The organism is Arenimonas sp. (assembly GCF_036275555.1).
GTDB lineage: Bacteria > Pseudomonadota > Gammaproteobacteria > Xanthomonadales > Xanthomonadaceae > Arenimonas.
Map to the genome: position 1 here is coordinate 1 of NZ_DASUDO010000016.1, position 94,651 is coordinate 94,651.

The window sequence follows — 94,651 nt, forward strand, 5'->3', positions numbered from 1 at the left end:
CTCGAAGTACGGTGTGATCTACGCCGGCGCGCAGAAGAACATCGGCCCCTCGGGCCTCGTGGTGATGGTCATCCGCAAGGACCTGCTGGAGCGTGCCGGCCAGCCGCGCGCCAAGATCCTCAGCTACAAGGCCCATGCCGAGCAGGGCTCGATGCTCAACACGCCGCCGACCTTCAGCTGGTACCTCGCCGGTCTGGTGTTCGAGTGGATGCTGGAACAAGGTGGCTTGGCCACCTTCGAAGCCAACAACCGCCGCAAGGCCGAAGCCCTGTACACCGCCATCGACGGCAGCGGCGGCTTCTACCGCAACCCGGTGGCGGCCGACGCGCGCTCGCTGATGAACGTGCCCTTCATGCTGAAGGACGCCGCGCTCGACGCCGCCTTCCTCAAGGAATCGGAGGCCGCGGGCCTGCTGGCGCTGAAGGGCCACCGTGACCTCGGCGGCATGCGTGCCTCGATCTACAACGCATTGCCGTACGAGGCGGTCGCCGCCCTCGTCGACTTCATGGGCGACTTCGCCAAGCGGCACGGGTGAGCCATGGCTGACGAACCGCAAGCACCGGCCGGGGAGGGCGGCGCGCCGCTCGACCTCGGCCAGGTCCGGGCCCGCATCGACGGCATCGACGAGACGATCCAGCAGCTCATCGCCGAGCGCGCCCGCTGGGCGCAGCAGGTCGGTCGCGCCAAGGGGCCGCTCAAGGCCGCCGTCGACTACTACCGCCCGGAGCGCGAGGCGCAGGTGCTGCGCCGCGTGGTCGACCGCAACGAGGGGCCGCTGGCGGACGAGGTGCTGGTGCGCCTGTTCCGCGAAATCATGTCGGCCTGCCTCGCCCAGCAGGAGCCGCTGAAGGTCGGCTACCTCGGGCCGGAAGGCACGTTCTCGCAGCAGGCGGTGCACAAGCACTTCGGGCATTCGGCGAAGGGCCTGCCGCTGGCGAGCATCGAGGAGGTGTTCCAGGAGGTCGAGGCGGGCAATGCCGATTTCGGCGTGGTGCCGGTCGAGAACTCGGGGCAGGGCACCATCCAGTCCACGCTCGACATGTTCCTGACCTCGCCGCTGAAGATCTGCGGCGAGGTCGAGCTGGCCGTGCACCAGTACCTGATGTCGCGCACCGGGCGGCTCGAGGACATCGAGCGGGTCTATTCGCACGCGATGTCCCTGGCCCAGGCGCGGGCCTGGCTGCGCCAGCACCTGCCCAAGGCCGAGAAGCTGGCGGTGTCGAGCAACGCCGAGGCCGCGCGCCGCGCGCGCACGGCCGACGATGCCGCCGCCATCGCCGGCGAGAACGCCGGCCACGTCTACGGCCTGAAGGTGGTCGCGGGCCCGATCGAGGACCGCCCGGATAACACCACGCGTTTCCTGGTGCTGGGCCGCGAGCTGTTCTCCGCCTCGGGCCACGACCGCACCTCGCTGCTGGTGTACGTACGCGACCAGCCCGGCGCGCTGTACGGCGTGCTCAGCCCCTTCGCGCGCCACGGCGTCAGCATGAACCGCATCGAGTCGCGCCCCTCGCACGCGGGGCGCTGGCAGTACGCTTTCTTCATCGACGTCAGCGGCCACGTGCAGGATGCGGGTGTCGCCCGGGCGCTGGCGGAGCTGGGCGAATACGCGGCCGACGTAAAGGTGCTGGGCTCCTATCCGGTGGCGCTGGGCTGACGATGGTGGCCCTGGACTACGTCGCGCTGGCCCAGCCCGGCATCCGCGCACTGCGTGCCTACGACCCCGGGCTGGACCTGGTGGCGCTGCGGCGCGGGTTTGCCGATGGCGCGCTGGTGGAGCTCGGTTCCAACGAGAACAGCCACGGACCCAGCCCGGCGGCACGCGCCGCGATCCTCGACGCGCTGCACTCGCTGCACCGCTACCCGGATCCGCTGGGCGGCGACCTCAAGCGCGCGCTGGCGGCCTGCCACGGCCTGGAGCCGGCCCAGGTCATCCTCGGCAACGGGTCGCACGAACTCCTGATGCTGATGGGCCAGGTGTTCGCCGGGCCGGGGCGGGGCGTGGTGTCGTCCCAGTATGGTTTCGCGGTGTATGCGCTGGCCGCGCAGGCGGCGGGTGCGCCCTGGACGCCGGCGCTGGCGCGACCGGTCGACGACGCCATGCCGCGCGGCCATGACCTCGACGCGCTGCTGGCCGCGGTGGGTGCGGACACGGCCCTGGTCTACCTGGCCAACCCGAATAACCCCACCGGCACCTGGTTCGACACGGCGGCGCTCGCGGATTTCCTGTCCCGCGTGCCGGCCAACGTGCTGGTGGTGGTGGACGAGGCCTATCTTGAGTACGTGACCGATCCCGCCCTCACTTCCGCCATCCCGTTGCTCGCCCGGTTCCCGAACCTGGCCGTGACCCGCACTTTCTCCAAGGGCTACGGCCTGGCCGGCCTGCGCGTGGGCTGCCTGCTGGCTGATCCGGGCCTGGTGGCCGTGCTCGAGCGCGTGCGCGAGTCCTTCAACGTGAACCTGCCGGGCCTCGCCGCCTGCGAAGCGGCGCTGGCCGACCACGAGCACCTGTCCTGGGTGCGGCGCCAGAACGCCCTCGAGCGAGAGGCCTTGGCCGATGCACTCGCGGCGCGCGGGCTGGCGGTGTCGCCCTCGCAGACGAACTTCCTGCTGGTGGACTTCGGTCGCGACGCCGCCCCGGTCGAGGCCGGGCTGGTCGCCCGCGGCGTGGTGCCGCGGCCGATGGCGGGCTATGGCCTGCCGACCTGCCTGCGCCTGACCGTGGGCGTGCGCGATGAGAACCGCCGGCTGCTGCAGGCATTGGACGAGGTACTGGCATGACCGTGGCAAGGCTGGACTGGATCGCGGGCGCCGGGCGTCCGCTGGCGGGCGAACTCGAGGTGCCCGGCGACAAGTCGGTGTCGCACCGCGCGATCATGCTCGCGGCGATCGCCGAGGGCGTGTCCGAAATCCACGGCTTCCTCGAAGGCGAAGACACCCGCGCCACGGCCGCGATCTTCCGCCAGTTGGGGGTGCGCATCGACGCGCCCAGCCCCAGCCGGCGAACCGTGCACGGCGTCGGCCTGTACGGCCTGCTGGCGCCCGAATCGGACCTGGACTGCGGCAACGCCGGCACCGGCATGCGCCTGCTGGCCGGCCTGCTGGCGGGGCAGGATTTCGCCAGCACCCTCGTCGGCGATGCCTCGCTGTCGCGCCGGCCGATGGCCCGCGTCATCGACCCGCTGCGGCGCATGGGCGCCAGCATCGAGTCGGCGCCGGGCGGGCTGCCGCCGATTAGAATTTACTTCAGCAATGAACTGCAAGGTATTGATTTTGAACTACCTGTAGCCAGCGCGCAGGTGAAGTCCGCGGTGCTGCTGGCGGGGCTGTACGCCCGAGGCGAAACCCGCGTCCGCGAACCGCACCCGACCCGCGACTACACCGAACGCATGCTCGCGGCGTTCGGCTGGCCGATCCGGTTCTCGCCCGGCGAGGCGGTGCTGTCCGGCGGCCATCGTCTGCGCGCCACCGACGTGCACGTGCCGGCCGATTTTTCCTCGGCGGCGTTCTTCCTCGTCGCCGCCAGCCTGGTGCCGGGCTCGGACCTGCTGCTGCGCCGGGTGGGCATGAACCCGCGCCGCACCGGCCTGCTGGCCGCGCTGCGGCTGATGGGCGCCGACATCACCGAGCTCGACGCGGGCGAGCAGGGCGGGGAACCAGTGGCCGACCTGCGCGTCCGCCACGCGCCTTTGCACGGCATCGAGGTGCCCGAGGCGCTGGTGCCGGACATGATCGACGAGTTCCCGGCCCTGTTCGTGGCCGCGGCCCTGGCCGAGGGCCGCACCGTCGTGCGCGGCGCCGCCGAGCTGCGGGTGAAGGAGTCCGACCGCATCGCCGTGACCTCGGCCGGACTGCGCGCGCTGGGTGCCGACATCGTCGAAGCGCCGGACGGCGCCGTGATCACCGGCGGTCGCCTGCACGGCGGCGAGGCCGACAGCCACGGCGACCACCGCGTGGCGATGAGCTTGGCCATCGCCGGCCAGCTCGCGGCGGGCGAGGTGAGGATCCTGGACTGCGCCAACGTGGCCACGTCCTTCCCTGGGTTCGACGCGCTGGCCCGCGCAGCCGGCTTCGGGCTGCGCGCCGCCTGACCCGCGGCGCGGGGCAATCCACTAGAATCCCCGTCCATGCCCCGAATCCCCGTACTCACCATCGATGGCCCCTCCGGTTCCGGCAAGGGCACCATCAGCCGCGCCGTGGCCGAGCGCCTGGGCTGGCACTACCTCGACTCCGGCGCCCTGTACCGGGCCGTCGGCCTGGCCGCGGCCTGGGAGGTGGTGGACCTGAGCGACCCGGAGGCCGTGGCCCAGTGCGCCCGCCGCACCGAGATCCGGTTCGAGACCCAGGGCTCGGGCGAGCCCCACGTGATCGTGAACGGCAAGGACGCCACCCGCCAGCTGCGCACCGAAACCGCCGGCGCGGCCGCCTCGGCCATCGCCGCCCACCCGCCGGTCCGGGCCGCCCTGGTCGATCTGCAGAAGGGCTTCCGGAAGGCCCCGGGCCTGGTCGCGGACGGCCGGGACATGGGGACCGTGATCTTCCCGGACGCCCCGTACAAGGTCTTCCTGACCGCCAGCGCCGAGGAAAGGGCGCAAAGACGCTATAAGCAGTTGAAGGAAAAAGGGGTTTCGGTTAATCTCGCCGGCCTGCTGCACGAAATCGCCGCTCGCGACGAGCGCGATGCCGGGCGTGCCGTGGCGCCCCTGAAACCCGCCGAAGACGCGGTGATCGTGGACTCCACCGGAACGCCCATCACCGAGGTGATCGAGCGCGTGCTGTCGGTGTTGCCGGAAAAACTCCGCGCGCCCCGCCAGCCGTAACCGCCACCCCGGCGCATCCCGCCCCGCCACGGGCGCGGTTTCCGAACGCAGGACCACCCCGCGCCATGAGGTGCGGTTTTCCTATCCACGCGCGCAAGCGCCAACAGGTGGGACGCGGCGGATGCCGCGGCCCGTATGTCCAACCGAGTATCCAACAATGACTGAATCTTTCGCTGAACTGTTCGAGCAGAGCCAGGGCGCCCTGAGCAAGCTCAAGCCCGGTGCCATCGTCTCCGGCATGGTGGTCGAGGTCCGTTCCGACGTCGTCGTGATCAACGCCGGCCTCAAGTCGGAAGGCATCATCCCGATCGAGCAGTTCCGTAACGAAGCCGGCGAGCTCGAAGTCGCCGTGGGCGACACCGTCAAGGTGGCGCTGGAGTACCTCGAGAACGGCTTCGGCGAGACCGTGCTGTCGCGCGAGAAGGCCAAGCGCGCCATGGTGTGGGACGAACTCGAGGCTTCCATGGAAGCCGGCGAGATCGTCACCGGCCGCATCAGCGGCAAGGTCAAGGGCGGCTTCACCGTCGACATCCGCGACGTCCGCGCGTTCCTGCCGGGTTCGCTGGTCGACGTGCGTCCGGTCCGCGACCCGGGCTACCTCGAGGGCAAGGAACTCGAGTTCAAGATCATCAAGCTCGACCGCAAGCGCAACAACGTCGTGGTCTCCCGCCGTGCGGTGGTCGAGTCCGAGTCGAGCGTCGAGCGCGAGCAGCTGATGGAGCGCCTGCAGGAAGGTGCCGTGATCAAGGGTGTCGTCAAGAACCTCACCGACTACGGCGCGTTCGTGGACCTGGGCGGCATCGACGGCCTGCTGCACATCACCGACATGGCCTGGAAGCGCGTGCGCCACCCGTCCGAAGTCGTGAACGTGGGCGAAGAGCTCGACGTGCGCGTGCTGAAGTTCGACCGCGAGCGCAACCGCGTTTCGCTCGGCCTGAAGCAGCTGGGCGACGATCCGTGGGACAACATCGCCCGCCGTTACCCGACCTCCTCGCGCCTGTTCGGCAAGGTCTCCAACGTCACCGATTACGGCGCGTTCGTCGAGATCGAGCCGGGCGTCGAAGGCCTGGTGCACGTGTCCGAGATGGACTGGACCAACAAGAACGTCAACCCGTCGAAGGTCGTCCAGCTGGGCGACGAGCTCGAGGTGATGGTGCTGGACGTGGACGGCGAGCGTCGCCGCATCTCGCTCGGCATCAAGCAGTGCACCCCGAACCCGTGGGAAGCGTTCTCGGCCCTGTTCAAGAAGGGCGACAAGGTTTCCGGCCAGATCAAGTCCATCACCGACTTCGGCATCTTCATCGGCCTGGACGGCGGCATCGACGGCCTGGTGCACCTGTCCGACATCTCGTGGAACACCACGGGTGAAGACGTGGTCCGCAACTTCAAGAAGGGTGACACCCTGGAAGCGGTCGTGCTGGCCGTGGATCCGGAGCGCGAGCGCATCTCGCTCGGCGTGAAGCAGCTCGAGCAGGATCCGGTGGGCCAGTACATGGCCACCACCCAGAAGGGCAGCATCGTCACCGGCGTGGTCAAGGAAGTCGACGCCAAGGGCGCCACCATCGAGCTCGACGGCGGCATCGAGGGCTACGTGCGCGCCAACGACATCGCCAAGGAGCGTGTCGAGGACGCCACCCAGTACCTGAAGGTCGGCGATGCGGTGGAAGCCAAGTTCATCGGCATGGACCGCAAGGGCCGCGTCATGCAGCTCTCGATCCGCGCCAAGGACGAGGCCGAGCTGCAGGAAACGATGGCGGAGGTCAACAAGTCCTTCGACGCCGCGTCCGGCACCACCAAGCTCGGTGCCCTGCTGCGCGAGCAGCTGAACAAGGGCGAGTAACCCGCGACACCGGTCCGCGGCCCGGGGTTTCCCGGGTCGCGGCACCTTCCGGCCACCGATTCGAGGTTCCGCCCAGGCATGACCAAGTCTGAATTGATCGAGGTGCTGTCGCGTCGCCAGGCCCATCTGAAGGCCGACGACGTCGATCTCGCCGTCAAGACCCTGCTCGAGATGATGAGCGGCGCCTTGACCCAGGGCGAGCGCATCGAGATCCGCGGCTTCGGCAGCTTCTCCCTGCATTTCCGTCCGCCGCGCCTGGGCCGCAACCCCAAGACCGGCGACTCCGTGGCCCTGCCCGGAAAGTACGTCCCGCATTTCAAGCCCGGCAAGGAGTTGCGCGATCGCGTCAACGCCGGCCCGGACGCCTCCGAAGGCTGAGTTTCCGGCCCGCCTTGGGCTAAGCTTGCGGCATCCCGCCCACGGACCCGCCGCGGATGCGACTGATCAAATCCCTGTTCGCCCTCCTGTTCATCGCCTTCGGCGTGCTCTTCGGCGCGCTGAACCGCCAGGCCGTGCGCATCGAGCTGGGCTTCACGGGCATCGACGGCACCGTTGGCACCGCGCTGCTGCTGGCCGTGCTGGCCGGCGCCGTGCTGGCGGGCGTGGTGCTCACCGCCGGCGTAATCTGGCCGCTGCGCCTGCAGCTCAAGCGCAACGCGCCGGTGCCCGAGGCACCCGCGCCGGAACGCCATGACTGAGTTCGCCTGGCTGTTGCTCCTGCTGCTCCCGGTCGCGGCCGGCAGCGGCTGGCTGGCCGGTCGGCGCGGCGGCGAGCGCCGCGGCGGCGCGCGCGTGTCGCGGCTGTCGAACACCTATTTCCGCGGGCTGAACTACCTGCTCAACGAGCAGCAGGACAAGGCCATCGAAGTCTTCCTGCAGATCGCGGCGGTGGACAAGGACACGGTGGAGACGCAGTTCGCCCTCGGCCACCTGTTCCGGCGGCGCGGCGAGGTCGATCGCGCCATCCGCCTGCACCAGAGCCTGGTGGCGCGCGAGGGCCTGAACGACGAACAGAAGACCCGCGCCGTGCTGGCGCTGGGCGAGGACTACATGCGCGCCGGCCTGCTGGATCGCGCCGAGACCCTGTTCACCGACCTGGTGCGGATGGGCGTGCTGGCGCCGCAGGCGCTGCGGCACCTGATCTCGATCTACCAGGCCGAGCGCGACTGGGGCAAGGCGATCGAGCACGCGCGCCAGTTCGAGGCGGCCAGCGGCGAGCCGATGGGCAAGCTGGTGGCGCAGTTCCACTGCGAGCTGGCCGAAAAGGCGCGGCTCGCCGGCGACCTCGACGAGGCCCGGCGCCACATCGCCCGGGCCTACGAGGCCGACAGCCACTCCGTGCGCGCTGGCCTGGCCGAGGGCCAGCTGGAGCTCGCCGCGGGCAATGACGCCGCCGCCATCCGCGCCTTCGAGCGCGTGGCCCGCCACGACATCGAGTTCCTGCCGGACCTGCTCGAGCCGCTGCTGCGCTGCTACGAGCGCCGCGGCGACAGCGCGCGCGCGCGCGGCTTCCTGATGGAGATGATCGAGCATTACCCCGGCGTCTCGCCGGTGCTGGCGCTGACCCGCCTGCTCGAGCGCGACGAAGGGCAGGGCGCGGCGCTGGAATTCCTGTCGCGGCAGCTGCGCCTGCGCCCGTCGGTGCGCGGCGAGGCGGAATACATCGACCTGAGCCTGCGCGACGCCGACGCCGACCCGGGCAACACGCTGCGAACGCTCAAGCAGATCACCGACCAGCTGGTGGTGCGCACGCCCGGCTACCGCTGCCAGCGGTGCGGCTTCAGCGCGCGGGCGCACCACTGGCAGTGCCCCGGCTGCAAGTCCTGGGGCAGCATCAAGCCGGTGCACGGCGCGGTGAGCGAGTGACGGCCCACCCGACGCTGCCCGCCTGGCTCCTCGTGCTGCTGGCGACCGGTCTTTCGACCGCCGTGGCCGGCGCCTGGTGGCGCCACGCCCGCGAGCGCGTGCTCGACCTGCCCGATGACCGCCGGCTGCACCAGGTGCCGACCGCGCGCGGTGGCGGCCTCGGCATCGCCGTGGTGCTGCTGGCCGCGGCGCCGTGGCTGGGGCCCGGCGGCGGAGCGTTCGCGCTGGGGCTTGCGGTGACCGCCGGCGCCGGCTTCTACGATGACCTGCGTCCGCTGCCGCCGCTGGCCAAGCTGCTGCTGCAGGCGCTGGGCGCGCTGCCGGTGGCGCTGGCCTGGCCGCTGCTGCCGGCGCTGCTCGGCCCGGTCGCGGGCGTGGTGGCGGCCTGGCTGCTGGTGATCGCGCTGGTGAACATCTGGAACTTCATGGACGGCAGCAACGGCCTGGCCGCCACCCAGGCGCTGCTGTTCGGCGCGGCGATGGCGCTGTTCGCGGGCGCCGGCACGCCGGCCGCGTGGCTGGGGCTGGCTTTGGCGGCGGGCGCGCTTGGCTTCCTGCCCTGGAACCTGCCGCGGGCACGCCTGTTCCTGGGCGACGTTGGCAGCCACGCGCTCGGCTTTGCGGTGGCGGCGCTCGCGCTGCTGGCGATGCAGGGCGAGCGCGCGGTCGCGCCCTGGCTGCCGCTGCTGCTGGCCTCGGCCTTCCTGCTCGATGCCGGCCTGACGCTGCTGGCCCGGCTGGTCCGTCGCGCGAAGGTCTGGCAGGCCCATCGCGAACACCTCTACCAGCGCGCGATCCTGCACGGCGCGAGCCACGGCCGCGTCTGCCTGGCCTACGCCGCCTGGACCCTGGCCGCGGCCAGCCTGGCCGCTTGGCTGCTGGCGGCGCCGTCCGCCGTTGCTTGGGGAGTCACCCTCGCGTGGCTCTTCTCTGGAATCATGTGCCACGCCCTGGGCGGCCGACGCTGGCCACGCCCGGGCACCGACCCGCGAAAGGATGCCTAGGGAATGAAGGAAAACGCTGGCGCTTCGGTGCTGTTGCCGCGCCTGCTGATCGTGGTGCACGACCTGGCCATGGTGGCGTTCGTCTGGCTGGGCTTGCGCTGGCTCGCCGGCCTGGCCGGCGCACCGCCGGCGACCGCGCTGCAGCTCGAGCTCCTGATCGCGGTGCTGACGCAGGCGGTCGTGCTGCGCGCCGTCGGCCTGTACCAGGGCCTGTGGCGCTTCGCGAGCCTGCCGGACCTGGCCAACCTCGCGCGCGCGGCGCTGATCGGCGTGCTGCTGATCGTGGCCCTGCTGTTCGTGGCCGGGCTGCTGCCGGACGTGCCGCGGCGCGTGCTGTTCCCGTACCCGGTCGCCCTGGTGGTGATGCTCGGCATGCCGCGCGTGCTGTACCGCCTGTGGAAGGATTTCCGCCAGTCGGGCAACAACGCCGACGCGCAGCGCGTGCTGGTGCTGGGCGCCGGCCGCACGGCCGAGACCCTGCTGCGCGACCTGCGCACCGACGGCCGCTACCAGCCGGTCGGCCTGCTCGACGACCAGCGCGCCCTCAAGGGCGCCAAGATCCAGGGCGTGCCGGTGCTGGGCAGCATCGATGAATTGCCCTACATCGCGCAGGAAACCGCGCCCAAGCTGATCGTGATCGCCATGCCCTCGGCCAGCGCCGCCGAGATGCAGCGCGTCGTCACCCTCTGCGACGAGACCGGGCTGCCGTTCCGCACCGTGCCGCGGCTGTCGGACATGCTCTCGGGCAAGAGCGGCTCGCGCCTCGAGCTGAGCGAGGTGCGGATCGAGGACCTGCTGGGCCGCAAGCCGGTGGAGTTCGGCGCCCGTTACGAAGCCCTGGTCGGCAAGCGCGTGCTGGTGACCGGCGCCGGCGGCTCGATCGGCTCCGAGCTGGCGCGCCAGTGCGTGGCCGCGGGCGCGGCCCGGGTGGTGCTGTTCGAGCGCGCCGAGCTGCCGCTGGTGGAGATCACCGACGAGCTGCGCCGCGACTATCCCGAGGCCGACGTCGAGCCGATGCTGGCCGACTGCGGCGACCCCACCGCCTGCAGCATCGCGCTGGCGCAGGGCATGGACTACGTCTTCCACGCCGCCGCCTGCAAGCAGGTGCCGATGCTGGAAGGCCAGCTGCGCGAGGCGCTGCGCAACAACGTCACCGCCACCGCCACCCTGGCGCGGATGTGCCGCGAGCGCGGCGTCGGCAATTTCGTGCTGATCTCGACCGACAAGGCGATCGCGCCGATCAACGTTCTGGGCGCCAGCAAGCGCTTCGCCGAGCTGGCCTGCCAGTCCGAGCTCGACGGCAGCACGGTGCGGCTGTCGATCGTGCGCTTCGGCAACGTGCTCGATTCGGCCGGCAGCGTGGTGCCGTTGTTCCGCAAGCAGATCGCCGCGGGCGGGCCGGTCACGGTCACGCACCCGGAGGTGACGCGCTATTTCATGACCATCCCCGAGGCCTGCGCGCTGATCCTGCATTCGGTCGACCTGTTCGCCGAGCCCTGCGCGGTGTTCGCGCTGGACATGGGCCGGCCGGTGGCCATCCGCGAGCTGGCCGAGCAGATGATCCGCCTGAGTGGCAAGCGGCCGGGCATCGACATCGCGGTCAGCTACACCGGCCTGCGCCCGGGCGAGAAGCTGCACGAGATCCTGTTCCACCCCGACGAGCGCTACCAGCGCACGCGCCACCCCCGCATCCTGCAGGCCAAGCCGCGCGACGTGGATGCGGCGGCGCTGCAGGACATCCTGGCGCGCGTGGACCAGCTGCTGCGGCGCGCCGATGGCGCCGAGGCGCTGGCCACGGTGCTGCGCGAAGCCGTGCCCGAGTACAATCCCCACCCCGACGCCGACGAGGCTTTCGACGCCGCGGGCCAGGCACGAGAAGAAGGATCCCAAGCATGACGTTTCGAGTCAGGAAAGCGGTATTCCCGGTCGCGGGCCTGGGCACGCGCTTCCTGCCGGCCACCAAGACGGTGCCGAAGGAAATGCTGCCGGTGGTGGACAAGCCGCTCATCCAGTACGCCGTGGACGAGGCGATCGAGGCCGGCTGCGACACCCTGGTGTTCGTCACCAACCGCTACAAGCACTCGGTGGCCGACTACTTCGACAAGGCCTACGAGCTCGAGCAGAAGCTGGAGAAGTCCGGCAAGTCCGAGCTGCTGTCGCTGATCCGCGACGTGCTGCCGCGCCACGTGCGCGCGGTCTTCGTCACCCAGGCCGAGGCGCTGGGCCTGGGCCACGCCGTGCTGTGCGCGCGCCCCGTGGTCGGCGACGAGCCGTTCGCGGTGCTGCTGCCCGATGACCTGATCTGGAACACCGGCCACGGCGCGCTGCGCCAGATGACCGAACTGGCCGAACGCGAGTCCGCCAGCGTGATCGCCGTGCAGGACGTACCGCGCGAGCAGACCCGCAGCTACGGCATCGTCGCCACCCGCGACTTCTCCGGGCGACACGGCGAGATCAGCGCCATCGTCGAGAAGCCGAAGCCCGAGGTCGCGCCCTCCAACCTCGCGGTGGTGGGCCGCTACGTGCTCAGCGGGGGCATCTTCGAGCTGCTGGCGAAGACGCGCCCCGGTGCTGGCGGCGAGATCCAGCTCACCGACGGCATCGCCGCGCTGATGCAGAAGGAGCGCGTGCTGGCCTATCGCTTCGAAGGGCGCCGCTTCGACTGCGGCAGCCGCATCGGCCTGGTGGAGGCGACCATGCAGTTCGCGCTCGACCACGAGGACCTGGCCGAACCGACCCGCGAGTTCATGCGGGCGGCGCTGGCGCGCTGAGGCGCCTGCCGGCGATGGGCGTCGCCAGCTATTACCGCGCCACCGCGTCCGCCGCCCCGTCGTTCCCGCCGCTGTCGGGCGTCCGGGAGGCCGACCTCTGCATCGTCGGCGGCGGCTTCGCCGGGCTGAACACCGCGCTGGGCCTGGCCGAGCGCGGACGACGCGACGTGGTGCTGATCGAGGCCGACACCATCGGCCACGGCGCCTCCGGGCGCAACGGCGGCTTCGTGTTCGGCGGCTTCTCGCGCGGCGAGGACGCGCTGCTGGCGGAGCTAGGTCCGGTCGCGGCGCGCAAGCTTTACCAGGGCACGCAGGACGCGGTCGAGCTGATCCGCCGCCGCATCGCCCGCCACGCCATCGCCTGCCAGGCCACCGATGCCGGCGTGCTGTGGGCGAACTGGTTCCGGGACCCGGCACCGCTGCGTGCGCGCCAGAAGCTGCTGGCCGAGCATTTCGACACGCAGTGGGACTGGGTGTCGCGCGAGCAGCTGGCCCAGCAGGTCACCACGCGGCGCTACAGCGAGGCGCTGTTCGAGCGCAATGCGCTGCACTTCCATCCGCTCGACTATGCCCACGGCCTGGCGCGCGTCGCCGCCGGCCTCGGCGTGGCCGTGCACGAAGGCACGCCGGCGATCGCGCTGGAGCGGGCGGGGCAGGGCTGGCGCGTGCGCACGCCGCAAGGCGAAGTCCTGGCGCGGCAGGTGGTGCTGTCCTGCGGCGGCTACCTGGCCGGCCTGCGCCGCGAGGTGGACGCCGGCGTGCTGCCGATCGCCACCTACGTGATGGTGACCGAGCCGCTGGGCGCCCGCCTCGACGGGGTCATCCGCACCCGCGCCGCCATCTACGACACCCGCTTCGCCTTCGACTACTACCGGCCGCTGCCCGATACGCGGATCCTCTGGGGCGGCCGCATTTCGGTGCGCGACCGGTCGCCGGACCAGGTGAAGCGGCTGCTGCGGCGCGACCTGCTCAAGGTGTACCCGCAGCTCGAAGACGTCCGCATCGACTACGCCTGGTCGGGCCTGATGAGCTACGCCCGCCACCAGATGCCGCAGATCGGCCAGGTGGACGACGGGCTCTGGCTGGCCCAGGCCTTCGGCGGCCACGGCGTGGCGCCGACCACCTTGGCCGGCGAGGTGCTGGCGTCGGCGATTGCCGAAGGCGACCCGCGCTGGCGTGAATTCAGCCACTACGGCCTGGTATCGGCCATGAAGCCGGCCGGCTTCCTCGGCGCCCAGCTCAGCTACTGGTGGTACCAGGCCCGCGACGCCTGGAAGGACCGGATGGAGGGACGCCCCCGATGAATACCGAAATCCCGCCGCCGATCAGCTGGTCCGATTTCGAGAAGGTGCAGCTCTGCGCCGGCACCGTGCTGCGGGTGGAGGACTTCCCGGAGGCGCGCAAACCGGCGTGGAAACTCTGGGTCGACTTCGGCCCACACGGCGTCCGCATGACCAGCGCCCAGGTCAGGGCGCTCTACGCCGCCGACGACCTCGTCGGCCGCCAGATCGTCGGCGTCCTCAACTTCCCGCCCAAGCAGGTCGGCCCCTTCCTCTCCGAATTCCTCCTCACCGGCTTCCCGACCGACGCGGGCGTCGTCATCACCACCCTCGAACGCCCCGTCCCGAACGGCACCCGGCTGGCGTAAGGGCGTTTTTTGCCGCGGATGAACACAGATGGGCACGGATCGAGAAAGAGCGATCCAGACGCGGATTGACGCGGATGAACGCGGATAGACAAGACGCAAGTTTCGCTCCATCCGCGTTCATCCGCGTCTAAATTCCAACCGCTCCATCCGTGTTCATCCGTGGCCAAAAAAACGGGCCCCGAAGGGCCCGTCCAGTCACGAGTTTCGACGCGAAGTCAGAGCGACTCGAAGATGCCAGCGGCACCCATGCCGGTGCCGATGCACATCGTGACCATGCCGTACTTGGCCTTGCGGCGCTGCATGCCGTGCACGATCGTCGCCGTGCGGATGGCACCGGTGGCGCCCAGCGGGTGGCCCAGGGCGATCGCGCCGCCCAGCGGGTTCACCTTGTCCGGGTCCAGGCCGCAGGTGCGGATCACGGCCAGCGCCTGCGCGGCGAAGGCCTCGTTGAGCTCGATCCAGTCGAGCTGGTCCTGGTTCAGGCCGGCCTGCTGCAGCGCCTTCGGGATCGCCGCGATCGGGCCGATGCCCATCACTTCCGGACGCACGCCCGCCACCGAGAAGCTGACGAAGCGCGCCAGCGGGGTGAGGCCGTACTCCTTGATCGCCTTCTCGGACGCCAGCAGCACCGCGCCGGCGCCGTCGGACATCTGCGACGAGGTGCCGGCCGTAACGCTGCCGCCGTTGCGGAAGACCGGGCGCAGCTTGGCCAGGCCCTCGAGGCTGGTGTCGGCGCGCGGGCCCTCGTCGTGCTCGACCAGCAGCTCGCGCAGCTTCACCGTGTTCGAGCCGACCACCGGCTGGCGCGAGATCACCTGGTAGGGCGAGATCTCGGCCTTGAATTCACCGGCCGCCTGCGCCGCCAGCGCCTTGCGGTGCGAGGCGACGGCGAAGGCGTCCTGGTCCTCGCGCGAGACCTTCCATTCTTCGGCGACCTTCTCGGCGGTGATGCCCATGCCGTAGGCAATCGCCACGTTCTCGTCCTTGGCGAACACCTGCGGGCTCATCGCCACCTTGTTGCCCATCATCGGCACCATCGACATCGACTCGGTGCCGCCGGCCAGCATCAGGTCGGCGTGGCCCAGGCGGATCTGGTCGGCCGCCATCGCCACGGCCTGCAGGCCGGACGAGCAGAAGCGGTTGATGGTCTGCGCGGCGATCACGTTCGGCAGGCCGGCCAGCAGCAGGCCGATGCGCGCCACGTTCATGCCTTGCTCGCCCTCGGGCATGGCGCAGCCGATGATGGCGTCGTCGATGCGGGCGGGGTCGATGCCCGGCGCCTGCGCGACCACGGCGCGCAGCACGTGGGCGAGCATTTCATCGGGGCGGGTGTTGCGGAAGACGCCGCGCGGGGCCTTGCCGACCGGGGTGCGGGTGGCGGCGACGATGTAGGCGTCCTGGATTTGCTTGGTCATGGGGTCAGTTCCTCAGCGGCTTGCCGGTCTTGAGCGTGTGCAGGATGCGTTCCTGCGTCTTGGGCATCTGGGCCAGCGCGACGAAATGCTCGCGCTCGAGCTTCAGCAGCCACTCCTCGTCCACCACGGCGCCGCGGTCGACTTCGCCGCCGCACAGCACGGTGGCGATGCGCGAAGACACCTCGTAGTCATGCGGGGAGATGAAGCGCCCCTCGAGCATGTTCACCAGCATCATCTTGAAGGTGGCGATGCCGACGTCGCCGGCCACCTGCACCTGGCGGGCGGGCAGGGGCGGGCGGTAGCCCGACTCGGCCAGCGCGAGGGCCTGGGCCTTGGCCACGTGCAGCAGCTCGTACTGGTTGAACACCACCACGTCGTTCTCGCGGGCCAGCTTCAGCTCCTTGGCCTCGAGCGCGGAGGCGGACACCTTGCCCATCGCCACGGTCTCGAAGTAGGGCTTGAGCGCCGCGAACACGTCGCCGCCCGGACCCGCGGCCGCCGAAGCGCGCACCGCGATCTCCTTCAGGCCGCCGCCGGCCGGCAGCAGGCCCACGCCCGCCTCGACCAGGCCGACGTAGCTCTCGAGCGAGAACACGCTGCGGGCCGAATGCATCTGGAACTCGCAGCCGCCACCGAGGGCCAGGCCGCGCACCGCGGCGATCACCGGCACCAGCGAATACTTGATGCGCTGGCTGGTGGCCTGGAAGGTCTTCACCATCGCCTCGAACTCATCCACGCGCCCGGCCTGCAGCGAGGCCATCGCCCCCGACAGGTCGGCGCCGGCCGAGAACGGCTCCTTGGTCTGCCACAGCACCAGGCCGCGGAAATCCTTTTCGGCGCGGTCGATGGCCTCGCCGATGCCGGCCAGCACGCCGTCGCCGACGGTGTTCATCTTGGTCTTGAAGCTCAGCACCGCGATGCCGTCGCCGTCGTGCCACATCCGCACGCTGTCGGTCTCGAACACCGTGGTGCCCGGGGCCGCGCGCTCGCCCAGCACCGGGTCCGGGAAGCGCTGGCGGTGGTAGACCGACAGGTTGGAGCGCGGCAGCACTTCGCCGCGGACCGGGCTGAAGCTGCCCTCGGCCGCGTGCACGCCTTCGCGGCCATCGAACACCCAGTTCGGCAGCGGCGCGTTGGACATGGACTTGCCGGCGACAATGTCCTCGGCGATCCACTCGGCCACCTGCTTCCAGCCGGCTGCCTGCCAGGACTCGAACGGGCCCAGGCTCCAGCCGTAGCCCCAGCGGATGGCCAGGTCGACGTCGCGGGCGGTCTCGGCGATCGAGGCCAGGTGGTAGGCGCTGTAGTGGAACAGGTCGCGGAACACCGACCACAGGAACTGCGCCTGCGGGTGCGGGCTGGCGCGCAGCTGGGCGAACTTCTCGGCCGGGTTCTTGTTCTTGAGGATGGCGACGACCTCGGGGGCCGCCTCGCCGGTGGCCGGGCGGTAGTCCTGGGCCTTGAGGTCCAGCACCACGATGTCCTTGCCCTTCTTCATGAAGATGCCGGCGCCGGTCTTCTGGCCCAGCGCGCCCTTGTCGATCAGCGCCTTGAGCCAGTCCGGGGCCTTGAAGTACTTGTGCCACGGGTCGTCGGGCAGGGTATCGGCCATGGTCTTGATGACGTGGGCCATGGTGTCGAGGCCGACCACGTCCGAGGTGCGGTAGGTCGCCGACTTCGGGCGGCCCAGCAGCGGGCCGGTCAGGGCGTCCACCTCGTCGAAGCCGAGGCCGAACTGGGCCGTGTGGTGCAGGGTCGAGAGGATCGAGAACACGCCGATGCGGTTGCCGATGAAGTTCGGGGTGTCCTTGGCGTAGACCACGCCCTTGCCCAGGGTCGTGACCAGGAAAGTCTCAAGCCCTTCAAGGACTTGCTTGTCGGTCTTCGCGCAAGGGATCAACTCGGCCAGGTGCATGTAGCGCGGCGGGTTGAAGAAGTGCACGCCGCAGAACCGGGAGTGAAGTGATTCCGGAAGAACTTCGGCCAAGCCATTGATTGACAAGCCGGAAGTATTGGAGGCCAGGATCGCGTTCGGGGCCACGTAGGCCTCGATCCGGTCGTACAGCGCCTTCTTCCAGTCCATGCGCTCGGCGATGGCCTCGATGATCAGGTCGCAGTCCTTGAGCAGGTCCAGGTGCTGGTCGTAGTTGGCCGGGGTGATGGCCGCGGCCTTGGCCTTGCTGGCGAAGGGCGCCGGCGAGAGCTTGCCGAGGTTGGCGATGGCCTTGTCGACGATGCCGTTGGGCGGGCCTTCCTTGGCGGGAAGGTCGAACAGGATCGTGTCGACGTCGGCGTTGACGAGGTGGGCGGCGATCTGCGCGCCCATCACGCCGGCGCCGAGGACGGCCACCTTGCGGATGCGGAGTTGGGGCATGGGAAAAGCTCCGTGGGAGGAGGGATCGTGGAAAGGTCAGCCGGCGGCGCGCAGGCCGGCGGCGGCGAAGCGGATCAGGGCCTGGGCGGCCTTCTCGCAGTGGGCCTTCTCGGACACGCCGGTCGGCCGCTTGATCAGGCCGAAATCGGCCATGGCGTAGGTGAGCGCGCCGGCGGTGAAGTCCAGGCGCCAGTACAGGTCCTCCTTGGCCAGGGCCGGCACGGCCTGGCCGATGGCCTTTGCGAACTCGCGCAGCACGTGGCCGTAGTTGTCGGAGAGGAACTTGCGCAGGCGGTCGTTCTTCTCCGCGAAGGCCCGGGCCAGCACGCGCACGAAGGCCGAGCCGCCGTGGCGGTCGATGGTCAGGGCCAGCGGCGGCTCGATGAAGGCGGCCAGGATGGCCTCGAGATCGCCGGGCTTTTCCTCCTGGGCCCGGCGCAGCTGGGCCAGGCGGCGCTCGCTCATTTCGTCCATGCGGCGGCGGAAGACCTCGTTGACCAGGTTCTCCTTGCTGCCGAAGTGGTAATTGACCGCGGCGATGTTGACGTCGGCCCGGCTGGTCACCTGGCGCAGCGAGGTGCCGGCGAAGCCGTGCTGGGCGAAGAGCTCCTCGGCCGCGCCGAGGATGCGTTCCTTGGTGTTGAAGTGGGTCGTGGTCATGGCCTGCCAGCGCTCGATTCAAACGGTTGTTGGCGAGTGTACGCCGGTCGGCGCCGCCGTCAAATGCCTGATTGAATCAAGCGGCTGGCCGAACCTTGGCCCCGGGGCAGGGCAAGGCCGGGTGACCGAGCCTCGGGAAGTTTGCAAGGATTGCCGCTAAACCCTCGCCGGGACGGGGAATTGTGTTAAATTTGCGGGCCCCACAACCCCTAAGAACCCACGGAGTTTCACCATGGCGCTGGAGCGCACCATTTCCATCATCAAGCCCGACGCGGTCGCCAAGAACGTGATCGGCGAGATCTACTCCCGCTTCGAGAAGGCCGGCCTGAAGGTCGTCGCCGCCAAGATGAAGCACCTCTCCCGCAAGGAAGCCGAAGGTTTCTACGCCGTGCACCGCGAGCGCCCGTTCTTCAACGCGCTGGTCGAGTTCATGATCTCCGGCCCGGTGATGATCCAGGTGCTGGAAGGCGAGAACGCCGTGCAGAAGAACCGCGACCTGATGGGCGCCACCAACCCGAAGGAAGCCGCGGCCGGCACCATCCGCGCCGATTTCGCGCAGTCGATCGACGCCAACGCCGTGCACGGTTCGGACAGCCTGGAGAACGCCGCGATCGAAACCGCGTACTTCTTCGCCGCTACCGAGCTCTGCCCGCGCTGAGCGATGCCGACGTGACCGAGGCCATGGACAAGCTGATCCCCTCGCTGACCAACCCGGAAGGGCAGGCCGGCGCGCGGGTCAACCTGTTCGACCTCGATCGCGAGGGCCTGGAGCGCTTCTTCGCCGAGACCCTCGGCGAGAAGCGCTTCCGCGCCCACCAGATCATGAAGTGGATGTACCACCAGCACGTCACCGACTTCGGCCAGATGACCGACGTCGGCAAGGCGCTGCGGTCCCGGCTCGAGCAGCACTGCGAGATCCGCCCGCCCAACGTGGTGCTCGACCAGGGCTCCAGCGACGGCACCCACAAGTGGCTGCTGGGCATGGACACCTCGAACTCGATCGAGACCGTGTTCATCCCCGACAAGGGCCGCGGCACGCTGTGCGTGTCCAGCCAGGTCGGCTGCGGCCTGAACTGCCAGTTCTGCTCCACCGCCACCCAGGGCTTCAACCGCAACCTGTCCACCGCCGAGATCATCGGCCAGGTGTGGACGGCCTCGAAGCACCTCGGCAACAAGACCCACCACCAGCGCAAGCTCACCAACGTCGTCATGATGGGCATGGGCGAGCCGCTGCTGAACTTCGACAACGTCGTGCGCGCCATGAGCCTGATGCGCGACGACTACGGCTTCGGCCTGGCCAACAAGCGCGTCACCCTGTCCACCGCCGGCCTGGTGCCGATGATCGACAAGCTCTCCGAGGTCAGCGACGTGTCGCTGGCGGTGTCGCTGCACGCGCCGGACGACGACCTGCGCACCCAGCTGGTGCCGCTGAACAAGAAGTACCCGATCGCCGAGCTGCTCGACGCCTGCGTGCGCTACGCGCTGCGCAAGCCGCGCACCTCGATCACCTTCGAATACACGATGATGAAGGGCGTCAACGACCAGCCCGCGCACGCCCGCGCGCTCGCCCAGCTGATGCGCAAGTTCGACGCGCGCGTGCAGCGCGAGGACGCCGCCAAGGTCAACCTGATCCCGTTCAACCCCTTCACCGGCACCCGCTTCGAGCGCTCCGAGGAGGCCGACATCCGCGCCTTCCAGAAGATCCTGCTCGACCAGAAGGTGCTGACCATGGTCCGGCGCACCCGCGGCGACGACATCGATGCCGCCTGCGGCCAGCTCAAGGGCCAGGTGATGGACAAGACCCGCCGCCAGTCCGAATTCAAGCGCAAGCTCGAACAACAGGGAGTGTCCGATGCCGCGTGACGCCGTTCGCAACAGCCTGCTCGCCTTCGCCCTCGCGCTCGCCGCCGGCTGCGCCGCCACCGGCGGCCCCAGCGCCGCCACCAGCGGCGGCAGCTCGCCGGGCTCGCAGGCGGCGATGAGCAACAAGGGCATCGCCAACCTCAACCTGGCCCAGAACTACCTCGCCGCCGGCAAGCTCGAATACGCGCTCGACCGCGCCAACCGCGCCCTGCGCAGCGATCCCAATTCCGCCGACGTGCAGGTCGTGCTCGGCCTGATCCGCGAGCGCCTCGGCGACAGCGCCCGCGCCGGCGAGCACTTCGAGCGCGCCGGAAAGCTCGATCCCGAGTCCGGCCACGTGCTCAACGTCTACGGCGCCTGGCTGTGCGAGAAGGGCCGCGCCGCCGAGGCCGAAGCGGTGTTCACGCGCGCGGTCAAGGATCCGTTCTACAAGGCGCGCGACCAGGCCTATTTCAACGCCGGCAAGTGCGCCATGGGCGCCGGCCAGCTCGAGGCGGCCGAGAAGCACCTGCGCCAGGGCATCGAGGTCGCGCCCGAGAGCCCCGCGCTGCTGGGCCAGATGGCCGAGCTGCAGTTCCGCCGCGGCAATTTCATGTCCGCGCGCGCCTTCTACCAGCGGCGCGAGTCGCTGGGCGCGGTGACGCCCGAGCTGCTCGACCTGGCCGTGCGGATCGAGCAGGGCGCCGGCGACGCCGCCGCGGCCGGCCGCTACCGCCAGCGCCTGCAGCAGCAATTCCCCGACTTCACGCCGTCCGACAACCAAGGTTCGCTCCAGCCATGACCCAAGACGTCACGCAGGAAGCCCTGTTCCAGGATCCGATCGGCCTTCGCCTGAGGCAGGCGCGGGTGTCGCAGTCACTCTCGATCGCCGAGGTGGGCCAGCAGCTCAAGCTGCCGGTGGCCATCGTCGAGGCGATGGAGCGCGACGACTGGGCCCGGCTGGGCGCTCCGGTTTACGTCCGCAGCTACCTTGGCAGCTACCTGCGCCTGGTCGGACTGCCGGAGTCGCTGGCGGAGCAGGCCGCGCAGTCCAAGCCGACGCCGCAGCTGGTGCCGATGGGATCGCGCTCGCGCATGCGCCGCGTGCTCGACCAGTCGCTGCGCAACGCCGTCTACCTGCTGATGACCGCCGTGCTGGTGGTCCCGGTGGTGCTGGTGGCCCGCCACTACCAGAACACCCCGGCTCCGGAGCAGCTCACGCTCGACTCGGCCCCGGCCCCGCTGCCCGAGACGCCGGTCGCCGCGCCGGCGATGCCGGAGGCCGCCGCGCCCGGCGCTGAAATTGCCGATGCGGCTCCCGCGGATGCGGGACTTGCCGAGGCAACGCTGGCGGCCCAGGGCCCAGCCGATGCCGGCACGACCCCCGGCGGCGAACTCGCGTCGACGCCGGCCCCGGCGGTGACGCAGGCAACGCCCGCCAACGGCCCCGACCCGGTGATGGCCTCCATGGCCCCGGCCTTCAAGCGCGAGGAGCAGGCCGGCCTGCAGCTGGCGTTCCGTGAAGAGAGCTGGGTCGAAGTGCTCGATGCCCAGGGTCGCCGCGTCGAGCGCGGCCTGGTCGCGGGCGGCGACGTGCGCCGTTACGCCGCCGGACAGGTGGCGCGCATTACGCTCGGCAACGCCGATGCGGTCGAGGTCAGTTTCGCCGGCAAGCCGGTGGACATGACGCCTTATCGCGCGGCGGACGTCGCCCGCTTTACGGTATCCTCTACCGGCCAACCCGCTCCCCCGGGCAACTGACCGCGGCCCCGCCGCCGGTTTCCCGATCACCCCCGCCGGCGCCGCTGCGCCGGCCAGAAGAAGCCTTCCATGGACCAGATCGACGAATACGAACAGGGCGAACGCGTTCGCGCCTGGCTGCGAAACAACGGCTCCTCCCTGATCGGCGGCGTGGCCCTGGGCCTGGCCTGCCTCGGCGGCTGGCAGTGGTGGCAGGGCCAGCAGGCCAACGAGAAAGTGCAGGCCGCGGTCGAATTCCGCGCCTTCAACCAGGCCCTCGAGGCCGACGAAGCGGCCAAGGCCGAGGCGCACGCCACGGTGCTGGCGCAGGAACACCCCGAATCCATTTACCCGGCCCTGGTCGCGTTGAAGCAGGCCGAGCGCCTGCACGGCGAAGGCAAGGACGCCGAGGCGATCGCCGCCCTCGACGCGCTCGACACCGCCAAGCTCGACCCGATGCTGGCCGAGCTGGCGCAGCTGCGCGCCGCGCGCCTGCTGCTGGCCAGCGGCAAGCCCGAGGAAGCGCTCAAGCGCCTGTCCGCGGAATCCGCCTTCCCCTCGGTTGCCGCCGAGATCCGCGGCGACGCCGAGATGGCCCTCGGCCGTCGCGATGCCGCCCGTTCCGCCTACGAGCAGGCCCTGGCCACCCTCGACCTCGCCGCCCCGACGCGTTCCATCGTCGAGATGAAACTCACCGATGCCGGCGGTTCGCCGGCGGCCCAGCCGGAGTCCTGACCGCATGCTGCTTCGCACCCTGCTCATCGCCCTGATCCTGACGCTGTCCACCGGCTGCGCGACGGTCAAGAACTGGTTCGGCTCCAGCAAGAACAAGGCCATCGAGCCGGCCGAACTGGTCGAGATCGCCAACCCGATCGACGTCGACGCGGCGTGGTCGCGCAACCTCGGCGACGGCCAGGAAAAGCTCGGCCTGCGCCAGCGCCCCGCGATCGAAGGCGAGCGCATCTTCGTCGCCAACGACGAAGGCCGCGTGCTGGCGCTGGACGTCAACAGCGGCGACACGATCTGGGATTCCGAGGCGGTCAAGACCGGCAAGGAAGGCAGCCGCGTGTTCTTCTGGCGCCGTGAAAAGATCGATGCCGGCCTGTCCGGCAGCCCGGGCGTCGGCAACGGCATGGTCGTGATCGGCGGCCGCAACGGCGAAGTGATCGCCTTCGACGCCGACGGCGGCGCCGAGCGCTGGCGCACGAAGGTCACCTCCGAGGTCACCGCGACGCCGCTGGTCACCGACGGCCTGGTCATCGTGCGCAGCGGCGACGGCCGCACCTTCGGCCTCGATGCCGGCGACGGCAGCCGCAAGTGGGTGTTCGACCGTGGCCTGCCGGGCCTGGGCATCCGCGGCAACGGCTCGCCCGTGGCCGGCGACGGCCTGGTCTACCTCGGCTACGACGACGGCAGCGTCATCGCCCTGCGCCTCGCCGACGGCCAGCGCGCCTGGGAGCAGCTGGTCGCCGAGCCCGAGGGCCGCAACGACCTCGAGCGCATGTCCGACGTGGACGGCGAAATCCAGCTCGGCCTCGGCACCCTGTACGCCTCGAGCTACAAGGGCCAGACCATGGCCATCGACACCAACAGCGGCCGTCCGCTCTGGAACCGCGACGCCGGTGGCTACGGCGGCATCGCGCTGCTCGCCGACCGCCTGCTGCTGGCCGATGGCGCCGGCACCGTCTGGGCGCTCGACCGCAACAGCGGCACGGCGATCTGGAAGCAGGACGTCCTCGCGCGCCGCCAGCTGACCACGCCCGCCATCCACGGCGAGTACGCCGTGTTCGGCGATGTCGAGGGCTACGTGCACTGGATCCGGACCGCCGACGGTACCGTCGCCGGCCGCAGCCGCATCGAGCGCGCGCCGATCCTCGGCACCCCGCAGGTCGCCGCCAACGGCATGCTGGTCGTGCTGACCAACGAAGGCAAGCTGTCCGCCTTCCCGCAACCGAACTGATCGGCCGCGCCCACCGGGAGAGATCCATCGTGTTGCCATTGGTCGCTCTCGTCGGCCGGCCGAACGTCGGCAAGTCCACCATCTTCAATGCGCTCACGCGCAGCCGCGACGCGCTCGTCCATGACGAGCCCGGCGTCACGCGTGACCGCAACTACGGCATCTGCCGCCTAGACGAGGACCATCCGTTCGCGCTTTGCGACACAGGCGGCATGTCGGGCGACGAAGAGGGCCTGGCCGGCGCAACCGCGCGCCAGGCCCGGTCGGCCGTAGGCGAGGCCGACCTCGTGCTGTTCGTCGTCGATGGCCGCGAAGGCCCGTCGGCGCTGGACGAGAACATCCTGCACTGGCTGCGCAAGAGCGGCCGGCGCTTCTTCCTGGTCGTCAACAAGACCGATGGGCTGGAAGAACAGGCGGTGCTGGGCGAGTTCGCACGCTTCGGCGTCGACCGCGTCATCCCGGTCTCGGCCGCGCACCAGCGCGGCATCGACGACCTGCTCGAGCAGGTGATCCCCGAACTGCCGGCCGAGCGTGACGTCGAGATCGTCCCCGACGAGCCCGGCCGCATCCGCATCGCCTTCCTCGGCCGCCCGAACGTCGGCAAGTCCACCCTGGTGAACCGCCTGCTGGGCGAGGAGCGCATGATCGCCTCCGACGTGCCCGGCACCACCCGCGATTCGATCGCGGTGGACATGGAGCGCGACGGGCGGCCTTACAAGCTGATCGACACCGCCGGCCTGCGCCGCCGCGCCAAGGTCGAGGAGGCGGTCGAGAAGTTCAGCGTCTTCAAGACCCTGCAGGCGATCGAGAACTGCCAGGTCGCCGTGGTGATGCTCGACGCCGGCGAAGGCGTGACCGAACAGGACGCCACCGTGCTGGGCCACGTGCTCAACTCCGGCCGCGCCCTGGTCATCGCCGTCAACAAGTGGGACGGCCAGGACAAGTACACCCGCGAGCAGGCCGTCTCGATGCTCGAGCGCAAGCTCTCGTTCTGCGAGTGGGCCGAGCGCGTGACCATCTCGGCCAAGCACGGCACCGGCCTGAAGGAACTCTTCAAGGCCATCCACCGGGCCCACGCCTCGGCGACGCACGAGTTCAGCACCGCCGAGACGACCAAGGCCCTGCAGGTGGCGGTGGAAAGCTTCCCGCCGCCGGTGGTGCGCGGGCACGTGGCCAAGATGAAGTTCGCCCATCCCGGCGGCGCCAACCCGCCCACGTTCATAGTCCACGGCAACCGCCTGACGTCGCTGACCGAAAGCTACCGGCGCTACCTCGAGAACTTCTTCCGCAAGCGCTTCAAGCTGGTCGGCACGCCGATCAAGTTCGTCTTCAAGGAAGGCGACAACCCCTACGAGGGCAAGAAGAACGTCCTCACCGATCGCCAGGTCAAGGCCAAGCGCCGCCTGATGAAGCACGTCAAGGGCCGGTGATCGACCGCGACGCGATCACGCTCGGCATCCTGGCCGGCGGACGCGGGCAGCGGTTGGGCGGGCGCGACAAGGCCTGGGTGCGGCACCGCGGCGCGCCCCTGGTCGAGAACATCCTGATGGCGTTTCCCGGGGCGTTCGCCGAGCGCCTCGTCAGTGTGCGCGCCGACGATCCGCGCTTCGCCGCGCGGGGACTGCGCGCGGTGCTGGACCGGCGCGAGGATTTCGCCGGTCCGCTGGCCGGCATCGAGGCCCTGGCCGCCGCCTGCGGCACGCCCTGGCTGATGACCGTGCCGGTGGACCTGGACCGGCTGCCGGATGGCCTTGCCGACGACCTGGCCTCCTCGGCCGACGGCGACGGCGTGGTGGTCACGGATGCGGACGGCCTGCAGCCGCTGCTCGGCTTGTGGCGCACGGACGCGCTGCGCGAACACGCCGGCGCGATGCTCGACGCGGGAGAATCCGCCGCACGCCGGCTCGTGGCGCGCCTGCGCGTGTCGCGCCTCGACCTCGCGCCGCACCGGCTCCAGAACCTCAACACCCCGCACGATTTCCCCGAAGGCTACGACCCGTGACCGATCCGTTCCCGACCCGCATCGCCTTCGACGACGCCCTGGCCATCCTCGCCCGGGTCGCCGCCGATCGCCGCCTCGAGAGCGTGCGCCAGCCGCTGTCGCGCGCCCACGGCGCCGTGCTCGCCGCCGATCTCGTCGCCGGCCTGCCGCTCCCCGGCTTCGACAATTCCGCGATGGACGGCTACGCGCTGCGCGCCGCCGAGATCAACGCCGCCGGTGCGGCGGGCCTGCGCCTGGCCGGCGAGCAGTTCGCGGGCCCCAGCCACGGCCTGGTGCTCGGGGCCGGGGAGTGCACGCGCATCACCACGGGGGCGCCGATGCCCGCGGGTGCCGACGCGGTGCTGATCAAGGAGGATGCGCGCGAAGCCGACGGCCGCGTGGTCGCCACGACGACGGTCGCGCCCGGCGCGCACGTGCGCCGCGCGGGCGAGGATGTCGCGGTCGGCGACCGCGTGCTGCAGGCGGGCGACGTGCTCACGCCCGCCCGGCTGAGCCTGGCCGCCGCGCTCGGCCACGACGGCCTCGAGGTGCATCGCCGGCCCACCGTCGCCGTGTTCACCACCGGCGACGAACTGCGCCCGCCCGGCCAGCCGCTGGCGCCGGGCGAGATCCACGACAGCAACCGCGTGCTGCTGCAAACCCTGCTGATGGCCGAAGGCCTGGAGCCGGTGGCGTGGCCGGTGCTGCCCGATGATCCGGAGCGCATGCGCATCGCGCTGCGCGACGCGGCATTCTCGTTCGACCTGGTGATCACCTGCGGCGGCGTCTCGGCCGGCGAGAAGGACCACCTGCCGGCGCTGCTGCGCGAGCAGGGCGAGGTGTATTTCTGGAAAGTGCGGATGAAGCCCGGCATGCCGGTGCTGTTCGGCCGGCTGGGCGAGGCGCTGGTGCTTGGGCTGCCGGGCAACCCGGTGTCGGTGCTCGCCACCTTTCTCACGCTGGGGCGCGGCCTGCTCGATGCGCTGCAGGGACGCACCGCGCCGCGCGCGCCGCTGCGCGCGGAGCTGCTGACGCCGATCGCCAAGCCGCATGCGCGCCTCGAGTTCATGCGCGGCAACCTGTCGTGCAGCGACGCCGGCCAGCTGCAGGTGCGGCCGAATCCCGCCGTGGCTTCGCACCGCCTGCGCGGCGCCGCCGACGCCAATGCGCTGATCCGGCTGCCCGAGGGCGCGGCCGACTATGCCGCGGGTGACCGCGTCGACGTGCTGGCCTTCGGCGGGCTCGGCGGCCTCTAGCCCGCGCGCGCCGCGGGTGCGTGGCCGATCGCGGCGCGAACCCACGGGAACGCTTTCCCGAATTCCAGCAGCGCGCCGCCGAGCCCACCGGCGGCGATCGCCAGCATCGCGTCCCCGGCGTGCGGCAGCCCGAAGCCGAACAGCGCGCGCAGCGCCGGCACCGCCAGGCAAACCAGCACCACGCCCGAGGCCACGCCGGTGATCGCCCAGAACGCCGTGCGCCGTTGCGCCGCCGGCAGGAAGGCGCTGCGCCGGCTGGCGTTGCTGCGCACCAGCATCAGGTTGCCGGCGGTCAGCGCCAGGAAGGCCAGCGTCCGCGCGGTCTCCGCGCCGTCGCCACTGCGCAGCGCGAACACGTAAACGCCCAGGCACGCCGCCAGCAGCGCCAGCCCCTGCGCCAGCCCGACCCACAGCTGGCGCGCGCCGACCAGCGGCTCCGACAGCGGCCGCGGCGCCTGCCGCATCGCGTCCGCTTCCGCCGGCTCGTTCTCGAAAGCCACCGAGCACATCGGGTCGATGATCATCTCCACCAGCACCACGTGCGGCGGCAGCAGCAACGGCGGCAGGCCGAGCAGCAGCGGCAGCATCGCCAGGCCCGCGATCGGGATGTGGATGGCGACGATGTAGAGCATCACCTTGCGCAGGTTGTCGAAGATGCGCCGGCCCACGGCCACCGCCGCGACGATGCCGCCGAAGTCCTCGTCCAGCAGCACCATCGCCGCCGCCTCGCGGGCGACGTCGCTGCCGCGCTGGCCCATGGCGATGCCGATGTGCGCGGCCTTGAGTGCGGGCGCGTCGTTGACGCCGTCGCCGGTCATCGCCACCACGTCGCCGCGGGCCTTGAAGGCCTCGACCAGGCGCAGCTTCTGCTCCGGCCGGATGCGCGCGAACACGTGCGTGCGCCCGAGCGCGGCGCGCAGGGCCGCGTCGTCGAGCGCGTCGAGCTCGGTGCCGGTGAGGGCGCCGGCGCCGGTGTCGATGCCGGCCTGGCGCGCGATCGCGCAGGCGGTAGCCGGGAAATCGCCGGTGATCATGTTCACCGCCATGCCGGCGCGCCGCGCCTCGGCGATCGCGGCGGGCACCGAGGGCCGCAGCGGATCCTCGAACGCGACCAGCCCCAGCCAGCGGAAGTCGACGTCGTGCGGGTCGTCCGGCAGCGCCTCGCCGCGGTGGTCACCCGCCGCCACGGCCAGCACGCGCAAACCGTCGGCGGCCAGTGCCGCCACGCGCGCAATCCAGCGGGCCTTGTCGTTTTCCGGCAGGTGGCACAGGTCGGCGACGGCTTCCGGCGCGCCCTTGCTGGCGAAGGCGTGGTGGCCGGCCGGCGTGCGCCACGCCTGCGACATCGCCAGCAGGTAGGGCGTGAGGCCGTAGTGGCGTCCCAGCGACCAGTCGGCATGCCGGGGGTCGCGCCCCTCGAGCGAGGCCAGCGCCAGTTCGCCGACCGCACGGTCCATCGGGTCGAAGCTCTGCGGCCGAGTGGCCAGGAAGGCATGCTCCAGCAATTCGCGCTGCGCCGCGTCCATCGCGCCCGGCGAGTCGTCCGCGGTGAACACCTCGCCGCCGGCGTCCAGGCAGCGGATGCGCATCCGGTTCTCGGTGAGCGTGCCGGTCTTGTCCACGCACAGCACCGTGGCTGCGCCCAGCGTCTCGATCACCGCCGAACGTCGCGCCAGTACGTTCACCTTCGCCAGCCTCCACGCACCGATGGCGAAGAACACCGTCAGCACCAGCGGGAATTCCTCCGGCAGCAGGCCCATCGCCAGCGCGATCGAGCCGAGCAGACCCTCCACCCATTCGCCGCGCACCAGCCCGTGGAAGAGCAGCATCGCCAGGCTCACGACCGCGGCGAACAGGCCGAACAGCCGCACCAGCCGGCGCGTGTTCAGCTGCAGCCGCGTCGCCTCGGTCTCGATCACCGCCAGCGAGCGGCCAATGCGGCCCGCCCGCGTGGCGAGCCCGGTCGCGGATACGAGCACGCGGCCGTCGCCCGCCGTGGCCAGCGTGCCGGAATACGCGAAGGGCAGGTCGTCGCCGCCCGGGTCGGCGGCGTCGGGATCCCCGGCACGCGCGGCGCGCTTGCCGACCGGCACGCTCTCTCCGGTGAGCAGCGACTCGTCCACCGTCAGCCCGCGGCAGGCCTGCAGCACGCCATCGGCGGCGATGCGCTCGCCTTCCTCCACCAGCAGCAGGTCGCCCGGCACCACCTCGGGCCCGGGGATGCGCCGCGCCTCGCCGCCGCGCAGCACGGTGGCCACCGGCGTGCCCAGGGCCTGCAGCGCCTGCAGCGCGCGCTCGCCCCGTCGCTCCTGCATCACCACCAGGCCGATGGTGAGCACGGCGAACGCACCCAGCAGCAAGCCTTCGCCCAGGTCGCCCAGCAGCACGTAGCTGGCGGCGGCCAGCACCAGCAGCAGGAACATCGGCTCGGTCAGCACTTCGCGGACGATGCGCGCCAAGCTGCGCGGCTTCGGCGCGGGCAGCGCGTTCGGGCCGAACGCCGCGAGGCGGCGCACCGCCTCGGCGGGGTCGAGGCCGCCGGCAGGCGTGGGGGACAGCGGGTCGGTCATCGAAACGCGCTCCGTCCGCAGCGACATCCGCAGCATGCCTGATTGCACCATGCCCGCCGGCCGCCGCCGTTGACCGCGGTCAAGCGCCTGCCGGCCGGCGGGGCAGGGCGCTAGACTGGCGGGCATGGACGAGATCGAGGAAATCGGGCCCGCCGAGGCCCTGCGCCGGCAGCAGGCCGGCGCCCGCCTGGTGGACGTGCGCGAGCCCGGCGAGCACGCCCTGGGCCTGCCGCGCGAGGCGCTGGCGGTGCCGCGCGCCGCGCTCGAGGCCGCGCCGGCGCAGTGGTTGCCCGAGCCCGCTGCCGAAGTGCTGCTGATCTGCGCCGGCGGCATGCGCTCGCTGGCGGCGGCCAGGGCGCTGCGCGCGCGCGGCTACACGCGGCTGGCCTCCGTGGCCGGCGGCTTCGAGCAGTGGCGGCGCGACGGCTTGCCGGAGATGTCCGGTGCCGACGAGGACGCGGATTTCCTGGAGCGCTACTCGCGCCACCTGCGACTGCCGCAGGTGGGGCTCGAAGGCCAGCGCAAACTGGCGGCGTCGCGCGTGTTGATGGTGGGCGCGGGCGGCCTCGGTTCGCCGGCGGCGTTCTATCTCGCCGCGGCGGGCGTCGGCCGGCTGGTGCTGGCCGACGACGACGTGGTGGACCGCAGCAACCTGCAGCGGCAGATCCTGCACACCGAGGCGCGCATCGGCGTGCCAAAGGTGGATTCGGCGCGCGAGGCGCTGCGCGCGCTGAATCCGCGCGTCGGCATCGAGACGCACCGCGTGCGCGTCACCGCCGACAACGTCGAGTCGCTGGTGCGCGACGTCGACGTGGTGGTGGACGGCGCCGACAACTTCGCCGCGCGCTACCTGCTGTCCGACGCCTGCGTGCAGCTGGGCAAGCCGTTGGTCTACGGCGCCGTGCACCGCTTCGAAGGGCAGGTCAGCGTGTTCGACGCCGGCCGCCAGCGGGGCAGGGCGCCCTGCTATCGCTGCCTGTTCCCCGAACCGCCGGCGGCCGAGGATGCGCCGAACTGCGCCGAGGCCGGCGTGCTGGGCGTGCTGCCCGGCATCATCGGCCTGCTGCAGGCCACCGAGGCGATCAAGCTGCTGTTGGGTTTGGGCGAGCCGCTGACGGGGCGGCTGCTGCACTTCGACGCGCTGCGCATGCGCTTCCGGGAAACGCGACTGTCCGCCGATCCCGAGTGTGCGACCTGCGCGCCGGGCCGTGCATTTGCCGGCTACGAAGCCGTGTCGATGGCCTGTGCCGTCGACGTCGTTCAGGAAAAAAGCACGTGACCGGGCCCGACCCGCTGGCCGAGGCGCGCAGGCAGCGTGGGAACGCGCTTGAAACGTTCAATCAGCTGGTGGATGGCTGGGACGAGGCGCTGTCTGTCCAGCGCGTCCAGGGCCTGCATGGCCACACTTTTCGAATGTGCGATGAGTATTGCGAGTCAGTGCTGCTGCTTGGCCAGGGCAGTTGGCGGCTGGATGGTGACCTTGCGGCGGCGCGCGATTGGTTCCGGCGGGTGGGTGCCGTCGACGGCGTGCGCGGGGAGGCGTTGCGCGCGCTGGCGGGCGACGCCTCCCAGCGGCAGATGTGGGCGGGCTTGCTGAGCGCCTTGGTGTTGCGACTGCTCGACGGAGACGCCGACAACACCCGGGCGTGGTGCGCGACGCTGGATGAATCCGCGTTCTGGCCACCCGAGGCCCTGAACGTCAACCAGCGTCCCCACGCGGCGCTGACGAGGGCCATGGTTCGCCTGCTGTCGGGCCGTGAACCGGCGGACCTGGCGCTCCCATCCCTGCGGGCCACGAACCTGCGCCAGGACGATACGGCGGGCCTGGCCTGCCTGCTGGGGGCTGTGGCAAACGGGCGATTTGACGAGGTCCCGGCCAGGCTCCAAGCCCGGGCCGCACACTTCCGGGAACGGGCACGCTCGCGCGAAACCGCGATCAACGCCTGGGGCTGGGGAAAGCCGGCCCAAGCGATGGTCTTTGATGCCTGGGGCACCGGGATCGCCCGCATCGGGAGCTGGAAGGGAATGCCGCCGCCGCCGGACACGCCGGAGCACCCGAGGGTGTTCCTGGCCTGATCACCAGACCAGGTCGTCGGGCACCTTGAACTGCGCGTAGTAGGCGTCGTCCTCGTCGCTGGCAGCGGGCGCGTCGCTGGGCTGGCCGTGGTCGAGCACGATGAGGTCGGGCGCGCGCTCGCGCACCTGGTCGCCGGCGCGGCGGGGCAGCAGCTCGTAGCGCTCGCCCAGGCGCGCGACCACGATCGCGCCGGAGGCCAGCTGCTTGCGCTGCTCGGCGTCGATCAGCAGGGTGCGGATGGCGCCGTCGGCGGTGAAGCGATACTCACTGTCGCCGGCGCGCGGCAGCTTCTTGTCCTGGATGATCTGGCGGGCCTGCGCCAGCAGCTCGCTGGCGCGGGCCCTGGCCTTTTGTTCCGCCGCCAAAGCGCGGTCGCGCTCGACCTTCTCGAGTCGGGCGCGTTCGGCCTCGCGCTGGATTTCCGCCGATTCCGCCGGGCCCTTGCCGTGCCGGGCCTTTTCCTGGGCGCGGGCGGCTTCGGCGACCTTGGACTTCTTGGCCAGGCCGGCCTTGAGCAATTGTTCCTGGAGCGGGTTGGGCTTGGCCATGGGGCAGGCCTTTGAAGGACGAGGGGCCATGATACCGTCAGCGCCATCGTGCCGCGTTCGCGGCATCCCGCGAAACGCCGCCCCACGCGGCAGGCACGGAGGATCCAAGCGTTGATCGGTTTTTCCTGGCTGGGCCTCCTGCTGGCGACGAACGTCGCCGCGTCCGACATCGCGCCGGCGGCGCGCCCCGCGGCACCGCATCCGGACTGCATGGACGCCCGCGCCGTCACCGAGGCCCGGCATCTCGACGAACGCGTCGTCCTGCTGCGCACCCCCACCGGCGCCCATCGCATCACGTTGGCGGAGGCCTGCCCTCGTGCGGATGGCGCAGCGCTGCTGGCCATCGCCCCGCACGGCTGGGTCTGCGGCACCGGCCGCGAGTGGCTGCGTGTCGGCGACAGGGACTGCGCGATCGGCGGCGTGCAGCCGCTCGACGCGCGCGGCTGGGCGCTGGCCCTGCGCGAGGACGCCCACAAGAACCCGACGCCGACCCTGGCCACCGTGGTGGTGGACGGCAAGTCCCAGCCCAAGCGCCGCTTCGCGCCCTCGCCGGAGTACTGCGTGGATCCGCGCCGCGTCCGCGGGTGGCACACCCTCGACGGCGACATCGTGGTCACCACCCAGCCGCGGCGCGGTTCGCGCGAGCGGGCCAGCTATCGCCTCGAACTTACCGGCGCGTGCCCGGAAGCCGAGTACTCGACCCAACTGAGCTTCGTCTCCGGCGTCGGCATCGGCTGGATTTGCGGCAATCCGGGCGACCGGGTCATCCTCTCCGAGTCCCTCGGCGGCATGGCCGGCAGCGATATCAGCGCCGTGCTGTCCAGGCGCGGCTGCGAGATCGTGGCGGTGTATCCGGATTAAGGTTTCTTCCGGGGCATGACCCGGGCTCCGGACTTGGCCCGGTTGGCGGACGACGCCGGGCCGCATCCCGGGTCCGGGATCCAGTGGCCAAAAAAGAAGCGCGGCCTGGGCCGCGCTTCCGGGGGTTGCGATGGCGCCAAGGGTCAGCCGCGGCCGGACTGGCCCGGGATCGTGGCCGGCGCGCCCTCGACCTGCAGCGTGCGGGTGGCGCTGTTGTTCACCGGCAACGGGTCGCTGGTGGTGGTGGAGCCCACCGTGGCGCGGTAGGTCAGCGTGGGCTGGCCCTGCACGTTCGGCGCCGTGACGTTGAGGGTGAAGTTGACGCGGGCGCCGCTGGCGAGGCTGCCGGTGGCGGTGCACACGGTGTTGAAATTGCCGTTGCCCAGCGAGCCGGCCACGCAGTTCCAGCCGGCCGGCGGGAGCACCGAGGCGCTGCCCGGGCCCACGTTGCCGGTGAAGGTCACCGTCGGCTGGCTGCTGGCGTTCGGGCCGCCGTTGCGGACCTGCACCACCGTGGTCGTGATGTAGCCAGCGGGCACGCTGCCCACCGGGCCGCCGATCAGGCGCAGGCCCAGGTCGGCGAACGGCAGCGCGGCCTCGACCGCCACGCTGGCGGTGGCCGAATCGTCGGCGGCGTTGCGGTCGTTGGTTTGCGACAGCACGGCCGCGTCCATCTGCAGGGTGCTCGGCGACGCCTGCAGCGGCACCGTCACGGCGGCGCTGAAGCTGGCCTGCGCACCGACGGCCAGGGACGACGTCGTGCAGCTGACGCTGGTGGTGCCGCCCGCCTGCACCGGCGTGCCGCAGCTCCAGCCGACCGGCTCGCTGACCGTCACCGACACCAGCGCGTCGAACACCAGCGCGACGCTGGGCGCGATGGCTTCGTTCGGGCCGTCGTTGTCGACGGTGGCAGTGAACGTGGCGATGCCGCCGCCCGCGACGGAGGCCGGCGTGGCGCCGGCGGTGATGGACAGGTCGGCGGTGCGGAAGTCCTGGACACCGATGGCCAGCCGCACCGGATCATGGTCGGAGGTGCGCAGGGCGATGCCGGCCACGCCGTAGTGGTGCACGCCGAAGTCGGCGTTGATGCGGGCGTGGTCGACCGACAGGCTGCCCGTGTCCATCACCAGCGCTTCGTTGACGATCACGTGGTCGAGCGTCTGCGCGTTGCCGGCGAAGACGTACGAGTAGCGCTCGGCGGCCTCCGTGATCAGTTCGGAGCCGTCGATGAGCGGGGCGGTGACCGGGCTGGCCGTGAAGGTCAGCACTTCGGCTTCGGGCGCTTCGTCGCCGCGGATGATGCCCATGACGTCGGCGTAGCCGTCGCTGAACTCGAAGGCGTTGAAGTCACCGAGCAGGACGATGTGCTCATCCGGATTGGCCTGCTGGCGCGCTTCCACCAGGTTGGCCAGGTAGAGCGCCTGCTGCGCGCGCTTGTTCCGCACGCGATCGCTTTCCGTCGGCCAGCCATTGCTTCCGGCCGTCGAGTCGTCGATGCCGTTGAGCGAGCGCAGGTGGTTCACGAACACCGTGACCGGGTAGGTGGCCCCGTTGTCCTGGTTGACGACGGCGCGCAGCATCAGCGGCGGGCGGTCGTTGAGCAGGCTGGTGGACGCATCCGGGTTGGTGAACAGGGTGTCCTTGCCGTACTGCACGACCTCGACCACGTCCACGCGGTTCACCGATCCCAGGCTGCGCGTGCTGACCAGGAAGCCGACGTTGATGCCGCCCGGGTCATTGCCCTGCACGAGGTAGGGCACGTACTGCGGCGCGCGGGCGCAGGTGGCGTTGATGCGGTCGGCGAGCAGGCCGAGCACGCGCAGGTTCTCGACTTCCACCACGCCCAGGATGTCGGGCGCCTTGACGTAGTCGCAGATGGCCAGCGAGGTCTTGGTGAGGCGCTTGTCCAGCGCGGCGACCTGCAGGGTCGGGGCGCCGTTGCTGTCGTTGATTTCGTCGAAGAAGCGAAGCAGGTTGAAGGCGCCGATGGTAACGTCTTCATACGCGGCATCGGCCACCGGGGTGCCTGCCTTGCCGCCGTTCACCGTGGGCGGCGAGCCGGCATCCGGCAGCAGCGCCCAGGTTCCGGAGAAGTAGTCGAGCACGCCCACCAGGTTCGAGACCTGCGCCTCGGCGTCGAGCGCGATGGCGGTGGCGCCGACCTGGCCACGGCTGCGCACCATCAGGCGTTCCTGGTTGGTGTCGAAGCGCGGCGGCGTCTTGCCGCCCGGGATCGGGAACACGTCCAGCACGCCGATGCCGGCCTCGCGGAACGGACGGTCCACGCCGGGCACCACGACGTGGAAGACGCCGGTGGTGGTGGAAGTCGCGGGGCCTTCGCTGATGTTGCCGTCGGAGGCAGCGACCACCAGGCCATTGGCCACGCTCACGCGCATGCCTTCGTACTTCTCGGCGGTGCCGGGCAGGGCGGTCGGGCCGAAGTCCGTGCTGGTCAGCGCGACCGGGGTGGGCAGGGCATTGCCGGACGACAGCACCTGGATGGACGCGACCTGCGTGAGTTGGGTGATCGAGAGCTGGTTGAGGTTGGTGGTCGGCGTGAATTCCGCGACCGTGCCGGTGACGCGCACGCGGTTGCCGACCGCGGCCGAGGCGGGCGGCGCGGTGTTGGTGAAGACGAAGATGCCCTCGGACGTCGCCGGATTGAGGTCGGTCTCGGCATCCGCCGTCTGCAGGAAGAAGCCGTTGTTGAACTTCTGCGCGGTGACCACGCCGACGGTGGTGACCGTGCTGCCGGTGAGCGGCGAGTCGAGGCCCGCGCCCTGGATTTCGGCGATCGGCACGATGGTGAAGTCATCGTTCTGGATCGTGCCCACGCCGATGCCATCGGCCACCACGGCGCCGACGACGTTGAAGACGGTGACGATGAAGGTTTCATCGGCTTCGGGACGCGTGTCGCCGACCACGGGCACCACGAAGCTGATGGCGGACTGCCCCTCGGGGATCACGCCGCTCCAGGTCTGCTCCCCGAAATCGTAGTCGGGGTCGCTACCATCGCCGAAGGGCGTGGCGGTGCCGCCCGTGGCGGTGGCTTCCCAGCTGACGCCGCCGGGGCCGGCCGGTGCACTCAGCTGAAGCAGCACCCCGGCGGAGAAGCTGGTGCCCGGGCCGTCGCCCTCGGGGGCCGCGGCATCCAACATCGTCAGTACCGGCAGGCCGCTGCCGCCGCCGACCGTGACCGAGACGTCGTCGATGGCCAGGCCGTCGTCGGCGCTGGTGGCGTCGGCGTCGTTCCAGCGCAGGCAGAACGTGCTGCCGTTGGCGATGGCCAGGCTGCCGACGGTCGCGGACAGCGCCGTGCGGTTGCCGGCAGCGTTGCCGTCCTTGGCGCCCGTGGTGGCCGTGTTGGGCGTGATGAAGTCGAGTGCATTGACGTCCACCCAGGTGCCGGTGGTCAGCGAGGTGGCGTCGAGGCTGTACTGGAAGTCGATCTGGTCGGTGCGGGCCGCCGTGCCCAGGCGCCACTGTTCACCGGTGTAGGCGACATCGAAGGACGCCAGCGTCGAACCGGTGCTGTTGCTGAAGCAGGCGCCGTAGCTGGCGACCAGGGTGCCGCTGCGCAGGCTGCCGAGCGCGCGTTCTGTACTGCCCGCGGCGCCATAGCTGAAGATGTCGCCGGTGTTGCTGGCGCCGGTGTCGACGGCGTACTGCTCGTTGTCGCGAGCGCCGCCGCCGGTTTCGCTGATCAGCCAGCCCGTGGGCAGCGTGCTGTTGGTGGTGCTGCCGGCGGTGTTGGCCAGCGTGTCGAAATCCTGGGTGTAGGTACCGCCCGTAAGCGGGATGGCCTGGGCCAGTGCGTGGGTGCCGAAGCCGCATAGCAGCAGGACGGGCAAGGCGCGGCGGATCGAAACCGACATGAAGCGCGCCGCGACAGTGCGGCCGGCGTTACGAAGCATGGTTTTCCCCTGGGTCTGTTGAACGGCCACCTCGGCGGCGGCGCGCCCGATTCTGACCCAAAATCAGGGCTGCGCGCACCACCACCCCGCGCGCAAAAAATTTCCCAATTCATTCAATCGGTTGGGTGGCCTTTCGCCGCTCCGGCGGCGGACGCCGCAAGGGTTCTTTCACTGGCCTGTACCGGGATTCACCCGGTCGGCCCGGGCGGCCTGCGCGGCTGGCCGGGCCAGCCACCCGACAGCGCGCGGTACACGGACACCAGGGCGACGGCCGTACGTGCCTGGCTCTGCGCCAGCTGGTCCTGGAGGTCAAGCCTGGCGCGCTCGGCATCGATGACATCGATGAAATCCACCAGCCCGCCCTCGAAGCGCGTCCGCGCGAGCGCTGCACCCCGGGTACCCGCCTCGGCGGCCTCCCGAAGCGAGGCAAGCTCGGCACGCGCATGCTGGTAGCGCACCAGTGCGTTCTCGGTTTCCTCCAATGCCTGCAGCACGGTCTGCTCATAGCGGGCCAGGCGCTCGTCGGCGCCGGCTTCGGCCGCTGCGATGCGTGCCCGCACGCGGCCCGCCTCGAGGAAGCTCCAGTCCACGCCCAGCGCCACCCGCCGCGTCTCTGAGTCGCGTCCGAAGAGCGCTGCCGCGTCCAGGGACTGGCTGCCGATCAGGCCGCCCAGCGTGAATCGCGGGAACAGGTCGGCCGTGGCGACGCCGATCCGGGCCGTGGCCGAGTCGAGCCGCGCTTCGGCCGCGGCGATGTCCGGGCGGCGACGCAACAGATCGCCCGGTGCGCCGGCCGCGACGGGATCCAGCAGCACCGGCAGCGGCAGGGGCTCTTCGAGCGTCGCTACCAAGGTTTCGGGCGAGCGGCCGGTCAGCACGGCGATGCGATGCATCGCGATGGCGACCTCGGCCTGCAGCGCGGGAAGGCGCGAACGCGTGGACTCGAGCTGGGCGCGGGCACGCGCGGTGTCGAACTCGGTTCCCTGGCCGGCGTCCAGCCTCGCGGTGACGAGTTCCAGCGATGCCGCCTGGTTCACCGCATTGTCGTTTGCCACGGCGAGCTGGGACTGTCGGCCGCGCAGCTCGAAATAGGCCTGGGCCACCTCCGCGGCGATGGCGACCTGCAGGGCGGCGAGGTCGTAGGCTGCTGCTTGGGCATCGGCTCTGTCGGCCTGGGCACTGCGGCGTACCCTGCCGAAGAAGTCGAGCTCCCAGGCCGCGCGCACGCCGACGTCGTGGCTTTCGCCATCGCGACCGCTGCGGACTACGCCCGGCAGTTGGTCTGCGCTCGCGCGCGACTCGCTGTAGCCGCCCTCCGCGGTGACGGACGGAAGCAGGTCCCGCCTGGACTGCCGCGCCAGCGCCCTGGCCTGGTCGACGCGGGCGAGTGCGATGCGCAGGTCGTGGTTTTCGCGCAGCGCGTCCTCGACCAGCCGCGCGAGCAGCGGGTCCTCGAAACGCCGCCAGAACTCGGCCTCGGTGCCTGCATACGCCGCGGCGGAATGTCCGCTCCGGCCCGCTGCGGTCTCATCCCGCAGGAAGCTGTTGCCGGTGTTGATCTCGGGACGGACGGTATCGGGGCCGACCATGCAGCCGGCTAGCAGCAACGACAGCAGGATCGCGGAGGGAAGCGGGGCGGACGCAAAGCGTTTGGCGCGGGACATCAAGGGATCTCCAAGGGGTAGTCGGGCGATCAATGCGTCGCCAGGCCGGCAGCGTCGCCGGGTGCCGCGGCATGGGACACGAGCGGGCGGTGCACCAGCTTGCGCAGCGCGACGTAGAACACCGGGGTCAGGAACAGGCCGAACAGGGTCACGCCCAGCATGCCTGCGAACACCGTGATGCCCGTGACCGAGCGGACTTCGGCGCCGGCGCCGCTGGACAGGACCAAGGGCACCGTGCCGGCGATGAAGGCGATCGAGGTCATCACGATCGGCCGCAAGCGCAGGCGGCAGGCCTCGAGGGCGGCCTCGACGATGCCCTTGCCCTGCAGCTCCAGCTCGCGCGCGAACTCCACGATCAGGATGGCGTTCTTGCAGGCCAGGCCCATCAGCACCACCAACCCCACCTGGACGAAGACGTTGTTGTCGCCGCCGGTCAGCCAGACGCCGAACAGCGCGGACAGCAGGGTCATCGGCACGATCAGGATCACCGCCAGCGGCAGCGTCCAGCTCTCATAAAGCGCCGCCAGCACCAGGAAGGCCAGCAGCACCGCCAGCGGGAACACCACCAGGGCCGCGTCGCCCTGGGTCGCTTGCTGGTAGCTGAGGTCGCTCCAGTCGTAGCCCATGCCCGGGGGCAGCACCTGCGCCGCGATTTCCTCGACCTTGGCCATGGCGTCGGCCGAGGCGAACAACCGCGGGTCGGCTTCGCCGAGCACGTCGGCGGCCGGATAGCCGTTGAAGCGGATCACCGGGTCGGGGCCGAACGTCTCGCGGATCGTGACCAGGCTGCCCACCGGCACCATCTCGCCACGGTCATTGCGGGTGCGCAGGTTGGCGATGTCCTGCACGTCGTCGCGGAACGGGCCGTCGGCCTGGGCGATCACCTGCCAGGTCCGGCCAAACATATTGAAGTCGTTGACGTAGGCCGAGCCGAGGTAGGTCTGCAGCGTTTCGAACAGCTCGGTCAGCGGCACGCCCTGGGCCTTGGCCTTGGTCCGGTCTACTTCGGCTTCCAGCTGGGGCACGTTGGCCTGGTAGCTGCTGATCGGGAAGCCCATGCCCGGCGTCTGCGACACCGCGCCCTGGAAGGCGTTGAAGGCATTCTGCAGTTCGCCGTAGCCGAGGCCGGCGCGGTCCTCGATGAACAGCGAGTAGCCCGACCCATTGCCCAGCCCCTGGATCGGCGGCGGCATCAGCGCGAAGGCAAAGCCCTCCTCGATGCCGGCGATCTTCGCATTGAGTTCGGCGGTGATGTCGGCGGCGCTGCGCTCGCGGCGCTCGAACGGATCGAGCGTGAAGAAGATCACGCCGCTGTTGGGAGTGTTGGTGAACTGCAGCGGGTTGAGGCCCGGGAAGGCGATCTCGCTCTCGATGCCGTCGATCTCCCCGGCGATGGCCGCGATCTTCTGCAGCGCGCGGTCGGTGCGTTCGATCGAGGCGCCCTCGGGCATCTTCACGCCGGCGATCAGGTACAGCTTGTCCTGCACCGGGATGAAGCCGCTGGGCACGGTGGCGAAGATCGCCATCGTGGCCACCAGCAGTGCCGCATAGACGCCGAACACGGTGCCGCGGCGGCCGAGCGTGCGCGCCACGGCGCCCTCGTAGCGCTGCGAACTGCGGTTGAAGAACCGGTTGAAGGGACGGAACACCCACCCGAACAGCCGGTCGATCAGGCGCGACGGCGCGTCCTTGGCGGCATCGTGCGGCTTGAGCAGGCGCGCGGCCAGGGCCGGGGATAGCGTCAGCGAGTTGATGGCCGAGATCACGGTGGAGATGGCGATCGTCACGGCGAACTGCTTGTAGAACTGTCCGGTGACGCCGTCCAGGAAGGCCATCGGCACGAACACGGCGCACAGCACCAGCGCGATCGCGATGATCGGTCCGGAGACCTCCTTCATCGCCTGGTGGGCGGCGGCCAGCGGCGTCAGCCCTTCGGCGATGTTGCGCTCGACGTTTTCGACCACCACGATCGCGTCGTCCACCACGATGCCGATGGCGAGCACCAGCCCGAACAGCGTCAGGGTGTTGACCGAGTAGCCCAGCAGGTAGAGCACCGCGAAGGTTCCGACCACCGAGACCGGCACCGCGATCAGCGGGATGATCGAGGCTCGCCAGGTCTGCAGGAACAGGATCACGACGAGCACCACGAGCAGCGTGGCCTCTAGCAGGGTGGCCACCACGGCCTTGATCGAGTCGCGGACGAACAGGGTGGTGTCATAAACCGACTTGATCTCAACGCCCGGCGGAAGCCGCGTGGAGATCTCCTGCATCTTCTCGGTGACCGCGTCGCGGATGTCGAGGGCGTTGGCGCCTGGCGCCTGGAAGATGCCGATCGCGGCCGCGTTCATGCCGTCCAGGCGCGCGCGCAGGGTGTAGTCGCCGGCGGCCAGTTCGATGCGGGCCACGTCCGCGAGCCGGACGATTTCGCCGTCGGCGCCGCTCTTGATCACCACGTTGCCGAACTCCTCGACGGTCTCGAGGCGGCCCTTGGCGTTGATCGGCAGCAGGAAATCGCTGCCATTGGCCATCGGTTCGGCGCCAAGCTGGCCGGCCGAGACCTGTACGTTCTGCTCGCGCACCGCGCGCAGCACGTCGCCCGCGGTGAGGCCGCGCGAGGCGACTTTGTCGGGGTCCAGCCACAGCCGCATCGCGTAGTCGCCGCCGCCGAAGGGCTGGGCGTCGCCCACGCCGGGGATGCGCGCCAGCTCGTCGCGCACGTTCAGGCGCATGTAGTTACGCAGGTAGAGCGTGTCGTAGCGGCCGTCGGTGGACACCAGGTGCACCACCATCAGGAACACCGGCGACTGCTTCTGGGTGGTCACGCCCTGGCGGCGCACGTCCTCGGGGAGCCGCGCCAGCGCCTGGCTGACCCGGTTCTGCACCCGCACCGCCGCTTCGTCGGCGTCGGTGCCGGGGCGGAAGGTGACGGTCATCATCATGACGCCGTCGGAGCCGGCGACGGACTTGACGTACATCATGTCCTCGACGCCGTTGATGGCTTCCTCCAGCGGCGTGGCTACGGTTTCGGCGATCACCTTGGGGTTGGCACCCGGGTACACGGTGCGCACCACCACCGAGGGCGGCACCACCTCGGGGTACTCGCCGACCGGCAGCAGGGGCAGCGTGATCAGGCCGGCGGCGAAGATCACGATCGAAAGCACGGCGGCAAAGATCGGCCGGTCGATGAAGAAGCGTGAGAAGTCCATGGCGGGCTCGCTTTAAGGGTTCAGTGCGCGCTGGCGACGGCGGTGGCTTCGCCCACGACACCGTCCTGGTGCCGGGCGTCGAGCGGCATGCCCGGGAAGAAGATTTTTTGCACGCCGCCCACGACGACCTGGTCGCCGGCGACGAGCCCGCTTTCGATGATCCGCAGTCCGTCGACCATGCGGCCGAGCACCACGTCCTTGCGCACGGCGGTGTCGCCTTCGCCCAGCACGTAGACGTACTTGCGGTCCTGGTCGGTAAGCACGGCCTTGTCGTCGATCAGCAGCGCCTGCTCCGGCTCGTTTCCGACCAACTGCACCCGGGCGAACAGCCCGGGCGTGAACAGGCGCTCGCTGTTGTCAAGCACTGCCCGCGCGCGGATGGTGCCGGTGCGCGGGTCGACCTGGTTGTCGAGGAAGTCGAGGATGCCGGCATGCGGGTAGCCTTCTTCGCCCGCGAGGCCCACGCGCACCGGGTTACTGGCGCCGCGGGCGCCGTCGCGCCCGTCCTCGCGGGCCTGGCGGGCGTATCGCAGGTAGGTCTGCTCGTCGCCTTCGAAGTACACGTGTACGGGGTTGAGCGAGACGAGGGTGGCCAGCACCGTGGTGTCCGGCGACGCCAGGTTGCCCGCGGTCACCAGCGCGCGGCCGGCGAGGCCGTCGATGGGCGCGCGCACCTGGGTGAATTCCAGGTTCAGTCGCGCGACGTCGACCTGGGCCTGGGCGGCCTGCACATCGGCTTCCGCCTGCGACGTGGCGGCGCGGCGCTGCTCGAAGAGTTCCCGGGAGATCGCACTGGCCTCGAGTAGCTTGCGGGCACGCGCCAGTTCGCTGGCGGCCAGCGCGGCGCGGCTGCGCGTGCGTTCGAGCTCGGCGCGGGCGCGGTCGAACTCGGCGCGGTAGGTCCGGGCATCCAGGGTGAAGAGCACCTGGCCTTTCCGCACCTCCTGGCCTTCCTCGAACTCGACGCGCTCGATGTAGCCGCCGACACGCGGGCGAAGCTCGACGGTCTCCACCGCGGCGATGCGGCCGGTGAAGTCATCGGTGACGGTGACGTCCTTGACGATGACGGGTGCAACGCTGACCTGCGCGGGTGGCATCGCGTCCTGCTGCTGGGTCTTGGTGCCGCAGGCGGCGAGGATGGCGAGCGTCAGCGCGAAGGTGGCGCTGCGGGCGAGCAGGCGGAGGGGGTGACGGTTCATCGGGGATCTCTCTCGGATAGGGCGGGGAAGGGGACGTCAGCGATTGCGGCGGCGCTCGAAGCGCAGCAACGGCGGGTGGCCGGAAAGGGCGAGCACGTCCACGACGCGACGTCCCAGTTCCTCTGGCCGCGGCCAGTCGGGACAGCCGTGGTCGTGGTTGGCCTGCGTAAGCAGCGGTGCGCACACCGCGAGCTGCTGCACCCGCACCGGACCGCCCAGCGTTTCCTCGCGAAGTGCGAGGGCGAGCATGCGCAGCGCCGCGGAGCTGACCGACAGGTGGCTGTAGCCGGCCCACGGTGATTCCGCGGCCGGACCGCCGATCAACAGGTAGGTGCCGTGGGCTGCGTGCTCGGCGAGCATCGGCACCAGGTGGCGCGCGGCGACCAGGTGCGGGAACAGGTCTTCGTCGAGTTTCTCGCGCAGGCGTTCGACCGGAAGGTCGAGCAGGCGCCCTGGCGTGAACGAGCCGCCGACCATCGCCACCACGGCCCCCGGCGGGCGCCGCAGCAGGCGGACGGCGTTTGCCAGCGCGGCGCCAGCGGTATCCGTTTGGGTATTGCCGGGCAGGCGCACCAGCTCGGCGTCGGTGCCTTCGGGGCGGGCCAGGGCCGCGAGTTCCTCGCGCGTGGGCGCCACGGCGATCACCGACTGTCGTGCCTGGAGCAGCGCGCCCACCACGGCCTGGCCGACTTCGCCACTGGCGCCGAGCACCAGCACCGGTTTCTGGATTGTCCCGCTGGCGGGACGGCTTAGCCCATTATCTGGATAAATCGGGACAGTCGACATTGCGATGCTCGCGGGGAAGGGAGCCCAGACCTTCCAACAGGGGAGGGTTTTTACGGGAGGCCTGGGCTCAGGGTCGCTAATCTAGGCCTGTTCTCGCGACTTGATTAGCCGCCGAAAAAAGGAATAATTGTCCCGCCAACGGGCCAATGCCCGATCCCCCCGCCAGGAGCCGCCCATGTCCCGCGACCTCAACGACACCCTGATCTTTGCCAAAGTGGTGGAGCAGGGCAGCTTCACTGCCGCGGCGAGGATGCTCGGCCTGCCCAAGACCACCGTCAGCCGCAAGGTGCAGGAACTCGAGGAAAGGTTGGGCGCGCAGTTGCTCAACCGCACCACGCGCAAACTGGGACTCACCGAGGCTGGCGCGGTCTACCACGACCACAGCGTGCGGATCGCCCGTGAACTCGAGGAAGCCGAAAGCGCCGTGAACCAGCTGCAGGGCGGCCCGCGCGGCTGGCTGCGGGTCAGTGCGCCGTACTCGATCGGCATCCTGTGGGTCGCCCCGCTGCTCAGCGAATTCCACCAGCGCTACCCCGAGGTACGCATCGACCTGCAGCTCGGCAACGAGAAGGTGGACCTGATCTCCTCGGATACGGACATCGCGCTGCGCATCGGCACGCTGCCCGATTCGTCCCTGGTGGCGCGGCGCCTCGATAGTTTTCGCACCCAGATCTATTCCAGCCCCGAGTACATCCGTCGCCACGGCGAGCCGCTTCATCCCGACGACCTGCAGCACCACCGCGTGCTGGCCTTTTCCAAGCACCGCAACGGCAACCGCTACAGCTGGCCGCTGGCGTCGTCCGCCGGCGGCCCGCTGCAGGAGTTCACGGTCAATCCGCTGTTCGTTTCCAACGATCCGGGCCCGCTGCAGGGCGCCATGCTTTGCGGCGAGGGCCTGATGTTCGCCAGCGACGTCAGCATCAAGCCCTACGTGGAGAGCGGCCAGGCCGTGCGCGTGCTCGGCGGCTGGGTCGGCCCCGAGGTCGACTTCAACGCCGTGTTCACCCGCGGCCGGGTGCCGTCGCCGAAAGTGCGTGCGTTCGTGGATTTTCTGGTCGAGCGCCTGCGCTTCGACGTCAACTACATGCGGCAGAGCTGCCCGAACGTGTGCAAGGAGCAGGCGGCGGAACCGCTGCAGCTGCCGGTCGTGGAAGCACTGCCGGAGGTGGCGGCCAAGGTTCGCAAGATCGTGGCGCTCGCCTAGCCTCCGGCCGCGCCATCGTTGCGGAAAGCCGGCGGCGGGGAGACTGACAATACGCTCTTCAGGCGCTTGGCCTCCATGGCCGGTGCGTTGCCGAACAGCCGCTTGAACTCGCGGCTGAACTGCGACGGGCTTTCGTAGCCAACGTCCACGGCGGCGCTTGCCGCGGTCTCGCCGCTTCGGATCATCAGCAAACGTGCCTTGTGCAGCCTGATGGACTTGATGTACTGGATCGGCGAGGTATTGGTAACCGCCTTGAAGTGGCGATGGAAGGCCGGGGCGCTCATGTTCGCCTCATCGGCCAGCGTCGCCACGTCCAGGTCGTGGTGGTACTGGGAGTGGATCCGGCGCAGCGCCTTCGCGATACGGCCGAAGTGGCCCTCCTGGGCCAAGGCGGCGCGCAGCGAGCCGCCCTGTTCGCTGGTGAGAACGCGGTAGGTCACTTCGCGGAGTATCGACGGCGCCAGCACGCGTGCGTCCAACGGTGACACCAGCGCTGCGCACAGACGCAGGGTTGCGTCGGCCAGACCCTCGTCCATGGGTGTTGCCATCATCGTCTTCGGCGCTTGGATGACCGGACCCCGCGCCTCGTCGATGGCGAGAGCGAGCTCAGCGGTCAACGCGGTGTCCACGCGCAGCGCCAGCGCCAACATCGGCTCCTCCGGGGTGCATTCGGTCTCGGACTCGAACGGCAGCGGCACGGCCAGCGCCAGGAAGTGCTGCGCGTCGTACACATAGGCCCGGTCGCCGTGGAAACCGCGCTTGCGGCCCTGGACGACGATGCAAATGCTGGGTTCATACAGCGTCGGCATGCGCTTGAGCGGACCGTTCGAGCGCAGTGCCGTCACGCCGTCCAGTGCCGTAAGGGTGATGCCTTCGGTCGGACAGAGCCTCGCGATGAGCTCGGCGGTGCGCCGCTGCGACTCGCTGCGTTCCGCAGCAGGGGGGTGGCTGGCGGCCATGCCTGGCCTCCGTCTCTGATGGGATCGGGCGTCATTCAAGCACTTTATGGCGGTGATTGCGGGCGATTTGATAGGAATAGGCAAGATTGCCAGATGAACTGGAATTCGCGGCGGCAGGGGAGGGGCGGACCATGGGCGCCAGGCCAGCCGCAGGGGCCGGCCACTCCCCGGAAAAGGAACCGCCCGCCATGTCCACCGTCCCGAACGACAACAAGGTCATCCTGATCACCGGTGCCAGCAGCGGCATCGGCGAAGCCACCGCGCGCCGCCTCGTGAACCAGGGCCACCGCGTGCTGCTCGGCGCCAGACGCGTGGACCGCTTGCAGGCGCTGGCCGAGGAACTGCAGGGCACGGGTGGTCAGATCGCCTATCGCGCCCTGGACGTTACCGACGCCGCCGATTTCCAGGCGTTCGCCGCGCACGCGATCGCGACCTTCGGACCGGTGGACGTGCTGGTCAACAACGCCGGCGTGATGCCGCTTTCGCCGCTCAGTGCCGGCCGGCTGGACGAGTGGGACCACATGATCGACGTGAACATCCGGGGGGTGCTGCACGGCATCGCCGCGGTGCTGCCCGCCATGGAAGCGCGGGGGCAGGGGCACATCATCAACGTCGCCTCGATCGGAGCGCACGTGGTGGTGCCCACCGGCGCCGTGTACTGCGCCACGAAGTATGCGGTATGGGCGATTACCGACGGACTTCGGCAGGAAAGCAGCGCGGTGCGCGCCACCACCATCTCGCCCGGAGTGGTCGACACCGAACTGGCGGATCACATCCGCGACGCGGACGCGCGCGAGGCCATGGCGAGCTTCCGTCGCATCGCCCTGAGGGCCGACGCCATCGCCGGTGCGATTGCCTACGCCATCGCCCAGCCGCGGGAGGTGGACGTCAATGAAGTCATCGTTCGCCCCAGCGCGGGCACGGGTGCCTGAATGAACATTCCTTCGCTTGTCGCTTGCTGCAGTCTTTCGGCGGTTCTCCTCATGGGCGGTGTCGCCCTTTCGCAGGAGCCCGCGCCGTGCCATGAGGCGGCGTCGCACAACGAAACCGTGGTGCGCCAAGCCTTCGAGAAGTGGGAGGCCGGGGGCAGTGTCTTTGAAATCCTTTCGCCGGAGGTCACCTGGACGATTCACGGGTCTGGACCTTATGCGGCTACCTACGTCGGCATCGACCGTTTCCTGACCCAGGCCGCGGCTCCCCTCGTGGATCGACTGGCGGGGCCCATAACGCCGGTCGTCCACCACGTCTGGGCCGTCGATGATCGCGTCATCGTCCGTTTCGACGGTTCCGCCACCACGCTATCGGGCGCTCCGTATCGGAATCAGTTCGTCTGGATCCTCACGATGGAGGACGGCGTCGTGCGGTCAGCCGAAGCCTTCCTCGACTTGGTCGCCTACCAGGAGGTGATCGACGGCAACGAGCCGGCACGCTGACGCATCGCCGGGGCGACGAACGCGTCGCGTTGTCAACGCAGGGTCCGGATGCCAGGGGCATGGAGCGCCAGGATCTCGATGATCCAGTCGATGAAGACGCGCAATTTCGGACTCACATGCCTGCCGGGTGGGTAGACGATGTATAGCGGCATGGACCCCAGGGTCCAGTCCTCGAACAAGGGCACCAGTTCCCCGCGGGCCAGCGGTGCATGCGCCATGTACCTGGGCAGGGCCAGGATACCGGCCCCGGCGATGCCTGCCGCGAGGTAGGCATTGCCATCGTCCACGGCAAGCAGCCGGCGTCCGCCCAGGCGAACCTGCTCCCCGCCGCGGTGCAGCGTCTGGACGATCGGGGTACGGCTTCGCGAGCCGCGGTAACCGACCACGACGTGTCCGTCCTCGTCGATCGCCTGCGGCGACGTCGGCGTGCCCGCACGGGCCAGGTAGCCCGGGGCGGCGTACACGCCGAGCAGGAGGTCCGCGACGTGGCGCGCCCGCATCGAAGGTTCGGTGGGCTCTCCGCCGCGCAATACACAGTCCACGTTCTCCTCGATCAGGTCGATCCGGCGATCGCTGACGCCCAGGTCAAGCTGGATGTCCGGATACCTGGCGTGGAACCGGGGCAAGGCGGGTGCGACTACCAGGCTGGCCAACGGCGCCGGCACATCAACGCGAAGTCGGCCGCGCGGAACCCGGGAGGCCACGGACAGGCTGGTCTCGGCATCGTCGAGGTCGGCCAGCAGCCGCACCACGCGCTCGTAGAACGCCTCGCCGTCGGCGGTGGCACTGACCTTCCGGGTCGATCGATTCAGGAGTTTGACCCGAAGGTGCGCCTCGAGCTGCTGCACCAGCTGGGTCACCCGCGTGCGGCTGGTCTGGAGCGTGTCGGCGGCCCGGGTGAAGCTGCCCGTCTCCACGACGCGGGCAAAGGCTTGCATGGCATCAATGCGGTCCATGGACTTTTCCGCTGGCTGTGGGCAGCGCCCGTATTCCGGAACAGTGGTGTCCGTCCCGAGGTATTTATCGGCCAACAGCGGTCTTCCAAAGTGGCCGGCATCCACTGCCGCAACGCCAGGAGTACCGACATGGCCCATCGAGAAGCCGTTTTCCCCATCAATCGCCACAGTCTATACGAGGCGCATGGTTACTCTGCCGCAATTCGCTCCGGCGACCTGCTGTTCGTGTCGGGGCAGGTGGGAAGCCGCGCCGACGGAACGCCCGAGCCTGATTTCGAGGCCCAGGTCAGTCTGGCCTTCGCCAACCTCGAGGCAATCTTGCGCGCCGGCGGGTGCGGTTTCGACGACATCGTCGACGTGACCAGCTTTCACACGGATCCGGAGAATCAGTTCGGAACCATCATGGCCGTGAAGGGCGAGGTGTTCCGCGAGCCGCCGTTCCCGAACTGGACTGCGATCGGGGTCAACTGGCTCGCGGGTTTCGACTTCGAGATCAAGGTGGTCGCAAGGATCCCGTAAGGGCCGCCGATGCATCGACCGATTCCATTCAGTTCTCCAGGAAGTCCAGGAGGTCCTGGTTGAGCCGGTGCTTGTGCGTATCCGTGATGCCGTGCGGCGCCCCGGGGTATAGCAACACTCGCGCTTGCCTCACGTGGCGCGGCACCAACTGCGCCGACATGGCCGGGGGAACGATCTGGTCGTCACCGCCGTGGATGACCAGGGTCGGCACATCGAACTTCGCGAGGTCGCCACGGAAATCGGTGGCCGAGAAGGCTGCAATCGAATCGTAGGTGTTCTTGGCGCCGGCCTGCATGCCCTGGACGTAGAAGTTTTGAACCAGGCCCGGGCTGGCCTTCGCCCCCGGCCTGTTGAAGCCGAAGAAGGGGCCCGATGCGATATCCAGGTACTGCTGGGCGCGGTTCTCGAGCGCGTCCCTCCGGAAGCCATCGAAGAGCTCGAGTGGCGCGCCTTCGGGGTTGTCGCCGGTGCGGAGCATGAACGGCGTCACGGCCCCGACGAGGACTACCTTGCGCACCCGCCCGGTGCCGTGCCGGCCCACGTAGCGCGCAACCTCACCGCCGCCGGTGGAGAAGCCGACCATCGTGATGTCGTCGAGATCCAGTGCGTCGATGATGGCCGCGAGGTCATCGGCGTAGTGGTCCATGTCGTTGCCGTCCCAGGGTTGGCTGGAGCGCCCGTGGCCACGTCGATCATGGGCGACCACGCGGTAACCCTTCGAGGCCAGGAAGACCATCTGCGATTCCCAGCTGTCCGAGTTCAGTGGCCAGCCGTGACTGAAGGTCACGACCTGGCCGTCCCGGGGACCCCAATCCTTGTAATAGAGGCGGACCTGGTCGTGGGTGACGATGTAGTTGCCGTCGATTCTCGCGCTGGCGCCAGGCGGCGTGGCGGGGGGAGCGCCGACGGCAACGCCAGCGTGGAGTGCAAGCGCGAGTAGGGTGGCAGATATCGCCAGGGATTTGGCTTTCATTGTCTTCTCCAAGTAATAGGGTGGTGAGAATCAGGCCGACGCCGGGGCGCCCGCGGGCCGCAATGCCGACTGCGCGGCCAGCGCCACGGCGTCTGCGCCGGCCGGGATGCGAAAGGGGAGGACGCTTCGGTTACCGCCTGCCAAACGGCCTTGGCAACGTCGATGGCGGTCGTGACGTGGCTTCGCTGCGGCGGTGCTTCGGAAAGCATCGTTCCGGCCCATTCGGCATAAGCGTCGGGGATGCCGTCCCTGGAGCGTGCGCGGGCGGACCGGCGCCGGCATTTTCGAGGCCGAAACCAGACGAGGCCCCGGTGATGAGAATGGTGTCCAGGGGGATCTCCCGGGGGTCAGCGTTGGACATTGCGGTCGAGGAACTCGAGCATCCGCGTCGCGATCTCGCCGCCATGCGTTTCGATGGCGAAGTGGCCGGTGTCGAGGAACCGAACTTCGGCCTTCGGGTTGTCGCGCTTGTAGGCTTCCGCGCCGGCCGGGATGAAGAAGGGGTCGTTCTTTCCCCAGATCGCCAGCGTCGGCGGCTGGTACCGGCGGAAATAGGCGTGCAGTCGCGGGTACTGCCGGACGTTGCTGCCGTAGTCCAGCAGCAGGTCCATCTGCGGATCGACGCCCAGGCGCTCGATCGCCGCGGACGCCAACTGGTAGCTCTCGGGTGCGATCAGCGAGGTATCCCGGACGCCCTCGGTGTACTGCCACTTGATCATTTCGGGCGTGTTGAACCGCCGGAGGGCTTCGCGGTTCGCGGCGGTCGGCGCGTCCCAGGCCTTGCGCATGTCGGCCCAGCCTTCGCTCAGTCCCTCCTCGTAGGCGTTTCCGTTCTGGCTGACGATCGCGGTGATCTTCCGGGGGTTCGCCACCGCGAGGCGCCAGCCCACGGGGGCGCCGTAATCGAACACGTAGATCGCGTAGCGATCCAGGCCCTTGTGGTCGGTGAAGTCGTCGATGATCGAGGCGACGTTGTCGAACGTGTAGGCAAACTTGACGCCGTCCTTGATCGTGGTCTGGCCAAAGCCCGGCAGGTCGGGTGCGATGACCCGGTAGCGCTCCGCCAGCGTCGGGATGAGATCCCGGAACATGTGGGACGAGGCGCCGAATCCGTGCAGCAGCAGGACGGCAGGGGCGTCCGCCGGCCCCGCCTCGCGGTAGAAGACGCGGACGCCCTGGATCTCCGCGGTTTGGTAACGGACCTGGACGGTGGGCTCGGTGGCGGTGGCGGGATGCACGCCGCCCAGGGCGGTGGCAGCCAGGAGGAGGCTCTTGAGGTTCATGGGGTCGGCTCGTGTTGGGAGGGAGGGGGGAGCTGATTCGGGTAACCTGTAAAAATAATAATGAAGGTTACCTTGGCGCAGTGTGCGAGAGCCGTGGTAACCTGTCAAGCACTTTTATAGAGGTTATTTATATGAACGCATCGACCCTTGAGAGCCGAAACGTTGCCGATGCGCCGCTCCTGGGTGACCACCTGGCGCTGGACCTGTTGAACACGGAGGTCCGAGGCCAGGACGGCGTCATCGACTACTGGGCCACGGATGACGATGTCGTTCGGTGGCTGGCGCGACACGACCTGGCCACTTCGAAGGCAGGCACGCGGGCACCCTCCGGCCTGCTGGCGCGAGGTCGGGAACTGAGGTCGGCGGTTCGGGCAGCGATTACTGCGCGCAAGGCGGGGCACCCGGTCGTCGTGGGTGCACTCAACGATCATCTGAAGGCCTATCTCACGTCCCCGCGGCTTCGGCACGACGAGAAGACGGGCGCTCTGGTGCTGTCGCGAGACGCACACTGCGACGCGGCGGCATCACTGCTGGGCCCCGTGGCGGAAGCCGCCGCGACCTTGCTCGTAGAGGGAAATTTCACGCTGGTCAGGCAATGCGAGCATCCCGACTGCATCCTCTGGTTCTACGACCGCACCAAGTCGCACAAGCGGCGTTGGTGCAGCATGGCGGTTTGCGGCAACCGGCATAAGGCGTCCCGTTTCAGGGAGCGCACGGGCTCGGCACGGCAGAGCAGGGCAGTGGCACCCGGGAAGTGAGCCCATCGCTCCACCCGACGCGCCTGGCGCGGGCGTGTGACGGAGACAGGCTGACAGGCGTATACGAAAAGTATATGCTTCGCTTATCTTTCATATCAAGGTCCGCCATGGGCATTGTCAACATCGACGACGAACTGCACGACCAGATTCGTCGGGCATGTACCGTCACCCACCGGTCCATCAACGCGCAGGCCAATTTCTGGATCAAGGTGGGCATGCTGTGCGAGTTGAATCCGGACCTGGGCTTCCAGCAGATCGTGGCCAATGAGTTGCGCGCCGCGGGATTGACGCCGCCCGTGATGCGGGCTGGACGCGGATGATCAAAAGCGCAGCGGAGCTGGCCCTGATGGCGCGGGCGGGACGGCTGCTCGCAAAGGTCTTCGAGGCGCTCGACGAAACTCCGCTCGAGGGAAAAAGCACGCTGGAGATCAACGACCTGGTCGAACGCCTGATCGTTGAACGACTCGAGGCCAGGCCAGCGAGCAAGGGGCAATACGGATTCCCGTATGTCCTGAACGCCTCGATCGATCATGTCGTTTGCCACGGCATGCCTTCGTCGGACGACATCCTGCGCAGTGGCCAGATCGTCAACCTGGACATCACCCTTGAGAAGGACGGCTATATCGCCGACTCAAGCAAGACCTATCTGGTGGGCGAGGTGTCTTACGCGGCCAGGCGCCTGGTCGCGGCGACCTACCAGGCCATGTGGAAAGGCATCTCCGTGGTGCGGCCGGGCGCGCGCCTTGGCGACATTGGCCATGCCATCGCCCATTACGCGCGCTCCCGGGGCTACAGCGTAGTGAAGGAATACTGCGGCCATGGCATTGGTCGCGAGATGCATGAGGCGCCGCAGATCCTTCATTACGGGCGGCCAGGCACGGGGATGGTGCTTGAGGAAGGCATGGTGTTCACGATCGAACCCATGCTCAACCAGGGAAAGGCGGCAGTCCGTTCCCATCCCGATGAGTGGCCCGTCTACACGCGCGACGGCAAGCTGTCGGCGCAGTTCGAGCATACCGTCGCGGTGACGCGCACTGGCTTCGAGGTGTTGACGCTGCGGCCAGACGAAGCAAAGGCCGGCGGAGTTGGCTCAGCCACCGCTTCCGTCCTGGGTTTGTAATTCGCATAATGTATATTATGTCAATTCCAGAATGGCCACTGGCCGGGGCTTAGTGCGTTGCCCTTGGGGTTCCCATCAGGCGCCCCGCCATGCCCCAGGTCGACGATGCCCTGCTGACCCTCGTGGTCGGCGTGACCGGCCATCGGGACATCCCGGCGTCGGAGCACCCGGCGCTCGCGGCGCGGGTCACCGAACTGCTGCAGTCCCTGCGCCGGGATTTCCCGCGCTTGCCGCTGCTCATGCTCAACCCCTTGGCCGACGGCGGCGACCGGATCGCGGCGCGCGCCGCCGTGGCCCTGGGCGTGCCGCTGTTCGTGCCGCTGCCGTTCGCCCGCGAAGAATACGAGCGGGACTTCGACACCCCGGAGTCGCTGGCCGAGTTCCGTGCGCTGGTGTCCGGCGCCCGGGTCCGTGAACTGCCGCTGGCGCCGGGCATCAGCGCCGACCAGGTCGCCGTGCGTGGGCAGGCCCGGAACCGGCAGTACGCCCAGCTGGGCATGTTCATCTCGTCGCACAGCCAGGTGCTGCTGGCGCTGTGGGACGGCAAGCCCAGCGATGCGCTGGGCGGCACGGCCCAGGTGGTGGATTACCACATCACCAATGCCATGCCCTGGATCGAGAAGCGCGACATCGCCCCGAACCTGCTGGCCGATGACGAGAGCGACCTCGTCTACCACGTCACCTGTTCACGCCGGCTGGCGCCCGGCAGTGAGTCCGGCACCGTGGCCGCGGGCGCGGCCCGATGGCTGACCGCAGACGGCGGGACGCCGGTCAACGTGGGAATGCCTGCGGCCTATCGCGCCGTCTTCCGGCAGATGGAAGCGTTCAATGCCGATACCCGGAAGTACTGGCCCGGCATCCGGCATGACTACCCTCGCCTGCTGCCGGAGCCGCCGCCGGCCCCGGTGCCGCCGGGCGTGCTGAGGATCGAGCGGCTGTTCGGCGCGGCGGACTGGCTGGCGCTGCATTTCCGCCAGCGCGTGCGACGCAACCTGCAGGCCAGCCACGTCGCGGCGGCACTGATGGGCCTGGCTTTCATCCTGTATTCCGACATGGAGTCGCGCGGTGAATTCGTGGCGGCGTTCCTGCTGTTGTTCGCCGCGGGGGCGCTGCTGGCCTGGATTGCGCGGCGGCGGCAGTGGCAGCGCAAGTACCTCGATTATCGCGGCCTGTCCGAAGGCCTGCGCGTGCAGCTGTACTGGCGGCTCGCGGGCGTGCCGGTGCCGGCGGATGGCAGCCTTGGTTACGACAGCTTCCTGCAAAAGCAGGACGTGGAGCTGAGCTGGATCCGCCACGCCATGCGCGGCACCAGCCTGGTGCAGGACAGCGGACTGGCGCCGGACCCGCGCTGGCTGGACTGGACCATCCGGCACTGGGTCGGCGACGACGCCGGCCAGGGCGGCCAGCTGGCGTACTTCCGGCAAGGCGCACAGGATCGCGCCAAGGCTTACCTGCTGACCGAGCGGCTGGGTCGGCTGTCGCTCTATGCGGGCCTGTCGGGAGCACTGGTGCTGTGGCTGCTGGGCCATCGCATCGACGGCTCGCACCAGTCATTGCTGCTGCTGTTCATGGGCTTGCTGCCGCTGATCGCCGGTATCCGCGAAGCCTATTCGTTCAAGAAGGCGGACAAGGAACTGATCAAGCAGTTCCAGTTCATGGCGCGCCTGTTCGCCAGCTGCAGCGGGCGGCTCGCGCGCGCGACCACGGTCGGCCTGAAACGTGAGCTTTTGCTGGCGCTCGGCCGCGCCTGTCTGGAGGAGCACGCCGAGTGGATCCTGCTGCATCGCGACCGGCCGCTGGACGCGCAGGCGCCGAATTAGCGGCGAGGGGTCAGGCCGCGGCTTCGCGCCGCCGGCCCAGCAGGAGCGCCAGCACGCCTTCGAAGCGGTCGAGCTCGCCGGCGTCGGCGGCGCTGCGGGTGTACATGTCCGGGTCGTCGCAGACGCGAAGGACGCGGCAGTGGCCGGCGCCGTGTTCGTCCACGCTCAGCTCGGCCTCGTAGATGCACTCACCGGTGGCGCCGCGCCAGGCGCGCAGCTGGCCGGCGTCATGCCAGACCACCCAGCGGTCCTCGAGGCTGGCCGGCCACAGGCCTTCCGACAGTCGGGCCATCTCCCCGGGCGTGAAGGTCCGCGCGCAGCGGACGGGCCAGGAGAGGCGCATCCTGCGCAGGCGGGTCAGCCACTCGTCTCGTTCGTCCATGGGCTTCCGTATCGGGGTGGTCCACCGGCAAGTGTGCCCGGCGGTTGGCTCATACATTGAGACGGGCATCCCGTCCCGATGGGGCCATCGCTCCCCGGCCCGCTGCTGTTTTCGCCGGGGCCGCTGGCGTGCCATTGGATACGGCCTTTGACCTTGCCATGATGGGAAGCCCCAGCCTGCGTCCAACCACCCCGCAGGACCCCGCCATGACCCCTTCCCTTCCCGATTCCCCCCGCGAGACCGAAATCCGCTTCGGCGTGACCGGCATGACCTGTGCGTCGTGCGTGGGCCGCGTCGAGAAGGCCCTGTCCCAGGTCCCCGGCGTGCGCGCGGCCAGCGTCAACCTGGCCACCGAGACGGCAACGGTCACCACCGACGGCAGCACCTCGGCCGCGACCCTCGCGGCCGCCGTTGAAAAGGCCGGCTACGGCGTGGCCGTCGAGGAAATCTCGATGGCCATCCTCGGCATGACCTGCGCGTCTTGCGTCGGCCGCGTCGAGAAGGCGTTGTCGAAGGTGCCTGGCGTGCAGTCGGCCAGCGTGAACCTCGCCACCGAGACCGCGCGGGTGCAGGTGCTCGCCGGCACGCCGCACGATGCGCTGGTCGCGGCCATCGCGGGCGCAGGCTATGAGGTTGCGCCGGTGCCTGCCGACTCCTTGGCCGCGCCGCACCACCACGCCGCCGTCGGTGGCGCGGGCTCGCCCGCATCGAACGAGGCCGCCACCGCGTCGCCGCAAGCGCTCGCAGCCGCGCGTGAGCGCCGCCACCTCATCCTCGCCGCCCTGCTCTCGCTGCCGCTGGCCGTGCCGATGGTCGGCATGCTGTTTGATGAGCACTGGGCCCTGCCAGGGTGGTGGCAATTCCTGCTGGCCACGCCAGTGCAGTTCTGGCTCGGTGCCCGCTTTTACAGGGCGGCCTGGAAGGCCGTGCGCGCCCGCACCGGCAACATGGACCTGCTGGTGGCACTGGGCACCACGGCCGGCTACGGCTTGAGCGTTTACCACCTGCTGTTTACCCAGCCGCACCACGGTGAACCGCCGCTGTACTTCGAAGCGTCCGCCGTGATCATCACGCTGATCCTGATGGGCAAGTGGCTTGAGGCGCGCGCCAAGCGCCAGACCACCGAAGCCATCCGCGCGCTGCAGGCGCTGCGTCCGGCGACGGCGCGCGTGCGCCACGCCAACGGCCACGAGGCCGAGGTGCCGGTAGCCCGCGTGCGCGTCGGCGACCTGGTGGTGGTGCTGCCCGGCGAACGTTTCCCGGTGGATGCCGAAGTGCTGGAGGGCCGCAGCCACGCCGATGAATCCCTGATCAGCGGCGAATCGCTGCCGGTGCCGAAGGAGCCCGGTGACCGCGTCACCGGCGGTGCCGTCAACGGCGAGGGCCGCCTCGTCGTCCGCACGCTCGCGGTCGGCGCGGAGTCGGCGCTGGCGCGCATCATCCGCCTGGTCGAGGATGCGCAGGCAAAGAAGGCGCCGATCCAGCGCATCGTCGATCGCGTCAGCGCGGTGTTCGTGCCCGTGGTCATGGTGATCGCGTTGGCCACCCTGCTCGGCTGGGGCTTGGCCACCGGCGACTGGACGGCAGCCACGCTCAACGCCGTCGCCGTGCTGGTGATCGCCTGCCCCTGCGCGCTGGGCCTGGCCACGCCCACCGCGATCATGGCCGGCACCGGCGTCGCGGCGCGGGCGGGGATCCTGATCAAGGATGCGGAGGCGCTGGAAACCACGCGCCACCTGCGCACCGTCGCCTTCGACAAGACCGGCACCCTGACCGCCGGCCGTCCCGAGTTGGCCACGCTGCGCGCCGTGCAGGGCGACGAAGGCGCGCTGCTGTCCCTCGCGGCGGCCCTGCAGCAGGGCAGCGAACACCCGCTGGCGCGTGCCGTGATCGCGGCGGCGTCCGCGCGCGGGGACCTGCCCGCGCCCGCCGAGGGCATCACCGCCCTGCAGGGTCGCGGCATCGAAGGTCGCGTGCAGGACCGTCGCGTTTTGCTGGGCAGCGAGCGCCTGATGCGCGAGCTGGGCGTCGACCTTGGCACGCTGGCCGCGGCGGGACAGGCCGAGGCGGCGAGCGGACGTTCGGTGTCGTGGCTGGTGTCCGAAGAGAGCGGCCGCCTCACGCTGCGCGGCCTGCTCTCGTTCGGCGATCCGCCGCGGCCCGAAGCCACCGAGGCCATCCGCCTGCTGCAGGCCCAGGGCCTGCGCACCGTGATGGTCTCGGGCGACAACCGCGGTGCGGCGCAGGCCGTGGCTGCCGCCGTGGGTATCCCGCCGCAGGACGTGCGCGCCGAGGTCCTGCCCGGCGACAAGGCGGACGTGGTCCGTGCACTCGCCGCCGAAGGCCGCGTGGGCATGGTGGGCGACGGCGTCAACGATGCGCCCGCGCTGGCGGCGGCCGACGTCGGCTTCGCGATGGGCGGCGGCACCGACGTCGCCATGCACGCCGCGGGCATCACGCTGATGCGCGGCGACCCTCGGCTGGTGGCCGACGCCATCGACATCTCGCGGCGCACCACCCGCAAGATCCACCAGAACCTGTTCTGGGCCTTCGTCTACAACGTCGTCGGCATCCCGCTGGCCGCCGCCGGCCTGCTCGATCCCGTCGTCGCCGGCGCGGCCATGGCGCTCTCCAGCGTCAGCGTCGTGTCCAACACCCTGCTGCTGCGGCGCTGGACGCCGCGCGCCCGCCACTGAGGAGCCCGCCATGGCACGCCACGTGATCCGACCCGAACTGTCCGAGGCCAAGGGCCAGGGACTGCACAACATCGGCGAGGCCTCGGCCCTGGCCGGGGTTTCGGCCAAGATGATCCGGCACTACGAGTCGATCGGCCTGGTGCCGCCCGCCAGCCGCACCTTCGCCAACTACCGGTTGTACAAAGACGCCGACGTGCACCGGCTTCGCTTCATCAAGCGCGCGCGCACCCTGGGCTTCCCGATGAAGCAGATCGCGCAGCTGCTGGGCCTGTGGTCGGACCCGGGACGCAGCAGCGCCGAGGTCAAGCGCCTCGCGCAGGCGCACGCCGACGAGCTCGCCGGGCGCATCGCCGAGATGCAGGCCATGCAGCGCACGCTGCAGACCCTGGCGGCGCACTGCCACGGCGATGCCCGCCCCGAATGCCCCATCCTCGATGACCTGGCGGGGCCCGCGCCCGAAGGCCGCCCGCACCGTAACGCCACCCGCGCCTGCCACGGTTGAATGCCCATGAGCGAATTCGTCCTCTTCTATTCCCCGGGTGCCTGCTCCCTGGCCATCCATGCGGCGTTGGAGCACGCCGGCGCGGATTTCGAGCCGGTCCGCGTCGACCTTCGCCAGAAGCAGCAGCTGGCGCCGGACTATCTCCGGCTCAATCCGCAGGGCCGCGTGCCAACGCTCGTGGTCAGCGATGTCGCCCTGACCGAAACGGTGGCGATCGCCGACTACCTCGACCGCCGGTTCCCGGCCGCGGGCCTGTTGCCCAAGGCCGATCCCGCTCGGGCACTGGCGCAGGCTGCGATCCAGCGCCTGTCTAGCGACATCCACCCGCTCTACCGGGCGCTCTGGATCACAGGTTGGTTCGCGCGGGATCCCGATGTGCATCCGACGATGAAAGAGACAGCAGCCGAGCGGCTGAAAGCGTTCTACGCCGAGCTCGAACAGCGACTCGCCGAAGGCCGCTGGGGCCAGGGTGAGCCGACCGGCTTCCTCGCGTATTACACCGGCGTCTTCCTGCGCTGGAGCGCGGCGGTCGCGCCGGAGGGCCTGGCCCCCGCCAGCGAGGCCCTGCGCCGGCGGCTGTCGGAGGATCCCGCGATGGCCCGCGTCCTGGCGCGCGAAGGCGTCAGCCTGGCCGGCCTGAAGCGGGCCACGGACTGACGAAACGATCACGCACCGACCGGGGTAAACTACCGCCATGCCGCTGCTTCGCACCCTCGCCCACCTGATGCTGGTCCTGGCCTTGCTGGCCGGCGGCTTCGCGCCCGGCAGCGTCGCGGCGCAGGCCTCCGGGGATGCCGGGGCCGCCACGGCCGAGGCCGGCATGGCGGGAGGCTGCCACGACCTCGCCGGTGATCCGGTCCATCCGCCCGCGGCGTCCCCCGCCGATTGCTGCGAAGGCGGTTGCACCTGCGACTGCGTGAATCCGGTGCAGGCGGGCCTGCTGGCCGCCCGCTCGCGCGCGTCGCTGCCCGTTCGCGGCGCCGTCCAGCGACCCTTCGCCGTTGCGCGCCTTGCCGCCGCCGCGGCCCCCGACGTCCGACCTCCCATCGCCTGATCGCCTGCGGCGGACCCCGGTCCGCCACCCTGCGATGCGCCCGTTTTCCGACGGGCCACCCGGCTGCGCCGGGACCGACTTCACGGAGACTCCAACATGATCACTCCCCTGGCCCGCGCCAGCCTGGCGCTGGCGATGGCCGCCGCCCTTGGCGCCTGCACCACCCTCTCCCCGCAGCCGCGCGCGGACGAACTCGCGCAGGCGCTCGAGGCCCGCGGCGGGCCCGCCGTGGACTGGGCCGCCGTCGGCGCCCCGCGCGAGGAGCGCGCCGCCATCGGCCGCTGGCTCGACCAGCCCATGACCCTCGATGCCGCGCTGCGCGTGGCCATGCTGCGCAGCCCGCGCCTGCAGGAGGAATACGCGCACCAGGGTCTGGCCCGCGCCGAGGTGCTGGAGGCCGTCGAGATCTCGAACCCGACGCTGTCGCTGTCGCGCATGACGCTCGACGACGGCGGCAGCAACCGCACCGTCGGCCTGTCGCTGCCGATGGTGGACCTGCTGATGCTGCCCGTGCGTACGCGCCTGGCCCGGCTGGAGTACGAGCGCGCCACCTACGAGGTCACCGGGGCGGTGCTGGGCGTCGTCGCCGAGGTCGAGTCGGGCTGGTACGAGTACGTGGCCGCGCGCCAGGTGGCGGCGATGCGCGAGGCGGTGGCCGAAGGCGCCGCGGCCTCGGCCGAGCTGGCGCAGCGCTTCCACGACGCCGGCAACATCAGCGACCTGCAGCTGGCGCAGGAGCAGGCCGTCGCCAGCGAGGCGCGCATCGAAGCGCTGCGCGCCCGCGCCGAGGCCGGCCGCAAGCGCCTGGCGCTGAACCAGGTGCTCGGCCTGCACGGCGACGAGGCCGATTGGGAGGCCAGCGACAACCTGCCGCTGCCGGTGCCGCAGGAAGACGACCCGGCGCTGCTGGCGCGGCTGGCCGCCGAGGGCAACACCGAACTGCTGGCGGCGCGCAAGGAAGCCGAAGTGCTGGCCGACGCGCTGGGCCTGACCCGTTCGCTGCGCTGGCTCGGCGGCAGCGAAATCGGCTACGAGCGCGAGAAGGAGGCCGACGGTGCCCGGCTGCGTGGCCCCGAGCTGGCGCTGGAGCTGCCGATCTTCAACCAGGGCCAGGCCCGCGTGGCGCGCGCGGAGGCCCAGCTGGCCGCGGCGCTGGCGCGCGTGGACCAGGCCGAGCTGTCGGCGTCGCAGGGCGTGCGCCTGCACAGCGAGTCGGTGACGGCCCTGCGCGAGGTGGTGCAGCTGCACCGCGAGGCGCTGGTGCCACAGCGCGAGACGATCGTCGCGCGCCAGCAGGAGCGCCAGAACTTCATGCTGATCGGCGTGTTCGAGCTGGTGCAGGCCAAGCTGGCCGAGTACGACGCCTACCAGGCCTACCTCGAAGCGGTGCGCGACTACTGGCTGGCGCGCGTCGAGCTGGCGCGCGTGGTCGGGCAGCGGCTGCCCAGCGACGCCACGATCGGTGAGCGCACGCCGGGCGTCCAGGACATCCTGGCGCCGAAGAGCGGCATGGACCATTCGATGCACCAGGGGATGGATCACTCCAATCACGAGGGAATGGACCACTCGCCGCCGGAGGGAATGGATCACGCCGAGCAGGAAGGGATGGATCACTCGCAACACGGAGGGATGGACCACTCGAAGCATGAAGGGATGGACCACTCCACGGCTGAGGAGATGGATCACTCCAAGCACGAGGGGATGGATCACTCGCAGCACGAGGCCGGCGCCACCGAGCCCGAGGACGACGCGCCGCGCCACGACGAACACGACCACGGAGACACGCCATGAAGCTCACCCGCCGCAACCTGCTGATCGGCACCGGCGCGGGCCTGGTCGCCTCCGGCGCCACCGCTGCGTTCGCCCAGGAGGGCCATGTCGGCCACGCGCCACCCGAAGCCGCACCGCCGCCGGCCACCCGCCGCGGCGCCGGCCGCGTGCGCACGCTCAACGGCTGGTCCCTGCCCCACCGCATGAACGGCGGCGTCAAGGAGTTCCACCTCGTCGCCGAGGAGTTCGAGCACGAGTTCGCACCCGGCTCGAAGGCGATCTGCTGGGGCTACAACGGCTCCACGCCGGGCCCGACCATCGAGGCCGTGGAAGGCGACCGCGTCCGCATCTACGTCACCAACCGCCTGCGCGAAGCGACCACCATCCACTGGCACGGCCTGCTGCTGCCCTCGGGCATGGACGGCGTCGGCGGCCTGAACCAGCCGCAGATCCAGCCCGGCGAGACCTTCGCCTACGAGTTCACGCTGCGCCAGCACGGCACCCACATGTACCACCCGCACGCCGACGAGATGGTGCAGATGGCGCAGGGCATGATGGGCCTGTTCATCATCCACCCGCGCGAACCCGAGGCGGTACCGGTGGATCGCGACTACGCCTTCATCCTGCACAACTTCGCCCTGCACCCGGGCACGCGCCGGCCGGATCCGGCGGTGATGCAGGACTTCGACCTGTGGACCTTCAATTCCAAGGTGTTCCCCGCGATCGAGCCGATCGTCGCGCGCACCGGCGAGCGCGTGCGCATCCGCGTGGGCAACCTGAGCATGTGGAACCACCCGATCCACCTGCACGGCGTGCAGTTCGAGGTCACCGGTTCCGACGGCGGGCGCTGGCCGCGCGCGCAGTGGCGGCGCGAGGTGACCGAGATCGTCGGCGTCGGCCAGATGCGCGACATCGAGTTCACGGCGGTCGCCGGAGACTGGGCCTTCCACTGCCACATGTCGCACCACACCATGGGTCCGATGGGCCACGACATCCCCAACACGCTGGGCGTCGACCAGTCCGGCGTCGAGGAGAAGATCCGGCGCATGCTGCCCGGCTACATGGCCATGGGCGAAACCGGCATGTCCGAGCACCAGGACCACACCGACAGCGGCCACATGAAGGGGCCGGAAAACACGCTGGCGATGATGGCCGGCAAGGGCCCGTTCGGGAACATCGAGATGGGCGGCATGTTCACCGTGGTCAAGGTGCGCGACGATATCGCGCCCGGCGATTTCAGCGACCCCGGCTGGTACCGTAACCCGGCCGGCACCGTCGCCAGCCGCGTCAGCACCGATCCCGATTTCGGCGCGCCCGTGCGCCGCAACGCAACCTGAGGAGAGCGCCATGAAATTCCTGAAGATGATGCTGGCCGCGCTGCTGCTGTCCGGCGCCGCCGCCGGTTTCGCCGCCACGCCCAACACCAGCCCGGTCGAGCGCGAGCTGCCGCTGGTCACCGTCCACAAGAGCCCCTACTGCGGCTGCTGCGAGAAGTGGATCGAGCACATGCAGGCGGCCGGCTTCGAGGTCAAGGTGGTCAATACCGACGACATGACGCCGGTGAAGCAGCGCGTCGGCGTTCCGCCCGGCAAGGGCTCCTGCCACACGGCCGAGGTGGGCGGCTATTTCGTCGAGGGCCACGTGCCCGCCGATGACGTGAAGCGCCTGCTGGCGGAGAAGCCGGCCGCGCGCGGCATCGCCGTGCCGGGCATGCCGATCGGTTCGCCCGGCATGGAGTCGCCGGACGGGCGCGTGCAGGCCTACGAAGTGCAGCTGATCGACAAGGCCGGCCTCAGCAGCACCTACTCCACCCACGCCGGCGCGGAGTAATTCGAAGTTTCAGCCGGCACCGGCGTAGCGCCAGGCGCCGGCGGGTCCGGCTGCGATCGAGGCCTCGATGGCCACGCCCGGCCAGGCCGCCAGCGCGAGGCAGCCGCCGTCGGCCAGATCCCAGTGCCAGGCTTCGGCGGCTTCGGCCGCCGCAGTCCGGGCGGTAACCCGGCGCGCCTGCGAAGGCTGCAGGCCCTCGCCGCCGCGCTTGCCGCGGGCTTCCTTCAGGGCCCAGAAGAGATGGAAGACGCGCTCGCGCGCCGGGCCGTCGTCGGTGGCCGCGACCTGGTCGGCCTCTTCCGGCGAAAACAGGAAGCGCGCGATCGCGACGTAATCGCGCGGCTTGCGCGGGCGCTCCAGGTCCAGGCCCACCGGCGCGCTCGCGATCGCCGCGGCGAGGTGTTCGCCGCTGTGGCTGAGCGAGCCCCAGAGGATGCGGCCATCCGCATGGCGAAGGCGCGGGCGCGGGTCGGTATCGGTTTCGAAGCGCCAGTCGGCGGGCTCGCCGCCGTGCGCGCGGCTGGCCATTTCGCGCAGCAGCCAGTGGCCCGCGAGGTACTGGCGACGCCGCAGCGTGGCGACGATGCCCTGCAGGCGCAGGTCTTCGCCCGCGGTCAGCCAGGCGGTGCCGGGCCCGGGCAACCGGGCTTCGACGTCCGCCAGCGAGGCCCGCGCGATCCGGCAGGCGTTGGCGTCCGCCACCTCAGCGCCCGGCGTCATGCGTCGGCCTGCCGCGGCGGCTCACGCGGCCCAGCGGCGCAGCACCAGCGAGGTGTTGATGCCGCCGAAGGCGAAGTTGTTGCTCATCGCGTACTCGCCGTCGAGGGCGCGGCCGTCGCCGGTGACGTAGTCGAGCGCGCCGCAGCGCGGGTCGACGTTCTTCAGGTTCAGCGTGGGGTGGACCCAGCCTTCGCGCATCATCTCGAGCGTCACCCAGGCTTCCAGCGCGCCGCAGGCGCCCAGGGTGTGGCCGGTGTAGCTCTTGAGCGAACTGATCGGCATGCGCTCGCCGAACACGGCGTGGGTGGCCGCGGTTTCGGCGATGTCGCCGTGGTCGGTGGCGGTGCCGTGGGCATTCACGTAAGCGATGGCCTCCGGCGGCAGCCCCGCATCCTCCAGCGCCAGCCGCATCGCCACCGCCATCGTGGTGGCGTTGGGCTGGGTGACGTGCAGGCCGTCGCTGTTGGTGCCGAAGCCGACGATCTCGGCATGGATGGTGGCGCCGCGCGCCCGGGCATGCTCGAGGTCCTCGAGCACCAGGGTGCAGGCGCCCTCCCCCACCACCAGCCCGTCGCGGTCGGCGTCGAAGGGCCGTGGCGTCAGCGCCGGCGTGTCGTTGAGCGTGCTGGTGGCGAACAGCGTGTCGAACACGGTGGCGTCGGTGACATCGAGCTCTTCGCAGCCGCCCGCCAGCATGGCCACCTGCTTGCCCGACTTGATCGCCTCGTAGGCGAAGCCCAGGCCCTGGCTGCCCGAGGTGCAGGCGCTGGAGGTAGTGATGATGCGGCCGTTGATGCCGAAGAACACGCCGATGTTCACCGGCGCGGTGTGGCTCATCATCTTGATGTAGGTCGTCGCGTTGATGTACTGCGTGGTCATCTCGGACAGCATGCGGCCGAAGTCGCCGATCGAGGACGGCGTGCCGGCCGACGAGCCGTACGAGATGCCGACGCGGCCGGACTTGAGCAGCGGATCGCCCAGCAGGCCGGCGTCGATCAGCGCCAGCTCGCTGGCGCGCGTGGCCAGCACCGCCACCCGGCCCATGCTGCGCAGGGTCTTGCGGTTGTAGTGCTCGGGCAGCTCGAACGGCGCGCAAGGCACGCCCAGCCGCGTGTTCAGGCCCTTGTACTGGCCCCATTCGTCGAAGCGGCGCACGGCATTGCGGCCCGAGCGAAGGTGCGCCAGCACGCTCGTCCAGTCATGGCCCAGCGGGCTGATCGCGCCGCGCCCGGTGACGACGACGCGGCGCATCAGACCATGCCCCCGTTCACCGAGATCACCTGGCGGGTCACGTACGACGCCTCGTCCGACATCAGGAACGACACCACCGCCGCCACTTCCTCGGGCCGGCCGACGCGGCGCAGCGGGATCATCTTCATCGCTTCGTCCACCACTTCGGCGGGCAGCATCTCGGTGTCCACCAGGCCGGGGGCGACGCAGTTCACCGTGATCTCGCGCTTGGCCAGCTCCAGCGCCAGCGCCTTGGTGGCGCCGATGATGCCGGCCTTGGCGGCGCTGTAGTTGGTCTGGCCGCGGTTGCCGGCTAGGCCCGACACCGAGGAAAGCGTGACGATGCGGCCGGGTTTACGCCGCCGCACCATCGGCATCACCACCGGCTGCAGCACGTTGTAGAAGCCGTCGAGGTTGGTGTGGATGACGCTGTCCCATTCCTCGCCCGTCATCGCCGGGAAGGCGTTGTCGCGGGCGATGCCGGCGTTGCAGACCACGCCGTGGTAGGCGCCATGCGCCTCGATGTCGGCGTTGAGCGCGGTGGCGCAGGCGGCCCGGTCGGCCACGTCGAAGCAGAGTACGCGCGCGGCGCGGCCCATCGCGGCGATCTCGGCGGCGACCGCCTCGGCTTCGTCGCGACGGCTGCGGCAGTGCACGACGATGTCGAAGCCGTCGCGGGCCAGGCGCAGCGCAATGGCCTTGCCGATGCCGCGGCTGGCGCCGGTGACCAGGAGGGTGCGTGGATTCATGCGGAAGCGGTTCCAAGGTAGGCGTCGGGATCCGGCGGCTCGAACACCGAGACGCTGGCGGTTGCGACCACTGCGTCCCCGACCAACAGGCGGCAGGCGAACAGGCCCAGGCCATTGTCGCCCATCAGTTCGCAGCGCGCCTCGATGCGCAGCACGGTGCCGACCGGCAGCCGGTCCCAGCCCGCGTCGTAGCGGCGGGTGCCGAGCAGGAAGCCGGGCTTGACCGCTTCGTCGCGGGCCAGCGCGCGGCCGCCGGCCCAGGCGGCGATGGCCTGGGCCATGTACTCGATGCCGACCCAGGCCGGAACCGCCTCGCCGCCGTCTTCGAGCAGCAGGTGGTCGTCGCGCACGGTGGCTTCGGCGACGACATTCTCGGCGTCGACGTGCAGCACGCGGTCGATCCAGAGCATGCCGCCGCGGTGCGGGACCAGGCTTTCGACGGCCAGTTCGCGCGGATCCATCAGCCGGCCCCCAGCACGAGCGCGGCGTTGCTGCCGCCGAAGGCAAAGGACTGGCTCAGCACGTGCCTGAGCGGGGCCGTGGCGCGCCGGCCCGGCGCGACCAGGTCGACGACCGGCAGCGCCGGATCGGCTTCGCCGTCCCACCAGTGCGGCGGCAGCGCGTGGCCGGGATTGCGCGCCAGCGCCAGCCAGCACAGCCCGGCTTCGACCGCGCCGGCCGCGCCGAGGGTGTGGCCGGTCAGCGGCTTGGTCGAGCTGGCCGGCGTGGCGGCGCCGAACACGCGGTGCAGCACCCCGGCCTCCATCGCGTCGTTCTGCGGCGTCGCGGTGCCGTGCAGGTTGACGTAGCCGATGTCGGCGGGCGCCAGGCCGGCGCGGTGCAGCGCCTCGCGGATGGCGCGCTCGGGGCCGTGGCCTTCCGGTTCCGGCGCCGACATGTGGTGCGCGTCCGAACTTTCGCCCCACCCCGCCAGCCGCACCGCGCCCGGTTCGCGGGTCATCAGGAACAGCGCCGCGCCCTCGCCGATGTTGATGCCGTTGCGATGGCGCGAAAACGGGTTGCAGCGCGCCTCCGACACCGAGCCCAGCGCGCTGAACCCGGCGATGGTGAACTCGCAGATCGAATCCACGCCGCCGGCGACGACCGCATCGGCCAGCCCGGCGCGCAGCAGGCGCGCGCCCGAGGCCAGCGCCTTGGCGCTCGACGAGCAGGCGGTGGAGATCACGTGCGCGGGCCCGCGGGTGCCGAGCTGCTCCGCCAGGAAGCGCGCCGGCATGCCCATTTCCTGCTGCGAATAATGGAAGGACGCCGGCCAGTGCCCGTCCGCCAGCCGGTGGCGGTGCGCGTGCTCGCTCTCGCCCACGCCCGAGGTGCTGGTGCCGAGCACGATCGCCACGCGCTCCGGACCGAAGCTGGCGATCGCGGCGTCCACCGCGGCGCGGATCGGCGCCAGCGCCAGGGCGGCCAGCGCGTTGTTGCGGCCATGCAGCGCCACCGGCAAGGCGCCGAGGACGGGCAGGTCCCCCGGCACCAGGCCCAGCGCCAGCGGGCGGCCGGGCGTCACGGCTTCGGTATGCGCCACGCCGCGCGGCGCATCGGCGGCGAACAGGCGCGACGCAACCGCGTCCGCGTCGCGTCCCAGCGCGCAGCACAGGCCCAGTTCGTTGAGGAAGACCGCGCTCACGGCGCCACCGGAACGGAATCGATGCGCAGGCGATAGCGCAGCCGGACCTGGTGCAGCACGCGCGTGTCGGCGTCCTCGCGCTCGACCCAGGCCACGGTGCCGTGCGCGTCCCTGAGCGTGCGGCGCGCGCCCTCCTCGTCCAGCGTCCAGCCCGCGGGCAGCTCCGCGCGCAAGGCCTCGGCCGGCCAGAACACCAGCTGCAGGTCGGACAGCACGCGGGCGCCGTCCAGCGTCTCCGGCACCCAGGGCATGCGCTTCTGCGTGAGCTGCTCGCCGTCCCAATCGAGCCGCAGCGCGACCTGGCCCTGGGCGTGGATCACCAGCCTGACCGCCCCGGCATCGGCCTGCACCATCGCGTCCACCGTCTCGCGGCGGTCGCCGTGTTCGAACGACAGCCGCTGCTGCTCGGCCAGGCCGCCCGGCAGCGCCGACGGCGCCAGCGCGAACAGCGGTGCGCCATCGGCCGGCGGCCGCGTCGCCGGCGGCGCGCAGGCGGCCAGCGACAGCAGCGCGACGGTGGCGATCAGGCGGAGCACAGCTGCTCCAGCACGGCCAGGCGGCGCTTGTTCTCGGCCACGTAGGGATTGCTCTTGTCCCAGGCGTAGCCGGCGAGGATCGAGCAAATCATCTCGCGGATGTCGGGGCTGGGGTTCGGGTGGAAGATGATCTTCTGGAACCCGCCCGCGTACCACGCCTCGACGAAGCAGCGGAAGGTGTCGACGCCCGCGCGCAGCGGCTTGCCGTAGTCGGCTTCCCAGTCCACGGTGTCACCCGCGAACTCGCGCGCGAGGCAGGCCGAGGCCAGGCTGGCCGACTTGAAGGCGATGGTGACGCCCGACGAAAACACCGGGTCCAGGAACTCGCCGGCGTTGCCCAGCAGCGCGTAGTTCTTGCCCCACAGCGACTTCACGTTGGCCGAATAGCCGACGATCTGGCGCGCCGGCGTGTCCCACTCGGCGTCCGCCAGCAGCTGGCTCAGGCCCGGGTCTTCGCCCACGATCGCCTTGAGCCGTTCGGTCTCGGTGCCTTCGTACTGCGCCAGGAAGCCGGTTTCCGCGACCACGCCCAGCGAGCAGCGGCCGTTGGAGAACGGGATGGTCCAGTACCAGACGTCCTGGTGCTCCGGATGCACCGTGATCAGGATCTTGTTGCGGTCGAAGGCCGCCGAGCCCGGCGCCACGCGATCGGCCACGTGGGTGAAGATCGCGCCGCGGGCCGGGAAACCCGACGGGCTCTCGAGCTGCAGCAACCGCGGCAGGATGCGCGCGAAGCCGCTGGCATCGAGCAGGAAGCGCGCCTGCACGAGATACGTCTCGCCTTCCGGGCTGCGCACCGTCACCACCGGCTGGTCGCCCTCCACGTCCACCGACAGCACTTCGTGGCGGAAGCGAACGGTCGCGCCCATGCGCGCGGCCTCGTCGGCCAGCACCTTGTCGAAGTCGGCGCGCTGCACCTGGTAGGTGGTGCCCCAGCCCTTGCTGAACTTCTGGCGGAAATCGAACTGCGTGCGCCGGTCGCCGCAGGCGAAGGCGGCGCCGTTCTTGTACTGGAAGCCCGCCTGCACGACGGCCTGCAGCATGCCCGCGGCCTCGATGTACTCCATGCTCTGGGGCAGCAGGCTCTCGCCGATCGAGAAGCGCGGGAACTGCTCCTTCTCCAGGATCAGCACCTCGCGCCCCTGCTGCCGCAGCAGGCCGGCGGCCACCGAGCCGGCGGGGCCGGCGCCGATGATCAGGATTTCGGTGGTTTCGGTGCGCATGTCCATGTCGGTGCCATCCGTCGGGAGTTCGGGGTCAGGTTGCCGCAGGCGCAGCGGGTCGGAAACAGGGGGTGATCAGCCAGACCAGGCCGATGCCCAGCAGCAGCGTCAGGCCAAAGCTGTGCAGGGCCGGCGTGGCCGACAGCGCCAGCAGGCCAAACGCCAGCAGCGTGCTGGCCGCACCCAGCGACACGGCCAGCCAGCTGGCCGGGTCATCGCGATGTTCCAGCAGGAAGATGCCGTAGTCCACGCCCACGCCCAGCAGCAGCAGCTGCGCCAGCACGCCGAAGAGCTGCAGCGGCACGCCGAGCCAACCCAGCAGCGCCAGGCTGAGCGTGGCGGCGAGCGCCGTCGGCAGCCAGGCGCGCCAGGCGCGCCGCCCGAAGCGCAGCCAGAGCGCCAGCGCGACCGCCGCGTAGCCCGCGAGCAGCCACGCCGACATCTGGAGGCGGTAGTGCGAGAGCACGGCCGAGATCGTCGCGCTCCGGTCGACCCAGCGCACGCCGGGCAGGCCCTCGGCCGCGGCCGCGAGCGCCGGCAGGCGGCCCGGGTCCAGGCCCTCGAGCAGCACGACGCTGCCCCAGCGGCCCTCGACCGGGCCGAGCCAGAGCGGCCGCAGCGGTTCGGACACGGGATGCGCCAGCCAGTCCGCGTGACCCAGCGTTTGGGACGCGGGCTCCGGCGGGGATGGCGCGTCGCCCAGCAGTTCGGCGGCACGCGCCAGCACCCTGCCCTCCACGGCCTGCACGCGCGCCGCGTCTTCGCGCTGGCGCGCCGAGGACGGCAGCCAGTCGGTCACCGCGCGCCAGCCGCCGAGCCCATCGTTTTCGACGAGCGCGGCCAGGCGGTCCGTCAACGCTTCCTCGCGTTCGCGCACCTGCTCGGCGTCGTCGCCCTCGACCAGGAAATACTGCGCGGGGCTGGGCAGGCCCAGCACCCGGCCCAGGCGCGCTTCTTGCGCCACCAGCGCCGGGGGAGAGGCCTGCAGGCTGCGCAGGTCGTCGTTGATGGTCAGTCTGGGCAGGCCGGTGGCCAGCACCGCCGCCGCGACGGCCGCGGCCAGCCAGGCCGGCCAGCGGTTCGTCACCCGCGGCCACCACGCCAGGCTCCGTCCCACGGCGCTGGCGAAGGCGCTGGGGCGCGGGGCGGCGCGGTCGAGCCACGGGAACCACAGCGCCACCGTGGCGAAGGCCGCGGCCAGCCCGGCGGCCGAGAACACCGCCATTTGCCGCAGGCCTGGGAACGGCGCGATGCCGAGCGCGAGGTAGGCCAGCGCGCTCGTCACCAGCGCCAGCCCGAGCGCCGGCAGCAGGCGCCGCATCATCGTGCGCGGCGGTACCTTGGGCTGCGCCTGCCGGCTCGCGAACCAGTGGATGCCGTAATCCTCGGCGACGCCGACCAGGCTGGCGCCGAACACCAGCGTGAGCAGATGCACCTTGCCGAACACCAGCGCGGTCACCGACACGCCGGCCGCGCAGCCGACGAGCAGCGAGGCCGACACCATCAGGATCGGGCGCGGGCTGCGGAAGGCGAACCACACCAGGGCCACCACCGCGAGCAGCGAGCCCAGGCCGATGGTGCCGACCTCGGTGCGGGCGCGCACGGCTGCCGCCTCCGCGTGCAGCGGCACGCCGCCGGTGATGATCTCGACTTCGCCCGCCGCGGCGCGGGCCGCCGCGCTGGTGCGGTCGAGCGCGTCGCGCAGGTGCTTTTCCCCGTCGAGCTGGAAGGCGGGCAGGCGGCTTTCCAGCCTCAGCAGCGCCCAGTCGCGCGATTCGCCGCGCACGATGAGCTGCCCGTCGCGGGAGGACAGCCCGGCGCCGGCGCGCGCCTGCCACCACGCCGGCCACAGGCCCAGCGGGTCTTCGCGCCAGGCACCGAACCCACCGGCGCCGGGGGAATACAGCCGCGCCAGCGCCAGCTCCACCGTGCGCGGATCGTCGAGCTGCGCGCGCTGCGCCGGCGTCAGCAGGCCCTGGCGGTGCCCGGCGTAGAACGCGAGCGCGCCGGACAGCGCGTCTTCGTCGCCCGCGACCACGGCGAGGGGCGATGCCGCCCCCGCCACGCTGGCCTCGAACGCCTCCGCCGCGCGCCGCGTCGCCGCCCAGTCCGGCGCGCCGACCAGCACCACGACCTGCCGCGTCGCGCCCTCCGACAGTCGCGCGTTGGCCGCCTGCAGCAAGGCGTCGTCGGTCTCGCCCGGCAGCAGCGCCATCACGTCGCTGTCGAGCCGCGCGGCGCGCCAGAAACCGGCCTGGTGCACGGCCAGCGCGGCCACGATGAGCAGCCACGCCCAGGCCAGCGCCTTCCAGCGCGCGCTGTGCAGGGCTTCAGTCAAAGCGCGCCGCCTCGTCCGGCGTCGGCGCGGCGGGTGCGTCAGAGAGCGCCAGGAAGCGCAGCGTGGTGACGTCGCCACCCGCCTCCTCGATCTCCACGGCGCGCACGAAGCGATCGCCGGACAGCGTGATCCGGCGGAAGACCTGCCGCAGTCCCGCCTCGTCCGGGGTCAGCACGAGCAGCCAGCTTCCGTCCGCGGCCAGTGTCTCCCCGAGCTTGAATCGCTCGGCCAGCGCCGGCAGGTCGCCCGCCACCAGCGCCATGAGCAGCGCGTTCACCGCGGCCATGCCGGGCGAGGCGGCGGCGTCGAGCAGCACGCGCTGGCTACCGTCCGGCAGCCGCGTCAGCAGGCGCTCGCGGGTCAGCAGCGTGGTCGAGGCGAAGGGTTCGCGGGTGTCCCAGGCGATGCCGCGGTCGCGCACCAGCAGGAAATCGCCGCGCGACACCAGCGGCTGGCGGAAGCCTTCGAGCCGCTTGCTCTGTTCGAACTGGCCGCGCAGTACGGCCGGCTGCGCGAGCCGTGCATGCACGCCCTCGCCTACTCCGCGCAAGGTGGCCCGCGCGGGCGCCGCCGGCTCGGCGCGGGCCGAGGCCGGCACGGGCGCGGGCACGCGCGGAGAAGCCAGCGCCGGCAGCCCAAGCACCAGCGTCACGCCCAGCAACGCCGCCCGCGCCCGCCTCACGGCGCGATCCCCAGCCGTTCGAAGAGAACGGCCGGCGAGGCAAAGCACATCTCGCCCGTGCCCAGGTCCACGGCCACCTGGATCGTATGCGCGCGGTGGATCACCTCGCCCGTCTGCGCGTCGCGCACCAGGTAGTCCATCCGCAGCCGGTTCTCCCACTCGGTGATGGTGGCGCGCACCACGATGCGCTGGCCGTAGCGCACGGGGCGCACGTACTTGCAGCGCATGTCCACCACCGGCCAGGCGTAGCCGGAGTCGCGCATCTGCGGGTAGTCGTAGTCGATCTTCTGCAGCAGCGCGCAGCGCGCCAGCTCCAGGTAGCGCACGTAGTTGCCGTGCCAGACGATGTCCATCGGGTCCAGGTCGTGGAAGCCCGGGCTCAGTTCGATCTCGTGGCTGTGCTCAGGCGTCGGCATACAGGCTCCAGGCTTCGGCGCGCACGGCCGCCAGCAACTCGCGCAGCTCGACGTCGAGGGCGCGGTCTTCTGTCACCAGCGGCAGCCTCGCGCACAGGTCCGCGTGCATCGCGGCGAGCGCCGGCGACAGCGTCAGTCCGCCCGACACCGCCTCGCGGAGCGTGATGCCCTGGCGCGCCGTGACCAGCAAGGCCACCACGACCTGCTCGGTCAGCTCGATGATGCGCAGCGCATCGCGCGCCGCGATCGTGCCCATGCTGACCTTGTCCTGGTTGTGGCATTCGGTGGAGCGCGAGAATACCGAGGCCGGCATGGTCAGCTTCAGCGCCTCCGCGGTCCAGGCCGAGGCGCTGATCTGCAGCGCCTTCAGGCCGTGGTTGAGCGCGGCGCGCTCGCCCCGGGCCGCCGACAGGTTGGCCGGCAGGCCGTGGCTGTAGCGCGCGTCCACCAGCAGCGCCATCTGCCGGTCGAGCAGGTCGGCCAGGTTGGCGACGACGTTCTTCATCGAGTCCATGGCGAAGGCGATGTGGCCGCCGTAGAAGTGGCCGCCGTGCAGCACGCGCTCCTCGACCGCGTCGATGATCGGGTTGTCGTTGGCCGAGTTCAGCTCGTCCTCGATGTTGGTGCGCAGCCAGGGCAGCGCGTCCTCGAGCACGCCGACCACGTGCGGCGCGCAGCGCAGCGAGTAGCGATCCTGCAGGCGCTGCTCGTTGCGCGCCGGGCGGTCGGAGGCGAGGTCCGCGCGCAGCCGCGCGGCGACGCGCTGCTGGCCCTTGTGCGGCTTCACCGCGAACAGGGTCTGGTCGAAGTGGTGGGCGTTGCCGGCGCTGGCCAGCACGTTGAAGGCCGTGATGCGCGTGGCCAGGCGGCCCAGGTAGTCGGCGCGGCGCCACGCCAGGCAGGCCAGCGCCGTCATCACCGCGGTGCCATTCATGATCGCCAGGCCTTCCTTCGGGCGCAGGCGCAGCGGTTTCAGGCCGTGCATCGCCAGCGCCTCGGCCGCGGGCATCACCCGGCCCTGGTGCCAGGCCTCGCGTTCGCCGCAGAGGACGGCGGCCACGTACGAAAGCGGCGTCAGGTCGCCGCTGGCGCCCACCGAACCCTCGGCCGGGATCATCGGCAGGATGTCGTGCGCGAGCAGCGCCTCGAGCTGGCGCAGCAGGCCCAGGCTGACGCCCGAGACGCCCTGCGCCAGCGACTGCAGGCGCACCAGCAGCACCGCGCGGGTTTCCTGCGGATCCAGGAAACGGCCCAGGCCGCAGCCGTGGTAGGCGTAGAGATGGTGCGGCAGTTCCGCGATCAGCGATGGCGGGATCGCCACCGTGCAGGAATCGCCGTAGCCGGTGCTGACGCCGTAGACCACGCCGTCCTCGGCGATCAGCCGGTCGACGAAATCGGCGCCGCGGTTGATGCGGGCCTCGAAGGCCGGATCGCGCGACAGCACCACGCGTGCTTCGGCGCGGGCGACGGCGACGACGTCCTCGATCCGCAGCGGGCGGCCATCGACGAGGATGGAGGGGGCGTCAGGCGGGGCGGCGGTCATGCGGGGCATCCCAGAAGGGAAAGAAGTTGAACCAGTCGTAGGGGGATTGTCGCAGGCAGGCGGTCATCCAGGCGGCGAAGCGCGCGGCCGGTTCAGCCAGCCCGGCCTCGCGGTCGCCGCGCGGCAGCACGATGCGCTCGCTGAACGGCACGATGTCGGCCCGGTAGCCGTCGCCGTGGTGCAGGCAGGACAGCAGCCAGACCGGGCAGCGCAGCACCGCGGCGATCAGGTAGGGCCCGGCGGGCAGCGGCGCGGCGTGGCCCAGGAACGCCGCCTGCACCACGCGGTCGCCACGTACCGGCACCCGGTCGCCGGCGATGGCGATGAACTCGCCCGCCGCCACGCGGTCGGCCAGCAGCATGGCCGTGGTCGGCGAGAAATCGGTGACCTGCATCAGCCGCACGCTGGCCTGCGGGTTGATGCGTTCGAGGATGCGGTTGAAGCGCGGCGCGTGCGCCGTGTGCACCAGGATGGTCACGCGCAGGCCTTCGCGCCAGGTGGCCGCCATCTGCATCAGCTCCAGGCAGCCCATGTGCGCGGTGATGATCACCCCGCCCTGCCCCGCCTGCGACGACGCCTGCAGCAATTCGTGGCCGGTGAACGCGACGCGTGCGCGCGGGTAGCGGCCGCCGATCGCCAGCATCTTGTCGAGCAGCGTCTCGGCGAACATGAAGAAATGGCGGAGGCTTTCGCGCGCGCCGGGCGGGTGCGCGAACACCTGCTCGGCCGCCTGCAGCCGCGCCAGGTACTGGCGCGAGGCCCGGCGCGCCACGCCGCTGCCCAGCCAGTACACCAGCACGACCGGGTACAGGCACAGGCGGAACGGCAGCCGGCCCAGCGCGCGATAGACGCCGTAAAGCAGCCAGGTGCCGCCCACGAAGGTGGTTTCGCCGAGGTCGGCCCAGTGCCGGCGGCTCATCGGCGCGCCGCCTTGCGCGCCAGCAGGCGCGGCAGCCGCCACAGCATCCCGAAGAACAGCCGGGTGTGCATCGCGGTGATCAGCACGTTGTCGCGCCAGACCCGGAAGTGCGACACGCCGTCGGCCGGGTAGCGCACGCGGGTGTCGAGGTTGTGGACGCGCAGGCCGTCCCAGTAAAGCCGCACCAGGATCTCGGTGTCGAAATCCATGCGCCGCCCGATGTGCTCGCGCCCGAGCAGCGCGAGCGTCGGCGCCAGCGGATAGACGCGGAACCCGCACATCGAGTCGATGATCTCGAACGACAGCGTGTTGATCCAGACCCAGACGTGGGTGGCGTAACGGCCGTAAAGCCGCGCTTTCGGCACCGACGCGTCGAAGATCGGGCGGCCGTTGATCACGGCCCCCGGGTGGGCGCGCGCGGCGTCGAGGAAGCGCGGCACGTCGTCGGCGTCGTGCTGGCCGTCGGCGTCGATCTGCAGCGCGTGGCTGTGCCCGCGCCGCGCCGCCTCGCGCAGTCCGGCGATCACCGCGCCGCCCTTGCCCTGGTTCACCGGCAGGCGCAGCAGCGACACGCCGGGTGCAGTGGCCAGCTGGTCGAGCACCGCGGCGCAGGCCGGCGAAGAGCCGTCGTCCACCAGCAGGCAGTCCACGCCGTGGCGGCGGATGCGCGCGACCACGTCGCCGATCGCGTGCTCGTGGTCGAAGACCGGGATCACCACCAGCGGATGGAAGGCACCGCTCATGCCGCGCCCCCGGTGGCGAAGCGCAGGCGCCCGCTGGAATGCACGCCGGTGTCGGACTGGAACCGGAAGCCGAGCGCGCCGGTGTCCGGGTGCCAGTCCAGGCTGGCCTCGAGCCGCGCACCCGGCCGCACCAGGTGCATGAATTTGATGGTCTCCATGCGCAGGAAGCGCGCCTCGATGCCGAACGCCGCGCGGCCCAGCCGCACGGCCCAGTCGATCATCGCCACGCCGGGCAGCACGGTGGCGCCGGGGAAGTGGCCCTCGAACGCCGCCAGTTCCGCGAGCACGTCCAGGCGAACGCGGGCGGCGGTGGGCGTGCGCGCCAGCCATTCGGGTTCGGGCAGCAGCGGCCGGAACAGCGCGGCGAGCGCGCGTTCGCTGGTCTTGCCCTGCGCGTCGGCCGGCAGCGCGTCGAGGAAGCGCCAGCGCCGCGGCAGCGCGATCGCGTCGGCGTGGTCGGCCAGCCAGGCGCGCAGCTCGCCAACCAGCGCGGGCTTGCCGGCGCGATCCAGCAGGGCCTGGCCCTCGGCGCTGGGCACCGCCGCCACGGCCAGCAGGATGCGATGGCCGGGCAACGGCAGCAGCCGGGCCTCGGCCAGGAGCGGCGACGCCTGCAGCCGGCGCTCGATCGCGCCCAGCGGGATGCGCCGCTCCTCGAGCTTGAGGATGCGGTCCACGCGCCCGCGCAGCTCGAAGCCGCCGCCGGCCGTGGCCAGCGCGCGGTCGGCGGTGGCGTGCCAGGCGTCGTCGGCGAGGTGCGGCGAGCGGATCGCCAGCACGCCCTCGTCCACCCGCCACTGCACGCCCGGCAGCGGCTGCCAGGGCCTGGGCGCGCCGCCAGACTGGCGCCAGGCGATGCCGCCGGTTTCGGTGCTGCCGAAGACCTCGATCGCCGCCTGGCCCCACAGCTTGCGCACCGCCAGCGCCGCATCCGCGGGCAAGGGGCCGCCGGAGGAAAACGCCGCGCGCAGGTTGCGCGCCAGCGGCGACCAGTCCTGGTTCTCCGGCAGGCGCTTGAGATGCGCCGGGCTGGCCACCAGCACCAGTGGCGCCGCGCCCAGCGCCGCCACCTGCTCGTTGAACTCGACGCGCCGGCGCGCGAACGGACGTGCCGCCGACAGCGGCCACAGCAGCCGGAACAGCAGGCCGTAGATGTGCTGGTGCGAGACCGTGCCCTGCACCACCGCCTCGCCCAGCACGGCGCCAAACTGCGCTTCGAGGGACGCCACTTCGTTGTCGAGCTGGCGCAGCGTCTTGCGGATCGCGCCTGGCTCGCCGGTGGAGCCGGACGTGAAAAGCACCACGGCGCAGCCGTCTGCGTCCAGCGTGGCGTCGGACGGCAGCGGCGCGTCCGCGCCGGCGCTGAAACCCGCCGGCAGTTCGCCGGCCTGGCTTTGCACGTGGGGGTGCAGCCCCGCCAGCGTCGCCGCCAGGCGGTCGCCCGGCAGCCACGGCGTCTTGCCCGCCAGCCAGGCCCCGAACAGCGCCGCGGCGAACTCCAGGCCATCGTCGAGGTAAAGCGCGACGTCGCGGCCCGCGCGCGCGGCGTGCGCTTCGCGCCAGGCGCCGACGCGGGCGAGGAAGGCGGCGTTGTCCCCATCGGTGGCCACCGGCGCCCGCGCCGGCAGCGGCCAGGCCAGGCGCTGGCCCAGCGGGATGCGCGTGCGCTCAGTGGCCATGGCGCGGGCGCACCAGGCGTTCGCCGAGGAACATCGCGGCGATCAGCCCGTAGGCGATCAGCCCGTTGTAAAGCGCCCACGCCGCATCGCTCGCGTGCAGCGCCGTGTAAAGCGCCACGCCGCCGTTGAAGACGAAGAACGCGCACCAGGCCTTCGTCACCTGGCGAAGGTAAGGAATCGCATCGGGCGGCAGGTCCGGGTGCTGCAGGCGCGCCAGCCGCTCGATCACCGTCGGCGGACGCCGCAGGCTGGTGGCGAACACGACCAGGAAGGCCGCGTTCACCAGCACCGGGTAGAGCTTGAGCGGCAGGCCGTCGTTGCTGAGCATGCTGGCCACCACCAGCCCACCGGCGCAGGCCGCGGCCGCCAGCCACACCGCCTCGCGCGAGACCGCGGCGCGCAGCAGCGCCATCGCCAGCAGCCCCAGCGCCAGCCAGCGCGGTTCGAAGTGGGCCAGGCCCAGCCAGATCGCCAGCGGGTACAGCAGGGTCGCCAGCCAGGCCAGCGCCTTCGCGGCGCGCATGCTCAGGCGCCCGCGGCGGTGCCGTCGCTGCCGTGCATCATCGCGTGCAGGGCATCCACGACGTCCTGCACGCTGCGCACCGACTTGAAGGCCTCGGGCCTGAGGTTGCCGCCCAGCAGCGGCTTGAGCTGAACGATCAGGTCGACGGCGTCGATGCTGTCGATGTCCAGGTCTTCGCCCAGCTTCGAGTCGGGCGTGACCTTGCCCGGGTCGATGCCGAAGGTGTCGTGGAGGATGGCGACGATGCGCTGGAACAGCTGGTCCTTGGTCATGGTCTTGCTCATGCGGTGCGGCGGCGTGGCCTTACTGCTTGCGGTTGGCCGCCACGAAGGCGCTGAGCGCGCGGACGGAGGCGAAGTGCTGGCGGGTTTCCTCGGAGTCGGCGGCGAGCGTCACGCCGTAGCGTTTTTGCAGGGCCAGGCCGAGTTCGAGGGCGTCGATGGAGTCCAGGCCCAGGCCCTCGTTGAACAGCGGGGCCGCGGCGTCGATGTCATCGGCGGTGATGTCCTCGAGCGACATCGTGGTGATGATCAGTTCCTTGATTTCAGCTTCCAGCGCCAGCACGGGCCAACTCCGACTTGAAGGTTGTTTCGAGGTGTTCGGTCAGCCGGCGGGCCGCCAGCGCTTCGGCGCTCCCGGCGAGGAACGGGGCCACCGGAATATCCGGCAGGACCTCGATTTTGATGTGAAATCGACGTGACGGGACACGATACCATTTCTCACCCTTTCCCAGCGTTGGCGGGGTGCACCGTATGATGACGGGCGTCACGTCCAGCACGCCGCGGACCGCGATGTTCGCCGCCCCGCGCTGCAGGGGGCCGAGCACTTCGCCGCGCGGCGTGCGGGTGCCCTCCGGGAAGATCACCAGGTTCTTGCCCGAGCGAACCGAATCGATGCAGTCCTGCACCAGCCCGGCGCCGTTGTCGTTGAACACGTAGCCGGCGGCCCTCAGCGGCCCGCGCGTGAAGGGGTTGGTGGCCAGGCGCGACTTCACCACGCAGTCGGCCTCCTCGATCATGCCGATCAGGCAGACCACGTCGATCAGCGTAGGGTGGTTGGCCAGCACCAGCAGGCCCGGGCGGCGCAGGCGCTCGGCGCCGTGGATTTCCCAGCTCATCACGCCCAGGCGGCGCATCAGCCAGACGTGGCTGGCGAAGCTGGCCTGCACCAGCCGCCGCGCCATCCGGCCCAGCCGTTCGGGGTCGCGAACCGCCAGCCGCAGCAGCGGGAACACCAGCAGGCCCAGCAGCACGCCGCCCAGGCCGAAGGCCGCGAACGACACCGCGGTGCCGAACACGCGCCAGGCGTGGTCGAGCCGCTCACGCATGCCGATGCCAGCAGCGGGTGCCCGAAGGCGAGACCAGGCCGCCCTCGCCCGCCAGCGCAAAGCGCAATACGTCCAGTCCGTGCGGCAGCGCCGCGGCCGCCTTGGCCGGCGCGCCGGCGTGGGGCTGCAGCGAGAGTCGCGGCGCACCGTCGCGCGGCGCCGCGATCCGCCAGGCCCAGGCCCAGGCGGCCTCGGGTTCGTCGCGGTATTCGGCATAGGGCTCGGGCGTCGGGCCGTCGTACAGCACCACCAGCACCTCCGGTGCGCCGTCCGCGAGCAGCGCCAGGGCCTCGGTCACGGCCGCCTCGGGCGATTCGACGCCGCCTGACACCGCCAGGTAGTTGTCGGTGAGCCCGCGCGCGATCGAGTACTGCGCCGCGATCGCGTTGTGCGTGGACAGGCCGAAGTGGGTCGGCGACAGCGGCTCGCCGCGCGCCAGCCCGGCCAGCATCTCGTAGGTGCGGGCCACGTCGCCGTGGCGGGAGGCGAACACCATCGGCAGCCCGGGCGCGGCCTCCGGCTGGCAGCGCCAGGCCACCTGCAGGGCCATGCGGCCCAGCGGCTCGAGCCGCCGCCGCTGCATGGCCGGCATTTCGGCCAGGGCCGGGGTGGCGATCCCGGCCGGCAGCGTCGGCGCCAGGGCCCAGGCCTGCCAGTCCTCGGCGGATTCGAGGCCGGCCGCGAAGGCCGACCAGCCAAGCAGGCTGAATTGTCCGTCCATGTCCCCGCCTCCTGCGTCCGGCCGCCATCATCCCGCGCCGGGCGCCAAAAGAAAAAGCCCGGCGCTGGCCGGGCTTTCCTGGAGGCTTGAACTTGGCGTCCCCACGGGGATTCGAACCCCGGTCGCTACCGTGAAAGGGTAATGTCCTAGGCCTCTAGACGATGGGGACTTGGAACTTTTTTTGAAGCGTGACGCGAATAAGTGGTGGAGCTAATCGGGATCGAACCGATGACCTCTACAATGCCATTGTAGCGCTCTCCCAGCTGAGCTATAGCCCCACCGAAGGAAGAAGCGGAAGTTTAGACATCCGCATTTGCCTCGTCAAGCACAGGCGACGTTTTTTTCTCCGGCCGGCTCCGGCTCGAGCCCGGACAGGGTGTGGGGACCGTGCCCCTGGCTGTCCAGGTAGTCCAGCCACTTGTTGAGGAAACTGTTCATGCGCAGGCGGTGGCTGAGCATCGCCTGCACGCTGGGGCGCAGGCCGAGCACGTCCTGCCAGTGGCGGCCGACGTAGCAGTGCGTGACCTCGGCCTGGCGGGCATCGCGGTACAGACGCACGTAGGCGGACGGATCGGGCTGGCCGGTCTGGGCGTCCTGCAGCTGGTAGCTCAGGCGCAGTTCGACCGTGTACGCGTGCTGCTCCAGCACGTCCACCACCAGCGCCAGGCCGCCGGGCACGCGCGAAACGTAGCGCCCCGCGGGCAGCGACTGCGGCTGGAACATGCGGGTGAGCCGATGGAAATTTTCGCCGTACAGGCCCATCAGCCACGCGAAGCGGCTGATCCGGGGCAAGGCGTTGCGATCGTGGGCGGGCGCTTGCATGGCCCGATGCTAGCACGCGTCCGGCGGGGTCCCGGCGCTCAGAACATGTGCCGGTGGATGCCCTGGTGGGCCAGCACCTTGCCGGCGATTTCCTCGATCGAGGTGTGGGTGGTGCTGAGCACCGGGATGTTCTCCTGGCGGAACAGCGCCTCGGCCTGCACCACCTCGGCCCGGCAGGTCTCGAGGGTGGCGTAGCGGGAATTCGGGCGGCGCTCGTTGCGGATCTGCTGCAGGCGCTCGGGGTCGATGGTGAGGCCGAACAGCTTGCGGCGGTGCGCACGCAGGCGGCGCGGCAGCTCGCGGCCCTCCAGGTCTTCCTCGGTGAGCGGATAGTTCGCGGCCTTCACGCCGTAGTGCAGCGCCATGTACAGGCAGGTGGGCGTCTTGCCCGAGCGCGACACGCCGACCAGGATCACGTCGGCGTCGTCGTAGTGGATGTCCATGCCGTCGTCATGGGTGAGCGCGTAGTTGGTGGCGTTGATGCGGGCCTCGTAGGCCTTGAAATCGACCATGCCGTGCGCGTGGCCGACCCGCGATTCCCGCCGCAGGCCCAGCTCCTGCTCCAGCGGGCTGATGAACGGGGCGAACACGTCCAGCATCAGCGCCCCGCTCTCGGCCAGCAGGGTGATCAGGTCCGGGTCCACCACGGTGTTCACCACCACCGGGCGAACGCCTGCGTGCTCGCCGGCCCGGCGGATCTCGGCGACGGCGGCTTCGGCCTTCTCGACGCTGTCGACGAAGGCGATGCGGCGGGTCTCGAACTCGATCCCGGAGAACTGGGTCAGCAGGCTGTGGCCGATGGTTTCGGCGGTAATGCCGGTGCCGTCGGAAACATAGAAAACCGGTCTTGCCGCCGCCATGCCCTGCCCTCGCCTTGCGCGCCGGGGCCCGACGCATGATTCCCCAGCCAATTCAAGCTTGTATGGGGTAGCCCCGGGGTCGCATCATACGCAGCTGCGGCCCCATCCACAGCGGGCCCGCCGCCTGGCCGCCCCCTTCCCGAGCCCACGGAGACCCCCTTGAACGCCGACGTCCTCTGGCTGCACGAACTTCGCCTCACCGACCTCGCCCAGGTCGGCGGCAAGAACTCCTCGCTCGGCGAGATGATCGGCCAGCTGGCGCACCTCGGGGTCTCGGTGCCGGGCGGCTTCGCCACCACCGCCGACGCCTTCCGCCGCTTCATCGCCTTCAACGACCTCAGCCATCGCATCTTCGACCGCCTGGCCACGCTCGACGTCGAGGACGTGGACGCGCTGGTGGCCGCCGGCGGCGAGATCCGCGGCTGGGTCATCGACGCCCCGCTGCAGCCCGAGCTCGACCAGGCCATCCGCGCCGGCTACCGCAAGCTGTGCGCCGAGGCCGGCGCCAGCGAGATCGCCGTCGCCGTGCGCTCCTCCGCCACCGCCGAGGACCTGCCCGACGCCAGCTTCGCCGGCCAGCAGGAAACCTTCCTCAACGTCACCGGCGAGGACGACGTGGTGCGCAAGGTGAAGGAAGTCTTCGCCAGCCTCTACAACGACCGCGCCATCGCCTACCGCGTGCACCACGGCTTCAAGCACGAGGACGTGTTCCTGAGCGCCGGCGTGCAGCTGATGGTGCGCTCGGACGTGGGCTCGTCGGGCGTGCTGTTCACGCTCGACACCGAATCGGGCTTCCGCGACGCGGTGTTCGTCACCTCCAGCTACGGCCTCGGCGAGATGGTCGTGCAGGGCGCGGTGAACCCGGACGAGTTCTACGTCTACAAGCCCACGCTGGAACAGGGCAAGCCGGCGATCCTGCGCCGCACCATCGGCTCCAAGCTTATCCGGATGGTCTATTCCGACCAGCCCGGCGAGCGCGTGCGCATCGAGGACACGCCGGCCGACCTGCGCCGCCAGTTCTCGATCTCCGACGCCGACGTCGAGGAGCTCTCGCGCCAGGCCCTCACCATCGAGAAGCACTACGGCCGCCCGATGGACATCGAGTGGGCGAAGGACGGCCACACCGGCAAGCTCTACATCGTGCAGGCGCGCCCGGAGACGGTGAAGTCGCGCGCCAGCGCCAACCAGATCGAGCGCTACCACCTGCTGTCCAAGGGCGAGGTGCTCACCGAGGGCCGCGCCATCGGCCACAAGGTCGGCGCCGGCGTGGCGCGCGTCGTGCGCAGCCTGGCCGAGATGAGCAAGTTCCAGCCCGGCGACGTGCTGGTGGCCGACATGACCGACCCCGACTGGGAGCCGATCATGAAGCGCGCCGCCGCCATCGTCACCAACCGCGGCGGCCGCACCTGCCACGCGGCGATCATCGCCCGCGAGCTGGGCGTGCCTGCCGTGGTCGGCACCGGCGACGCGATGAAGATGATTCCCGACGGCGCCGAGGTGACGGTGTCCTGCGCCGAGGGCGATACCGGCTTCATCTATGCCGGCAAGCAGGGTTTCGAGGTCATCACCACCGACCTCGGCAACATGCCGCCGGCGCCGCTGAAGATCATGATGAACGTCGGCAACCCCGAGCGCGCCTTCGACTTCGCGCAGCTGCCCAACCAGGGCATCGGCCTGGCCCGCCTGGAGTTCATCATCGCCCGCCAGATCGGCGTGCACCCGCGCGCCCTGCTCGAGTACGACCGCCAGCCGGCCGAACTCAAGAAGCAGATCGACCAGATCACCGCCGGCTACGCCAGCCCGGTCGAGTTCTACGTCGAGCGCCTGGTCGAGGGCATCGCCACGCTGACCGCCGCGTTCGCGCCGAACCCGGTGATCGTGCGCCTGTCCGACTTCAAGTCGAACGAGTACGCCAACCTGGTCGGCGGCAAGGCCTACGAGCCGCACGAAGAAAACCCGATGATCGGCTTCCGCGGCGCCTCGCGCTACGTGCACCCCGATTTCCGCGACTGCTTCGCGCTCGAGTGCCGGGCCGTGAAGAAGGTGCGCGACCAGATGGGCCTGACCAACTGCTGGATCATGATCCCGTTCGTGCGCACGCTCGAGGAAGGCCGCGCCGTCATCCGCACGCTCGAGGCCAACGGCCTCAAGCGCGGCGAGAACGGCCTGAAGGTCATCATGATGTGCGAGGTGCCGTCGAACGCGCTGCTGGCCGAGGAGTTCCTCGAGATCTTCGACGGCTTCTCGATCGGCTCGAACGACCTCACCCAGCTCACCCTGGGCCTGGACCGCGACTCCGGCATCGTCGCCGAGCTGTTCGACGAGCGCGACCCGGCGGTGAAGAAGCTGCTGTCGATGGCCATCTCGGCCGCCCGCGCCAAGGGCAAGTACATCGGCATCTGCGGCCAGGGCCCGTCCGACCACCCGGACCTGGCCGACTGGCTGATGCAGCAGGGCATCGAGTCGGTGTCGCTCAACCCGGACACCGTGGTGGACACCTGGCTGCGCCTGGCCAAGCTCAAGGCGAGCTGATGGCGGTCGCCAGCTTCCTCGCCGCGCCCGCCGACACCGCGCGCGACCTGGCCCGCCAGGTCGCCGGATCCGACTGGCTCTGGCGCATCGCCGTGGCGTTGGCGATCGCGCTGGTCGGCCTCTGGCTGGCGCGCATGCTTTCGAAGGGCCTGGACCGCGTGATGCTGCGGGCCGGGCTGGACCTGATCCTGCGCGACTTCCTGCGCAACCTCGCCTACGTGATCGGCCTGGTGGTGGTGCTGGTGGCGGCGCTGGACGCGCTGGGCGTACCCACCACCTCGATGCTGGCGGTGCTGGGCGCGGCCGGCCTGGCGATCGGCCTGGCGCTGAAGGATTCGCTGTCGAACATCGCCTCGGGCGTGATGCTGATCGTGCTGCGGCCGTTCCGCGCCGGCGACGCGGTGCAAATCGCCGGGCAGGAAGGCGTGGTCGAGCGCGTCGGCATCTTCCAGACCGTGCTGCGCGCCTACCAGAACCACGACATCACCCTGCCCAACAGCGAGGTCACCACCTCGCCGATCGTCAACTTCACCTCGCGCGGCGAGCGGCGCGTGGACGTCACCGTGGGCGTGGGCTATGGCGACGACCTGGCCCGGGCGCGCTCGGTGCTGCTGGGCATCGCCCGCGCCAACGCGCGCGTGCTCGAGGCCCCGGAAACCGACGTGCTGGTCACCGGACTGGGCGAAAGCAGCATCGGCCTGGTGCTGCGCGCCTGGGTGAAGACGCCCGACTTCGTGCTCGCGCGCAGCGAGCTGACCGAGGCCATCCACCGCGATTTCGCCAAGGCCGGCGTCTCGATCCCGTTCCCGCAGCGCGACCTGCACGTCTACCACCACGACGCCGACGGCCGGCCGCTGGCCCAGGTCACCGCCGCCGTGGAGGACCCCGACCGCGGCTGAGCCGGGGGCGGGAAATTCGCTGTGGCCGCGGCCCGCCGGGCTGGGCATACTCGGGCCAACGGGGCCCGAAACCCCGGCAGGGGGCGGCGGCGGCATGCGGATGCGGCACCGGACGGCTATGTTCCTGGCGGGCGCGCTTGCGCTGGCCCCGGCGACGGGCGCCGAGCCCCGCCCTCCCTTCCTCAGCCTCGAGCGCTATGGCCTCGACGAGGGCCTGTCGCAGCTGTCGGTCACCTCGATCGTGCAGGACGACACCGGCTTCCTCTGGATCGGCACCCAGGAAGGCCTGAATCGTTTCGACGGCCAGCGCTTCGTCGTCCAGCGCCGGCAGCCGGACCAGGACGCGGGCCCGGTCAGCAGCAGCGTGGACACGCTCGCCCACGACGGTCGGGACCGCCTGTGGATCGGCACCAACGACGCCGGCCTGGAAGTGCTCGACCTGCGCACCGGGCAGCGCCAGCGCCTGGGCACCGACCAGGGCTTGTCGCACCCGACCGTGGGCGACGTGCTGGTGGATGGCGAGGCCGGTGCGTGGATCGGCACCGAGCGCGGCGTTGATTACGTCGATGCCGCGATCTCGGGTGCGAAAACGCTCGCCGTCGATATCCGCATCATCGCCATGGCCCGTGCCGCGGGTGAACCTTACGCCCTGGGCGCCGACTGCCGCCTCTGGCGGCTCTGGCCCGCGCGCATCGACCCGCTGCCGCCGCTCGCCGAAGGGCTGGCCGGCTGCGTCGCGCTGCAGGGTTCGGCCGAAGGGCTGTGGCTGGCCACGGCCGCCGGCGACGTGATGCTCGCCTCGCCCGGCGGCCACCTGCTGCAGCGCTTCGCCCCCGCCGCGGTCACGCCCGACGGGGCCAGCGTCACCAGCCTGCTGCAGCGCCCCGGCGGCGAGCTGCTGCTCGGCTACGACGACGGCACCGTGCTGCGGCTGGACGTGCGCGGCGGCGGCGAGGCCCAGCGCCTGGACTTCGACCAGCGCATCCATGGTGCGATCCAGGTCCTCACCCAGGATCGCGACGGCGTGCTGTGGATCGGCACCCATACCCGCGGCCTGTTCCGCGGCCGGCCGCTGTCGGCGGCGATCCGTCGCGACCTGGTCGGGCCCGGGGACCTCGCGGCCTGGCCGGTGCGCAGCGTGCGCTCGGTGTGGCGCCGCGACGGCGTCGAGCTCGTGGGCACCGATGCCGGCCTGGCCTGGCGCCCGGCGCCGGACGCGCCCTGGCGCGACGTGCCCGCGCTGGGCAACACCTCGATCCGCGCGATCGCCGCCGCCGCGGACGGCGGCTGGTGGCTGGGTACCCATCGCGGCCTGTGGCGGATGGACCCCGAGGGAAACGCCCGGCCGCATTCCCCCCTCCCCGACCCGCGCGTGACCGACCTGCTGGTGGAAGGCGCCGATGTCTGGATCGCCACCCGCGGCGGCCTGGCCCACGTCCGCGACGGCGTGCTGACCACGGCCGGCGTGCCGGCGGAGCTGGCCGGCGAATTCCTGACCAGCCTGATGCGCGACGTGCGCGGCCGGCTCTGGATCGGCAGCAACGAGCGGGGTCTGTACCGCCTCTGGCCCGACGGCCGCCTCGAACACCTGCACCCGGGCAACGGCCGGCTGCCGCACAACTCGGTCTGGTCGCTGCACGCCAGTCCGGACGCCTACTGGGTCGGCACCTTTGCCGGCGGCCTGCTGCGCCTGGGGCGCGATGACGACGCCGTGCGTGCCTTCACCAGCGCCGACGGGCTCTCGAACGACGTCGTCTACCGCATCCTGCCCGACCGCCGCGGGCGGCTGTGGCTGAGCACCAACAACGGCCTGAACGTGCTCGATCCCGCCAGCGGCGTGATCCAGCCGCTCGGCCCCGGGGACGGGCTGGGCAATCGCGAGTACAACAGTGGCGCCGGCTGGGTGGATGCCGAGGGCCGCCTGTTCTTCGGCGGCACCGAGGGCCTCGACGTCGTCGATCCCGACGCCCTGGATTTCACCAGCCCGCCGGCCACGCCGGTGGTCGCCGGGCTGCAGGTGATCGGGGTGCGCGGCGGCGGCACGCCGGTGCCGGATGCCCGCCGTTTCGACACGCTCTACGCCGACCGCGTGGCGATGGACCCGCGCGACGCCGTGCTGGCGATCGACCTGGTGGCGATTGATTTCTCGGCCCCGGCGGCGGCGCGCCTGCGCTATCGCATCGGCGGCATCCACGACGACTGGGTGCAGACGCGGGGTCCGCAGGCGGAACTGATGCTCAGCCACCTCGCGCCCGGCGATTATCCGCTGGAGCTGTCCGCCGCCGGCCGCGACGGCCGCTTCGGTCCGCCGCGCACCCTGGTGCTGGACGTGCCGCCGCCAATCTGGCGCCATCCCCTCGCCTACCTCGGCTACGCCCTGCTCGGCTGCGCGCTGTTGGCGTGGGGCTATTCGCGCATTGGCGCCCGCGGCCGCGAGCGCGAGGCCCGCATCGCCTTGCTCAACCGCACCGTGGCCGAACGCACCGCCGAGCTCGAGCGCGCCAACCGCCAGCTGCAGGCCAACAACCTCGAGCTCGAGGTCGCCACCCGCACCGATCCGCTGACCCACGTGTCCAACCGTCGCGACCTGCAGCAGTGGCTGTCCCGCGAGGGGCTGCAGATCGTGCGCGAGTCCGCCGCCGGCGAAGGACGCGGCGGACTGGTGTTCTTCATGGTCGACATCGACGACTTCAAGTCGGTCAACGACCAGCACGGGCATCCGGTCGGCGACGAGGTGCTGGTCGCGTTCGCCGCCCGGCTGAGCAGCCTCAGCCGGGGCCACGACGTGGTGGTGCGCTGGGGTGGCGAGGAGTTCCTTTGGATGCTGCGCGAGCTGCACATGCACGACGCGCCGGCGGTCGCCGAGCGCATCCGCCGCGTGATCGCCGACCAGCCCTTCGTGCTTTCCTCCGGGCTGTCGCTGTCGATCACCTGCTCGATCGGCTTCGCGCCTTGGCCGTTCTCGGCCCGGCACGCGGTGGTCGGTGACTGGGAGCAGAGCGTGGCGCTGGCCGACCGCGCGCTGTATGCCGCGAAGGCCGCCGGAAAGAACGCGTGGGTGGGCTTGGCCCCGGGCGAAACGCTCGGGCCGATGGGCCTGGAAGCGCTGCTGATGGGCCAGGTGCCGGACGCGCTGGCGCCGGGCAGCGTGCGCGTGCTGCACTCGACGCCGACGGCGCCGCGCTTCCCCGCGCGCTGACGACCGGGCTCAGCGGCTGACGCGATTGCGGCCGGCGCGCTTGGCCTCGTACAGCCGCTCGTCGGCATGCGTGACGAGACGCTCGTGGTGGCTCAGGCCGGTGCGTTCGCACAGACCGATGCTGGCCGTGATCTTCAGGCCGGCCGCGAAGTCGCTGCAGTCGATCGCCTCGATGGCCGCCCGCAACTGCTCGGCGACCACCGCCGCCTGGTCCGCGCTGGCACCCGGGAACAGGAGCGCGAACTCCTCGCCGCCCCAGCGCGCGACCCGCTGTTCGGCGGTCCAGCCTTCCATCGGGTGGCGGCCCATCTGCTTGAGCATCGCCCGCGCCACGCGCCGCAGCGCCTCGTCGCCGACATCGTGCGAGTAGCCGTCGTTGATGCGCTTGAAATGGTCGATGTCCAGCAGCCCGAAGCACAGCGGCTGGTCCGCCGCCACGGCTTCGCGGTAGGCGCGGGCCAGGCCCTCGTCCATGCTGCGCCGGTTCGGCAGGCCGGTCAGCGCGTCGGTGCGCGAGAGCAGCTCGAACACCTCGGACTGCTTGCGGATGGTTTCGTTCTTGAGCTCGAGCTCGCCGTTCTTCTCGCTCAGCGCCCGCGTGCGGTCGTCGACGATGCGGCTCAGCTGGGCCTCGCGCGCCTTGAGCTGGTTTACGCGGGCGCGGTAGAGCGTGTACAGGAACAGCGCCAGCAGCGAGCCCGCCACCGGCAGGAACCAGGGCCGCTGGTAGAAGCGTGGCTGGATCTCGAAGTTGACCGAGGCCGTCTCGGGGCTCCAGCCGCTGCCGCGCTGGGCGGCGCTGACCTGGAACCGGTACTGGCCCGGCGGCAGGTTGGTGTACTGCGCGTTGCGGCGGGTGCTGCGCTCGACCCAGCCGTTGTCGAAGCCTTCGAGCCGGTAGCGGTAGCGGATCTGCTCGGGCGTGCGGTAGCTCAGGCTCACGTAATCGAGCTCGAGCTTGCGCGTGCCCGGCGGCAGCACCAGGGTGCCGGCGGCGCTGGTGCTGGCGTCGTCCACGCGCAGGCCTTCGATCACCACCGGCGGCGGCGCCAGCTGGTAGCGCGGCAGCTGGTCGGGCTGGACCACGGCCACGCCCTTGGCGGTCGCGACCCAGATGCTGCCGTCGGCGGCGCGCAGCGCGGCCGGGCCGGCGCCGCCGTTGCACTGCGCGCTGCCCATGCCGTCGGCCTCGGCGAACTGCTGGTAGTCCAGGCGCTCGCCGGTGCCGTCGGCCACCGCTTCCATGTCGTCGCGGCGGATGTAGACCACGCCGGCGTTCGAGCTGAGCCAGAAGTTGCCGTAGCTGTCCACGACCACCTGGAACACGGCGTCGACCGGCAGGCCCTGGCGGCTGCCGACGATGCTGAGCTCGCCGCTGCGCAGGCGCCGCACCAGGCCGCGATCGGTCGCGAACCACAGCGTGCCGTCGGGATCCTCGTGCATGCCGAAGACGTCCTGCGCGCCGTCCATCGTCGCGAGGTCGACGGCCGTGATCTCGTCGCCGCGGATGCGGCCGGCGCCGTTCGAAGTGCCGACCCAGAGGCTGCCGTCGGAGGCTTCGAAGAGGCTGAGCACGAACTCGCGCGGCAGCCCGTCCTTCTCGCCCAGCACCAGGCTGGTGCCGTCCTTGCGCCGCAGCAGGCCGCGCGAGGTGCCGATCCAGAGCGTGCCGTCGCGGTCCTCGTGGACCGCGCGCACCTGGTTCGCGGGCAGGCCGTCGCCGGCCGTCATCTGCTCTAGCAGCACGCCGTCGCGCCAGCGCAGCAGGCCGGTCGAATACGTGCCCATCCAGATGTCGCCGGCCCTGTCCTGGGCGATGCTCAGCACCGAATGCGACGAGAGCTCGGGCGAGTTGGTGACGACCTCGTCCTTCCAGCGGTCCATGCCGCGGCTGGTGCCGATCAGGATCTCGCCCTCGCGGGTCTGCAGCAGCGCGCGCACGTAGTCGTCGGCCAGGCCCTGGTGGCTGTCGATGGTGATGAAGGGCGTGTCGGCGAAGCGCATCAGGCCGGCGTTGGTGCCGACCCACACGCTGCCTTCGCGGTCGGCGAACAGCGAGGCGACGCGGTTGTTGGGCAGGCCGTCAGAGACGTCGAAATGCTCGAGCCCGCGATCGCCCAGACGGAACAGGCCGCGGCTGACCGTGCCGATCCAGAGGCTGCCCTGCTGGTCCACCTGCAGGCTGGCCACCGCCACCGCGGGGAACCCCGCGCCGACCGGTTCGAAACGTCCGCCGCGGCCCACGTAAAGGCCTTCCTCGGTGCCAACGTACAGCTGGCCGTCGGGCGCCAGCGCCAGGCTGAACACCGCGCCCGCCGGCAGGCCGGCGTCGACGCTGAAGTTCTGCACGCGGTCGCCTTCGATGCGGGCGACGCCCAGGCCGGTGGCGGCCCAGATCGCGCCCGAGCCATCCTCGACGATCGCGTAGCCCACGTCCGAACCCAGGCCATTGCCGATGTTGAAGTGGGTGGCGCCATCGGGATCGAGCCGGGTGACGCCGCGGCTTTCCGACGCCACCCAGATCCGGCCGTTGCGGTCCTCGATGGCCGCGAAGGTTTCGTCCTGCGCCAGGCCCTGCGCCGTGGTGTAGGTGGTCCACGCCTCGCCGCGCAGCACGCTGACGCCGCCGCGCGAGGTCGAGACCACGAGGTTGCCGGTGGGGCCGACGCTGACCGCGCGGATGCCGCTGTCCTGCAGCGCCGGCACGTTGTTGCGGCCGAAGCTGCGGAACTCCTGCCCGTTGTAGCGCACCACGCCTTCCCAGGTGGCGAACCAGAGGTAGCCCTCGGGCGTCTGCGCGATCGAGTTGACCTGGTTGTGCGGCAGGCCGTCGCGGGTGGTCCAGATCTCGCGGGCGTAGGCGTCGAGCGCCTTCTGTTCCTGCGCCTGGGCCAACGCGGCCGGGCCGGCCAGCACGAGCAGCGCCGCCAGCAGCATGCGGGTCATCGTCGCCATGCTCAGAGCCCGCCCAGCTTGCCCATGTGCTGGCGATAGTGCGCCAGCTCCTTCACCGACTCGCGGATGTCGGACAGCGCGGTGTGCGCGCCGACCTTGCTGAAGCTGGCGAGCACGTCGGGCGCCCAGCGGCGCGCGAGCTCCTTCAGCGTCGAGACGTCGAGGTTGCGGTAGTGGAAGTAGCGCTCGAGCCGCGGCATGTGCCGCACCAGGAAACGGCGGTCCTGGCCGATCGAGTTGCCGCAGATCGGCGACTTGCCGGCCGGCACCCAGTGCGTGAGGAACTCCACGGTCAGCGCTTCGGCGCGCGCCATGTCGACGTCGCTGTCGAGCACGCGCTGCCAGAGGCCGGAGCGCGAGTGGGTGTTGCGGTTCCACTCGTCCATGGCCTCGAGCCGGGCCAGCGGGTGGCGGATGGCGAGCTCGGGGCCTTCGGCGAGGACGTTGAGCTGGCTGTCGGTGACCAGGGTGGCGATCTCGAGGATCGAATCCGTGTCCGGGTCCAGGCCGGTCATCTCCAGGTCGATCCAGATCAGGTTCTGCTCGTGGCTGGGCATGCGCGGCTGGCGGCGGTGGGGATGGCCGCATCATACTTCAGCCCCAACCGCCCGAGATGACGCCGTGAACCCGCAGGACGCCCTCGACCACTACCGCATCCTGACCTCCATGCTGGCCCCCGCCCTGCTGATGGCGGCCACCGGCTCGCTGCTGGTCTCGGCCAACGCGCGCCTGGCCCGGGTGGTGGACCGGCTGCGCGGCATCATCGCCCAGCTCGACGGCGGCGACGTCATGGACCGCGCGCAGCTGGAGCAACAGATCCAGCGCCACCGCCGCCGCGCCCACCTGGTGCTGCGCGCCTGCCTGATGCTCTACCTGGGCCTGGGCGCCTTCGTCGGCACCAGCCTGGCCCTGGCGGTGGACGCCTTCGCCGGCTTCCGCCTGCCCTACCTGCCCACCGGCCTGGCCGTGGTCGGCGTGCTCGGCCTGCTGGGCGCCAGCCTGGCGCTGGGGCGGGAAGTGAGCCTGTCGGTGCGCAGCTTCGACGCCGAACTGGACATGGAGCTGGCGCGCCGCCGGCGCTGAGCCCGGCCCTGCCCGCGCGCGTGGCCGGCCCGGGGCCAGCCCGGCGCCATGCCAGGTTTCCGCGCTAGGCCTTGCCGCGCTTGCGGCGGAAGTAGTTCGTTAGCCGCGCCCCGGCTTCCTCGCCCAGCACGCCGCCTTGCACCACCACGCGGTGGTTGTGGCGCGGATCCTGCAGCAGGTCGAAGACGCTGCCGGCGGCGCCGGTCTTGGGATCGCGGGCACCGAACACCACGCGGGCGATGCGGGCATGCACCATCGCCATGGCGCACATCGCGCAGGGCTCGAGCGTCACGTACAGGGTGCAGCCCAGCAGCCGGTGGTTGCCGAGCCGGCGCCCGGCCTCGCGCATGGCGACGATCTCCGCGTGCGCACTCGGATCGCACTCCCCGATGTTCCGGTTGAACCCCTCGGCCAGCAGCTCTCCATCCGGCCCGACCACGAGCGCGGCCACCGGCACCTCGTCATGCTCCCGCTCCGCCTTGTCGGCCAGCGCGAGCGCCTGCTGCATCCATTCTTCGTCGGTGGGATTCATGTCGTTAGCCACGGATGAACACAAATGAACACGGATAGAGCAGAAGCTGGAACGGATTGAGCCAATCAGGAAGCGAGGGTTGGCGGCCAAAACGGCGGGAGTGCGAAGAAAACACTCCAGTCTTTTGCACTATCCGTGTTCATCTGTGTTCATCTGTGGCAAAAACCAAAGCCCCCGCTCCGCGATCATTCCCACTCGATGGTGGCGGGGGGTTTGCCGCTGATGTCGTAGACGACGCGGGAGACGCCGCGCAGTTCGTTGATGATGCGGCGGGAGCAGTCGTCCAGCAGTTCGTAAGGCAGGTGCGCCCAGTGCGCGGTCATGAAGTCGACCGTCTCGACCGCGCGCAGGGCGATCACCCACTCGTAGGCACGGGCGTCGCCGACCACGCCGACCGACTTCACCGGCAGGAACACCGCGAAGGCCTGGCTGGTCTTGTCGTACCAGCCGGACTTGCGCAGCTCGTCGATGAAGATCGCATCGGCCTTGGCCAGCAGCTCGGCGTACTCGGGCTTCACCTCACCCAGGATACGCACGCCCAGGCCCGGGCCCGGGAAGGGATGCCGGTAGACCATCTCGCGCGGCAGGCCGAGCTCGACGCCGATGCGGCGCACCTCGTCCTTGAACAGCTCGCGCAGCGGCTCCACCAGGCCCAGCTTCATGTGCTCGGGCAGGCCGCCGACGTTATGGTGGCTCTTGATGACGTGGGCCTTGCCGGTCTTGCTGCCGGCCGACTCGATCACGTCCGGGTAGATCGTGCCCTGCGCCAGCCACTTCACGTTCGGCAGCTTCTTCGACTCTTCCTCGAAGACCTCGATGAAGAGCCGGCCGATGATCTTGCGCTTGGCCTCCGGGTCCTGCACGCCGGCCAGTTCGCCGTAGAAGCGATCCGCCGCGTTGACACGGATGACCTTGACGCCCATGTGCTGCGCGAACATCGCCATTACCTGGTCGCCCTCGTTCCAGCGCAGCAGGCCGGTGTCGACGAAGACGCAGGTCAGCTTCTCGCCGATCGCCTTGTGCAGCAGCGCGGCCACGACGGAGGAATCGACGCCGCCGGACAGGCCGAGCAGGACTTCATCCTCCCCGACCTGCTGGCGGACGCGGGCGATCTGGTCCTCGATGATGTTCGCGGCCGTCCACAGCGTGGCGCAGCCGGCTATGTCGACGACGAACCGTCGCAGTTGCTCGGTGCCCTGCTTGGTGTGCGTCACTTCCGGGTGCCACTGCACGCCGTAGTAGCGGCGCGCCTCGTCGGCCATGGCGACGATCGGCACGCTGTGGGTGCGGGCCGTGATCTTGAAGCCCTCGGGCAGGCGGGTGACGCGGTCACCGTGGCTCATCCACACGTCGATGCGCGGCGGCGTGCCCGGATGGTCCTTCTGCTCGTCGAGCAGGCGACAGGCCGAGGCCACCTCGACTTCGGCGTAGCCGAACTCGCGGTCGTGGCCGCCTTCCACCAACCCACCGAGCTGCATGGCCATCGTCTGCATGCCGTAGCAGATGCCGAGCACCGG

General features: G+C 70.6%; 85 protein-coding genes and 2 tRNA genes. 45 read left to right on the forward strand and 42 right to left on the reverse strand.

The window, feature by feature from the left end; all coding sequences use genetic code 11:
* The 14 genes from serC to VFV21_RS05155 all read left to right on the forward strand — a co-directional run.
* Positions 1 to 535: 3-phosphoserine/phosphohydroxythreonine transaminase (gene serC, locus VFV21_RS05090; RefSeq protein WP_329668402.1), on the forward strand; the 535-nt coding region annotated here is incomplete at its 5' end.
* Positions 536 to 538: 3 nt separating this feature from the next.
* Entirely contained in the window at positions 539 to 1,657 is a 1,119-nt protein-coding gene (gene pheA / locus VFV21_RS05095) for a prephenate dehydratase (protein ID WP_329668403.1), read from the forward strand.
* A gap of 5 nt (positions 1,658 to 1,662) precedes the next feature.
* Positions 1,663 to 2,781: a histidinol-phosphate transaminase gene (hisC, locus tag VFV21_RS05100; protein WP_329668404.1), complete on the forward strand. Its 1,119-nt coding sequence runs from the start codon at positions 1,663 to 1,665 to the stop codon at positions 2,779 to 2,781.
* Complete coding sequence (aroA, locus tag VFV21_RS05105) at positions 2,778 to 4,091, forward strand: 3-phosphoshikimate 1-carboxyvinyltransferase (RefSeq protein ID WP_329668405.1); 1,314 nt, start codon at positions 2,778 to 2,780, stop codon at positions 4,089 to 4,091. Before hisC ends, aroA begins: the two co-directional genes overlap by 4 nt.
* 36 nt (positions 4,092 to 4,127) lie before the next feature.
* A complete protein-coding gene (gene cmk / locus VFV21_RS05110; protein ID WP_034211099.1) occupies positions 4,128 to 4,820 on the forward strand; it encodes a (d)CMP kinase in 693 nt (230 codons plus the stop codon).
* 157 nt (positions 4,821 to 4,977) lie between these two features.
* Positions 4,978 to 6,660: a 30S ribosomal protein S1 gene (rpsA, locus tag VFV21_RS05115; RefSeq protein WP_329668406.1), complete on the forward strand. Its 1,683-nt coding sequence runs from the start codon at positions 4,978 to 4,980 to the stop codon at positions 6,658 to 6,660.
* Positions 6,661 to 6,738: 78 nt separating this feature from the next.
* Positions 6,739 to 7,038, forward strand: coding sequence for an integration host factor subunit beta (locus VFV21_RS05120; protein ID WP_329668407.1), 300 nt, complete (start codon positions 6,739 to 6,741; stop codon positions 7,036 to 7,038).
* 56 nt (positions 7,039 to 7,094) lie between these two features.
* Positions 7,095 to 7,358 carry a lipopolysaccharide assembly protein LapA domain-containing protein gene (locus VFV21_RS05125; RefSeq protein ID WP_329668408.1) on the forward strand — a complete coding sequence of 88 codons (264 nt, stop codon included), beginning with the start codon at positions 7,095 to 7,097 and terminating at the stop codon, positions 7,356 to 7,358.
* On the forward strand, positions 7,351 to 8,526 hold the full coding sequence (gene lapB, locus VFV21_RS05130) for a lipopolysaccharide assembly protein LapB (RefSeq protein WP_329668409.1): 1,176 nt from the start codon (positions 7,351 to 7,353) through the stop codon (positions 8,524 to 8,526). Before VFV21_RS05125 ends, lapB begins: the two co-directional genes overlap by 8 nt.
* A complete protein-coding gene (locus VFV21_RS05135) occupies positions 8,523 to 9,530 on the forward strand; it encodes a hypothetical protein (protein WP_329668410.1) in 1,008 nt (335 codons plus the stop codon). Before lapB ends, VFV21_RS05135 begins: the two co-directional genes overlap by 4 nt.
* A 3-nt stretch (positions 9,531 to 9,533) precedes the next feature.
* Positions 9,534 to 11,426 carry a nucleoside-diphosphate sugar epimerase/dehydratase gene (locus VFV21_RS05140; RefSeq protein WP_329668411.1) on the forward strand — a complete coding sequence of 631 codons (1,893 nt, stop codon included), beginning with the start codon at positions 9,534 to 9,536 and terminating at the stop codon, positions 11,424 to 11,426.
* On the forward strand, positions 11,423 to 12,301 hold the full coding sequence (gene galU / locus VFV21_RS05145; RefSeq protein WP_329668412.1) for a UTP--glucose-1-phosphate uridylyltransferase GalU: 879 nt from the start codon (positions 11,423 to 11,425) through the stop codon (positions 12,299 to 12,301). Before VFV21_RS05140 ends, galU begins: the two co-directional genes overlap by 4 nt.
* A gap of 14 nt (positions 12,302 to 12,315) precedes the next feature.
* On the forward strand, positions 12,316 to 13,605 hold the full coding sequence (locus VFV21_RS05150; protein WP_329668413.1) for an FAD-binding oxidoreductase: 1,290 nt from the start codon (positions 12,316 to 12,318) through the stop codon (positions 13,603 to 13,605).
* Positions 13,602 to 13,949, forward strand: a complete 348-nt coding sequence (locus VFV21_RS05155; RefSeq protein ID WP_329668414.1) for a tRNA-binding protein — start codon at positions 13,602 to 13,604, stop codon at positions 13,947 to 13,949. The genes VFV21_RS05150 and VFV21_RS05155 overlap by 4 nt, the downstream gene beginning before the upstream one ends.
* Positions 13,950 to 14,164: 215 nt before the next feature.
* Here VFV21_RS05155 and VFV21_RS05160 read toward each other — a convergent pair whose 3' ends face one another.
* From VFV21_RS05160 to VFV21_RS05170, 3 genes are read right to left on the reverse strand one after another with little or no spacing between them, the layout of a single operon-like run.
* Positions 14,165 to 15,364 carry an acetyl-CoA C-acyltransferase gene (locus VFV21_RS05160; RefSeq protein WP_329668415.1) on the reverse strand — a complete coding sequence of 400 codons (1,200 nt, stop codon included), beginning with the start codon at positions 15,362 to 15,364 and terminating at the stop codon, positions 14,165 to 14,167.
* Between the two features lie 4 nt (positions 15,365 to 15,368).
* A complete protein-coding gene (locus VFV21_RS05165; RefSeq protein WP_329668416.1) occupies positions 15,369 to 17,738 on the reverse strand; it encodes a 3-hydroxyacyl-CoA dehydrogenase/enoyl-CoA hydratase family protein in 2,370 nt (789 codons plus the stop codon).
* A 36-nt stretch (positions 17,739 to 17,774) separates the two neighbouring features.
* A complete protein-coding gene (locus tag VFV21_RS05170; protein WP_034211126.1) occupies positions 17,775 to 18,398 on the reverse strand; it encodes a TetR/AcrR family transcriptional regulator in 624 nt (207 codons plus the stop codon).
* A gap of 232 nt (positions 18,399 to 18,630) precedes the next feature.
* On the opposite strand from VFV21_RS05170, the gene ndk reads away from it, so the two are divergent.
* From ndk to glp, 9 genes are all read left to right on the forward strand, one after another.
* The gene (gene ndk / locus VFV21_RS05175) at positions 18,631 to 19,056 is read left to right on the forward strand and encodes a nucleoside-diphosphate kinase (protein ID WP_034211133.1); all 426 of its coding nucleotides are present in this window, start codon (positions 18,631 to 18,633) and stop codon (positions 19,054 to 19,056) included.
* Positions 19,057 to 19,079: 23 nt separating this feature from the next.
* Positions 19,080 to 20,261: a 23S rRNA (adenine(2503)-C(2))-methyltransferase RlmN gene (gene rlmN / locus VFV21_RS05180; protein ID WP_052575168.1), complete on the forward strand. Its 1,182-nt coding sequence runs from the start codon at positions 19,080 to 19,082 to the stop codon at positions 20,259 to 20,261.
* Positions 20,251 to 21,042, forward strand: coding sequence for a type IV pilus biogenesis/stability protein PilW (pilW, locus tag VFV21_RS05185; protein WP_329668417.1), 792 nt, complete (start codon positions 20,251 to 20,253; stop codon positions 21,040 to 21,042). Before rlmN ends, pilW begins: the two co-directional genes overlap by 11 nt.
* Positions 21,039 to 22,001 carry a RodZ domain-containing protein gene (locus VFV21_RS05190; RefSeq protein WP_329668418.1) on the forward strand — a complete coding sequence of 321 codons (963 nt, stop codon included), beginning with the start codon at positions 21,039 to 21,041 and terminating at the stop codon, positions 21,999 to 22,001. The genes pilW and VFV21_RS05190 overlap by 4 nt, the downstream gene beginning before the upstream one ends.
* A 69-nt stretch (positions 22,002 to 22,070) precedes the next feature.
* A complete protein-coding gene (locus VFV21_RS05195; RefSeq protein ID WP_329668419.1) occupies positions 22,071 to 22,715 on the forward strand; it encodes a YfgM family protein in 645 nt (214 codons plus the stop codon).
* Between the two features lie 4 nt (positions 22,716 to 22,719).
* Positions 22,720 to 23,940, forward strand: a complete 1,221-nt coding sequence (gene bamB, locus VFV21_RS05200; RefSeq protein WP_034211137.1) for an outer membrane protein assembly factor BamB — start codon at positions 22,720 to 22,722, stop codon at positions 23,938 to 23,940.
* Positions 23,941 to 23,969: 29 nt separating this feature from the next.
* The gene (gene der / locus VFV21_RS05205) at positions 23,970 to 25,367 is read left to right on the forward strand and encodes a ribosome biogenesis GTPase Der (protein WP_034211139.1); all 1,398 of its coding nucleotides are present in this window, start codon (positions 23,970 to 23,972) and stop codon (positions 25,365 to 25,367) included.
* Positions 25,364 to 25,939: a molybdenum cofactor guanylyltransferase gene (locus VFV21_RS05210; protein WP_034211141.1), complete on the forward strand. Its 576-nt coding sequence runs from the start codon at positions 25,364 to 25,366 to the stop codon at positions 25,937 to 25,939. Before der ends, VFV21_RS05210 begins: the two co-directional genes overlap by 4 nt.
* A complete protein-coding gene (gene glp, locus VFV21_RS05215; protein WP_329668420.1) occupies positions 25,936 to 27,174 on the forward strand; it encodes a gephyrin-like molybdotransferase Glp in 1,239 nt (412 codons plus the stop codon). Before VFV21_RS05210 ends, glp begins: the two co-directional genes overlap by 4 nt.
* On the opposite strand, the gene VFV21_RS05220 is transcribed toward glp, so the two are convergent.
* On the reverse strand, positions 27,171 to 29,744 hold the full coding sequence (locus VFV21_RS05220) for a cation-translocating P-type ATPase (protein WP_329668421.1): 2,574 nt from the start codon (positions 29,742 to 29,744) through the stop codon (positions 27,171 to 27,173). The genes glp and VFV21_RS05220 overlap by 4 nt on opposite strands.
* Positions 29,745 to 29,868: 124 nt before the next feature.
* Here VFV21_RS05220 and moeB point away from each other — a divergent pair, with 124 nt between their 5' ends.
* The gene (gene moeB / locus VFV21_RS05225) at positions 29,869 to 31,023 is read left to right on the forward strand and encodes a molybdopterin-synthase adenylyltransferase MoeB (RefSeq protein WP_329668422.1); all 1,155 of its coding nucleotides are present in this window, start codon (positions 29,869 to 29,871) and stop codon (positions 31,021 to 31,023) included.
* A complete protein-coding gene (locus tag VFV21_RS05230) occupies positions 31,020 to 31,820 on the forward strand; it encodes a hypothetical protein (protein ID WP_329668423.1) in 801 nt (266 codons plus the stop codon). Before moeB ends, VFV21_RS05230 begins: the two co-directional genes overlap by 4 nt.
* Here the strand turns inward: VFV21_RS05230 and VFV21_RS05235 are convergent, their stop codons facing one another.
* Entirely contained in the window at positions 31,821 to 32,369 is a 549-nt protein-coding gene (locus tag VFV21_RS05235) for a DUF2058 domain-containing protein (RefSeq protein WP_034211147.1), read from the reverse strand.
* Between the two features lie 111 nt (positions 32,370 to 32,480).
* On the opposite strand from VFV21_RS05235, the gene VFV21_RS05240 reads away from it, so the two are divergent.
* The gene (locus tag VFV21_RS05240) at positions 32,481 to 33,230 is read left to right on the forward strand and encodes a hypothetical protein (protein WP_329668424.1); all 750 of its coding nucleotides are present in this window, start codon (positions 32,481 to 32,483) and stop codon (positions 33,228 to 33,230) included.
* 143 nt (positions 33,231 to 33,373) lie between these two features.
* Here VFV21_RS05240 and VFV21_RS05245 read toward each other — a convergent pair whose 3' ends face one another.
* The 5 genes from VFV21_RS05245 to VFV21_RS05265 all read right to left on the reverse strand — a co-directional run bounded on the left by VFV21_RS05245 (position 33,374) and on the right by VFV21_RS05265 (position 43,924).
* The gene (locus VFV21_RS05245; RefSeq protein ID WP_329668425.1) at positions 33,374 to 37,144 is read right to left on the reverse strand and encodes an endonuclease/exonuclease/phosphatase family protein; all 3,771 of its coding nucleotides are present in this window, start codon (positions 37,142 to 37,144) and stop codon (positions 33,374 to 33,376) included.
* Positions 37,145 to 37,332: 188 nt separating this feature from the next.
* Entirely contained in the window at positions 37,333 to 38,808 is a 1,476-nt protein-coding gene (locus VFV21_RS05250) for an efflux transporter outer membrane subunit (protein ID WP_329668426.1), read from the reverse strand.
* A gap of 29 nt (positions 38,809 to 38,837) precedes the next feature.
* Positions 38,838 to 42,014 (reverse strand): multidrug efflux RND transporter permease subunit, encoded by a 3,177-nt coding sequence (locus VFV21_RS05255; protein ID WP_329668427.1) that lies wholly within the window; start codon positions 42,012 to 42,014, stop codon positions 38,838 to 38,840.
* Between the two features lie 20 nt (positions 42,015 to 42,034).
* Positions 42,035 to 43,213 (reverse strand): efflux RND transporter periplasmic adaptor subunit, encoded by a 1,179-nt coding sequence (locus VFV21_RS05260; RefSeq protein ID WP_329668428.1) that lies wholly within the window; start codon positions 43,211 to 43,213, stop codon positions 42,035 to 42,037.
* A 36-nt stretch (positions 43,214 to 43,249) separates the two neighbouring features.
* Positions 43,250 to 43,924, reverse strand: coding sequence for an SDR family NAD(P)-dependent oxidoreductase (locus VFV21_RS05265; RefSeq protein WP_329668429.1), 675 nt, complete (start codon positions 43,922 to 43,924; stop codon positions 43,250 to 43,252).
* Between the two features lie 250 nt (positions 43,925 to 44,174).
* Between VFV21_RS05265 and VFV21_RS05270 the strand changes: the two genes are divergently transcribed.
* Entirely contained in the window at positions 44,175 to 45,203 is a 1,029-nt protein-coding gene (locus VFV21_RS05270) for a LysR family transcriptional regulator (RefSeq protein ID WP_329668430.1), read from the forward strand.
* Here VFV21_RS05270 and VFV21_RS05275 read toward each other — a convergent pair.
* Complete coding sequence (locus tag VFV21_RS05275) at positions 45,200 to 46,162, reverse strand: AraC family transcriptional regulator (RefSeq protein WP_329668431.1); 963 nt, start codon at positions 46,160 to 46,162, stop codon at positions 45,200 to 45,202. The genes VFV21_RS05270 and VFV21_RS05275 overlap by 4 nt on opposite strands.
* A gap of 188 nt (positions 46,163 to 46,350) precedes the next feature.
* On the opposite strand from VFV21_RS05275, the gene VFV21_RS05280 reads away from it, so the two are divergent.
* On the forward strand, positions 46,351 to 47,094 hold the full coding sequence (locus tag VFV21_RS05280; RefSeq protein ID WP_329668432.1) for an SDR family oxidoreductase: 744 nt from the start codon (positions 46,351 to 46,353) through the stop codon (positions 47,092 to 47,094).
* Complete coding sequence (locus VFV21_RS05285; protein ID WP_329668433.1) at positions 47,095 to 47,595, forward strand: nuclear transport factor 2 family protein; 501 nt, start codon at positions 47,095 to 47,097, stop codon at positions 47,593 to 47,595. It begins immediately after the preceding gene.
* A gap of 32 nt (positions 47,596 to 47,627) precedes the next feature.
* Here the strand turns inward: VFV21_RS05285 and VFV21_RS05290 are convergent, their stop codons facing one another.
* Positions 47,628 to 48,551, reverse strand: a complete 924-nt coding sequence (locus tag VFV21_RS05290; RefSeq protein ID WP_329668434.1) for a LysR family transcriptional regulator — start codon at positions 48,549 to 48,551, stop codon at positions 47,628 to 47,630.
* A 129-nt stretch (positions 48,552 to 48,680) separates the two neighbouring features.
* Here VFV21_RS05290 and VFV21_RS05295 point away from each other — a divergent pair, with 129 nt between their 5' ends.
* A complete protein-coding gene (locus tag VFV21_RS05295) occupies positions 48,681 to 49,070 on the forward strand; it encodes a RidA family protein (protein ID WP_329668435.1) in 390 nt (129 codons plus the stop codon).
* Between the two features lie 28 nt (positions 49,071 to 49,098).
* On the opposite strand, the gene VFV21_RS05300 is transcribed toward VFV21_RS05295, so the two are convergent.
* Together VFV21_RS05300 and VFV21_RS05305 are read right to left on the reverse strand one after the other, a co-directional pair.
* On the reverse strand, positions 49,099 to 50,043 hold the full coding sequence (locus VFV21_RS05300) for an alpha/beta hydrolase (protein ID WP_329668436.1): 945 nt from the start codon (positions 50,041 to 50,043) through the stop codon (positions 49,099 to 49,101).
* Between the two features lie 347 nt (positions 50,044 to 50,390).
* Positions 50,391 to 51,326: an alpha/beta hydrolase gene (locus VFV21_RS05305; protein ID WP_329668437.1), complete on the reverse strand. Its 936-nt coding sequence runs from the start codon at positions 51,324 to 51,326 to the stop codon at positions 50,391 to 50,393.
* A gap of 131 nt (positions 51,327 to 51,457) precedes the next feature.
* Between VFV21_RS05305 and VFV21_RS05310 the strand changes: the two genes are divergently transcribed.
* The 4 genes from VFV21_RS05310 (at position 51,458) to VFV21_RS05325 (ending at position 55,024) form a co-directional block, all read left to right on the forward strand.
* Positions 51,458 to 52,084: a CGNR zinc finger domain-containing protein gene (locus VFV21_RS05310; protein WP_329668438.1), complete on the forward strand. Its 627-nt coding sequence runs from the start codon at positions 51,458 to 51,460 to the stop codon at positions 52,082 to 52,084.
* Positions 52,085 to 52,191: 107 nt separating this feature from the next.
* A complete protein-coding gene (locus VFV21_RS05315; RefSeq protein ID WP_329668439.1) occupies positions 52,192 to 52,404 on the forward strand; it encodes a ParD-like family protein in 213 nt (70 codons plus the stop codon).
* Positions 52,401 to 53,204, forward strand: coding sequence for a type I methionyl aminopeptidase (map, locus tag VFV21_RS05320; RefSeq protein WP_329668440.1), 804 nt, complete (start codon positions 52,401 to 52,403; stop codon positions 53,202 to 53,204). The genes VFV21_RS05315 and map overlap by 4 nt, the downstream gene beginning before the upstream one ends.
* Positions 53,205 to 53,293: 89 nt before the next feature.
* Positions 53,294 to 55,024 carry a hypothetical protein gene (locus VFV21_RS05325; RefSeq protein ID WP_329668441.1) on the forward strand — a complete coding sequence of 577 codons (1,731 nt, stop codon included), beginning with the start codon at positions 53,294 to 53,296 and terminating at the stop codon, positions 55,022 to 55,024.
* Between the two features lie 10 nt (positions 55,025 to 55,034).
* On the opposite strand, the gene VFV21_RS05330 is transcribed toward VFV21_RS05325, so the two are convergent.
* Positions 55,035 to 55,406, reverse strand: a complete 372-nt coding sequence (locus tag VFV21_RS05330; RefSeq protein ID WP_329668442.1) for a hypothetical protein — start codon at positions 55,404 to 55,406, stop codon at positions 55,035 to 55,037.
* Between the two features lie 206 nt (positions 55,407 to 55,612).
* Between VFV21_RS05330 and VFV21_RS05335 the strand changes: the two genes are divergently transcribed.
* From VFV21_RS05335 to VFV21_RS05365, 7 genes are all read left to right on the forward strand, one after another.
* Positions 55,613 to 58,102, forward strand: coding sequence for a heavy metal translocating P-type ATPase (locus tag VFV21_RS05335; protein WP_329668443.1), 2,490 nt, complete (start codon positions 55,613 to 55,615; stop codon positions 58,100 to 58,102).
* A 10-nt stretch (positions 58,103 to 58,112) separates the two neighbouring features.
* Positions 58,113 to 58,604 carry a Cu(I)-responsive transcriptional regulator gene (cueR, locus tag VFV21_RS05340; protein ID WP_329668444.1) on the forward strand — a complete coding sequence of 164 codons (492 nt, stop codon included), beginning with the start codon at positions 58,113 to 58,115 and terminating at the stop codon, positions 58,602 to 58,604.
* 6 nt (positions 58,605 to 58,610) lie between these two features.
* A complete protein-coding gene (locus VFV21_RS05345; protein ID WP_329668445.1) occupies positions 58,611 to 59,261 on the forward strand; it encodes a glutathione S-transferase family protein in 651 nt (216 codons plus the stop codon).
* A gap of 37 nt (positions 59,262 to 59,298) precedes the next feature.
* Entirely contained in the window at positions 59,299 to 59,658 is a 360-nt protein-coding gene (locus VFV21_RS05350; RefSeq protein ID WP_329668446.1) for a CopL family metal-binding regulatory protein, read from the forward strand.
* Positions 59,659 to 59,754: 96 nt separating this feature from the next.
* Positions 59,755 to 61,449 (forward strand): TolC family protein, encoded by a 1,695-nt coding sequence (locus VFV21_RS05355; RefSeq protein ID WP_329668447.1) that lies wholly within the window; start codon positions 59,755 to 59,757, stop codon positions 61,447 to 61,449.
* A complete protein-coding gene (locus VFV21_RS05360; RefSeq protein WP_329668448.1) occupies positions 61,446 to 62,765 on the forward strand; it encodes a copper oxidase in 1,320 nt (439 codons plus the stop codon). Before VFV21_RS05355 ends, VFV21_RS05360 begins: the two co-directional genes overlap by 4 nt.
* A gap of 10 nt (positions 62,766 to 62,775) precedes the next feature.
* The gene (locus VFV21_RS05365; RefSeq protein ID WP_414638494.1) at positions 62,776 to 63,258 is read left to right on the forward strand and encodes a DUF411 domain-containing protein; all 483 of its coding nucleotides are present in this window, start codon (positions 62,776 to 62,778) and stop codon (positions 63,256 to 63,258) included.
* Between the two features lie 9 nt (positions 63,259 to 63,267).
* On the opposite strand, the gene VFV21_RS05370 is transcribed toward VFV21_RS05365, so the two are convergent.
* The 23 genes from VFV21_RS05370 to ppsR form a co-directional block, all read right to left on the reverse strand.
* Positions 63,268 to 63,978 (reverse strand): 4'-phosphopantetheinyl transferase family protein, encoded by a 711-nt coding sequence (locus tag VFV21_RS05370; RefSeq protein WP_329668449.1) that lies wholly within the window; start codon positions 63,976 to 63,978, stop codon positions 63,268 to 63,270.
* Between the two features lie 21 nt (positions 63,979 to 63,999).
* A complete protein-coding gene (locus VFV21_RS05375; protein WP_329668450.1) occupies positions 64,000 to 65,229 on the reverse strand; it encodes a beta-ketoacyl-ACP synthase in 1,230 nt (409 codons plus the stop codon).
* Positions 65,229 to 65,957, reverse strand: a complete 729-nt coding sequence (locus tag VFV21_RS05380; RefSeq protein WP_329668451.1) for a 3-ketoacyl-ACP reductase FabG2 — start codon at positions 65,955 to 65,957, stop codon at positions 65,229 to 65,231. The genes VFV21_RS05375 and VFV21_RS05380 overlap by 1 nt, the downstream gene beginning before the upstream one ends.
* A complete protein-coding gene (locus VFV21_RS05385; protein WP_329668452.1) occupies positions 65,954 to 66,418 on the reverse strand; it encodes a hypothetical protein in 465 nt (154 codons plus the stop codon). Before VFV21_RS05385 ends, VFV21_RS05380 begins: the two co-directional genes overlap by 4 nt.
* A complete protein-coding gene (locus tag VFV21_RS05390; RefSeq protein ID WP_329668453.1) occupies positions 66,418 to 67,602 on the reverse strand; it encodes a beta-ketoacyl-ACP synthase in 1,185 nt (394 codons plus the stop codon). Before VFV21_RS05390 ends, VFV21_RS05385 begins: the two co-directional genes overlap by 1 nt.
* Positions 67,599 to 68,138 carry a DUF3261 domain-containing protein gene (locus tag VFV21_RS05395; protein ID WP_329668454.1) on the reverse strand — a complete coding sequence of 180 codons (540 nt, stop codon included), beginning with the start codon at positions 68,136 to 68,138 and terminating at the stop codon, positions 67,599 to 67,601. Before VFV21_RS05395 ends, VFV21_RS05390 begins: the two co-directional genes overlap by 4 nt.
* Positions 68,126 to 69,367: an NAD(P)/FAD-dependent oxidoreductase gene (locus VFV21_RS05400; RefSeq protein WP_329668455.1), complete on the reverse strand. Its 1,242-nt coding sequence runs from the start codon at positions 69,365 to 69,367 to the stop codon at positions 68,126 to 68,128. The genes VFV21_RS05395 and VFV21_RS05400 overlap by 13 nt, the downstream gene beginning before the upstream one ends.
* Before the next feature lie 28 nt (positions 69,368 to 69,395).
* Positions 69,396 to 71,699 (reverse strand): hypothetical protein, encoded by a 2,304-nt coding sequence (locus VFV21_RS05405; RefSeq protein ID WP_329668456.1) that lies wholly within the window; start codon positions 71,697 to 71,699, stop codon positions 69,396 to 69,398.
* Positions 71,692 to 72,381: an outer membrane lipoprotein carrier protein LolA gene (locus VFV21_RS05410; RefSeq protein WP_329668457.1), complete on the reverse strand. Its 690-nt coding sequence runs from the start codon at positions 72,379 to 72,381 to the stop codon at positions 71,692 to 71,694. Before VFV21_RS05410 ends, VFV21_RS05405 begins: the two co-directional genes overlap by 8 nt.
* Positions 72,378 to 72,797: an acyl-CoA thioesterase gene (locus VFV21_RS05415; RefSeq protein WP_329668458.1), complete on the reverse strand. Its 420-nt coding sequence runs from the start codon at positions 72,795 to 72,797 to the stop codon at positions 72,378 to 72,380. The genes VFV21_RS05410 and VFV21_RS05415 overlap by 4 nt, the downstream gene beginning before the upstream one ends.
* Positions 72,784 to 74,340 carry an aromatic amino acid ammonia-lyase gene (locus VFV21_RS05420; RefSeq protein ID WP_329668459.1) on the reverse strand — a complete coding sequence of 519 codons (1,557 nt, stop codon included), beginning with the start codon at positions 74,338 to 74,340 and terminating at the stop codon, positions 72,784 to 72,786. Before VFV21_RS05420 ends, VFV21_RS05415 begins: the two co-directional genes overlap by 14 nt.
* The gene (locus VFV21_RS05425; protein WP_329668460.1) at positions 74,321 to 75,259 is read right to left on the reverse strand and encodes an acyltransferase; all 939 of its coding nucleotides are present in this window, start codon (positions 75,257 to 75,259) and stop codon (positions 74,321 to 74,323) included. Before VFV21_RS05425 ends, VFV21_RS05420 begins: the two co-directional genes overlap by 20 nt.
* Positions 75,256 to 76,002: a glycosyltransferase family 2 protein gene (locus VFV21_RS05430; RefSeq protein WP_329668461.1), complete on the reverse strand. Its 747-nt coding sequence runs from the start codon at positions 76,000 to 76,002 to the stop codon at positions 75,256 to 75,258. Before VFV21_RS05430 ends, VFV21_RS05425 begins: the two co-directional genes overlap by 4 nt.
* Positions 75,999 to 77,681 carry an AMP-binding protein gene (locus tag VFV21_RS05435; protein ID WP_329668462.1) on the reverse strand — a complete coding sequence of 561 codons (1,683 nt, stop codon included), beginning with the start codon at positions 77,679 to 77,681 and terminating at the stop codon, positions 75,999 to 76,001. Before VFV21_RS05435 ends, VFV21_RS05430 begins: the two co-directional genes overlap by 4 nt.
* Positions 77,671 to 78,204 carry a hypothetical protein gene (locus VFV21_RS05440; RefSeq protein WP_329668463.1) on the reverse strand — a complete coding sequence of 178 codons (534 nt, stop codon included), beginning with the start codon at positions 78,202 to 78,204 and terminating at the stop codon, positions 77,671 to 77,673. The genes VFV21_RS05435 and VFV21_RS05440 overlap by 11 nt, the downstream gene beginning before the upstream one ends.
* A gap of 2 nt (positions 78,205 to 78,206) precedes the next feature.
* A complete protein-coding gene (locus VFV21_RS05445) occupies positions 78,207 to 78,488 on the reverse strand; it encodes an acyl carrier protein (protein WP_329668464.1) in 282 nt (93 codons plus the stop codon).
* 19 nt (positions 78,489 to 78,507) lie between these two features.
* Positions 78,508 to 78,768 carry a phosphopantetheine-binding protein gene (locus tag VFV21_RS05450; protein ID WP_329668465.1) on the reverse strand — a complete coding sequence of 87 codons (261 nt, stop codon included), beginning with the start codon at positions 78,766 to 78,768 and terminating at the stop codon, positions 78,508 to 78,510.
* A complete protein-coding gene (locus tag VFV21_RS05455; RefSeq protein WP_329668466.1) occupies positions 78,749 to 79,531 on the reverse strand; it encodes a lysophospholipid acyltransferase family protein in 783 nt (260 codons plus the stop codon). Before VFV21_RS05455 ends, VFV21_RS05450 begins: the two co-directional genes overlap by 20 nt.
* A complete protein-coding gene (locus VFV21_RS05460; RefSeq protein ID WP_329668467.1) occupies positions 79,524 to 80,252 on the reverse strand; it encodes a beta-ketoacyl synthase chain length factor in 729 nt (242 codons plus the stop codon). The genes VFV21_RS05455 and VFV21_RS05460 overlap by 8 nt, the downstream gene beginning before the upstream one ends.
* 93 nt (positions 80,253 to 80,345) lie before the next feature.
* Positions 80,346 to 80,421, reverse strand: a tRNA-Glu gene (locus VFV21_RS05465).
* A gap of 33 nt (positions 80,422 to 80,454) precedes the next feature.
* Positions 80,455 to 80,530, reverse strand: a tRNA-Ala gene (locus VFV21_RS05470).
* A 43-nt stretch (positions 80,531 to 80,573) separates the two neighbouring features.
* A complete protein-coding gene (locus VFV21_RS05475) occupies positions 80,574 to 81,074 on the reverse strand; it encodes a DUF1249 domain-containing protein (RefSeq protein WP_329668468.1) in 501 nt (166 codons plus the stop codon).
* Between the two features lie 38 nt (positions 81,075 to 81,112).
* Positions 81,113 to 81,934 (reverse strand): posphoenolpyruvate synthetase regulatory kinase/phosphorylase PpsR, encoded by an 822-nt coding sequence (gene ppsR, locus VFV21_RS05480; RefSeq protein ID WP_034211272.1) that lies wholly within the window; start codon positions 81,932 to 81,934, stop codon positions 81,113 to 81,115.
* A 159-nt stretch (positions 81,935 to 82,093) separates the two neighbouring features.
* On the opposite strand from ppsR, the gene ppsA reads away from it, so the two are divergent.
* From ppsA to VFV21_RS05495, 3 genes are all read left to right on the forward strand, one after another.
* Positions 82,094 to 84,466, forward strand: coding sequence for a phosphoenolpyruvate synthase (gene ppsA, locus VFV21_RS05485; protein ID WP_329668469.1), 2,373 nt, complete (start codon positions 82,094 to 82,096; stop codon positions 84,464 to 84,466).
* The gene (locus tag VFV21_RS05490) at positions 84,466 to 85,365 is read left to right on the forward strand and encodes a mechanosensitive ion channel family protein (protein ID WP_329668470.1); all 900 of its coding nucleotides are present in this window, start codon (positions 84,466 to 84,468) and stop codon (positions 85,363 to 85,365) included. The genes ppsA and VFV21_RS05490 overlap by 1 nt, the downstream gene beginning before the upstream one ends.
* A gap of 118 nt (positions 85,366 to 85,483) precedes the next feature.
* Entirely contained in the window at positions 85,484 to 88,564 is a 3,081-nt protein-coding gene (locus VFV21_RS05495) for a diguanylate cyclase (protein ID WP_329668471.1), read from the forward strand.
* Between the two features lie 9 nt (positions 88,565 to 88,573).
* Here VFV21_RS05495 and VFV21_RS05500 read toward each other — a convergent pair whose 3' ends face one another.
* Positions 88,574 to 91,519, reverse strand: coding sequence for a two-component regulator propeller domain-containing protein (locus VFV21_RS05500; RefSeq protein ID WP_329668472.1), 2,946 nt, complete (start codon positions 91,517 to 91,519; stop codon positions 88,574 to 88,576).
* 2 nt (positions 91,520 to 91,521) lie between these two features.
* Positions 91,522 to 92,076, reverse strand: a complete 555-nt coding sequence (orn, locus tag VFV21_RS05505) for an oligoribonuclease (RefSeq protein WP_329668473.1) — start codon at positions 92,074 to 92,076, stop codon at positions 91,522 to 91,524.
* A 64-nt stretch (positions 92,077 to 92,140) separates the two neighbouring features.
* On the opposite strand from orn, the gene VFV21_RS05510 reads away from it, so the two are divergent.
* A complete protein-coding gene (locus tag VFV21_RS05510) occupies positions 92,141 to 92,602 on the forward strand; it encodes a DUF2721 domain-containing protein (protein ID WP_329668474.1) in 462 nt (153 codons plus the stop codon).
* Positions 92,603 to 92,666: 64 nt separating this feature from the next.
* On the opposite strand, the gene tadA is transcribed toward VFV21_RS05510, so the two are convergent.
* Together tadA and guaA are read right to left on the reverse strand one after the other, a co-directional pair.
* Positions 92,667 to 93,134, reverse strand: coding sequence for a tRNA adenosine(34) deaminase TadA (gene tadA, locus VFV21_RS05515; protein WP_329668475.1), 468 nt, complete (start codon positions 93,132 to 93,134; stop codon positions 92,667 to 92,669).
* A 185-nt stretch (positions 93,135 to 93,319) separates the two neighbouring features.
* Positions 93,320 to 94,651 (reverse strand): glutamine-hydrolyzing GMP synthase (gene guaA / locus VFV21_RS05520; RefSeq protein ID WP_329668476.1); only part of this gene is annotated, 1,332 nt, incomplete at its 5' end.

What these genes read in the sequence shown, in the direction of transcription:
- VFV21_RS05420 (WP_329668459.1), bottom strand. Translation starts at nt 74,340, where the DNA reads ATGACCGCCGCCCCGCCTGACGCCCCCTCCATCCTCGTCGATGGCCGC.
- VFV21_RS05325 (WP_329668441.1), top strand. Translation starts at nt 53,294, where the DNA reads ATGCCCCAGGTCGACGATGCCCTGCTGACCCTCGTGGTCGGCGTGACC.
- VFV21_RS05375 (WP_329668450.1), bottom strand. Translation starts at nt 65,229, where the DNA reads ATGCGCCGCGTCGTCGTCACCGGGCGCGGCGCGATCAGCCCGCTGGGC.
- moeB (WP_329668422.1), top strand. Translation starts at nt 29,869, where the DNA reads ATGGACGAGATCGAGGAAATCGGGCCCGCCGAGGCCCTGCGCCGGCAG.
- VFV21_RS05440 (WP_329668463.1), bottom strand. Translation starts at nt 78,204, where the DNA reads ATGCGCGCCGCGAAGGCGCTGGCCTGGCTGGCGACCCTGCTGTACCCG.
- orn (WP_329668473.1), bottom strand. Translation starts at nt 92,076, where the DNA reads ATGCCCAGCCACGAGCAGAACCTGATCTGGATCGACCTGGAGATGACC.
- VFV21_RS05270 (WP_329668430.1), top strand. Translation starts at nt 44,175, where the DNA reads ATGTCCCGCGACCTCAACGACACCCTGATCTTTGCCAAAGTGGTGGAG.
- lapB (WP_329668409.1), top strand. Translation starts at nt 7,351, where the DNA reads ATGACTGAGTTCGCCTGGCTGTTGCTCCTGCTGCTCCCGGTCGCGGCC.
- VFV21_RS05495 (WP_329668471.1), top strand. Translation starts at nt 85,484, where the DNA reads ATGTTCCTGGCGGGCGCGCTTGCGCTGGCCCCGGCGACGGGCGCCGAG.
- VFV21_RS05380 (WP_329668451.1), bottom strand. Translation starts at nt 65,957, where the DNA reads ATGAATCCACGCACCCTCCTGGTCACCGGCGCCAGCCGCGGCATCGGC.
- VFV21_RS05400 (WP_329668455.1), bottom strand. Translation starts at nt 69,367, where the DNA reads ATGGACATGCGCACCGAAACCACCGAAATCCTGATCATCGGCGCCGGC.
- map (WP_329668440.1), top strand. Translation starts at nt 52,401, where the DNA reads ATGATCAAAAGCGCAGCGGAGCTGGCCCTGATGGCGCGGGCGGGACGG.
- VFV21_RS05235 (WP_034211147.1), bottom strand. Translation starts at nt 32,369, where the DNA reads ATGGCCAAGCCCAACCCGCTCCAGGAACAATTGCTCAAGGCCGGCCTG.
- VFV21_RS05445 (WP_329668464.1), bottom strand. Translation starts at nt 78,488, where the DNA reads ATGAGCAAGACCATGACCAAGGACCAGCTGTTCCAGCGCATCGTCGCC.
- VFV21_RS05280 (WP_329668432.1), top strand. Translation starts at nt 46,351, where the DNA reads ATGTCCACCGTCCCGAACGACAACAAGGTCATCCTGATCACCGGTGCC.
- VFV21_RS05125 (WP_329668408.1), top strand. Translation starts at nt 7,095, where the DNA reads ATGCGACTGATCAAATCCCTGTTCGCCCTCCTGTTCATCGCCTTCGGC.
- VFV21_RS05355 (WP_329668447.1), top strand. Translation starts at nt 59,755, where the DNA reads ATGATCACTCCCCTGGCCCGCGCCAGCCTGGCGCTGGCGATGGCCGCC.
- VFV21_RS05260 (WP_329668428.1), bottom strand. Translation starts at nt 43,213, where the DNA reads ATGAACCGTCACCCCCTCCGCCTGCTCGCCCGCAGCGCCACCTTCGCG.
- VFV21_RS05305 (WP_329668437.1), bottom strand. Translation starts at nt 51,326, where the DNA reads ATGAACCTCAAGAGCCTCCTCCTGGCTGCCACCGCCCTGGGCGGCGTG.
- VFV21_RS05360 (WP_329668448.1), top strand. Translation starts at nt 61,446, where the DNA reads ATGAAGCTCACCCGCCGCAACCTGCTGATCGGCACCGGCGCGGGCCTG.
- VFV21_RS05285 (WP_329668433.1), top strand. Translation starts at nt 47,095, where the DNA reads ATGAACATTCCTTCGCTTGTCGCTTGCTGCAGTCTTTCGGCGGTTCTC.
- VFV21_RS05365 (WP_414638494.1), top strand. Translation starts at nt 62,776, where the DNA reads ATGAAATTCCTGAAGATGATGCTGGCCGCGCTGCTGCTGTCCGGCGCC.
- VFV21_RS05430 (WP_329668461.1), bottom strand. Translation starts at nt 76,002, where the DNA reads ATGAGCGGTGCCTTCCATCCGCTGGTGGTGATCCCGGTCTTCGACCAC.
- VFV21_RS05255 (WP_329668427.1), bottom strand. Translation starts at nt 42,014, where the DNA reads ATGGACTTCTCACGCTTCTTCATCGACCGGCCGATCTTTGCCGCCGTG.
- VFV21_RS05195 (WP_329668419.1), top strand. Translation starts at nt 22,071, where the DNA reads ATGGACCAGATCGACGAATACGAACAGGGCGAACGCGTTCGCGCCTGG.
- pheA (WP_329668403.1), top strand. Translation starts at nt 539, where the DNA reads ATGGCTGACGAACCGCAAGCACCGGCCGGGGAGGGCGGCGCGCCGCTC.
- VFV21_RS05275 (WP_329668431.1), bottom strand. Translation starts at nt 46,162, where the DNA reads ATGGCCGCCAGCCACCCCCCTGCTGCGGAACGCAGCGAGTCGCAGCGG.
- VFV21_RS05140 (WP_329668411.1), top strand. Translation starts at nt 9,534, where the DNA reads ATGAAGGAAAACGCTGGCGCTTCGGTGCTGTTGCCGCGCCTGCTGATC.
- VFV21_RS05295 (WP_329668435.1), top strand. Translation starts at nt 48,681, where the DNA reads ATGGCCCATCGAGAAGCCGTTTTCCCCATCAATCGCCACAGTCTATAC.
- cmk (WP_034211099.1), top strand. Translation starts at nt 4,128, where the DNA reads ATGCCCCGAATCCCCGTACTCACCATCGATGGCCCCTCCGGTTCCGGC.
- VFV21_RS05460 (WP_329668467.1), bottom strand. Translation starts at nt 80,252, where the DNA reads ATGGACGGACAATTCAGCCTGCTTGGCTGGTCGGCCTTCGCGGCCGGC.
- VFV21_RS05190 (WP_329668418.1), top strand. Translation starts at nt 21,039, where the DNA reads ATGACCCAAGACGTCACGCAGGAAGCCCTGTTCCAGGATCCGATCGGC.
- VFV21_RS05150 (WP_329668413.1), top strand. Translation starts at nt 12,316, where the DNA reads ATGGGCGTCGCCAGCTATTACCGCGCCACCGCGTCCGCCGCCCCGTCG.
- VFV21_RS05155 (WP_329668414.1), top strand. Translation starts at nt 13,602, where the DNA reads ATGAATACCGAAATCCCGCCGCCGATCAGCTGGTCCGATTTCGAGAAG.
- VFV21_RS05425 (WP_329668460.1), bottom strand. Translation starts at nt 75,259, where the DNA reads ATGAGCCGCCGGCACTGGGCCGACCTCGGCGAAACCACCTTCGTGGGC.
- VFV21_RS05475 (WP_329668468.1), bottom strand. Translation starts at nt 81,074, where the DNA reads ATGCAAGCGCCCGCCCACGATCGCAACGCCTTGCCCCGGATCAGCCGC.
- VFV21_RS05310 (WP_329668438.1), top strand. Translation starts at nt 51,458, where the DNA reads ATGAACGCATCGACCCTTGAGAGCCGAAACGTTGCCGATGCGCCGCTC.
- bamB (WP_034211137.1), top strand. Translation starts at nt 22,720, where the DNA reads ATGCTGCTTCGCACCCTGCTCATCGCCCTGATCCTGACGCTGTCCACC.
- VFV21_RS05220 (WP_329668421.1), bottom strand. Translation starts at nt 29,744, where the DNA reads ATGACCGACCCGCTGTCCCCCACGCCTGCCGGCGGCCTCGACCCCGCC.
- VFV21_RS05300 (WP_329668436.1), bottom strand. Translation starts at nt 50,043, where the DNA reads ATGAAAGCCAAATCCCTGGCGATATCTGCCACCCTACTCGCGCTTGCA.
- VFV21_RS05385 (WP_329668452.1), bottom strand. Translation starts at nt 66,418, where the DNA reads ATGGATCCGCGCGAACTGGCCGTCGAAAGCCTGGTCCCGCACCGCGGC.
- galU (WP_329668412.1), top strand. Translation starts at nt 11,423, where the DNA reads ATGACGTTTCGAGTCAGGAAAGCGGTATTCCCGGTCGCGGGCCTGGGC.
- VFV21_RS05370 (WP_329668449.1), bottom strand. Translation starts at nt 63,978, where the DNA reads ATGACGCCGGGCGCTGAGGTGGCGGACGCCAACGCCTGCCGGATCGCG.
- VFV21_RS05335 (WP_329668443.1), top strand. Translation starts at nt 55,613, where the DNA reads ATGACCCCTTCCCTTCCCGATTCCCCCCGCGAGACCGAAATCCGCTTC.
- rlmN (WP_052575168.1), top strand. Translation starts at nt 19,080, where the DNA reads ATGGACAAGCTGATCCCCTCGCTGACCAACCCGGAAGGGCAGGCCGGC.
- rpsA (WP_329668406.1), top strand. Translation starts at nt 4,978, where the DNA reads ATGACTGAATCTTTCGCTGAACTGTTCGAGCAGAGCCAGGGCGCCCTG.
- VFV21_RS05290 (WP_329668434.1), bottom strand. Translation starts at nt 48,551, where the DNA reads ATGGACCGCATTGATGCCATGCAAGCCTTTGCCCGCGTCGTGGAGACG.
- cueR (WP_329668444.1), top strand. Translation starts at nt 58,113, where the DNA reads ATGGCACGCCACGTGATCCGACCCGAACTGTCCGAGGCCAAGGGCCAG.
- VFV21_RS05345 (WP_329668445.1), top strand. Translation starts at nt 58,611, where the DNA reads ATGAGCGAATTCGTCCTCTTCTATTCCCCGGGTGCCTGCTCCCTGGCC.
- ppsR (WP_034211272.1), bottom strand. Translation starts at nt 81,934, where the DNA reads ATGGCGGCGGCAAGACCGGTTTTCTATGTTTCCGACGGCACCGGCATT.
- VFV21_RS05170 (WP_034211126.1), bottom strand. Translation starts at nt 18,398, where the DNA reads ATGACCACGACCCACTTCAACACCAAGGAACGCATCCTCGGCGCGGCC.
- pilW (WP_329668417.1), top strand. Translation starts at nt 20,251, where the DNA reads ATGCCGCGTGACGCCGTTCGCAACAGCCTGCTCGCCTTCGCCCTCGCG.
- VFV21_RS05350 (WP_329668446.1), top strand. Translation starts at nt 59,299, where the DNA reads ATGCCGCTGCTTCGCACCCTCGCCCACCTGATGCTGGTCCTGGCCTTG.
- VFV21_RS05315 (WP_329668439.1), top strand. Translation starts at nt 52,192, where the DNA reads ATGGGCATTGTCAACATCGACGACGAACTGCACGACCAGATTCGTCGG.
- tadA (WP_329668475.1), bottom strand. Translation starts at nt 93,134, where the DNA reads ATGAATCCCACCGACGAAGAATGGATGCAGCAGGCGCTCGCGCTGGCC.
- VFV21_RS05490 (WP_329668470.1), top strand. Translation starts at nt 84,466, where the DNA reads ATGGCGGTCGCCAGCTTCCTCGCCGCGCCCGCCGACACCGCGCGCGAC.
- VFV21_RS05165 (WP_329668416.1), bottom strand. Translation starts at nt 17,738, where the DNA reads ATGCCCCAACTCCGCATCCGCAAGGTGGCCGTCCTCGGCGCCGGCGTG.
- VFV21_RS05435 (WP_329668462.1), bottom strand. Translation starts at nt 77,681, where the DNA reads ATGGCCACTGAGCGCACGCGCATCCCGCTGGGCCAGCGCCTGGCCTGG.
- ndk (WP_034211133.1), top strand. Translation starts at nt 18,631, where the DNA reads ATGGCGCTGGAGCGCACCATTTCCATCATCAAGCCCGACGCGGTCGCC.
- VFV21_RS05245 (WP_329668425.1), bottom strand. Translation starts at nt 37,144, where the DNA reads ATGCTTCGTAACGCCGGCCGCACTGTCGCGGCGCGCTTCATGTCGGTT.
- VFV21_RS05330 (WP_329668442.1), bottom strand. Translation starts at nt 55,406, where the DNA reads ATGGACGAACGAGACGAGTGGCTGACCCGCCTGCGCAGGATGCGCCTC.
- VFV21_RS05455 (WP_329668466.1), bottom strand. Translation starts at nt 79,531, where the DNA reads ATGCGTGAGCGGCTCGACCACGCCTGGCGCGTGTTCGGCACCGCGGTG.
- VFV21_RS05160 (WP_329668415.1), bottom strand. Translation starts at nt 15,364, where the DNA reads ATGACCAAGCAAATCCAGGACGCCTACATCGTCGCCGCCACCCGCACC.
- aroA (WP_329668405.1), top strand. Translation starts at nt 2,778, where the DNA reads ATGACCGTGGCAAGGCTGGACTGGATCGCGGGCGCCGGGCGTCCGCTG.
- VFV21_RS05120 (WP_329668407.1), top strand. Translation starts at nt 6,739, where the DNA reads ATGACCAAGTCTGAATTGATCGAGGTGCTGTCGCGTCGCCAGGCCCAT.
- VFV21_RS05250 (WP_329668426.1), bottom strand. Translation starts at nt 38,808, where the DNA reads ATGTCCCGCGCCAAACGCTTTGCGTCCGCCCCGCTTCCCTCCGCGATC.
- VFV21_RS05500 (WP_329668472.1), bottom strand. Translation starts at nt 91,519, where the DNA reads ATGGCGACGATGACCCGCATGCTGCTGGCGGCGCTGCTCGTGCTGGCC.
- VFV21_RS05415 (WP_329668458.1), bottom strand. Translation starts at nt 72,797, where the DNA reads ATGCCGACGCCTGAGCACAGCCACGAGATCGAACTGAGCCCGGGCTTC.